Origin of the sequence: Actinomycetospora chiangmaiensis DSM 45062 (genome assembly GCF_000379625.1) — a bacterium.
Lineage (GTDB): Bacteria > Actinomycetota > Actinomycetes > Mycobacteriales > Pseudonocardiaceae > Actinomycetospora > Actinomycetospora chiangmaiensis.
This window is the reverse complement of the sequence record NZ_KB903221.1, coordinates 1-114222: the sequence shown is the minus strand read 5'-3', so window position 1 is coordinate 114222 and position 114222 is coordinate 1. Positions and strand designations below refer to the sequence as shown.

Annotated in this window: 109 protein-coding genes; 55 read left to right on the top strand and 54 right to left on the bottom strand. The window is 72.5% G+C overall.

Annotated features, from left to right (window positions below; translation table 11 throughout):
- Positions 1-15: 15 nt before the first annotated feature.
- Positions 16-825 (bottom strand): alpha/beta fold hydrolase, encoded by an 810-nt coding sequence (locus tag A3CO_RS0109830; protein ID WP_018332076.1) that lies wholly within the window; start codon positions 823-825, stop codon positions 16-18.
- 97 nt (positions 826-922) lie between these two features.
- Between A3CO_RS0109830 and A3CO_RS0109825 the strand changes: the two genes are divergently transcribed.
- The 3 genes from A3CO_RS0109825 (at position 923) to A3CO_RS0109815 (ending at position 3287) form a co-directional block, all read left to right on the top strand.
- Positions 923-1318 carry a winged helix-turn-helix transcriptional regulator gene (locus A3CO_RS0109825; RefSeq protein ID WP_018332075.1) on the top strand — a complete coding sequence of 132 codons (396 nt, stop codon included), beginning with the start codon at positions 923-925 and terminating at the stop codon, positions 1316-1318.
- 11 nt (positions 1319-1329) lie between these two features.
- Complete coding sequence (locus A3CO_RS0109820; protein WP_018332074.1) at positions 1330-2736, top strand: hypothetical protein; 1407 nt, start codon at positions 1330-1332, stop codon at positions 2734-2736.
- A gap of 128 nt (positions 2737-2864) precedes the next feature.
- Complete coding sequence (locus A3CO_RS0109815) at positions 2865-3287, top strand: hypothetical protein (RefSeq protein WP_026204451.1); 423 nt, start codon at positions 2865-2867, stop codon at positions 3285-3287.
- Between the two features lie 3 nt (positions 3288-3290).
- Here A3CO_RS0109815 and A3CO_RS0109810 read toward each other — a convergent pair whose 3' ends face one another.
- Genes A3CO_RS0109810 through A3CO_RS0109800 form a run of 3 tightly spaced genes read right to left on the bottom strand, consistent with a single transcriptional unit; the run spans position 3291 to position 5739 of the window.
- The gene (locus A3CO_RS0109810; protein WP_026204450.1) at positions 3291-4133 is read right to left on the bottom strand and encodes an SDR family NAD(P)-dependent oxidoreductase; all 843 of its coding nucleotides are present in this window, start codon (positions 4131-4133) and stop codon (positions 3291-3293) included.
- 26 nt (positions 4134-4159) lie between these two features.
- Positions 4160-4546, bottom strand: coding sequence for a nuclear transport factor 2 family protein (locus tag A3CO_RS0109805; RefSeq protein WP_018332072.1), 387 nt, complete (start codon positions 4544-4546; stop codon positions 4160-4162).
- Complete coding sequence (locus A3CO_RS0109800) at positions 4543-5739, bottom strand: cytochrome P450 (RefSeq protein WP_018332071.1); 1197 nt, start codon at positions 5737-5739, stop codon at positions 4543-4545. Before A3CO_RS0109800 ends, A3CO_RS0109805 begins: the two co-directional genes overlap by 4 nt.
- Positions 5740-5879: 140 nt before the next feature.
- Between A3CO_RS0109800 and A3CO_RS0109795 the strand changes: the two genes are divergently transcribed.
- From A3CO_RS0109795 to A3CO_RS0109780, 4 genes are all read left to right on the top strand, one after another.
- The gene (locus tag A3CO_RS0109795; RefSeq protein WP_018332070.1) at positions 5880-7073 is read left to right on the top strand and encodes a cytochrome P450; all 1194 of its coding nucleotides are present in this window, start codon (positions 5880-5882) and stop codon (positions 7071-7073) included.
- On the top strand, positions 7070-7297 hold the full coding sequence (locus tag A3CO_RS0109790) for a ferredoxin (RefSeq protein ID WP_157647333.1): 228 nt from the start codon (positions 7070-7072) through the stop codon (positions 7295-7297). The genes A3CO_RS0109795 and A3CO_RS0109790 overlap by 4 nt, the downstream gene beginning before the upstream one ends.
- An 18-nt stretch (positions 7298-7315) precedes the next feature.
- The gene (locus A3CO_RS0109785) at positions 7316-8062 is read left to right on the top strand and encodes an SDR family oxidoreductase (protein ID WP_018332068.1); all 747 of its coding nucleotides are present in this window, start codon (positions 7316-7318) and stop codon (positions 8060-8062) included.
- Between the two features lie 100 nt (positions 8063-8162).
- Positions 8163-9491, top strand: coding sequence for an MFS transporter (locus tag A3CO_RS0109780; protein ID WP_018332067.1), 1329 nt, complete (start codon positions 8163-8165; stop codon positions 9489-9491).
- Between the two features lie 105 nt (positions 9492-9596).
- On the opposite strand, the gene A3CO_RS31215 is transcribed toward A3CO_RS0109780, so the two are convergent.
- Together A3CO_RS31215 and A3CO_RS0109770 are read right to left on the bottom strand one after the other, a co-directional pair.
- Positions 9597-10664 carry an amidohydrolase family protein gene (locus tag A3CO_RS31215; RefSeq protein ID WP_051085904.1) on the bottom strand — a complete coding sequence of 356 codons (1068 nt, stop codon included), beginning with the start codon at positions 10662-10664 and terminating at the stop codon, positions 9597-9599.
- Positions 10657-12009, bottom strand: a complete 1353-nt coding sequence (locus tag A3CO_RS0109770; protein ID WP_018332065.1) for a metal-dependent hydrolase family protein — start codon at positions 12007-12009, stop codon at positions 10657-10659. The genes A3CO_RS31215 and A3CO_RS0109770 overlap by 8 nt, the downstream gene beginning before the upstream one ends.
- Positions 12010-12160: 151 nt before the next feature.
- On the opposite strand from A3CO_RS0109770, the gene A3CO_RS0109765 reads away from it, so the two are divergent.
- Both A3CO_RS0109765 and A3CO_RS0109760 read left to right on the top strand, forming a co-directional pair.
- Positions 12161-12913 (top strand): SDR family NAD(P)-dependent oxidoreductase, encoded by a 753-nt coding sequence (locus tag A3CO_RS0109765; protein WP_018332064.1) that lies wholly within the window; start codon positions 12161-12163, stop codon positions 12911-12913.
- A 21-nt stretch (positions 12914-12934) separates the two neighbouring features.
- Entirely contained in the window at positions 12935-13807 is an 873-nt protein-coding gene (locus tag A3CO_RS0109760) for a TrmB family transcriptional regulator (RefSeq protein ID WP_169510933.1), read from the top strand.
- A gap of 3 nt (positions 13808-13810) precedes the next feature.
- Here the strand turns inward: A3CO_RS0109760 and A3CO_RS0109755 are convergent, their stop codons facing one another.
- The 3 genes from A3CO_RS0109755 to A3CO_RS0109745 are packed head-to-tail and all read right to left on the bottom strand — an operon-like array spanning position 13811 to position 16003.
- On the bottom strand, positions 13811-14569 hold the full coding sequence (locus A3CO_RS0109755) for an SDR family NAD(P)-dependent oxidoreductase (protein WP_245561473.1): 759 nt from the start codon (positions 14567-14569) through the stop codon (positions 13811-13813).
- A gap of 2 nt (positions 14570-14571) precedes the next feature.
- On the bottom strand, positions 14572-15321 hold the full coding sequence (locus A3CO_RS31210) for a sugar phosphate isomerase/epimerase family protein (RefSeq protein ID WP_018332061.1): 750 nt from the start codon (positions 15319-15321) through the stop codon (positions 14572-14574).
- Positions 15314-16003 (bottom strand): ThuA domain-containing protein, encoded by a 690-nt coding sequence (locus A3CO_RS0109745; protein ID WP_018332060.1) that lies wholly within the window; start codon positions 16001-16003, stop codon positions 15314-15316. Before A3CO_RS0109745 ends, A3CO_RS31210 begins: the two co-directional genes overlap by 8 nt.
- 111 nt (positions 16004-16114) lie before the next feature.
- Between A3CO_RS0109745 and A3CO_RS0109740 the strand changes: the two genes are divergently transcribed.
- On the top strand, positions 16115-16717 hold the full coding sequence (locus A3CO_RS0109740; protein WP_018332059.1) for a helix-turn-helix domain-containing protein: 603 nt from the start codon (positions 16115-16117) through the stop codon (positions 16715-16717).
- On the opposite strand, the gene A3CO_RS0109735 is transcribed toward A3CO_RS0109740, so the two are convergent.
- On the bottom strand, positions 16652-17590 hold the full coding sequence (locus A3CO_RS0109735; RefSeq protein WP_026204448.1) for a LysR family transcriptional regulator: 939 nt from the start codon (positions 17588-17590) through the stop codon (positions 16652-16654). The genes A3CO_RS0109740 and A3CO_RS0109735 overlap by 66 nt on opposite strands.
- A 129-nt stretch (positions 17591-17719) precedes the next feature.
- Here A3CO_RS0109735 and A3CO_RS0109730 point away from each other — a divergent pair, with 129 nt between their 5' ends.
- The 8 genes from A3CO_RS0109730 (at position 17720) to A3CO_RS0109695 (ending at position 26203) form a co-directional block, all read left to right on the top strand.
- Positions 17720-18592 carry an FAD binding domain-containing protein gene (locus A3CO_RS0109730; protein WP_018332057.1) on the top strand — a complete coding sequence of 291 codons (873 nt, stop codon included), beginning with the start codon at positions 17720-17722 and terminating at the stop codon, positions 18590-18592.
- 5 nt (positions 18593-18597) lie between these two features.
- On the top strand, positions 18598-19116 hold the full coding sequence (locus A3CO_RS0109725) for a (2Fe-2S)-binding protein (protein ID WP_018332056.1): 519 nt from the start codon (positions 18598-18600) through the stop codon (positions 19114-19116).
- 44 nt (positions 19117-19160) lie between these two features.
- Entirely contained in the window at positions 19161-21596 is a 2436-nt protein-coding gene (locus A3CO_RS0109720) for an aerobic carbon-monoxide dehydrogenase large subunit (RefSeq protein WP_018332055.1), read from the top strand.
- The gene (locus tag A3CO_RS0109715) at positions 21593-22276 is read left to right on the top strand and encodes an XdhC family protein (RefSeq protein ID WP_018332054.1); all 684 of its coding nucleotides are present in this window, start codon (positions 21593-21595) and stop codon (positions 22274-22276) included. The genes A3CO_RS0109720 and A3CO_RS0109715 overlap by 4 nt, the downstream gene beginning before the upstream one ends.
- Before the next feature lie 33 nt (positions 22277-22309).
- Entirely contained in the window at positions 22310-22621 is a 312-nt protein-coding gene (locus A3CO_RS0109710) for a TfoX/Sxy family protein (protein ID WP_018332053.1), read from the top strand.
- 195 nt (positions 22622-22816) lie between these two features.
- The gene (locus A3CO_RS0109705; protein ID WP_018332052.1) at positions 22817-23842 is read left to right on the top strand and encodes a metallophosphoesterase; all 1026 of its coding nucleotides are present in this window, start codon (positions 22817-22819) and stop codon (positions 23840-23842) included.
- A gap of 28 nt (positions 23843-23870) precedes the next feature.
- Positions 23871-25151, top strand: a complete 1281-nt coding sequence (locus A3CO_RS0109700) for an alkaline phosphatase family protein (RefSeq protein WP_018332051.1) — start codon at positions 23871-23873, stop codon at positions 25149-25151.
- Positions 25148-26203: an alkaline phosphatase family protein gene (locus A3CO_RS0109695; RefSeq protein WP_018332050.1), complete on the top strand. Its 1056-nt coding sequence runs from the start codon at positions 25148-25150 to the stop codon at positions 26201-26203. Before A3CO_RS0109700 ends, A3CO_RS0109695 begins: the two co-directional genes overlap by 4 nt.
- Positions 26204-26288: 85 nt before the next feature.
- Here A3CO_RS0109695 and A3CO_RS31205 read toward each other — a convergent pair whose 3' ends face one another.
- From A3CO_RS31205 to A3CO_RS0109660, 7 genes are all read right to left on the bottom strand, one after another.
- A complete protein-coding gene (locus A3CO_RS31205) occupies positions 26289-28835 on the bottom strand; it encodes an SMP-30/gluconolactonase/LRE family protein (RefSeq protein WP_018332049.1) in 2547 nt (848 codons plus the stop codon).
- Between the two features lie 245 nt (positions 28836-29080).
- Positions 29081-29608 (bottom strand): DUF4190 domain-containing protein, encoded by a 528-nt coding sequence (locus A3CO_RS35580; RefSeq protein ID WP_018332048.1) that lies wholly within the window; start codon positions 29606-29608, stop codon positions 29081-29083.
- A gap of 100 nt (positions 29609-29708) precedes the next feature.
- Positions 29709-30740, bottom strand: a complete 1032-nt coding sequence (locus A3CO_RS0109680) for an AbrB family transcriptional regulator (protein ID WP_018332047.1) — start codon at positions 30738-30740, stop codon at positions 29709-29711.
- 55 nt (positions 30741-30795) lie between these two features.
- Positions 30796-31119: a hypothetical protein gene (locus tag A3CO_RS0109675; RefSeq protein WP_018332046.1), complete on the bottom strand. Its 324-nt coding sequence runs from the start codon at positions 31117-31119 to the stop codon at positions 30796-30798.
- A 119-nt stretch (positions 31120-31238) separates the two neighbouring features.
- Positions 31239-33119, bottom strand: coding sequence for a S53 family peptidase (locus A3CO_RS0109670; RefSeq protein WP_018332045.1), 1881 nt, complete (start codon positions 33117-33119; stop codon positions 31239-31241).
- Positions 33120-33201: 82 nt separating this feature from the next.
- A complete protein-coding gene (locus tag A3CO_RS0109665; RefSeq protein ID WP_018332044.1) occupies positions 33202-34353 on the bottom strand; it encodes an SPFH domain-containing protein in 1152 nt (383 codons plus the stop codon).
- Positions 34354-34369: 16 nt separating this feature from the next.
- Complete coding sequence (locus tag A3CO_RS0109660; RefSeq protein ID WP_018332043.1) at positions 34370-34606, bottom strand: hypothetical protein; 237 nt, start codon at positions 34604-34606, stop codon at positions 34370-34372.
- A 221-nt stretch (positions 34607-34827) separates the two neighbouring features.
- Between A3CO_RS0109660 and A3CO_RS0109655 the strand changes: the two genes are divergently transcribed.
- Positions 34828-34998, top strand: coding sequence for a hypothetical protein (locus A3CO_RS0109655; protein ID WP_157647327.1), 171 nt, complete (start codon positions 34828-34830; stop codon positions 34996-34998).
- Positions 34999-35018: 20 nt separating this feature from the next.
- Here A3CO_RS0109655 and A3CO_RS0109650 read toward each other — a convergent pair whose 3' ends face one another.
- Together A3CO_RS0109650 and A3CO_RS31195 are read right to left on the bottom strand one after the other, a co-directional pair.
- Entirely contained in the window at positions 35019-35660 is a 642-nt protein-coding gene (locus tag A3CO_RS0109650; RefSeq protein WP_026204446.1) for a maleylpyruvate isomerase family mycothiol-dependent enzyme, read from the bottom strand.
- 54 nt (positions 35661-35714) lie between these two features.
- Positions 35715-36449 carry an SDR family NAD(P)-dependent oxidoreductase gene (locus tag A3CO_RS31195; RefSeq protein WP_018332040.1) on the bottom strand — a complete coding sequence of 245 codons (735 nt, stop codon included), beginning with the start codon at positions 36447-36449 and terminating at the stop codon, positions 35715-35717.
- Between the two features lie 98 nt (positions 36450-36547).
- Here A3CO_RS31195 and A3CO_RS0109640 point away from each other — a divergent pair, with 98 nt between their 5' ends.
- Positions 36548-37186 carry a LysE family translocator gene (locus A3CO_RS0109640; protein WP_018332039.1) on the top strand — a complete coding sequence of 213 codons (639 nt, stop codon included), beginning with the start codon at positions 36548-36550 and terminating at the stop codon, positions 37184-37186.
- On the opposite strand, the gene A3CO_RS31190 is transcribed toward A3CO_RS0109640, so the two are convergent.
- From A3CO_RS31190 to A3CO_RS39965, 9 genes are all read right to left on the bottom strand, one after another.
- Positions 37086-38264: a glycosyltransferase gene (locus A3CO_RS31190; RefSeq protein ID WP_018332038.1), complete on the bottom strand. Its 1179-nt coding sequence runs from the start codon at positions 38262-38264 to the stop codon at positions 37086-37088. The two genes, A3CO_RS0109640 and A3CO_RS31190, sit on opposite strands and share 101 nt — an antisense overlap.
- Complete coding sequence (locus A3CO_RS0109630; protein WP_018332037.1) at positions 38261-38944, bottom strand: polysaccharide deacetylase family protein; 684 nt, start codon at positions 38942-38944, stop codon at positions 38261-38263. Before A3CO_RS0109630 ends, A3CO_RS31190 begins: the two co-directional genes overlap by 4 nt.
- Positions 38937-40277, bottom strand: coding sequence for an oligosaccharide flippase family protein (locus tag A3CO_RS0109625; RefSeq protein WP_157647324.1), 1341 nt, complete (start codon positions 40275-40277; stop codon positions 38937-38939). Before A3CO_RS0109625 ends, A3CO_RS0109630 begins: the two co-directional genes overlap by 8 nt.
- A complete protein-coding gene (locus tag A3CO_RS31185; protein WP_018332035.1) occupies positions 40274-41443 on the bottom strand; it encodes a glycosyltransferase in 1170 nt (389 codons plus the stop codon). The genes A3CO_RS0109625 and A3CO_RS31185 overlap by 4 nt, the downstream gene beginning before the upstream one ends.
- Entirely contained in the window at positions 41440-42582 is a 1143-nt protein-coding gene (locus A3CO_RS0109615; RefSeq protein WP_018332034.1) for a hypothetical protein, read from the bottom strand. Before A3CO_RS0109615 ends, A3CO_RS31185 begins: the two co-directional genes overlap by 4 nt.
- A 4-nt stretch (positions 42583-42586) precedes the next feature.
- The gene (locus A3CO_RS38645; protein WP_018332033.1) at positions 42587-43945 is read right to left on the bottom strand and encodes a tyrosine-protein kinase domain-containing protein; all 1359 of its coding nucleotides are present in this window, start codon (positions 43943-43945) and stop codon (positions 42587-42589) included.
- A gap of 29 nt (positions 43946-43974) precedes the next feature.
- Entirely contained in the window at positions 43975-45024 is a 1050-nt protein-coding gene (locus A3CO_RS35575) for a glycoside hydrolase family 5 protein (protein WP_018332032.1), read from the bottom strand.
- Positions 45021-46490, bottom strand: coding sequence for a sugar transferase (locus tag A3CO_RS0109600; protein ID WP_245561472.1), 1470 nt, complete (start codon positions 46488-46490; stop codon positions 45021-45023). The genes A3CO_RS35575 and A3CO_RS0109600 overlap by 4 nt, the downstream gene beginning before the upstream one ends.
- Before the next feature lie 150 nt (positions 46491-46640).
- Complete coding sequence (locus A3CO_RS39965; RefSeq protein ID WP_018332030.1) at positions 46641-47285, bottom strand: helix-turn-helix transcriptional regulator; 645 nt, start codon at positions 47283-47285, stop codon at positions 46641-46643.
- Positions 47286-47494: 209 nt separating this feature from the next.
- Between A3CO_RS39965 and A3CO_RS39395 the strand changes: the two genes are divergently transcribed.
- The 6 genes from A3CO_RS39395 to A3CO_RS0109565 all read left to right on the top strand — a co-directional run bounded on the left by A3CO_RS39395 (position 47495) and on the right by A3CO_RS0109565 (position 53678).
- On the top strand, positions 47495-48136 hold the full coding sequence (locus A3CO_RS39395) for a response regulator transcription factor (RefSeq protein ID WP_018332029.1): 642 nt from the start codon (positions 47495-47497) through the stop codon (positions 48134-48136).
- 33 nt (positions 48137-48169) lie between these two features.
- Entirely contained in the window at positions 48170-49009 is an 840-nt protein-coding gene (locus A3CO_RS31165) for a LuxR C-terminal-related transcriptional regulator (protein ID WP_157647321.1), read from the top strand.
- Complete coding sequence (locus A3CO_RS31160) at positions 49006-49614, top strand: TetR/AcrR family transcriptional regulator (RefSeq protein WP_018332027.1); 609 nt, start codon at positions 49006-49008, stop codon at positions 49612-49614. The genes A3CO_RS31165 and A3CO_RS31160 overlap by 4 nt, the downstream gene beginning before the upstream one ends.
- Positions 49615-49714: 100 nt before the next feature.
- Positions 49715-51253 carry a class I adenylate-forming enzyme family protein gene (locus A3CO_RS0109575; protein WP_018332026.1) on the top strand — a complete coding sequence of 513 codons (1539 nt, stop codon included), beginning with the start codon at positions 49715-49717 and terminating at the stop codon, positions 51251-51253.
- 104 nt (positions 51254-51357) lie between these two features.
- A complete protein-coding gene (locus A3CO_RS0109570; RefSeq protein WP_018332025.1) occupies positions 51358-52602 on the top strand; it encodes an acyl-CoA dehydrogenase family protein in 1245 nt (414 codons plus the stop codon).
- A gap of 2 nt (positions 52603-52604) precedes the next feature.
- On the top strand, positions 52605-53678 hold the full coding sequence (locus tag A3CO_RS0109565; protein ID WP_018332024.1) for an MBL fold metallo-hydrolase: 1074 nt from the start codon (positions 52605-52607) through the stop codon (positions 53676-53678).
- On the opposite strand, the gene A3CO_RS0109560 is transcribed toward A3CO_RS0109565, so the two are convergent.
- Positions 53663-54724, bottom strand: a complete 1062-nt coding sequence (locus A3CO_RS0109560; RefSeq protein ID WP_018332023.1) for a ketopantoate reductase family protein — start codon at positions 54722-54724, stop codon at positions 53663-53665. The genes A3CO_RS0109565 and A3CO_RS0109560 overlap by 16 nt on opposite strands.
- Before the next feature lie 57 nt (positions 54725-54781).
- Positions 54782-55129: a VOC family protein gene (locus A3CO_RS0109555; protein ID WP_018332022.1), complete on the bottom strand. Its 348-nt coding sequence runs from the start codon at positions 55127-55129 to the stop codon at positions 54782-54784.
- A 202-nt stretch (positions 55130-55331) separates the two neighbouring features.
- Here A3CO_RS0109555 and A3CO_RS0109550 point away from each other — a divergent pair, with 202 nt between their 5' ends.
- A complete protein-coding gene (locus tag A3CO_RS0109550; RefSeq protein WP_018332021.1) occupies positions 55332-55679 on the top strand; it encodes a YciI family protein in 348 nt (115 codons plus the stop codon).
- Positions 55680-55683: 4 nt separating this feature from the next.
- Entirely contained in the window at positions 55684-56922 is a 1239-nt protein-coding gene (locus tag A3CO_RS0109545) for an RNA polymerase sigma factor (protein WP_018332020.1), read from the top strand.
- Between the two features lie 47 nt (positions 56923-56969).
- Here A3CO_RS0109545 and A3CO_RS31155 read toward each other — a convergent pair whose 3' ends face one another.
- Positions 56970-57371, bottom strand: coding sequence for a hypothetical protein (locus A3CO_RS31155; RefSeq protein WP_157647318.1), 402 nt, complete (start codon positions 57369-57371; stop codon positions 56970-56972).
- Positions 57372-57430: 59 nt separating this feature from the next.
- On the bottom strand, positions 57431-60553 hold the full coding sequence (locus A3CO_RS0109535) for an ATP-binding protein (RefSeq protein WP_018332018.1): 3123 nt from the start codon (positions 60551-60553) through the stop codon (positions 57431-57433).
- A 2-nt stretch (positions 60554-60555) separates the two neighbouring features.
- Between A3CO_RS0109535 and A3CO_RS0109530 the strand changes: the two genes are divergently transcribed.
- On the top strand, positions 60556-61590 hold the full coding sequence (locus tag A3CO_RS0109530; RefSeq protein WP_157647315.1) for a hypothetical protein: 1035 nt from the start codon (positions 60556-60558) through the stop codon (positions 61588-61590).
- 25 nt (positions 61591-61615) lie between these two features.
- Here A3CO_RS0109530 and A3CO_RS0109525 read toward each other — a convergent pair whose 3' ends face one another.
- The 6 genes from A3CO_RS0109525 to A3CO_RS37940 form a co-directional block, all read right to left on the bottom strand.
- On the bottom strand, positions 61616-62461 hold the full coding sequence (locus A3CO_RS0109525; RefSeq protein ID WP_018332016.1) for a hypothetical protein: 846 nt from the start codon (positions 62459-62461) through the stop codon (positions 61616-61618).
- Complete coding sequence (locus tag A3CO_RS0109520; RefSeq protein WP_018332015.1) at positions 62458-63105, bottom strand: hypothetical protein; 648 nt, start codon at positions 63103-63105, stop codon at positions 62458-62460. The genes A3CO_RS0109525 and A3CO_RS0109520 overlap by 4 nt, the downstream gene beginning before the upstream one ends.
- A gap of 79 nt (positions 63106-63184) precedes the next feature.
- Entirely contained in the window at positions 63185-63442 is a 258-nt protein-coding gene (locus A3CO_RS0109515; RefSeq protein WP_018332014.1) for a carbohydrate kinase family protein, read from the bottom strand.
- Positions 63439-63600: a hypothetical protein gene (locus A3CO_RS37945; RefSeq protein WP_018332013.1), complete on the bottom strand. Its 162-nt coding sequence runs from the start codon at positions 63598-63600 to the stop codon at positions 63439-63441. The genes A3CO_RS0109515 and A3CO_RS37945 overlap by 4 nt, the downstream gene beginning before the upstream one ends.
- A 32-nt stretch (positions 63601-63632) precedes the next feature.
- Positions 63633-64592 (bottom strand): hypothetical protein, encoded by a 960-nt coding sequence (locus tag A3CO_RS0109505; RefSeq protein ID WP_018332012.1) that lies wholly within the window; start codon positions 64590-64592, stop codon positions 63633-63635.
- A complete protein-coding gene (locus tag A3CO_RS37940) occupies positions 64592-64741 on the bottom strand; it encodes a hypothetical protein (RefSeq protein ID WP_157647312.1) in 150 nt (49 codons plus the stop codon). The genes A3CO_RS0109505 and A3CO_RS37940 overlap by 1 nt, the downstream gene beginning before the upstream one ends.
- 321 nt (positions 64742-65062) lie before the next feature.
- Between A3CO_RS37940 and A3CO_RS35570 the strand changes: the two genes are divergently transcribed.
- The 3 genes from A3CO_RS35570 (at position 65063) to A3CO_RS0109490 (ending at position 69761) form a co-directional block, all read left to right on the top strand.
- Positions 65063-66610, top strand: coding sequence for a serine/threonine-protein kinase (locus A3CO_RS35570; protein WP_018332011.1), 1548 nt, complete (start codon positions 65063-65065; stop codon positions 66608-66610).
- Positions 66611-67143: 533 nt separating this feature from the next.
- The gene (locus tag A3CO_RS35565) at positions 67144-67884 is read left to right on the top strand and encodes a hypothetical protein (RefSeq protein WP_018332010.1); all 741 of its coding nucleotides are present in this window, start codon (positions 67144-67146) and stop codon (positions 67882-67884) included.
- Positions 67885-68180: 296 nt separating this feature from the next.
- Positions 68181-69761, top strand: a complete 1581-nt coding sequence (locus tag A3CO_RS0109490; RefSeq protein WP_018332009.1) for a hypothetical protein — start codon at positions 68181-68183, stop codon at positions 69759-69761.
- On the opposite strand, the gene A3CO_RS0109485 is transcribed toward A3CO_RS0109490, so the two are convergent.
- The 7 genes from A3CO_RS0109485 to A3CO_RS0109455 all read right to left on the bottom strand — a co-directional run bounded on the left by A3CO_RS0109485 (position 69762) and on the right by A3CO_RS0109455 (position 77753).
- The gene (locus A3CO_RS0109485) at positions 69762-70037 is read right to left on the bottom strand and encodes a hypothetical protein (protein ID WP_018332008.1); all 276 of its coding nucleotides are present in this window, start codon (positions 70035-70037) and stop codon (positions 69762-69764) included.
- A gap of 55 nt (positions 70038-70092) precedes the next feature.
- Entirely contained in the window at positions 70093-70866 is a 774-nt protein-coding gene (locus A3CO_RS0109480) for a hypothetical protein (RefSeq protein WP_018332007.1), read from the bottom strand.
- The gene (locus A3CO_RS0109475) at positions 70863-73235 is read right to left on the bottom strand and encodes an FHA domain-containing protein (protein WP_018332006.1); all 2373 of its coding nucleotides are present in this window, start codon (positions 73233-73235) and stop codon (positions 70863-70865) included. The genes A3CO_RS0109480 and A3CO_RS0109475 overlap by 4 nt, the downstream gene beginning before the upstream one ends.
- A gap of 54 nt (positions 73236-73289) precedes the next feature.
- A complete protein-coding gene (locus A3CO_RS0109470; protein WP_026204444.1) occupies positions 73290-74285 on the bottom strand; it encodes a hypothetical protein in 996 nt (331 codons plus the stop codon).
- An 86-nt stretch (positions 74286-74371) separates the two neighbouring features.
- Positions 74372-75715: a protein kinase domain-containing protein gene (locus A3CO_RS35560; RefSeq protein ID WP_018332004.1), complete on the bottom strand. Its 1344-nt coding sequence runs from the start codon at positions 75713-75715 to the stop codon at positions 74372-74374.
- 190 nt (positions 75716-75905) lie between these two features.
- Positions 75906-76832, bottom strand: coding sequence for a CHAP domain-containing protein (locus tag A3CO_RS35555; RefSeq protein ID WP_018332003.1), 927 nt, complete (start codon positions 76830-76832; stop codon positions 75906-75908).
- Positions 76833-77099: 267 nt separating this feature from the next.
- A complete protein-coding gene (locus A3CO_RS0109455; protein WP_018332002.1) occupies positions 77100-77753 on the bottom strand; it encodes a DUF2690 domain-containing protein in 654 nt (217 codons plus the stop codon).
- 188 nt (positions 77754-77941) lie between these two features.
- Between A3CO_RS0109455 and A3CO_RS35550 the strand changes: the two genes are divergently transcribed.
- Positions 77942-80020 carry a protein kinase domain-containing protein gene (locus A3CO_RS35550; RefSeq protein ID WP_051085901.1) on the top strand — a complete coding sequence of 693 codons (2079 nt, stop codon included), beginning with the start codon at positions 77942-77944 and terminating at the stop codon, positions 80018-80020.
- A 44-nt stretch (positions 80021-80064) separates the two neighbouring features.
- Positions 80065-80307: an AbrB/MazE/SpoVT family DNA-binding domain-containing protein gene (locus tag A3CO_RS0109445; RefSeq protein ID WP_026204443.1), complete on the top strand. Its 243-nt coding sequence runs from the start codon at positions 80065-80067 to the stop codon at positions 80305-80307.
- Positions 80308-80676: 369 nt separating this feature from the next.
- Here A3CO_RS0109445 and A3CO_RS0109440 read toward each other — a convergent pair whose 3' ends face one another.
- The 6 genes from A3CO_RS0109440 to A3CO_RS0109415 form a co-directional block, all read right to left on the bottom strand.
- Positions 80677-81849, bottom strand: a complete 1173-nt coding sequence (locus tag A3CO_RS0109440; RefSeq protein WP_157647306.1) for a hypothetical protein — start codon at positions 81847-81849, stop codon at positions 80677-80679.
- Between the two features lie 137 nt (positions 81850-81986).
- Positions 81987-82244, bottom strand: coding sequence for a hypothetical protein (locus tag A3CO_RS0109435; protein WP_018331999.1), 258 nt, complete (start codon positions 82242-82244; stop codon positions 81987-81989).
- Between the two features lie 581 nt (positions 82245-82825).
- Entirely contained in the window at positions 82826-83215 is a 390-nt protein-coding gene (locus A3CO_RS0109430; RefSeq protein WP_026204442.1) for a hypothetical protein, read from the bottom strand.
- 308 nt (positions 83216-83523) lie between these two features.
- The gene (locus tag A3CO_RS0109425; protein WP_018331997.1) at positions 83524-83883 is read right to left on the bottom strand and encodes a hypothetical protein; all 360 of its coding nucleotides are present in this window, start codon (positions 83881-83883) and stop codon (positions 83524-83526) included.
- On the bottom strand, positions 83880-85346 hold the full coding sequence (locus A3CO_RS0109420) for a hypothetical protein (protein WP_157647303.1): 1467 nt from the start codon (positions 85344-85346) through the stop codon (positions 83880-83882). Before A3CO_RS0109420 ends, A3CO_RS0109425 begins: the two co-directional genes overlap by 4 nt.
- Positions 85347-85891: 545 nt before the next feature.
- Entirely contained in the window at positions 85892-86365 is a 474-nt protein-coding gene (locus tag A3CO_RS0109415) for a hypothetical protein (protein ID WP_018331995.1), read from the bottom strand.
- Positions 86366-86549: 184 nt separating this feature from the next.
- On the opposite strand from A3CO_RS0109415, the gene A3CO_RS0109410 reads away from it, so the two are divergent.
- The 4 genes from A3CO_RS0109410 (at position 86550) to A3CO_RS0109395 (ending at position 91965) form a co-directional block, all read left to right on the top strand.
- Positions 86550-87020, top strand: coding sequence for a hypothetical protein (locus A3CO_RS0109410; RefSeq protein ID WP_018331994.1), 471 nt, complete (start codon positions 86550-86552; stop codon positions 87018-87020).
- Positions 87017-88210 (top strand): sensor histidine kinase, encoded by a 1194-nt coding sequence (locus tag A3CO_RS0109405; protein ID WP_018331993.1) that lies wholly within the window; start codon positions 87017-87019, stop codon positions 88208-88210. The genes A3CO_RS0109410 and A3CO_RS0109405 overlap by 4 nt, the downstream gene beginning before the upstream one ends.
- The gene (locus A3CO_RS0109400) at positions 88203-88868 is read left to right on the top strand and encodes a response regulator (protein ID WP_018331992.1); all 666 of its coding nucleotides are present in this window, start codon (positions 88203-88205) and stop codon (positions 88866-88868) included. The genes A3CO_RS0109405 and A3CO_RS0109400 overlap by 8 nt, the downstream gene beginning before the upstream one ends.
- Positions 88869-89208: 340 nt before the next feature.
- Positions 89209-91965 carry a hypothetical protein gene (locus tag A3CO_RS0109395; protein ID WP_157647300.1) on the top strand — a complete coding sequence of 919 codons (2757 nt, stop codon included), beginning with the start codon at positions 89209-89211 and terminating at the stop codon, positions 91963-91965.
- A gap of 209 nt (positions 91966-92174) precedes the next feature.
- On the opposite strand, the gene A3CO_RS0109390 is transcribed toward A3CO_RS0109395, so the two are convergent.
- From A3CO_RS0109390 to A3CO_RS37935, 3 genes are all read right to left on the bottom strand, one after another.
- On the bottom strand, positions 92175-93233 hold the full coding sequence (locus tag A3CO_RS0109390) for an IS110 family RNA-guided transposase (RefSeq protein ID WP_018331990.1): 1059 nt from the start codon (positions 93231-93233) through the stop codon (positions 92175-92177).
- Positions 93234-93588: 355 nt separating this feature from the next.
- A complete protein-coding gene (locus A3CO_RS31125) occupies positions 93589-94374 on the bottom strand; it encodes a PIG-L deacetylase family protein (RefSeq protein WP_018331989.1) in 786 nt (261 codons plus the stop codon).
- 746 nt (positions 94375-95120) lie between these two features.
- Positions 95121-95375, bottom strand: a complete 255-nt coding sequence (locus tag A3CO_RS37935) for a hypothetical protein (protein WP_157647297.1) — start codon at positions 95373-95375, stop codon at positions 95121-95123.
- A 3-nt stretch (positions 95376-95378) separates the two neighbouring features.
- Between A3CO_RS37935 and A3CO_RS0109375 the strand changes: the two genes are divergently transcribed.
- The 17 genes from A3CO_RS0109375 to A3CO_RS0109315 all read left to right on the top strand — a co-directional run.
- The gene (locus tag A3CO_RS0109375; protein ID WP_157647294.1) at positions 95379-96122 is read left to right on the top strand and encodes a WecB/TagA/CpsF family glycosyltransferase; all 744 of its coding nucleotides are present in this window, start codon (positions 95379-95381) and stop codon (positions 96120-96122) included.
- 146 nt (positions 96123-96268) lie between these two features.
- A complete protein-coding gene (locus A3CO_RS0109370; protein ID WP_018331986.1) occupies positions 96269-97612 on the top strand; it encodes an alpha-amylase family protein in 1344 nt (447 codons plus the stop codon).
- Entirely contained in the window at positions 97609-99111 is a 1503-nt protein-coding gene (locus A3CO_RS31120; RefSeq protein ID WP_018331985.1) for an oligosaccharide flippase family protein, read from the top strand. The genes A3CO_RS0109370 and A3CO_RS31120 overlap by 4 nt, the downstream gene beginning before the upstream one ends.
- Positions 99108-99818 (top strand): hypothetical protein, encoded by a 711-nt coding sequence (locus A3CO_RS0109360; protein ID WP_018331984.1) that lies wholly within the window; start codon positions 99108-99110, stop codon positions 99816-99818. The genes A3CO_RS31120 and A3CO_RS0109360 overlap by 4 nt, the downstream gene beginning before the upstream one ends.
- Complete coding sequence (locus tag A3CO_RS0109355; RefSeq protein ID WP_018331983.1) at positions 99815-100612, top strand: hypothetical protein; 798 nt, start codon at positions 99815-99817, stop codon at positions 100610-100612. The genes A3CO_RS0109360 and A3CO_RS0109355 overlap by 4 nt, the downstream gene beginning before the upstream one ends.
- On the top strand, positions 100609-101979 hold the full coding sequence (locus A3CO_RS0109350; protein ID WP_018331982.1) for an O-antigen ligase family protein: 1371 nt from the start codon (positions 100609-100611) through the stop codon (positions 101977-101979). Before A3CO_RS0109355 ends, A3CO_RS0109350 begins: the two co-directional genes overlap by 4 nt.
- Positions 101972-102955: a glycosyltransferase gene (locus A3CO_RS31115; protein WP_018331981.1), complete on the top strand. Its 984-nt coding sequence runs from the start codon at positions 101972-101974 to the stop codon at positions 102953-102955. Before A3CO_RS0109350 ends, A3CO_RS31115 begins: the two co-directional genes overlap by 8 nt.
- A complete protein-coding gene (locus tag A3CO_RS31110; protein ID WP_084681659.1) occupies positions 102946-103779 on the top strand; it encodes a glycosyltransferase in 834 nt (277 codons plus the stop codon). The genes A3CO_RS31115 and A3CO_RS31110 overlap by 10 nt, the downstream gene beginning before the upstream one ends.
- A gap of 2 nt (positions 103780-103781) precedes the next feature.
- Positions 103782-104870: a glycosyltransferase family 4 protein gene (locus A3CO_RS31105; protein WP_169510932.1), complete on the top strand. Its 1089-nt coding sequence runs from the start codon at positions 103782-103784 to the stop codon at positions 104868-104870.
- Positions 104867-105766 carry a DUF6492 family protein gene (locus tag A3CO_RS0109330; RefSeq protein WP_018331978.1) on the top strand — a complete coding sequence of 300 codons (900 nt, stop codon included), beginning with the start codon at positions 104867-104869 and terminating at the stop codon, positions 105764-105766. Before A3CO_RS31105 ends, A3CO_RS0109330 begins: the two co-directional genes overlap by 4 nt.
- Positions 105763-106581: an FkbM family methyltransferase gene (locus tag A3CO_RS0109325; protein ID WP_018331977.1), complete on the top strand. Its 819-nt coding sequence runs from the start codon at positions 105763-105765 to the stop codon at positions 106579-106581. Before A3CO_RS0109330 ends, A3CO_RS0109325 begins: the two co-directional genes overlap by 4 nt.
- Positions 106582-107201: 620 nt before the next feature.
- Positions 107202-108692: a sugar transferase gene (locus A3CO_RS0109320; protein WP_018331976.1), complete on the top strand. Its 1491-nt coding sequence runs from the start codon at positions 107202-107204 to the stop codon at positions 108690-108692.
- 100 nt (positions 108693-108792) lie between these two features.
- Positions 108793-109533 carry a class I SAM-dependent methyltransferase gene (locus tag A3CO_RS36655; protein ID WP_084681658.1) on the top strand — a complete coding sequence of 247 codons (741 nt, stop codon included), beginning with the start codon at positions 108793-108795 and terminating at the stop codon, positions 109531-109533.
- 14 nt (positions 109534-109547) lie between these two features.
- Positions 109548-110777 (top strand): MATE family efflux transporter, encoded by a 1230-nt coding sequence (locus A3CO_RS37930; RefSeq protein ID WP_157647291.1) that lies wholly within the window; start codon positions 109548-109550, stop codon positions 110775-110777.
- Positions 110778-111018: 241 nt separating this feature from the next.
- A complete protein-coding gene (locus A3CO_RS37925; protein WP_157647288.1) occupies positions 111019-112275 on the top strand; it encodes a hypothetical protein in 1257 nt (418 codons plus the stop codon).
- On the top strand, positions 112272-113714 hold the full coding sequence (locus A3CO_RS36650; RefSeq protein ID WP_084681657.1) for a tyrosine-protein kinase domain-containing protein: 1443 nt from the start codon (positions 112272-112274) through the stop codon (positions 113712-113714). Before A3CO_RS37925 ends, A3CO_RS36650 begins: the two co-directional genes overlap by 4 nt.
- Before the next feature lie 53 nt (positions 113715-113767).
- Positions 113768-114222 (top strand): GDP-mannose 4,6-dehydratase (locus tag A3CO_RS0109315; protein ID WP_018331975.1); only part of this gene is annotated, 455 nt, incomplete at its 3' end.

Here is a 114222-nt window from a genome sequence, read left to right as displayed (position 1 = left end):
GCTCGGATCCTCCCCTCACGCCCCGACGGCGGCAGCGAACGACGCCAGGTGACCGGCGAGCGCGTCCGGTCGTTCCTCGGGCACCAGGTGACCGCAGCCCGCGACGGCCACGTGCGAGACGTCGTCGGCGATGCCGTCGAGCTGGCGTCCGACCGCCTCGCCGACCACCCCGCCCGCGATCGCCAGCGCCGGCACCCGCAGCCGTCCGGCCGCCGCGAGCTGGTCGGCGTGCACCCCGAGCGCGCGGTAGTAGGCGAACCCGCAGCGCATCGACCCCGGGTCGGCGTAGGCCGCGACGAACGCGTCCCGCGCCTCGGGAGCGATCCCCCGCCCGTCCGCCGTGCCCGACCGGTAGAAGAAGTCCAGGTACTCCGCCTCGTGCCCGGCCAGCACGGTCTCCGCGAGCCCGGGCACCCCGTGGAATCCGAACCACCACGGGGGGCGGAAGTCCTCGGCCCCGGGCAGCCGCCCGAGCAGCCCCTCGGTCACCGCGAGGCCCCGCACCCGGTCCGGGTGACGCAGCGCGGTCATCGCGGCGATCGACGCCCCGAGATCGATCCCGACGACGAGCGCGTCCGCCACGCCGAGCGCGTCGAGCGTCGCGACGACGTCGTCGGCCCCCGTGTGCAGGTCGTAGCCGTCGGCCTCCCGACGACTGGCGCCGAGACCCCGCAGGTCGGGCGCCATCACGCGGTGACGCGGGGCGAGCCGCGTCATGACGTACCGCCACAGGAACCACGTGTGCGGCCAGCCGTGCAGCAGGACCACGGCGGGTCCGGCGCCCGCGGTCACGACGTGGCGACCGTCGACGTCGTGGTGCTCCATGGTCCTCCTCGGCGGTAACCTGTGGTGACCTGGTCATCGTCGGGAACCGCAGACGGGGCCACAAGGACGCACTGCGAGGTGACGAGGTGAGCTGCAGGTGACCGCCCGCCGGGGAGACCTCCTCGACCCGTCCTGCCCGACGCGGCAACTGCTCGACCGGATCGGCTCGAAGTGGGTGTCGATGCTCTTCCTCGCCCTGGGGGCCGAGGACGAGGTGCGGTTCGCCGAGCTCCGGCGCCGGGCGCCCGGCATCTCCTCGAAGGTCCTCGCCGACACGCTGCGCGTCCTCGAACGCGACGGCTTCGTCTCCCGCCGGGTGGAGCCGACGGTGCCGCCCGCGGTGCACTACGGCCTCACGCCGCTCGGACGGTCGCTCGCCGCCCCGCTGGCCGTCCTGCGCGACTGGGCCGAGACGCACATGGCCGACGTCGACGACGCGCGGTCCGCCTACGACACCCGGGCTCCCGTCGGGACGCCGAAGTCGATGTTGTAGGAACATCCCCGGTGCGATCCCTCCTCGCCGCGTCCGCGGTCCTGCTCGCGGTCGTGACGACGACCGCCGGGTGCTCCGCCGCGCCCACGCCCTTGTGCGACGCCGCGGCGACGCAGCTGCAGGCCGGCCGGGTCGGGGCCGCGACCGAGCTGTCGGCGCGGGCGCTCCAGGCGCAGGAGGGCGACTGCGCGACCTCGGGACTGAACGCCGCGAGCGAGCGCTACGCGGCCGCGTACCGCGAGGTCGCGGCCGGCGCCGAGGCGGAGACCGCGGGCGACCCGACCGGCGCGACCGGGCACTACCGGGCGGCGCAGCAGCTCGACGTCGGGAACCCGGTGGCGATCGAGGGGCTGACGCGGCTGGGCGTGCAGTCGACGACCGTGGACACGCCGGTGACGGTCACGCCCGCGCCGGTGGTCGAGCAACGCGGCCTCGGCTGGCCGTGGCTCGTCGGGGGCGCCCTGGTCGTCCTGCTGCTCCTCGGCGGCCTCGCCTACGAGGGGTGGCGGACGCGTCGTCGGCTGACCTCGCAGCTCGAGGAGCTGGGCCGCCGGGTCGACGCGGACGACGGGACGGGAGCGCGACTCGACGCGCTCGCGGCCGATCACGACGGGGCGCTGGCCGAGGTCCGCGGCTACGTCGACGACCGGGAGACCGACCAGCTCCGCCTGCTCGGCCTCGTCCTCGACCGGACGCGCGAGAGGGACGTGGTTCCCGACGACGGGTCCACGCTGCTGCACTGGCCCGCCTGCGCCCGGGCCTACGACGTGCCCGACGGGGAGGACCCACCCCCCGACCGGCTCGACCTGGCCGTCGTCAGTACCCGGGCGGGCGCGACGGCGGACGGGCCGCGGCTGGTGGTGCACCAGTACCGGGTGGAGGCCGAGCGGCTCGACCTCGCGGCCGTCCTGACGACCGACGGCGCGTTCCGGGCGATCACCGACCTCGCCGACGACCCCGACGACACGGACCGGCTCGCCGGCCTCGAGGCGACCGCCGAGGACGTCCGGCGGTCGCGGACCGTCGAGGCGACGGCGGCCGGTCCACTGCCGGCGCCGGTCGCCGAGCGGCAGTTCTGGACCGACCTGCACGGCACGGTGGTCCTGACGTGGTCGCGGAGCACCGCGACCCGTCGTCGGGAACGCGACGTGTGCACGCTCGCCCGGCCGAGCGCGGCCGCGGCGCTCGTGGACGTGCCGGCCCTGGTCGACGGCCTCGCGAAGCCGCGCGGCGAGGAGCTCGCCGACCTGGTGCGCCCGGCGCTGGAACGGGCGCTCGTGCACGCGATCTGCGGCGAGGAGCCGCCGCGGGTGGAGCCCGCCGAGCCGGGGTCGGTCGTCGTGGTGGGCCCGGAGGGGCTCGAGCCGCGCGCGATCGCGGAGGCGCTCGCCGGTGAGGCCGAGCCGGACATCTCCTGAGCCCTACACCGGCCGGGCGGCGGTGCGCTGCGTCGTCCCCACACGATCGAGTGGTGTCGATGACGAATCGATAACGGACGGCCAGGGCACCCCGACTGCACGGTCATCGGATCGAGGTCGGGGGCCACATGGGTCGGCACCAGGTGCAGGGCGCGACGGCGCACCGGGCGCGCCTCTCGCTCGGGGCGACCGCGCTCGCCGGGCTGATCGGCAGTGCGACCTCCGCGCTCGTGGTCCCCGCGGCCGCGCCGGTCGTCGTCCCGCTCGCCCGGCCTGCCGCCGCGGTCACGGCGGCGGGCCCGGCCGTCGCACCGGTCGCGATCACCGGGACGTCGAGCAGCACACGGCCGGTCACCGGGAAGCAGCCCACGACCACGACGCGGGCCACCGCCACGGCGACGGGCGCGAGCACCGCCTGCGACCTCTCCGGCCCGCCCGTGTTCGGCGACCCGGCCCACCCGGACGAGATCACCAACCGCGACTGCGGCTACGTCGACGGGCAGGGCAGGCAGCGCTCCCACGATGCCTGGATCGACGACCAGCTCCGCTGAGGCCTACTTCGCCCCCTGCCCGGCGTCCACGCGCAGGATGTGCCCGGTGATCTGGTCGGCGTTGTCGGAGGCGAGGAAGAGGACGGCGTCGGTGATGTCCGAGACCTCCGTGCGCCACTTCGGACCGGGCATGTTGCCGGCGGCGGAGAACATCTCGTAGGCGTCGTCGGGCGTCATGCCGACCTCGCCGGCCAGGCCCAGCACCATGCCCGAGCCCTGTCCCTCGCCCGGCTTGATCGTCGCCGGGGCGATCGCGTTGACGTTGATGTCGAACTCCGCGAGCTCGAACGCCCAGGCGGAGGTCAGTCCCTGGATGGCGTGCTTCGCGGCGACGTAGTGCGAGAGCTGGGCGTGGCCGGAGCCGGTGACGCCGGACGAGATGTTGATGATCTTGCCGCTGCGGTGCCCGATCATGCTGGGCACCACGTACTTCGCGACGTACATGTGCCCCTTGACGATCGTGTCGATCACGGCGTCCATCACGTGCGAGCGCATGCCCTGGATCGTGTCGAGCGCGGCGACCCCGGCGTTGTTCACCACGATGTCGATGCGGTGGTCGAAGAAGCCGAGCGCCTTCGCGACGGCGGCCTCGACCTGGGCCTCGTCGCGCAGGTCGCAGGGCAGCGGCAGGCAGCGGCGGCCCTTCGCCTCGACGGCGGCGACGGTCGCCTCGAGCATGTCGGCGGTCGCCAGCGGATAGATGTCGTCGATGGGGTCGGTGATGTCGAGGGCGGCGACGTCCGCGCCCGCGTCCGCGAACGCCAGGGCGTGGCTGAGCCCCTGGCCCTTCGCGGCCCCGGTGATCAGGACGGTCTTGCCTTCGAGTCCACGCAGCATCGCGGGCATCGGTTCCTCCTCGGTGGTCGGGTGGATCAGCTGCTGAAGGCCTCGGCGAGGCGGGCGCGCCACTCGCCGAGGTCGACGTAGTCGCGGAACGCGGTGATGCGATCGGCCGTGGGGTCGAGCTCGACGACGGCCGTGCACGCGACCGCGTACTCGCGCCCGTCGATGACGAAGCGGTCGACCCGTTCCAGGAAGCACCGTTCGGGGGCGTACGCCGCCGTCACGATCTCCCAGCGCACCTGACTCGAGCGGGCCAGGATCGGCGCGAGCAGGTCGCGGACACCCGCGGGCCCGACGACGGGTGGGTGCGGCACGTTCGCGTAGGGCGCCCCGTCGGCGAAACAGGATCCGGCCGCGTCCGCGTCGCGCGCCTCGACCGCCGTGAGGAACCGGGTGAGCGCGGCCGGGACGCTCACGGGCCGAGGAGCACGGGGTAGGACGCGAAGTGGTCCCGCGCGGAGTGCGGGTCCCGTCGCGCCGGGTGCTCCGGGTCAGGCCGCGCCCCGGCGGCGAGCAGGGCCTCGAGCATCAGCGTGACGGTGCCCAGGACCTGGGAGCCGTTCTCCGCGGCGCTCACGGGCACCCCGCCGGCCAGCTCCGTGCCGATGCACGCGTGCATGCCGCCGCCGAAGGCGTGACCCCACCGCGGGACCTCGGCGGGGACGACCCGGGTCGGGTCGTACTCCTCGGGGCGGTCGAACACGGTCGCGTCCCGGTTCGCGGCGGCGATGTCGAGGACGACCACGGCGCCCTCGGGGACCTCGGTGCCGTTGCGCAGGGCGATCGGCGCCTCGGCCCGGCGCTGGGCGACGGGGCTCGCGGGGTGCAGGCGCAACGTCTCGTACACGCAGGCCTGCAGCAGGGCGGGATCCCGCGTGGACCGCGTGGCGGCGTCGGGCTCCCGCGCCGACCAGGCGAACCAGTCGTCGGCCGCGTGGCTGAAGGCGTCGGCGGTGCTGTGCGAGCCGGCCTGCAGGTAGAAGGCGCACTCGCGACGGATCGCGTCGTCGGAGATACCGAGCTCGTCGCGGTGGCGCAGCAGGGCGGTGAGGACGTCGCGGGGGAGGGCCGACTCCTCGATCTCTCCGGCCGCGAGCCGCGTGAGCAGGTCGGTGCGGCGGGCGATCGAGGGCTGCAGGAAGACCCGGTCGAACTCGTCGAGGGCGGCCGCCACCTCGGCCCGCACCTCGCCCGGGTCGCGCGTGGTGTGGACGAGCGTGGCGCCCTCGGAGAACTTCTTCGCCAGCCGGTACAGCGCGTCGGTCTCGGCGTCGGAGCCGGTGGGCCGGTCGACGCCGGCGACCATCGCCGTCAGGGTCATGATCGTTCGGTAGCCGAGCTCGATGAGGTCGGCGCGACCCGTCGTCGTGAAGGGGCGCAGGGTGTCGACGACGACGTCGCGCAGGAACTCCCGTTCCCAGTGTCGGAAGGTGCCTCGTCGGAACAGCCGGTTCTCCACCCGCCGGCGCACCCGGTGCTCCGCGCCGTGCAGGACGAGCAGGCAGTCAGCCATCACCACGCCGCCCGCGTCGTAGAGGGCCTGCGCGAGCTCGTGGCGGCGGAACGCGTCGCGGACGTCGGCGTAGCGGTCGAGGGTGATCGTCGACATGGACACGTCGCTCCGTCGCTTCCGGCTGGGTCGGCGTTCCGACATTAACGACGGCGGCGTCGGCCGTGAAGGGATGCAGGCTCATTGCGGCGTCAGTCCGCTGACGACTAGCGTCGCGGCACCCGGAACGAGGAGGGACGATGACCGTCACCGTCGGGTCCTTCGCCGACGCGAAGGACGTCTACCGCAGCCGGTATCTGCGGCAGTCCCTCTACGACGAGGGCGAGGTGGTGATGGCCGACGTCCTCGTGAACCTGCACGGCACCGAGCACCGCGATCGCCGCCGGGTGGAGAACCGGCTGTTCCGGCGCGACGTCTTCGAGCGCTACGAGCGCGAGCTGTTCCCGGGCATCGTCGGGCGGACGCTCTCACCGCACGTGCGGGCCGGCGGGGTCGACCTGGTGCACCTCGGGCACGAGCTGATGCTCAACCTGGCCGCACTGACCGCGGGGGTGGACCGGCCGGAGGGCACGGCGGCCGAGACCGACCGGTTGCACGCGTACATGCTGCGCTTCATCCAGGGCGCCACCCTGGCCCACGGGACGGGGGACCGGGAGGCGACCGTCGCGGCGGTCGCGCAGGCCCTCGAGAATTGGGACGCCGAGTTCCTGGCGCCGTCGATCGAGCGGCGCCGGGAGCTGCTCGCGGCCGAGGCGGCGGGCGAGGCCGTCGAGGTGCCCGCGGACGTTCTCACCACGCTCCTGCGTCACGGCGAAGAACTCGGGCTGCCCCGGCACGTCGTGCGCCGGGAGGTCGCGTTCTTCCTCCTCGCGGGCGGGCACACGAGTGCGACCGCGTTCGTGCGGACCGTCGACCACCTGCTCACGTGGTTCGAGCACCATCCCGACCAGGCGGACCGGTGGGACGACCCGCTGTTCGTGCAGCGGTGCGTCCACGAGACGGTGCGGCTCAACCCGTCCAGCCCGGTCGGGCGCCGACGGGCCCTCGCGCCGGTGCGGCTGCGGTCGGGCGTCGAGATCGCTACGGGCGACACCGTCGTCATCGACCTGCACGCGGTGAACCGCGACGAGTCCGTCTTCGGGCCGGACGCCGCGCGCTTCGACCCCGACCGCGTCACCCCGCCGGGCGTGGGCCCCTTCGGGCTGAGCTTCGCCGCCGGGATGCACGTGTGCATCGGCCAGGACCTCGCGGCGGGCGTCGTGGCCCGCCCCGACACCGACCCGTCGTCGCACCTCACGGGGCTCGTGACCGGCGCCGTCCAGCAGCTCTTCGCGGCCGGCGTCGGGCGGGATCCGCAGCGGCCGCCGGAGCCGGACGCGGCCACCGCACGTCCGTACTGGGGGACCTATCCCGTGCTGCTGGGGGCGTCGTGACGAGCGCCCGGGTGGTGGTCGACGCCGACGTCTGCATCAGCTCGGGGCGGTGCGTCGCCGAGCGCCCCGACGTCCTCCGCTTCGACGCCGACGAGCTCGCCGAGGTGGTCCCCGGGGCGCCCGACCTGCCGACGGACACGGCCGTCGCCCTGGCGCGGGGATGTCCGTCCGGCGCGATCACGCTCCTGGACACCGGGACCGGCGCGGAGATCGACGTCGACTGACCTCGCCGGGAGGCGGACATGGACCTGGGGCTGCACGGACGGCGGGTCGCGGTGGCGGCCGGGACGGCGGGACTGGGACGGGCGTGTGCGGCGGCGCTGCGGGCCGAGGGGGCGCGGGTGCTGCTCTGCGGCTCGGACGAGGGCCGGGCCCGGGCGGCCGCGGCCGAGCTGGACACGGAGTGGACGGTCGCCGACCTGACCGTCCCGGAGGCCGCGGCCGGGTTCGTCGCCGAGGCGACCGAGCGCCTCGGCGGGCTCGACGTCCTCGTCGTCAACGGACCGGGGCCGCGCCCGGGCCGGGTCGCCGACACGGCGCTCGACGACTACCGCGAGGCACTGGACCGCAGCCTGCTCGCCGTCGTCGCGATGTGTCAGGCGGCGGTCCCGACGATGACCGCGCAGCGGTGGGGCCGCATCGTCGCGATCACGTCGTTGGGCGTGCGACAGCCCTATCCGACCCTCGCCCTGTCGAACACCGCCCGCGCCGGGGCGACGGGCTTCCTGCGGACCCTCGCCCGTGAGGTCGCCGCACGGGGCGTCACCGTGAACTCGGTGCTGCCGGGGCTGCACGACACCGACCGCGTCCGCGGCGTCTACGCCGACCCGGACGCGTTGGCCACGGCGCTCGCCGGGGTCCCGGCCGGTCGTCTGGGGACACCCGAGGAGTGCGCCGCGCTCGTGGCCTTCCTCTGCTCGGAGGCCGCCGGTTTCGTCACCGGCGCCGCCGTGCCCGTGGACGGCGGGGCCTACGCCGGCCTGCTCTGAACGGCTTCACGTGGTCTTGACGTGAACGTCGTCAGGTTCCTAACGTCTAGTGCGCGGTGAGGCTCCCTCCCGCCCGACGACGTCGTCTCCGGGAGGCCCGATGTCCGCGCTCCACCCCACCCCCTCACCGGACGTGGCGGCCGAGAACCCGGAGACCCGTCGGGCCGTGCGGCGCCTGCTGCTCGGCGGGGTCATCGGCTCGCTCGTCGAGTTCTACGAGTTCTCCGTCTACGCGGTACTCGCGACCACGCTCGCGGCGGTGTTCTTCCCCGCGGTCGACCCCACGACGGGCCTGCTCTCGGCCCTCGCCGTGTTCGCGGTGGCCTTCTTCGCCCGGCCCCTCGGCGGCTTCGTGTGGGGCGCGGTCGGCGACCGCATCGGCCGTCGCGGCACGCTCGCCCTCACCGTGCTGCTCATGTCGGTGGCGACGACGCTGATGGGTCTCCTGCCGGGCTACGCCGCGATCGGGGTCGCCGCGCCGGTCCTGCTCGTCCTGCTCCGCTTCGTGCAGGGCGTCTCGGCGGGCGGGGAGATCTCGGGGGCCGTCTCCTTCGTCGCGGAGCACGCGCCGACCCACCGGCGGGGCCTCTTCGTCGGGATGATCTCGGTCGGCTCGGTGGTGGGGACGCTGCTCGGCAGCCTGCTGCCCGGGATCCTGCTGCTGACGCTCTCCACCGAGGCCATGCTGTCGTGGGGCTGGCGCATCCCGCTCCTGGTCGCGCTCCCGCTCGGGCTCATCGGGCTGTTCATCCGCCGTCGCCTCGACGAGACGCCGTTCTTCCTCGCCCTGCGCGAGGAGTCCGCCCAGGCCGCCAACCCGGTCCGCGCCGCGGTGACCGGCCGCTCGGCCCGGCGCCTGCTGGTCGTTGCGTTCTGCCTGGTCGCGGTCAACGCCTCGTCGTTCTACATGATCGTCGGCTATCTCCCGAGCTTCGCGACGAAAGCCCTGAAGCTGTCCGGGCTGGAGGCCTTCGCGCCGTCCCTGATCGCCCTCGCCGCGTGCCTCGTCGCCGAGGTCGTCGGCGCGTGGCTCTCCGATCGGGTCGGCCGGAAGCCCGTGCTGCTGACCAGCGGGCTCGGGCTGCTCCTGCTGGCCTACCCGAGCTTCCTGCTCATCACGTCGGGCACCTTCGGCCTCATCGCCTGCGGTCTCGTGCTGTTCGGGCTGCTCGCCGGCGCCTACGCGGCGGTGATCAACGCGGCGCTCACCGAGCAGTTCCCGACGAAGGTCCGCGTCAGCGGCCACGGCATCACCTACAACCTGTCGGTCGCCCTCTTCGGCGGCTCCGCGCCCTACCTGCTGACCTGGCTCGGCGGCGTCACCGGCAGCACGATGGTCGGCGCCTTCTACGTGATCGTGCTCGCCCTGGTCTCGCTGCCGGCCGTGCTCGCGCTGCGCGAGACGGCCGGGCGTCCGCTCCGTTCCTGACGGCGGGCCGGCGCGGTGTCGCTCCTCGAGGTCCGCCGGCCTCCAGAGCTGCGCCATGTACGTCTCGCGCAGGATGCCGGGCCGCGCCCCAGCACGAGGTCTACATCAGGCAGGTCCAGCGGCCTTCGGGGCTGCGCCACGTGAACCTCGCACCGGAGACGGCGGGCACGGGGCCCCGTCGTCAGACAGGCGCAGCAACCGCTCCGCGTTCGCGGTGAGCTGCTGCGCCCATGGGCCGGACGGGGTGTCGTCGGCGTCGGAGTCCCAGCCCGCAAAGTTGGTGCCGAACACGAGGCGCTGGGGGGATGCCCGCTCACACAGCAACGACAGCGAGCCCTCGTCGTGCACGTGCACGTCGAACCACAGGCGCCGGAAGTAGTGGTCGAACCCGTGCTCGCGCAGCGCCGCCGAGGCCCACGGCCGCTTCCGGACCGCCCGCGCGAAGCGGCCCGCGAGGAACGCCGCCGCGCCGCCGCCGTGGGAGAGGCACACGTCGAGCTCCGGGTGCCGTTCGAGCACGCCGCCGAAGACCAGCGCGGCCACGGCGAGCGTCTCGTCGTAGGCGAACCCGCACTGCAGGTCGAGGTCGAAGCGCCGCAGCCGTGGGTCGGCGGGCGGGCCGTCGGGGCCGATCGGCGACGGGTGCACGAACAACGGCACGTCCAGCGCGACGACCGCCTCGTACAGCGGGTCCAGCGTCGGGTCGTCCAGCGTCCGTCCGGCCGGGTCGGTGTCGACGTACACGGCCACCATCCCCAGGTCCCGCACCGCCCGCCGCGCCTCGGCCACGGCGGCGGACACGTCCTGCACCGGCACCTGCGCCGCCGCCAGCAGCCGCGACGGGTGCTTGGCCACGACCGCGGCGAGCCCGTCGTTGTACTGCCGCGCGAAGGCCACGGCGTCGGCCACCGGCAGGTCGCCGAAGTAGGTCAGGGGGTTGGGGGAGAGCAGCTGACGCCCGATCCCCGCCTCGTCCATGGCGGCGAGCCGCACGTCGACGTCCATGAACGGGCTGCCGGCGTAGCGGACGCCGCGGAGCACGTAGTCGCCCACCCGGTAGAAGGGCGTGCCGTCGTCGAGCGTCCCGAGCTCGGGGCCCGCCGCTCCCGCCGCCCCCTCCGAGGCGGCGAGCACGGCGTGGGCGTGGACGTCGAGCACCGAGCCGTCAGACATGCGAGAGCCGCTCGAGGTCGTCCTCGGTGAGGGCGAGCGAGCGGGTGAGCGGGCACGCGGCGAGGAAGCGGACCTGGTCGGACGCGCGCTGCTTCCGCTCGGGGATCGGGGTCACGAGATCGATGCGGCGACCGTCCTTGATCACCTCGACGATCCGCTCTCGGTCCTGCAGCACCCGGACGTCGGCCAGCGGGTCCCCGTCGACGACGAGCACGTCGGCGATCCGTCCGACCTCGAGCGTCCCGAGCTCGCCCTCGGCGCGCATGGCGAAGGCGCCATTGCGGGTGGCGGCGACGATGGCCTCCATCGGCGTCATGCCCATGTACTCGACGAACATCTCGAGCTCCCGGGCGTGCCACTCGCCGACCGGTGTCACCGCGAAGCCGGTCTCGGAGCCCGCGAGGAACGGGACGCCCGCCGCGTGGGCCTTTGCCAGCTGCTTCGCGGTCACCTCGATCTCGGCGCGGAACACGTCGAGCAGCTCCGGCGCGGTGCCGATCTTCGCGCCGTAGTCGGCGAGGTTCCCGAGCAGGGTGAACGTGGGGCACAGCGCGCTCCCCGCCTCGACGACGGCCTCGAGCGCCTCGTCGTCGACGTAGGAGGCGTGGTAGATCAGGTCGACGCCGGCGCGGGCCGCGTCGCGGGTCGAGTCGGAGTTGCGGCAGTGGGCGACGACCTTGGTGTTGAGCTCGTGCGCGGTGTCGCAGACGGTGCGCAGCTCGTCGATGTTCCAGACCTTGACCTCCGGCCCCTTCATCGAGGGGATGAGGCCCGTGACCATGATCTTGATCCAGTCGACGCCGTACTTAATCTGCCGACGGATCTCGTTGACCATCACGTCCCGCCCGGTCACCACCGTGGCGTAGCCGGTCCGTCCCTCGTCGGCGATCATGCGGCCCGCGGTCCCGCCGAGCATCGTCATGAGGGCCTGCCCGCCCGCGCGCATCCGCGGTCCCTCGACGATGCCGGACTCGATCGCGTCCCGGAGCTCCACGCCGATGTTCCACAGGCAGTCCGCGTCGAGCACGCTGGTGACGCCGGCCCGCAGGACCTTCCGGGCGTTGTAGGCCGAGAGCATGGAGCTGTAGGCCTCGGTGCGGTGGTGGAACAGCTCGTCGTTGCCGGTCGGCTCGCCGAAGGTGAGGTGCGTGTGCGCGTCGATGAGGCCCGGCATGACGGTGCGGCCGGTCGCGTCCACGATCTCCGTCGCGGCGTCCGCCCCGGCGCCGGCCGCAGCGCCCAGGGCCGCCACCCGCCCGTCGCGGAGGAGCACGTCCTCGCCGGCCCGTGCGGGTGACCCGGTCCCGTCGACCAGGGTGCCGCCCCGGATGAGGATGCTCGTCATGGTGCCTCCCGCGTCGTGCTCCGTCTGACGACTACCGCCCGTCGGGGCGCGCGTCCCCTGCACCATAGACGTGGAGACCGACGCTCACTAGCGTCGTTACCCCGACCACGACGCATGACGACGAGAGGGGCCATCCGTGACGAGGTGGGCCGTGATCACCGGTGCGGGCAGCGGGATCGGGGCGGTGCTCGCGCGGCACGCGGCCAAGGAGGGCTACCGCGTGGCGGCCTGGGACGTCGACGAGGCCGCGGTGCGGTCGGTCGCGGCGGCGATCGGGGACGTCTGCGTCCCCTCCCGCGTGGACGTGACCGACGACGACGCCGTCACGGCGGCGATCGCGGACCTGCCCGAGGCCCCGGCCCTCGTCGTCAACAACGCCGGCGTGGTGCGGTTCGGGCCGCTGCTGGAGCTGTCGGCGCAGGACTGGCGCACCGCCCTCGACGTGAACCTCACCGGCACCTTCCTCGTCGCCCGCGCGGCCGCCGCCCGGATGATCGCCGAGGGGCTCGGGGGAGCGGTCGTGAACATCTCCTCGATCAACGGGCTCGCGGCGGCCCCCGGCGCGGGCGCGTACACCGCGTCCAAGGCCGGCGTGGTGATGCTGACCGAGCACATGGCCCTGGAGTGGGGCGCCCATCGCGTGCGCGTGAACACCGTGGCGCCGGGCCTCATCGACGCCGGGATGTCCGACGCGATCTACGCCGACTCGGAGGTGCGGCGGCTGCGCTCCGGCCGCGTCCCCCTCGGCCGCCTGGGCACGGCCCAGGACGTGGCGGAGACCGTGCTGTTCCTCGGCTCCGACCGGGCCGCCTACATCACCGGCCAGACCCTGGCGGTGGACGGTGGCATCACCCGTGGCGCGCTCAACGCGATGCCGCGGGCGCGCGCCCAGATCGACGAGTAGCGACCTGGGACGATGGGCGCCATGTCGCAGCAGAGCGTCATCGACGAACTCGGCCGCCTCGGGATGTCGGGGTACGAGGCGAAGGCCTACGTCGCGCTGGTCGCCGCCGGGACGCCGTTGAACGGCTACGAGGTGGCGAAGCGCTCGGGCGTCCCGCGCAGCACGGTGTACGAGACGCTGGGCAAGCTGGTGGCCCGCGGCGCGGCGTACGAGGTGCGGGCGGGGGAGGCCGGCGTCGGCTACCTGTCGCTGCCGCCGACGGCCCTGCTCGACCGGATGCGCCGCGAGTTCGACGCCTCGATGGACGCCCTCTCCGACGCGCTCCCGCAGATCGCCGCGCCGACGCAGGTGCGCATCGTCCACAACCTCACCGACCGCGAGTCGCTGCTCGACCGCGCCGAGGACGTCGTCGCCGCGGCCCGCGACGACCTGTTCCTCTCCGGCTGGCCGAGCGAGATCGCCCCGCTCAAGCCGTCGGCCCGGCGGGCGGAGGCCGAGGGTGTCGACGTGTCCGTGGTGAGTTTCGGCGACGACGACGAGCCCGTCGGACGCACGACGACGCACCGCTACTCGAGCCCCGAGGTCGTGCTGGAGAACCTCGGGTGCCGCCTGCTGGTGGTGGCCGCGGACCGGGAGCAGGCCGTGATCGGTGGCGTGGTCGGCGACGACGCCTGGGGCGTGTTCACCGACGACCCGGCCGTCGTGCTCGTGGCCGTCGAGTACGTCCGCCACGACATCGCGATGCACCTGATCGCGGACAAGCTCGCGCCCGACGACTTCGACCACTTCTGGGAGAACGAGCCCGCCCTGCGCCGACTGCGCGACGACCACGGCATCCCGGCCGCGCTGCTGCGGCTCGGGTCGGCGCGCCCCGCCCGACGACGCCGCCGGTAGCACTCAGGCCTGCGTCACCCCGAGCCCGAGCCCGCCGTCCACGGTGAGCACGTTGCCGGTGACCCACTCCGCGGTGAGGAGGTACTCGACGGCCTCGGCGACCTCCACCACGGTGCCGGGGCGGCCGAGCGCGTGCGCCGGGCCGAGCGACTCCATCCGCTCGGCGGCCGTCGCGTCGTCGAAGAGTCCGGCGCGCTGGTTGATCTCGGTGAGCACCCCGCCGGGGCGCACGCAGCTGACGCGCACGCCCTGCGGGCCGAGCTCGGCGGCGAGCACGCCCGTGAGCGTCTCCAGCGCGCCCTTGGTCGCCGCGTAGGGCGAGGCGCCGGGGAAGGCCCGCTGGGTGTGGACCGACCCGAAGAACACGACGGCCCCCCGAGCCGCGACCAGATCGGGCAGGGCGAGCCCGGTGAGCAGCATCGGGGCGATGGTGTTCGAGGCGAACACGTCGTGCAGGCCCTCCGCGGTGAGCTCCGCCAGCGGCCCGCGGTACATGTTGCCGGCGGCGTGCACCACCGCGCCGATCCCGTCGCCGTGCTGCCGCGCGGCCGTCACCACGGCCTGCCGGTCGGCCTCGACGGTCACGTCCCCGACGACGCCGTGCGCGCCGGTCCGCGCCGCCACGGCCTCGACGCGTTCCCGGCGACGGCCGGTGAGGGTCACGCGGGCCCCGAGCGCCGTCAGGCGCTCCACCACGCCCTCGCCGATGCCCGAGCCCCCGCCCGTGACCAGCACGGACATCCCCTGGATCGGACGTGCCACCCTCAGCTCCTCCCGGTCAGGACCGCCTGCGCGGCCGTCTGCAGCGTGACCGCCCGCTCGCGCGGCGCGACGGACAGCAGGGCATCCGACTGGACCTCGACCGCGAGCGGCAGCGCCGCGGGGAGCGCGGCGACGAAGCGCGCCAGGTCGAGGTCACCGTGCCCCGGCGGGACGCGGTCGTGCCGCGCCTCCAGCGCGAGATCCCGTCCCGGCGACAGGCCGCGCGCGTCGGTCAGCTGCGCGTACCCGACCACGGCCGGGTCCACCGGAGCGCCGAGGTCGTCCCCGGCGCGGCACAGGTGGAGCGGGTCGAGGAGCACCTGCGCGCCCGCCGCGCGGGCCACCCGCTCGGCGTCCGCCCGTCGTCGCAGCCCCGTGAACGCCATGGACTCGAGGGCGACCGCCGTGCCCGAGCCGTGCAGCAGGCCCACGAGCTCGGCGACCTGGTCCACCGCGCGCGCCTTGTCGTCGTGGTCGGCGACGCTGAGCAGGAAGCGCGCGCCGAGCTCGGCCGCGACGTCCACGAGCGCCCGGTGGTGGTCGGTGAGCGGGCCCGCGCCGAGGCGGACGACCTCGACGTCGAGCAGGCCGAGCCCCGTCGCCGCGAGGGCCTTCCCGACGGCGCGTGCCTCGCGCCGCGGGTCGGCCAGACGGACCCCGGCCAGCCCGTAGTGCGCCTCCGCCGCACAGGTCACGACCTCGGGCGGCGCCAGGTCGAGCACGCTCCCGGCGCTCAGCGACAGGTCATGCACGGCTCGTCCAGGCGATCGCGCGCCGCACGATCGCGGCGTGCTCCGGCACCTCGTACGAGGGCGCGTGGTGCCCGAGCGCGTCGTAGACCACCCGGGCCGCACCGTGCTCCCTGGCCCAGAGCAGCGGCATGACGCGGCCGTCGTCGTCGGGCTGGGGAGCCTGCAGCAGCGGGGTGACGGACCGGCGGAACTCGAGGTCGCCGTACACCTCGTCGACGATCGTGAAGCGTCCGATGCCGGTGACGATCTCGTGCTCCCCGCACACCTCGACGTCGACGGGCGGTCCGAGGGGCGGATGTTGCGAGCGGCCCCAGACCCAGCGGGCGCCGAGCGCGTCGGCCCAGGCCGGCCAGTCGTCGAAGCAGATCGGGGCGGTGTGCATCGCGAGCACACCGCCCCCGGCGGCGAGGTGGGCGTCGAACGCGGCGCGGGCCTCCGACGACGGGCTCGCCCCCTGGGCGTCCGCCTGCGCGCGGTACCGCTCGGGGACCTCCGGGCCGGTCATCGTCCACCGCAGTGCGTTCACGACGAGGAGCGCGGCGCCCGGCAGCGCCCCCAGGGCTGCGTCCACGTCGGTGTGCACGTCGGCGTTCAGACCGACGGAGTCGAGCTCCGCGAGGAGGCAGGAGGTGGTCGCGGGGAAGTCGTGCGTCAACCCACCGGAGAGCACCACCGCGTGCATGACCCACTCCCGTCGTCAGGACCATGACGACTATAGGGGGAGCATCGACCCGTGGGATCGGGTCCTTCGACCCTGGGGCCACGGCGATCACCCGACCACGCTGTCGCGATCATGACGCGCCGGCTCGCCACCGCCTCGGCCGTGCTCCAGGCCCTGCGGCTGGTGCAGGAGCACGACGACGGGATCAGCGCGGCCGAGCTCGGGGCGGCGCTCGGACGCAGTGCTGCCACGGCCCGGTACCTGCTGAACAGCCTCCAGGCCGAGGGTTTCGCCGTGCGCGGGGCGCGGGGTCGGTGGCGACCGACCACGCCCGTCGTCGGGAACCCGTACGCGGCGGTCGTGGCCGACCTGCACCGGCTGACCCGCCGGAGTGCGGTTGCGTGGCGGGGCACCGACGGCGGGGTGGAGGTCCTCGCGGCACGGTCCCACCAGGGACTGGCCCGCTTCCCGTGCGACGCCGCGGACTGCGGGCTGGCCGCGCGGACGGCGGTCCTGACGCCGGGCCGGCTCCTCGTCCACGAGCACGGCGCCCGAGTGGTGGTGGGGCTCGGGGCGCGGGCGCCAGGCACCGCCGTAGGGATCGTCGCTCCGCCGCGGCTCTGGCGCGAGGAGCACGACCGCGTGCTGGACGCGTTGACCACCGCGGTGTCAGGACCAGATGCCGACGTGCACCGGTGGGCGGTAGCGGGAGGACCGCACGCCGGTGCCGGGTGAGCGCATCACGGTGAGCGCGTCGGCGGAGCCGAGATAGCGCAGCAGGTGGCTCGCGGCACCCGACGGCCGGCGGGGCACGGTGAGCGACCAGGCGCCGCACAGGGGTGTGGCGGCGGTGGGGACCTCGCGCAGGTCGCCGCGGCGGATCTGCCCGAGCACGAGGTGCGCGGTCCCGATCGACACCCCGGCGCCCGTCACGGCCGCCTCCCACGCGGCGGCGCGGTGCGGGTGCACCCGGACCCGGGTGGTGGGCACGCCGAGCCGGCGTAGCACCGCGTGCGTGGTGGACCCCCCGTCGGTGGCGGAGGGGTCGACGTGCCAGGTCCAGGTCGACGGGCGGCCGGGCACGCGCAGGGCGGGCGCGGCGACCACCACCTCGCGGGTGCGCAGCAGCGGCTCGTCACGCAGGCCGTGGCGGTCGCCGTCGGTCACGGGGCAGAAGGCCGCGTCGACGAGTCGGTCTCGGACGAGGGGGGCGAGGTCGGCCGCGCGGGCGACGCGGACGTCGGTCTCGAACGCGGAGCCGCGGCGGCTGCGGAACGCCTCGAGCAGCGGGACGACGACGGCCTCGGCCAGGTCCGCCGTCGTCACCACCCGCAGGGTCTCGGGCGCACCCGCCGCCCGTCGCACCGCGGCCTCCGCCTCGGCTCCGAGCGCGACCATGGTGCTCGCCACGTCGAAGAGCCGGGCGCCGCCGGCGGTGAGCTCCATCGCGCCGTCGACGCGGGCGAGCAGCGGGTCGCCGAAGTGCTCCCGCAGGACCCGGAGGGTCTGCGACACGGCCGAGTCCGAGACCCCGAGCGCCACCGCCGCGGCGTGGACGGACCCGAGCCGGGCCACCGTGACGAACGTCCGGAACTGGGTCAGCGTCACGGTCACAGCGTCCGGCCGACGGCGCCCCGCCGGTCAGGGCCGAGTTGAGCGAAACCTTCAGGACCTCTGGCCCGCGTCCGCGCCCCGTCGCACCCTGCGTTCCCCAGACACCGAGCCCGGGGAGGACGGATGCAGGTCCCAGCCAGCTTCGCCTACGAGCGGGCGAGCAGCGTGCGCGATGCGCTCGACCTGCTCCGCCGCCACGGCCCCGATGCCCGGCCGATCGCGGGCGGCCACAGCCTGCTGCCCATGATGAAGCTCCGGCTGGCCGAGCCGACCGTGCTCGTCGACCTGGGTGGGCTCGCCGAGCTGGCCGGGGTCGCGATCGAGGGCACGAACATCCGGTTCGGCGCGATGACCCGCCACGCCGACGTGCTCGCCTCACCGGTGGTCGCCGAGCACCTGCCGATCCTCGTCGACGCCGAGCGGGTGATCGCCGACCCCCTCGTCCGCAACCGCGGCACCGTCGGCGGGTCGCTGTGCCAGGCCGACCCCTCCGAGGACCTCTCGGCCGCCTTCTCCGCGCTCCGGGCCTCGGTGGTGATCTCCGGGACCAACGGCGACCGGGTCGTCGCGGTCCGGGACTTCCACCGCGGTCCGTACGAGACCGCGGTGGCCCACGACGAGCTGGTCACCGACGTCCTCGTCCCCATCCGGCCGCGGACCGGGAGCGCGTACGCGAAGGTCGAGCGCCGGGCCGGGGACTGGGCCGTCGCAGCGGCCGGTGCCGTGCTCACGCTGGACGGCGACCGGATCGCCGACGCCGGGATCGGGCTCGCCGCCGTCGGCGCCACGCACTTCGTGGCGGTCGAGGCGGAGGAGTCGCTGCGCGGCGCCCCCGCCACGCCGGCCTCCTTCACGACGGCGGGTGCGCTCGCCGCCGAGCACGTGCGTCCCGTCGCCGACCAGCGGGGGCCGGTCGACTACAAGCGCCATCTCGTCGAGGTCCTCGTCACCCGCACCCTGACCCGAGCCGCCGCGCGCGCCCGAGGAGAGGCCTGATCACCGTGGAGATCACCGTCGTCGTCAACGGACGACCTCACACGCGCGACGTCGAACCGCGCCTGCTGCTGACCCACTTCCTGCGCGACGAGCTGAGCCTCACCGGGACGCACTGGGGGTGCGACACGACGACCTGCGGGGCGTGCACGGTGCGGCTCGACGGGGTGCCGGTCAAGTCGTGCACGGTGCTCGCGGTCATGGCGGACGGGGCACGGGTCGACACCGTGGAGGGCCTGGCGACCGGCTGGGGCGAGGGTGACCTCGACCCGGTCCAGCAGGGCTTCATGACCTGTCACGGGCTCCAGTGCGGCTTCTGCACACCGGGGATGCTGATGACGTCGCGGGCGCTGCTCGACCAGGACCCCGACCCCTCCCCGGAGACGATCCGCGAGGCGATCTCGGGCCAGATCTGCCGGTGCACGGGCTACGAGAACATCGTCCGCTCGGTGCGATGGGCGGCCGAGGCGGAACAGGCCGCCCGCGCGACGGCCGCGTCCACCGAGGCGAGCGGGGTGTCGTCGTGAGTGCGGGTTTGGAGGGAGACGCAGCGCAGCGGAGCTCGACCCGTATGGAGGGCGTGCGGCCGCCCGAGGAGTGGATCCGGGCCGCCGCCGAGACCCCGCGGGGCTACGGGGCGATGAAGCGCAAGGAGGACGCGCGATTCGTCCGGGGCCGCGGGCGGTACGTCGACGACGTCGTCCTGCCCGGGATGCTGCACGGCGCGGTGCTGCGCAGCCCGCTCGCCCACGCCCGGATCGTCGCGATCGACACGAGCGCCGCGGAGGCCCACCCCCGGGTCCGCGCGGTGATCACGGGGGAGACGCTGGCCGTGCTGGGTCTGGCGTGGATGCCGACGCTGATGCAGGACACGCAGGCGGTGCTCGCCACCGACAAGGTGCGCTTCCAGGGCCAGGAGGTCGCGTTCGTCGTCGCCGACGACCACTACGCCGCCCGCGACGCCCTCGACCTCATCGACGTCGAGTACGAGCCGCTGCCCCCGACGATCGACGCCCGGCGGGCCCTGGAGCCGGACGCGCCCGTGGTCCGGGACGACCAGGAGGGGCGCACCGACAACCACGTCTTCGACTGGTCCTCCGGCGACGCCGCCGCGACCGACGCGGTGTTCGCGGAGGCGGCGGCGCGCCCCGACCAGCAGGTGATCGGCGCGGACGTGCTCTACCCCCGGGTCCACCCGGCCCCGCTGGAGACGTGCGGCGCGGTGGCCGACATGGATCCGGTCACGGGCAAGCTCACGCTCTGGACGACCACGCAGGCCCCGCACGCCCACCGCACCATCTACGCGATGGTGGCGGGTCTGCCCGAGCACAAGATCCGGGTGGTGAGCCCGGACATCGGGGGCGGCTTCGGCAACAAGGTCGGCATCTACCCCGGGTACGTGTGCGCGATCGTCGCCTCGATCGTCACCGGCGTGCCGGTCAAGTGGATGGAGGACCGCTCCGAGAACCTCATGAGCACCTCCTTCGCCCGCGACTACCACATGCGCGGGGAGGTGGCGGTGACCGCGGACGGCCGGCTCCGGGCGGTCCGGGTGCACGTCCTCGCCGACCACGGGGCCTTCAACGCGACGGCGCAGCCCACCGCGTTCCCGGCCGGGTTCTTCGGGGTGTTCACGGGTTCCTACGACCTCGAGGCGGCCCACTGCGCGGTCACCGGGGTCTACACGCACAAGGCGCCGGGCGGCGTCGCCTACGCGTGCTCGTTCCGGATCACCGAGGCGGTCTACCTCATCGAGCGGCTGGTCGACGTCGTCGCGCACGACCTCGGCATGGACCCCGCCGAGCTGCGGCGCCGGAACCTGCTGCGACCCGACCAGTTCCCCTACCGATCGGCGACGGGCTGGGAGTACGACTCGGGGGACTACCCGCACACCCTGCAGGTCGCCCTGGAGAAGGCCGGGTACGACGAGCTGCGGCGCGAGCAGGCCGAGCTGTGGCGGCGGCACGCGGCGGGGGAGGACGTACCGCTGCGAGGGATCGGGCTGAGCTTCTTCACCGAGGCCGTCGGCGCCGGGCCGCGCCGGACGATGGACATCCTCGGGCTCGGGATGGCCGACGGCGCCGAGCTCCGCGTGCATCCCACCGGCAAGGCGGTCCTGCGCGTGAGCTGCCAGAGCCAGGGGCAGGGCCACGAGACGACGTTCGCGCAGGTGGTCGCAGCCGAGCTCGGCATCTCGCCCGACGACGTCGAGGTGGTGCACGGCGATACCGACCAGACCCCGTTCGGGCTCGGGACCTACGGCTCCCGGTCGACGCCGGTGTCCGGTGCGGCCACCGCGATCGTGGCGCGCAAGGTGCGCGAGCGGGCGAAGATCGTGGCCGCCGCGATGATGGAGGCGGAGCTCGAGGACCTGGAGTGGCGCCACGGCTCCTGGGCGGTCCGCGGCGTCGAGGGCGCCTCGCGGACGCTCGCCGAGATCGCGCTGGCCGCGCACTCCGACCTCGAGCTCCCCGAGGGGGTGGAGGGCCACCTCGACGCGACGACGGTCTACAACCCGCCGAACCTCACCTACCCGTGCGGCGCCTACGTCTGCGTGGTCGACGTCGACCCGGGGACGGGCGAGGTCCACGTCCGGCGGTTCGTGGCCGTCGACGACTGTGGGGTGCGGATCAACCCGATGATCGTGGAGGGGCAGGTCCACGGCGGGCTCGCCGACGGCGTGGGCATGGCGCTCATGCAGTCGATCGCGTTCGACCTCGAGGGCAACTGCCTGGGCGGCTCCTTCATGGACTACCTGCTCCCGACGGCGCTGGAGTGCCCGTCCTGGGAGCTGGGGGAGACCGTCACCCCGTCCCCGCACCATCCGATCGGCGCCAAGGGCGTCGGTGAGTCGGCGACGGTGGGCTCGCCACCCGCCGTCGTGAACGCGGTGATCGACGCCCTCTCGCCCTACGGGGTGCGGCACGCGGACATGCCGCTGACCCCCGCCGCCGTGTGGCGGGCGATGCAGGGGCGGCCGCTGCGCACGGACCTGGCGATCTCGTGAGCACGCTGCTGGGTCGCGCAGAGGCCCTCCGGGAGGCGGGGACGCCGTTCGTGCTGGCGACGGTCGTCCGGGTGGAACGCCCCACCAGTGCCCGCCCGGGCGACCGCGCGCTGGTGCTCGGCGACGGCACGATCGACGGCTTCGTCGGTGGGCACTGCGCGGAGGGGAGCGTGCGCGCGGAGGGGCTGCGGGTGCTCGCCGAGCGCACGAGCACGGTGCTGCGGATCAGCCCGGAGGGCGACGACGGCGGCTGTCGCGGCAGTGTGGCGGTGAACCACTGCCCGTCGGGCGGGATGCTGGAGATCCTGCTCGAGGCCGTGGTGCCGGCGACGACCGTGGCGGTGCACGGGACGGGGCCGATCGCGGCCGCGCTCCGCCGTCTGGCGACGGCGCTCGACCACCGCGTGGTCGCCGTGGGCGAGGCGGCGGACGCGGTGGTGGTCGCCGCGCACGGGGACGACGAGACCCCGGTGCTCGAGGCCGCGCTGCGGGCCGGCGTCCCGTACGTGGGGCTGATCGCGAGCCGACGGCGCGGGGCGACCGTGCTCGCGGCGCTCGACGTCGACGAGGCGGACCGTGCACGCGTGCACACGCCGGCCGGGCTCGACATCGGCGCCGCCACCCCGAGCGAGGTGGCCCTCGCGGTGCTGGCGGAGGTGGTGGCGACCCGGGACCGGTGACGGGCGGGCCGGCCGGCGGCACACTCGGCCGGCATGAGCGACCTCGCCGCCCGCGTCCGGGACCTGCTCGACGTGCCGACCGTGGAGAAGCGGATGTTCGGGGGCGTGTCGTTCCTGGTCGACGACGCGATGCTGCTCAGCGTGCGGGGGAGCGGGGACCTGCTCGTGCGGGTCGACCCCGCGCGGTCGCCGGAGCTCGTCGACGGGCACGGCGCGTCCCGCACGACGATGGGGAGGCGCTCGATGGGCCCGAGCTGGCTCACCGTGCCCGCCGACCGCCTCGCCGACGACGAACAGCTGCGGTTCTGGCTCGACCTCGCGCTGGAGTACCACCGGAGCCGTTGACCCTTCCGTGGCCGTCGCACGGTGTGTTCTCGATCATCCGGCGGCGGCCAACCGGACATCGTGGGACGTTCACCCCGACGTCGTCGAGCGAGTCCGAGCAACGGTCATCGACGGACCATCTCCCGTTCATCGACCTTCCTTAGCGTGCTGCGCCGTCACTCGGACGAGTGACGACGACACCCAGGAGGCCGGTCGATGTCGACCCGACGATCCCTGCTGCTCGGCGCCCTCGTGGCGTCGGCGGTGACCCTCGCGAGCGGTGCCGCGGTCGCGGCACCACCCCCCGGGCCCGCGGGGAACGCGCCCTTCACCTTCGCCGTCATCGGCGACATCCCCTACGGCGCCGCGAAGATCGCGCGATTCCCGAAGGACGTCGACCAGATCAACGCCGACCCCGACGTGCAGTTCGTCGACCACCTCGGCGACATCAAGGACGGGTCCTCGGTCTGCAGCGACCAGTACTTCGCGCAGATCAAGGCGCAGTTCGACCGCTTCGCCGACCCGCTCGTCTACACCCCCGGCGACAACGAGTGGACCGACTGCCACCGCACCAACAACGGGGCCTACAACCCGCTGGAGCGCCTCGCCGCCGTCCGGAAGGTGTTCTTCCCGCAGCCGGGGAAGACCCTCGGGCAGAAGAGCGTGGGCGTGGCGGCCGACGGGCCCGAGTTCGTCGAGAACGTCTCCTACGAGCGCGCCGGGGTGGGCTTCGCCGCCCTGCACATGGTCGGCAGCAACGACGACCTCGCCCCGTGGACCGGCATCGGGAAGACCGCGCCGACGCCCGAGCAGGTCGCGGAGAACCAGCGCCGCACCGCCGACGTCCTGCGCCTGATCGACCGCACGTTCGACCAGGCGGCCGCGTCGAAGGAGAAGGCGGTCGCGCTGCTCATGCAGGCGGACATGTTCGACCCGACCGTCCCGAACCCGCAGCCGTCGGACTACTCGGCGTTCCGGCCGATCGTGCAGCGCATCGCCGACCGCAGCGCCGCCTTCGGCGGTCCCGTCTACCTGTTCAACGGCGACTCGCACGTCTACAACGCGGACCGTCCGCTCGCCCCCGGCTCGTCCTGGCTCGCGTTCTACGGCGCCCGTCCGGCCGCCAACCTGCAGCGCGTCACGGTCGACGGCTCCGGCAACGCCAACGACTACCTCAAGGTCGTCGTCCGCCCGTCCGACCCGGCCCCGCTGCAGTGGACGCGGGTGCCCTTCACCGGCTGACCGTCGACCCCCATCCCGGAGATCCCCCGTGTCCTCCCACCCCTCCCGCCGGACCGTGCTCGGCGCGGGCGTCGGCCTCGCCGCCGCGGCGGCGACGGCCGGCATCGCGTCCGCCGCTCCCCGCCCGGCCCCGCTGCCCGCCCCCGCCGCGTCCGGGATCGACCACATCGTCGTCCTGATGATGGAGAACCGGTCCTTCGACCACTTCCTCGGCTGGCTGCCCGGGGCGAACGGACGTCAGCAGGGCCTGACCTACACCGACCGCGCCGGCGTCCCGCACCGCACCTACCCGCTGCGCCCCGACTTCCAGGGCTGCTCCCACCCCGACCCCGACCACTCCTACGAGGGTGGCCGCTCCGAGCTCAACGGCGGCCGGTGCGACGGCTGGCTGCGCACGAGCACGAACGACACCTTCACCATCGGCTACTACACCGACGCCGACCTCCCGTTCTTCGGGCAGGCGGCCCGGGCGTGGACGGTGTGCGACAACTACTTCTCGGCGACGATGGCCGAGACCTACCCGAACCGCTTCTACCAGCACGCCGCGCAGACCGACCGGACCCACAACTCGACGGCGACCGCGACGATGCCGACGATCTGGGACCGGCTGGCCGCCGCGGGCCTGCAGGGCCGCTACTACTTCTCCGACGTGCCGTTCACGGCGCTGTGGGGCACGAAGTACCTCCCGATCAGCCGGCCCTTCCCCGAGTTCCTCGCCGCCTGCGCCGCCGGGACGCTCCCCGAGGTGTCCTTCGTCGACCCCCGCTTCACCGACGAGTCCAGCGGCTCCTCGGCGGACGACCACCCGCACGCCGACGTCCGCGCCGGGCAGTCGTTCCTGAACTCGGTGTACCAGGCCGTCACGAGCGGGCCGGCGTGGCCGCGCACGCTCTTCGTCGTCAACTACGACGAGTGGGGCGGCTTCTTCGACCACGTCGCCCCCGGGACGGCGCCCGACGCCCACCCCGACCAGGGTCTCGGCCTCCGGGGCTTCCGGGTGCCCAACCTCGTCGTCTCTCCCCGCGCGCGTCGGGGGCACGTCGCCCACGGCGTCTACGACCACACCTCGGTGCTCCGCGCCATCGAGTGGCGGTGGAACCTGCCGCCGCTCACCCCGCGCGACGCCGCCGCCAACAACATCGCCGAGGTCCTCGACTTCACCACCCCGCCGAACACCGCGGCGCCCCGGTTCGCCGTGCCCACGGTCGTCGGGACCCCCTGCCCTCCGAACACCCCGGGCGCCTCGCCCGAGGAGGAGTGGACCGCCGTGCGTGCCCTCGCCACCGCCAACGGATGGACCCTGCCATGACCCGGACCCGTCTCCTGACCCTCCTCGCGGCACTCGCGAGCCTGCTGACCCTGATCGCGGTCGCACCCACCGCCTCGGCCGCACCGGCCGCCCGCCACCACGTGTTCGTCGTCAACCTGGAGAACAAGGGCTTCGACGAGACGTGGGGACCGACTTCGCCCGCGCCCTACCTGAGCAAGGACCTCCGCAGCCGGGGCACACTGTTCACCCAGTACTTCGGCACCGCGCACAACAGCCTGCCGAACTACCTCGCCCAGATCTCCGGCCAGGGACCGAACCCGCAGACCCAGGCGGACTGCCAGGTCTTCAGCTCGTTCGTCGGTGCGGGCACCGTCCCGCCCGGTCAGGCGGTCGGGCAGGGATGCGTGTACCCGGCGACGGTGCCGACGCTGCCGCAGCAGATGACGGGCGCCGGGCTGCGGTGGAAGGGCTACATGGAGGACATGGGCACGCCGTGCCGGCACCCCGCGCCGAACACCCCCGACACCACGCAGAAGGCGAAGGTCGGCGACCAGTACGCCGCGCGACACAACCCCTTCGTCTACTTCGACGGCATCACCGACTGCGCCCGCAACGACGTCGACCTCTCCGCCCTGCGCGGTGACCTCGCGAGCGTCGCGACCACCCCCGACCTCTCCTACATCACCCCGAACCTGTGCGACGACGGGCACGACGCCCCGTGCGTCGACGGGCGTCCCGGCGGGCTCGTGTCGGCCGACGCGTGGCTGCGGACCTGGATTCCGGTGATCACGAATTCGCCGGCGTTCAAGCAGGACGGCGCCCTGGTCATCACCTTCGACGAGTCGGACGGTCCGAACTCCGACTCGACCGCGTGCTGCGGCGAGGGGCCCGGCCCGAACACGCCGCTGCCCGGCATCACCGGTCTCGGCGGCGGCCGCGTCGGGGCGCTCCTGCTCACCCCGCGCGGGCCCCGGAACGGCACCGACACCACCCCGGCGAACCACTACTCGCTGCTGGCCGCCCTCGAGGACCTCTGGGGCCTGCCCCGGCTGGGCTACGCCGCCGGAGCGCCCCGCCTGCCGGTGGTCTGACCGATCCGACCCCTCCGAACCGGGCGAACGGCACTGTCGCGGCATCGATGCTCGCGACAGTGCCGTTCGTTCGTGACGGCGGGCCCTAGTGACCGTCCCCGTCGTCGTCACCATCGCCGGCGGGCGCCCCGTTGGTCGTCGGCGGCGGGGCGAACACGTGGTGCACCGGGGCCGGCATCACCGACCCGGCGCCGCGCACGCTCTGCCAGACCGCCTGGTTGACCGTCGCCATGTCGATCCGGTCCTCCACCGAGAAGTCCTGCATCGCCGACGGCGTCGCCATGGGCGAGGCCGGCGTGTTGACCTCCCGCGGGTTCTGCGACGGCACCAGCGCGGTGTAGGGCGCCGCGTTCGGGTTGGTGGTGAAGGCGCCGATCATCGGCGTCGCGTAGGCGTCGAACTGGGTCAGCGGGCGCAGCCCGACGATCAGCTCCATCGTGCGCAGCATCGACGCCGTCGAGTAGAAGGTGGAGTCGACCTTCCCGGTGCGGGAGTACGGGCTGATCACCTCGGAGGTCGTGCGGTGGGCGTCGACGTGGTCCGGCCCGTTCTGCGCGTCGTCCTCGGTGACGAAGATGGCGGTGGAGTTCCAGTACGGGGAGTGCGAGACGGCGTCGACCACCTTCCCGACGGCGAGGTCGTTGTCGGCCACGTACGCCCGCGGGGTCGGGGAGCCCGGTTTGGTCGAGGCGGTGTGGTCGTTCGGGAACCGCAGCAGCTCCATCGTCGGGAGGTTGCCGCCGGCGACGTAGCCGGTGAACTCCGACTGCCACTGTTCGAAGCGTGAGGGCCCGCAGGTCGGGTCGAGCGGGACGAACGTGTTCGGTGCGTCCGGGCACTTCAGGTCGAAGCCGCGGTAGGCGTGGTCGGTGCTCGCGTTCAGCACCGGGTCGGCGGCGGAGTTCTGGTTGGTCTTCGTGTCGTGGTCGACGTAGAACCCGTAGTTGCGGAACGGGATGTTCGCGGCGCCGAGCCGGTCCCAGATGTAGGCGTCGGCCGGATCGCGGTTCGGCGCGGTCGCCGGGTCGCCGCTCTCCGACGGGTAGGGCGCGTTGCGGTCGCTGTAGTTCGACGGCCACACCGCCTCGGCGTACGGGTTGGAGTTCGCCGCGACGCTCCAGTTCCACCCCTGGGCGGAGACCTCGGCGTCGGCGTAGAAGTTGTCCAGGGTGACGAACTGGCGTTCCGCGGCCCGGAGGTTCGGGGCCGACTCGTCGCCGAACAGGTCGATCGCCGGGTCCCCGTTGCCCTGGCCCAACGATCCGAACTCCTGGTCGTAGGTCCGGTTCTCCTTGACGATGTAGATGACGTGCTTGATCGGGCTCGCCTGGCCCGGCCGGATCGGGATGACGGCCTCGCCCGGTCCGCCGGGGCTGCGGACGTCGGCGCCGCGGACGAGGTCGTCGTTGCGGCCGACCGCGGCGGTGTCCTGGGCGAGGGTCGCGTCGTCGGGGACGGGGATGCTCGAGAGGGTCCCGACGATCATCGAGCCCGAGTACAGGTTCGCCGCGGCCGAGCCCTTCTGCGTCGGGTCGGGTTCGCCCGGTCCGACGTTCGGGCCGGCACCGAGTCCCTTGCCGTTGGCCACGAGCAGTCCGTTCGGACCCGCGACGACGGCCGTGGGGTACCACGCCGTCGGGATGAGGCCCCGGACCTGGCCGGACGTGGTGTCCAGGACCGCGACGTCGTTGTTCCCGGCGTTCGCGACGTAGAGGGTCCGCTCGTCGGGCGAGAGCGCGAGCCCGTCGGGGTTGGTGCCGACCGGGGCGTTCGGGTACGGCGCCAGGGAGAACGTGCGGGAGACGGCCCGGCTCGCGGTGTCGATCACCGAGACCTGGTCGGAGTCGCCGTCGGCGGCGTAGAGCGTGCGGCCGTCGGCGCTGCGGACGAGCGTGTTCGGGTGGGTGCCGACGGCCACCGAGCCGGTCTGGGCGGGCACCGCCCCGGACAGGTCGACGACGGCGACCGTGGTGCCGCCCTCGTCGGCGACCCACGCCGTCCGGCCGTCGGGGGAGACCGCGACGCCGCGGGGCCGGTGACCGGCGCCCGTCGTCGTGACCGCGCCGGAGGCCAGGTCGACCACCGACACCGCGTCGGCCTGCTGGTCGGCCACCACGAGGCGGGTGCCGTCCGGGGTGACGGCCAGCCCGGACGGGAACGGCTGGATGGGCGCGCCGGTCGGCGACGTCGTGGGCAGCGGGATGGACGGGCCCTCCGTGGCCTGACCGTTCGTGAGGCCGTAGCGGCGGACGAGGTTCTGGCCCCCGCCGGAGACGAACAGCGTGCGCCCGTCGGGGGAGAAGGCGACCCCGGTGAAGACGGCCTTCGGGTTCGGGTAGGGCAGCGTCTGGGTCACCCGGCCGGTCGCGGCCTCGACGAGCTGCACCGACTGCGTGGCCTGCCCGGCGTTCACGACGGCGAGCGTGGACCGGTCGGGCGAGAGCGCGGCGTCCAGCGGGAGGTCACCGAGGTCGGTCTGCGTTCCCGCCGGGGTGACGCCGAACCCCGTGGGCACCGTCGCCGGGCGGGCGGGCGCGGCGGTCGCGCCACCACAGGCGGCGGTGACGCCGAGGACCAGCAGGGTGCTCGTCGCGATCGCGATGACGGATCGCCATCCGGGTGCAGGGCGCATGCGCCGTCCTTCCGCGTCGGGCCCGACCGGTGGCGCGGGCTACGACAGACTCACCGTCCGTGTCGTGGTGGAACACGACCGAGGGATGAGCCCGCGGTGAACGATCAGCCACGCACCGTGTCGAATCGGACGCGGAGGGCGATCCGGGGCCGGGCGCGACGGCGTGCGTCGCGCCGGGACCTCTCCCCGGACGCACGACAGGCACTCCCGCGGCGCGGGAGTGCCTGTCGTGGGCTTCCGGAGGGTCAGCTCACCTGCTGGATGTCGAACGAGACCGTGCTGCCCTCGACGGCGGTCGCGGTCGCCCGGATCTGTGCCGGGGTGCCGTCGACGGTGCCCGTGCAGGTGATCGACGCGCCGACCTGGGCGGGCAGGGTGCCGGGGCAGGTGACCCCGGTGGCCCGGCCGGAGGTCTGCTGCTCGATCTGGGCCGCGACCGACTCGGGCGCCACGCCGGTCGGCAGGTTCGAGGCGATGGAGGCGGCCATGACCCCGACGACGACGGCGGTCACGATCCCGATGACGAGGAAGAGCGTCGAGAGGATCAGACCCGCCGTCGCGAGCCCGCGGCCGCCCTCGCCGGTCCGGGCGATCTGCTTGCGGCCGACGATGCCGAAGACGATGCCCAGCGGGGAGAACACGAAGGCGAAGACGATCGACAGGATCGCCATGAGGTTGGTGCCGGGCGCGGGCGGCACCGGCGCTCCGGGCGCTCCGGGGTACGAGCCGGCGGGCTGCTCGGGGGAGGCGTAGGGCGGGACCTGCTGCGTCATCGGGGGCGTCCTTCCGGCGAGGGGATCACCGGAGATGTTTCACCCTGCGTGGTCGGAGCACCAGAGGTATTCACTCGAACAGCCCAACAAAAGGTAGCCCTCAGTGGCGGGCGAGGCGCGCCAACGCCGGTGCCACCAGGAGCATGAGGATCACCCGGACCACTTGGACCGCGACGACGAAGGTGACGTCCCCGCCCGAGGAGATCGCGGTGGCGAGCACGGCGTAGATGCCGCCCGGGTTCGTCGCGAGGTAACCCTCGAGCGGCGTGACGCCCGTGATGGAGGAGAGCAGCAGGCCCAGCCCCGCGCACACCACCATGATCAGCAGGATCAGCCCGGTCGCGAGCGGCAGCACCCGCAGGACGGTCCGGACCGCCTCGCGCGTGAACCGCACCCCCGCCTGCCATCCGATCACCGCGTAGGCGAGGTCGACGAGCAGGTCGGGCGCCGATCCGCCGAACGTGAGCCCGCCGACGGACAGCGCGATCGCGACCACCATCGGCCCGAGCAGCGCCCCGGCGGGCACCGTCAGCTTCTCGGCCGGCCACGCCGCCAGGCCGCACACCGCCACCAGTGCGAGCCCGACGTACCAGGGCGCGGTGCCCTCGGCGGACCCGTCCGCCCCGACGTGCGAGGCCCCGAACACCGCGGCCGCGACCACCGGCATCGTCGCCGTGACCAGCCCGACCCGCAGGTACTGGATCACCGACACGATCCGCTCGTCACCGCCGATGTCGCGGGCGATCGCGGTCAGGCCCGACGCGCCGCCGGCGGTCAGCGCGAGCATCCCGGTCAGCGGCGACACCCCCCGCTGCACCCCGAGCAGCAGCCCCGCGCCCATGCTCGCCGCGAGCGTCCCGAGGCTGACCAGCAGCACCGGCAGCCACTGCGAGGCCACGGCCGCGAGCGTGTCCGGGCGGGCCAGCAGGCCGATGACCACGCCGATCACGGCCTGTGCGCCGCCGACCGCCGGCCGGGCGACGGTCCGGGGCCCGATGCCGAGCAGCGCCAGCACGGTCGCCACCCCGAGCCCGGCGAACAGCGCCGCCGACGGCACGGCCACCGCCTGCAGTGCCAGGGTGACCAGCAGCGTCAGCGAGGCGAGCACCGTCCACCGCATCCATGCCGCCATCCGCACGAGGATCTCGCAGCCGCGACGACCCGTCGAGCGGATGTGGTGCGGGGGACTAGTCGGCGGCCGTGGTCGTCGTCGGCGGCTTCCGCGAGGTCGGCCTCGCGCTGGTGCGCGGGGCCTCGCTCTTCCGGACGGCGGGTGCGGTCGAGGTGGTGGCCGGGGTGGCCGGGGCGGGTGTGGCGGGCTCTGCCGGTGCGTCGACGAGCGCGACCGGACCCGCCGTCGTGCCGAGCGACCCGGGTTCGCGGCCGGGCGACGGCGAGCTCAGCACCGAGCCGAGGAACATCAGCCCGACCACGGCGAGCGCGGTCGCGATCGAGGTCAGCGCGGTGGTGCGCCGTTGCCGACGCGTCGACGGTGCACTGTGGGCCGCCATGTGCGGTCGCCTCCCCGGGGTGTGTCTCCACGGAGCAACGAGCGCCGCCCGTCCCGGACCACACCCGTCGTCGGGAATGCCCGGATCGGAGGACGCCCTTTCCGGACGACGGGTCCCGCTCAGCCCGTCACGTAGGTGAACACCGCGCCGTCGGGGTGGCGGGCGACGAGGCCGGCGTTCGTCTCCTCCACCACGGAACCGCCCGCCGCGACGACCGCCGTCGCGGCCACCCGCAGGTCGTCGACGACGAGCGTGATCCCCTCGCGCGCGCCGCGGGGCACGAGCTGGAAGTGCCCGATGTCGACCGTCCCGTCGTCGCGGCGCACCGGGTCGGCGCCGGTGAGGGCGCGGTAGAGCGGGAGGGCGGCCGCGACGTCGTCCACCGCGACCCGTACCCGCGACCCGGTGAGGACCGGCCCCGACCGCGGCACGGCCAGCACCGACGAGCCCGCGGCGGCCGAACCGCGCAGCGCGGCGAGCAGCGCCGAGCCGACCGGGACGCCCAGGCCCGTGCACGCGTCCCAACCCGGCCCGGCGGAGTAGGCGCCGTTGGTCCCGCTGGTGATGTCGCGGAAGCCCGGGGCGACCGCACCCGCCGTCGTGGCCCCGTAGAGCCGCGGCTGGAGCAGGCCGAGCGGTGTGCCGAGCGCCTGGGTGAGGCGGGTCGCGAGCGCCGCCCAGAGCGGGGCGACCGCGCTGGTGCCGCCGATGACCAGGTCCTGGCCGTCGACGCGGACCTTGTAGCCCGTCGTCGGGTCGGCGACCGCCGCGACGTCGGGCACGCCGCGGCCGGCCTTCCCGCTCCCGCTCGCCGTCGGGACCCCGACGCCCGCCTGCCACGACGGCACGGGGAACGCGTCGGAGACGCCGCCGCCCGTGGCGCCCTTGCCGACGCCGTTGTTCCACACCGTCTCGCTGCTGACCGTTCCCGACGACGGGTCCGCCGCCAGGTTGGTCCCGCCACAGGCCAGGGCGTGCGGGCTGGAGGCCGGGAAGTCGGCGTGGACGGCGTTGTCGGCGGCGCGGTCGGTGCTGCCGTCGTCGCCGGCCGCGGCGGTGACCACGACGCCGAGGGTCGCGGCGTCCGCCATCGCCTGGTCGAGCGCGGTCCGCGCCTGGGCGCTCCACTCGTCCTCGCTCTGCCCCCAGCTGATGCTGATCGCGGCGGGGGTGGGGGAGGCGTGCGCGGCCTGGGAGACGGCGTCGAGGAAGCCCGCGTCGGTGTTCGGCGCGAAGTAGACGACGACGGCCGCTTTCGGCGCGAGCGCACCGGCGACCTCGATGTCGAGCAGCACCTCGCCGTCGGCGCCGCTCGGGTCCTTGCCCGGAACGTTGGCCGCGCCGTCGACGCCGACCGCGGTGACGGTGGGCCCGGTGATGCCGAGCCCGGAGAAGTAGGCGTCGAGGTCGGCCTGGCCGAAGCCGCCCCCGAGCTCGACGATGGCGATCGTCCGACCGGCGCCGTCGGTGCCCGCCGGGAAGTCGTAGACCTTCGCCAGGTCGAGCGGCGAGTAGCTGGTCGACACCGCCCTCGGGTCGGCGGTGCTGGTGCGGGTGCGCGCCTGGGGCCGGTCGTCGAGGCCGAGCACCGCCGTCACCACGCCGGCCAGGGCCGCGGGCACGGAGAGCTCGCCGGTGCGCACCCGGTACCCCGTCGCCGGGTCGACCGCGAGGTCGGCGCCGAAGACGGGGGACAGGACGTCCGCCCGCGCGGCCACGCGCACCAGCCGGGCGGCCGGCTGCACCCAGAGCACCTGCACGCCGAGCCCGACCAGGGTGGAGGTCACGAGGGCGATGTCGTCGGCCGCCGCACCGTGTGCGGCCGCGAACTCGGCGGCGGGCAGGACGGTGGTCGGGTCGGGTGCGGCGCCCGGACGCCGGAGGACGAGCGTCGCCTCGATGCGGGTGTCGGGCGCGAGGGCGGCCGTGGCCGCGGGTGCGGAGCCGGCGACCGCACTGCCCGCGAGAGCCGACAGGGTCAGGCCGTTGTGCGTGCTCACGGTTGCCTGTACCCGCGCTTCACGCCGGACCCACCGCCGCCACCACGACACGGCGGCAGAGTCCCACGAACGGCCGCAGGTCCTAGCTTCCGGTCGAGCCGTTGACGGCGTGCGCGCGCGGGTGCGGCGAGGGCCGCGTCCCGTCGTCGGGACGGCCTCCCGCGAGGGACCGGCGCACGGTCTCGTAGACCGTGAGGCCCTGCCCGACGAGGCCGGCGGTGACCTCGGAGAGGCCTTCGGCGCCGTTGAGGACGGTGACGTTGGCGCCGGAGAGGCTGCGGGCCGCCTCGGCGACGATCATGGGCAGCTGGTCGATGAGCATGCGGTCGAGGGCCACACGGTCGTGGGCGGCCGCGACCTCGGCCTGGATGCGCATCCGCTCGGCCTCGGCGCGGGCGAGGATGCGGACGCGCTCGGCCTCCGCCTCGGCGGGGCGCACGACCTCCGCGACCAGCTGCTGCTCGCGCAGCGCGGCCGTCCGCTCGGCCAGCTCGGCCTGGGCGTCGACGACCTCCCGCTGCGCGGTGGCCGCCGAGAGCGGGCCGGCCTGGGCGGACTGCGCGCGGGCGCGTTCGATCTCCGCGTCGTACTCGGCCTGCACGATCGAGGTCTGGCGGGCGTACTCGGCCTGGCGCCGGGCCGACTCCTGGGTCGCCTCGGCCGCGGCCTGGTCGGCCCGCGCCTGGGCGATCTTGGCCTCCCGGACGACGGCGGCGCGGTGGGGCGCGGCCATCGCCTCGATGTAGCCGGACTGCATGTCGTCGATCGACTGGATCTGGACCGAGTCGACCGCGAGCCCGATCTTGGCCATCTCCGTCTTCGACGCGTCGAGGACCTGGTCGGCGAGGATCTGGCGTTCGCGGACGATCTGCTCGACGGTCATCGAGCCGATGATCGAGCGCAGGTGGCCGGCGAAGATGCGGCCCGTCAGCACCGACATCTGGCTCTGGTCGGACAGGAACCGCTGGGCCGCGGCGACGATGCCCTCCTCGTCGTTGCGGACCTTGAAGGCGATCACCGCGCGGGCCGTGAGCGAGATGCCCTGCTGGGTCACGCACACCTCGGTCACCTCGGCCTCGTCGAGGGCGAGCGAGAGGAAGCGTGTCTTGCGGAAGAACGGCAGGACGAAGGCGCCGTGTCCCGTCACCACCCGGAACGGGGTGTCCCGACGACGGGCCTTCCCGCCGCTGACCAGCATCGCCTGGTCCGGCGCGGGGACGCGATATCCGAGCATGACGGCACTCCCTGCTTCACTCGACGACGGGGCGGTCGAGCGCGGAGGTGGGATCGAGCCACCGGACGACGTCCACCGTCGCCCCGGAGCGGGCCCCGACGACGAGGACCGTCGTCCCGGCGGGCAGGGGCTCGTCGGACCAGGCGAAGAATGTCGCCCGCCCGCCGCGCACCGGGAGCTCGAGCTCCCCGGCGCCGTCCGCGCCCCGCGTGCGGGTGCTCAGCACACCGCTGAGCCCCACGACCTGCTCCACCGGCCCGACTCCGTACTCCGCGCTGCCCGGGAGCGGGGTCTGCTGGTGGCAGTGACCTCGGGTCTCTCGGCGCTCGGCGGGGGAGCCGAGCCGTCCGCGCGCGACGCTAGGCCGGTCCGGCACGGCCCACCAGAGCCGTTCGGCGATCTTTGCGCGTGATCGCCTCGCAGGCGCCTCCGGCCTTCACGACGGCGGGTCCTGCCGCGGCCTACGGTGGGGTCATGACGGCGTTCGGTGGGGTGTTCCGGTCTCCGAAGCTCGAGGGCGTCGAGGAGGGCGAGGACTCCGGGCAGCGCGCCCGCGTGGTCGGGCTGGACCTGGAGAGCGGCGTCGTGCGGGTGCAGGCGGCGCGGCCGGCTCCCGAGCCCGTCGAGGAGGAGCCGGAGGACTGACCTCGGGGGACCGGCCCGTGTCAGCTCGTCGGCCGGATGCGCTGCACGAGGACCGGCAGACCGGGTCCGGTCAGCTCGTCGAGGGCGACGCCCCGTCCCGCCATGGCCATGAGCAGCGCCTCGCCCGGCCCGCTCACCTCGTCCCCGTCCCCGGCGGTCCAGTCGAGGTCGGTCGCCCGGAGTCGCAGCCCGCGGAGGCGGGCCCGTGAGTCGAGGGGCGGGGCGAAGCGGGCCAGGTCGAGCACCACGACGAGGCTCTCGCCCGGGATGCGCCGTGGGAGACCGAGCGGGCGCCGGATGTCCTGCTGGTGGATCATCGCGTCGGTGAGGCCGATGCGTCCGCCGAGCATCGTGGTCAGACCGCGCGGGCGGAGGCTGCGCTCGAGCAGGGCGAGGAGCTCGTCGGGCCCGTGGTCGGCGTAGTCCGCCATCGCGACGGCGTTGGTGCGGTCGAACGACCCCCGCCCGCGCGCGAAGCACCACGCCAGGCCCACCGGGCCGCGTTCCTCGTAGCTGAGCACGTGCGCGACGACGTCCCGCACGGTCCAGCCGGTGCACAGCGTCGGCGCGTCCCACTGCCCGGGCGCGAGACCGTGCAGCAGCTCGGCGAGCTCCGCCCGCTCCTGCTCGGCGAGCGGCATGACGCTGCGTCCCCCGGCCATGGGCCCGCACCCTAATGGGGCTGCACCGGGCGGGAGGCGTGGCGGCGCAGGTGTTCAGTGGGTGCGGAACCGCTGGATCGCCGGGTGGTGCCACACCACCCGCGCCAGGTCCCGCGCGACGTGCTTGGCCGGGCGCCTCGGGATGCGGACCAGCAGCTCGCCGCGCTCGTGCGCGTCGAGGGCGGCGCGGGCGACCTCCTCCGGAGTGTTCCACGCGCCCACGTCGCTCACGTCCTGGCCGGACCGGGCGTGGAAGTCGGTGCGGGTCGACTCCGGCCGGACGGTGGTCACGACGACGCCGCTCCCGCGGACCTCGGCGCGCACGCTGCGGTCGAGGCTCTCCAGGAACGCCTTGGACGCCCCGTAGGCGGCCGCGCCCGCCTTCGGACCGACGGCGGACGGGCTGGACACGGTCACGATCCCGCCCCGGCCCGCGGCGAGCATCCCGGGGAGCACCGCCCGCACGAGCGCCGTGGGCGCGACGACGTTCACGGCGAGGACGGCCTCGAGATCCTCGACGGGCATCGTCGCGAACGATCCGAAGGTCCCGCCGAGCGCGGCGTTGTTCACGAGCAGGTGCACGCCGTCGGCGGCCGAGACGACCGCCCGGCGGCCCTCGGTCGTCGCCAGGTCCGCGACGACGGTCCGCGCTCCGAGTTCGGCGCCCAGCGACCGGAGCGCGGACTCCGACCGACCGGTGAGCACCAGCGACCACCCGCGCGCGGCGAGCTCCCGGGCGAAGGCGGTGCCGATACCGGACGTCGCGCCGGTGACGAGGGCGAGGTCCACCGGCGGAGTCTGGCACGCAGCACCGTGTCCGTCGGACACGGTGCTCGCCCCGACAACGCCCTCGCTGGTCGGACCCCGACCGTGCTGCACTACCGCCCGTGGACACCACCCGTCTCATCGCCTTCGCCGGTGCCGCCGCGCTGATCATCGTGATCCCCGGCCCGAGCGTCGTCTTCGCGATCAGCCGGGCGCTGGTGGTGGGGCGGCGGAACGCGCTGGCCTCCGTCGTCGGGAACGCGGTGGGGGTGCTGCTGCAGGTCGCGGGGCTGGCGGTCGGGCTGGGGGAGCTCATCGAGCGGTCGGTGGTGGCGTTCACCGTCATCAAGCTCGTCGGCGCGGTGTACCTCGTGTACCTCGGGGTGCAGGCGATCCGCCACCGCGACGAGGCCTACGGGCGGCTGGCCGCGGCCACGCCGGAGGGCGACACGGGCCTCGTGCGCAGTGTCCTGCGCGGTGTCCCGGTCGGGCTGTTCAACCCGAAGACGGTCGTGTTCTTCGCGGCCTTCCTCCCTCTGTTCGTCGACCCGGGCCGCAGCGTCCCGGGTCAGCTGCTCGTGCTCGGGGCGATCTTCGCGGGCATCGCCGTCGTGCTCGACAGCATGTGGGCGATCACCGCGGCGTCGGCGCGGTCGTGGTTCAGCCGGTCGCCGCGACGTCTGGCCGGGTTCGGGACGATCGGTGGGGTCGCGATGATCGGGCTCGGAGCGGGCGCCGCCACGGCACAGCGGGCGACCTGACCGGCAGGCCCCGGTAGAGCTCCTCGACCGTCCTCACGACCTCCCGGATGTCGTAGGTCGCGACGACGGGCGCCGGGACCCGATCGGTCCGGGGCGCGCGGGCGATGCCGGCCGCGACGTCGTCGACCGTGCCCTCGATGCGGGTCGCCGCCGGTGCGTCGGCGGCCGGTCGTTCCTCGAGCGCCGGGCACCGCACGTAGAGCAGGGGGAGACCGGCGGCGAGGGCCTCGATCATCGCGAGCCCGTAGGTCTCCTGCGGGCCGCACGAGACGAACAGGTCCATGGCGGCGAGCGCGGCGGCGACGTCGCCGGTCTCGCCGGTGAACACGACCCGGTCGGCGATGCCGAGGTCCGCACAGCGCTGCTCCAGGGCGGTCCGCTCCGCGCCGTCCCCGACGACGAGGCCGTGGACCTCCGGACGCCGGGCCAGCGCGTCGAGCAGCACGTCGATCCGTTTGAGGGCCACGAGCCGCGCGGCGGTGCCGACCACGTAGGCGCCGGCCGGGATCGCCCACCGGCGTCGGGCCGCGTCGCGGGCCGCGGGGGAGAAGGCGACGGCTGCGGCGTCGACCCCGTTCGGGACGACGACGATCTTCGCCGCCGGGACCCGCCACGCCCGCATCCGGTCCCGCGTGGACCGGGAGACGGCGATGCTGACGTGCCCGAGGGCCTCGCCGCACCGGTAGAGGGTCGCGAGCCCGGGGCGCGTCGTCGGGCGGCCCTCGATGACGTGCTCGTTGAGGGAGTGCTCGGTCGCGACGATGCGCGGGACGCCGGCGAGCCGGGCCGCGAGGCGTCCGTGCAGCCCGGCGCGGAACAGGTGGGTGTGCACGCAGTCGAAGCGGCCGCGGCGCATGAGCCGGGCCAGACGCAGGACCGCCCGCAGGTCCCGGTTCCCCGCCATGGGCACGGCGTGCACCGGCGTCCCCTCGGCCCGGATGAGGTCGCCCACCGCGCCGGGTACGGCGAGGACGGCGACCTCGACCTCGACGTCGGGTCCGTGGTGCCGGCACAGCAGGCGGAGCTGTTGCTCGGCGCCTCCCGCGCCGAGCCCGGTGATCACGTGCAGCACCCTCATGTCCGCGCTCCTCGCGTCCGGTGGTGGTGGCGCAGCCGCTTCGCGTGCAGCCGCCAGGGGGTGTCGGCCTGCCCGACGTACGTGCGTGGCACGGCCCACGGCCCGTCCAGCGGCCGCGGGTCGATGGCGGCGGCGTGGGCGTAGCCGGAGTCGGCGACCGCGCGGGCCTCGCGCGCGCCGAACGCGCCGTACGGGTACGCGAAGCCGGTCACCGGGGCGTCGAGGACCTCCTCCAGGTGCGCTCTCGACCTGCGCAGCTCGCGGGAGAGCCCGTCGTCGGGAAGGTCCGGCAACCGGGCGTGGGTCAGCGTGTGCGAGGCGACCTCCATCCCGGCGGCGGCGACCTCGCGGACCTGGTCGGCGGTCATGAGGCGTCGGGTCGGCCCGTCGTCCCAGTCGTTCGTCCCGCCGAGCCGCCCCGCGACGACGTAGACGGTGGCGGTGAAGCCGTGCTCCGCGAGGATCGGGACGACCGTCTCGGCGAAGTCGGCGTAGCCGTCGTCGAAGGTGAGGCCCACCGCCCCGGGGTGGGCGGGGAGCGTCCGGAGGCTCACCCCGCGACGGCCCCGCTGGTGCAGCCACCGCATCTGCCGGCGGAAGCGCTCGGGGGTCACCTGGACGCGGTGCGGGTCGGCGGGTCCGTCGGCGACGGCGTGGTACATCAGCACCCAGTCAGGCACGGGTCGCTCCGGGAGTGGACGGGACGAGGACGTCGGCGACGGCGAGCGCCCGGGCGCGCGCTGCGACGGTCGCCGGGGCGTAGCGGAAGAACCAGAGGGCGCCGACGGTGAGCGCGGCGAGGTTGCCGACGACGTAGATCGCGACGTCGCCGGTCGCGAACGCCGCCGCGGTGGCCGCCGCCGCGCCCACGAGGGCGAGCAGCAGGAAGGGGACGTCGATCGCGGGCCGGTCGACGCTGATGCCGACCACCGTCACCGGCGAGGTGAGGCCGTAGAGGAAGTAGGCGACGAGCATCGCGGCGAAGACCGGCCACACCACGTCGACGTGGGTGAACGCGGCGGCGAGGGGATAGCCGACGGTGAACGCCACGGACGCGGCGAGCATCGCGGCCGCGCAGACGGCGAGCCCGCGCCGCAGCACGGCACGCACCTCGGCCGGACGTCGGGCGACCACCGCCGACTCCACCGCCTGCCCGGCGACCGCGGGTGCGAGCTGGAACGACAGGAACTTCGGCATCGAGGCCAGCCGCGCTGCGATCTCGTAGGCCGCGAGGACGTGCGGTCCGCCCAGGGCGCCCACGATCCAGCGGTCGGACTGCACCAGCAGCGAGGACAGCACCGTCTCGCCGGTCCGCGCCCACGCGAAGCGCGAGACGCGGTGCGCCCCGTCGGGGAGCGCCGCGACCGTCGGTCCTCCGCGCAGCAGGTCCGAGCGCAGCGTCCAGACCAGCCCGCCCGCGAAGGTCAGCGTCGACGCGGCGGACCACCCGAGGGGCAGCGCCCAGGCGGAGCCGGTCACGGCCGCGAGGGCGAGGGCGAGGACGGCGGCGCCGAACGCCTGGGTGGTGAACAGGACGGTGCGGGCCCGGAACCGGCCGTCGGAGAGCGCGGCCTGCGCGAGCACCGTCACCGCGCTGCGCACCGTGCAGCCGACGGTGACGAGGCCGATGGCCGCCAGTCCCTCGACGAAGGTGAACGCCGCGGCCGCCGCGGTCCGGGAGAAGGGGACGAAGGCGATCGCGGCGACGACGCCGACCAGCACGCTGCCGGCCCCGGAGAGCACGGCCGCCCGACGGAGCAGGGGCCCGCGCCGCTCGAGGCGCCACCGCGCCATGACGAGCGCGGTGCCCCCGAGGTCGAGGGTGACCGAGATCGTCGTGATGGTGCTGAGGACGGTCCACATCGCGAACTCGGTGGTGGAGAGCAGCGCGGCGGCCCCGAGGGGGAGCGCGAACAGCGCGACGAAGGTCAGCGCCGGCCCGAGGGCGCCGAGCGCCATGGTCCGGGCCAGGCCCACCGTCTCGGCGGTCACCCGCGGGCGCCACGGGATCATCGTCGGGCGCTCCGCTCCCGTCGCCGGGCCGTGCCGCCGACGGGCGCCTCGACGTCGGCGTAGACCCGCAGCAGGGCGGCGCGTTGCTCGTCGGCCGAGTTCGTGAGGCGCAGGACCGTGGCCTGCGCGACGGCGAGGCGGCGGAGCTCGACCGGGTCCGTGGTCGCGGCCAACCAGCGCGCGGCCTCGACGGGCGAGGAGTAGAGGTTGACGAGTCCGAGGCTGCGCAGGGCCTCGGACTCGCGCCCGACGATCGGCAGGTCGTGGGCGGCGGCCTCCAGGAGGGTGAGGGGGGCGCCCTCCCAGGCCGCGGTGTGCACGTAGAGGTCCGCCGCCGCCATGCGGCGCAGGACCTCCGCCCGCGGCAGCCAGCCGGTCACGCGGACGCCCTCCTCCCGGAGCAGGCCCTCGGCCTCCGCGTCACCGCCGCCGAGCCAGGTGAAGTCGGCGGCGACGCCGAGGCGTCGGGCCCGGCGGACGAACCGCACGAACCAGTCCGGGTCCTTCTGCGGCATCAGCCGGCCGGCGGCGACGACGTCGAGGCGCCGGTCCGGGCTGCGCGGCGCCGGCACCGTGACGGCCGGGACCACGCGGGGCACCACGTTGGGCACGTACTCGACGCGGCAGCCGTGCCGGAGGCGGTCGGCGAGCCCCACCTCCCGCGGGCTGACCGCGGCCACGCACCCGGTCCGCGGCGCGAGCAGCCGTTCGGCGAGGTAGAACCCGCTGCGCAGCACCCGGGGAACGTCGCGGCGCTCGAAGGCGTAGCAGTGCGGCGTGTACCGGACGTCCTCGCGCGGCACCGGGAGCAGCCGGACGAGGACCCCCGCCCACGAGGAGTGGGCGTGGACGATCGCGGGCCGGTAGGCGCGCAGCGTCCGGCGCAGCCGCCACCAGGTGCCCACCGGCCCCTGCCCCGCGCCGAGACGCACCACCTCGACGCCGGCGAAGTCGCCGGTGTCGTGGCCCGGACGGACGTCCGCGACGACGACGTGGCGGTAGCGGTCCTCCGTGGCGCGGACGTAGTCGCGGACCGCGACCATCACGCCACCGCCGAGGGACTCCACGACGTGGACGACGGTCGGCCGGTCGAGGACCTCGGCGGGGTCCGGAGGTCGGTCCTTCGCCGGGGCGGACCGGAGCTGCGGCGGGTGGACGGCGGTCATCGGGTGCCCCCTGGGGTGATGCGGTGGGTGGGCCGGGCGGCGGCGCGGTCGCGCAGCACGAGGACGGACAGGACGAGCAGCAGGACGGGGGTCAGGTGCCGCAGGGCCGAGCCGTGGTCCGGCTCGAAGATCCCCTGGACGGCGGTGAAGGACAGGACGAGGCAGGCGACCGGCCACGGGCTGTCGGGCGCGGTGCTCGGCAGCGGGTCGGTGGCGACGGCGCGGAAGAACGCGAACCACAGGACGGCCAGGAACGCCGTCGCCGCCAGGTACACCGCTCCGCCCTCCGCGAGCAGGGGCAGCGGGACGTAGAGCGTGACCTGGGTGAGCAGGGCGTTCCCCGCCTCGGCGACCGGCCCCTGCCCGGCGATCACCGGCTCGATCGCGGACTGGGCGTCGGCCATCCCGGTGCGGCCGGCGTTGATCGAGGACCGGAACGAGCTGATCGTCGTGCCGGCCAGCAGGGGGAACGCGACGGCCGTGACGGTGAGCGCCGCGGCGACCGTGACCGCCGCGCGCGGGAGCCGCCCCCGCCGTCCGGGCAGCGTCGCGAGCCGGAGCACCAGGTAGAACGCGTAGACGAGGAACCAGTACTGCCGGAACAGGCCCGCGTAGACCACGATGCCCGCGGCGAGGACCACCTCGCGGGCCACGACGCCCCGCACCGCGAGGACGAGGGCGAGCACCGGCAGCAGCCAGACGTCCTTGGAGTAGTCCCCGAGGTAGACGGCGCCGAGGCCCACGGTCGCGACGGCGAGCCCGATCGTCACCCACGAGAGGTCGCGGGCGACGTCCGCGCGCACGAGCGGGAGGACGCACAGCGCGAACGCGGCGAAGCCGAGCAGCCCGGCGAGCGTGGGCAGGTTCCCGAGACCGAGGAGCCGGTAGAGCGCCCCGACGGTGCGAAAGGACTGGTCCCCGCCGGCGGCGAACTGCCCCGTCGCGATCTGGCGGATGAGGGTGCCGTCGGACGAATACTTCGCGTCCAGCCCGGAGCGCAGGGCGACGACGAAGACGGCCCCCGCCAGGACCGCGGCGACGATGCCCACCTGGGCCGTGACGGCGCGGCCGGGCCGTACACCGGCACCGAGCAGCGCCTCCTGCGCCCGCCCGGCGGGGGGATCCCCGAGGAGCAGCACGTCCTCACCGCCGCGCGGTCAGGTCGACGAGGGGCGTCCGGGCCGCCGGGGCGCGCTCCGCCCGGTCCCGGCCCGCGGGCGGCGCCGGCCGCGGGGACCCGGGGACGTCGACCAGGACGGTGCCCCGGATCGGTGCCGACACCGACGCCACGCGGTCGACCGCGCCGGCGACCTGCTCGATCCTCGTGTGCTTCCACCGGACCACGAGCAGGACCCCGTCGGTGCAGGCGGCCAGGTCCGCGGCGTCGGCGTCGGCGAGCAGGGGCGGCCCGAGGACCAGGACGCGGTCCCAGCGGTGGGGCAGCCGGGCGAGCAGGGACGGCGTCGCCGACGAGGCGAGGAGCTCGTCCGGCCCGTCGTCGGGCGCGCCGGACACGAGCACGTCGTAGGGCCCGTGGTGCACGACGGCCGCGTCCAGGTCGGCCCGGCCCCGCAGCACCTCGGTGAGCCCCGCACCAGGGGTCAGGTCCAGCAGGTCGGCGAGCCGGGGGTGGCGGAGGTCGGCGTCGACGACCAGGACCGACTCCCCGGCGGCCGCGAGGCCCCCGGCGAGTTCGAGGACGGTCGGGGGTGCCCCGTCGTCGGGAAGGGCCGCCGTGACCAGCAGGCACGACGGGACCGACAGACCCGGGAGGTGCCGCAGCGTGGTGCGCAGCGCACGCAGTGCCTCCCGCCGGGCCGGGCCGGCCTCGAGGGCGGGCAGCCGCCCGAGGGTCGGGGCGCCGACCGTCCGCTCGAGGACCGCCGTCGAGCGCACGCGTCGGTCGGTGCGCTCGCGGGCGACGGCGGCCAGGGCGCCGAGGACGAGACCGCCGAGGGCGCCGAGGAGCAGGTACGACGACGGGGACGGTCCGGAGGGCGCGGTCGGGACGGACGCCGGACGCAGCACGACGAGGGAGACCGCGGGTGGGTCGAGGGGGTTCGGCGGCTGCTCGAGGTCACGGACCAGTCCGCTCAGGCGTCGGGCGTCGTCGTCGACGACGGCCGCGGCGCGGGCCGGGTCCGGGTCGGTCACCGACACGTCGATGAGCAGGGCGTCGGCGACGCTGCTGACCTGCAGGCGGGTGGCCAGCGACTCCGGGGTCTCGGGGAGCCCGAGGTCGCGGACGACCGCGGCGGTCACACGGCCGTCGGTGGCGAGCTCCCGGTAGGAGGGCACCCGTTGGGCGGCGATCTGGGTGCGCTCGTAGGCGGAGGTCCGTTCGTCGGGCGGTCCGGGCGCCACGAACAGCGTGGTGTCCGAGGAGTACTGCCGGGGCAGCAGGGCGGCCAACAGACCGCCGGCGAGCAGGCCGACGAGCAGGCCGGTCACGACGACGGGCCACCGGTGGCGGAGCACCGTCAGGTACTGGAGTGGGCGCACGGGTCGTCCTTCGCGGTCGGTGGGCACGGTCAGGGCCCGGGCTCGGGCGTCATCTGGGCGAGAATCCGGTCGAAGCCGGTCTTGCGGCGGCCGTCGAGGGCGACGACCCCGAAGGTCGACTCGCCGTCGGTGGTGTCGGGGCCTCCGTCACGCATCTCGTAGACGAGGACCGCGCGCGGGTGGGCGGTGCGGAGGGCGGCGACGGCCGCCCCGACCGCCCGGCCCTGGGTCTCCTCCGACCAGCAGCCCCGGCAGGTCTGCAGCCCGACCTCGCCGACGTACACGGGCAGCCGGAAGCGCTGCTCGGCGCGCGCCACCCGATCGGGCAGCGACGCGATCTGTCCGGGGTCGTCGGTGGGGTAGAGGTCGAGGGTGACGGCGTCGAGCGAGGGCGCGAGCGCGGCGAAGTAGTCCGTCCAGATCGCCTCGCGCCGGTCGTCGACGGGGAAGCCGGTGGAGTTGGTGGTGACCACGACGCCGGGAGCGACGTCGTGGACGATCGTCCGGGCCGAGCGCAGCAGCCCGGCGAGCTCGCGGGTGTAGCGCCGGTCCGGGCGGTCGAGGGGTCGGAAGGTGCGGTAGTCCGAGGAATCGGCCTCGTTGAACACCTGCCAGACCGCCACCCGGGGGGCGAAGCGTTGCGCGAGGTGGGACCAGTAGGCCGCCGACACGCGGGCGTACTCGGCGCTCGAGGCGCCCTGCGTCCAGTCGGGCGCACCGCTCGTCACGAGGAACACCCGCAGCCCGCGGCTGCGGATGTAATCGATCTCGCGGTCGTAGACGGCGAGCGCGTGCTCGTCCCAGCCGATGTCGGCGCCCGCGGGCGAGGGGGCCACGAGCCAGCTCGCGATCCCCAGTCGGACCCACTCCAGGCCACGCGCGGCGCTGAGGTCGACGTCGGCGGTGAACGCCGCCCAGCTGCCGTACGGGTCCGACGAGCTGGACACGGTGAAGCCGAAGCCGGTGCGCTCGGGCGGCGGCGAGGTCCGCAGGAGCCCGACCACGAGGACGACGGCGGCAGCGGTGACGACGACGAGGACGAGCGCGACGGTGAGGAGGATCTGGCGGGTGGGGCTCAATACGCACCGTCCCCGCGCAGGACGGCGCCGACCGTGCGGCACAGGATCGCCGCGTCGAGGCCGGGCGACCACGACTCGACGTAGCGCAGGTCCAGCCGCACCGTGTCCTCCCAGGACAGGTCCGACCGCCCGCTGATCTGCCAGAGCCCGGTGATCCCGGGCCGCACGACGAGCCGTCGCCGGTCGTCGTCGGCGTAGGCCGCGACCTCGCGCGGCAGCGCCGGGCGGGGACCGACGAGCGACATCGACCCGGCCACGACGTTGCACAGCTGCGGGAGTTCGTCGAGCGAGAGGCGGCGCAGGTGCACCCCGACGGGCGTGACCCTCGGGTCGCGGCGCAGCTTGAACAGCGGGCCGGCGCCCTCGTCGGCCAGGGTGTCGAGCTGCCGTTCGGCGTCCACCACCATCGTCCGGAACTTGAGCATCCGGAACGGGCGGCCGTGCCGGCCGACGCGCTCCTGCCGGAAGAGCACCGGGCCGCCGTCGGCCGCCACGAGCACGGCGACGGCCAGCAGGACGGGAGCGAGCAGGACCAGCAGCAGGGCGGCCGCGACGCGGTCGAGCAGGTGCTTCAGGAGACGGGCCCCGCCGCCGAGACGGACCTCGGCCAGCCGCAGCATGGGGAGCCCGTCCACCGGGGAGACGTGCAGGCGTGCGCCCGGCACCTCCCGGAGGCCGGGGTCGACGGCGAGCTCCGCGCCCGTGCCCTCGAGCTGCCACGCGAGTCGGCGCAGGTCCGCGGGGGAGCGCCCGGAGCCCGTCACCGCGACGAGGTCGACGCCGAGCCGGCGGACCTGCGTCACCACGTCCGCCGGCTCCCCGACCACCGGTACCCCCGCGACGGAGGGCGGCCCCGGGCGGGGCGCGCACACCGCGACCACCGTCCAGCCCTGGTGCGACGCCCGCCGCGCGCGGGCCACGAGCTCCGCGGCCGCCGCGGTCGGCCCGACCACCAGCAGGCTCGACCGGCAGCGGCCCCGGGCGCGGGCGCGGTGCACGGCGCCGCGGATCGCCCACCGGGCCGCGAGGACGACGACGGCGGTGGCCGGCAGGACCACGAAGACCCAGGGGCGGACCGCGTCGAGCTTGAGGGCCAGACCGCCCAGGGCGAGGATCAACCCGGTGGCGGCGAAGGCGCCGGCGACCCGCCGGAGCTGGACGACGTCGACGGGCAGTGCGCGCCGGGCCCAGCTGCGCGACGCCCGGAGCGCGGCCAGGCTCACGACGACCACCGTCGCCGCGAGGGGCACCGCCAGGTTCGGGGGCCACGGGTCGGGCCGGGTGACGCCGAGGACGACGGCCACCAGGCTCACCACCAGGACACCGACGACGTCCGTCACCACCACGGCCGCCTGCAGCCGTCCCGGCCAGCCGTGACGCGGTGGTGGCCCGGCCTCGACGCCCGGCCCCGGCGGTGCCGGGCGGACGCGGCGAAGGTCGCGGTCGACCTCGACTGCTCTGCTCACGACGTACCGTCCCCCCGCCGTCCCGGGACGCACGCAGGCGCCAGTGACGTTCGGTAGCTGTTTGCGAAGCTCTTGCCCCGAACGGGGCGCTGATAGAACCCTAAAGTCACGCTGAGCAGCCGAGGAACGTGTCATCGGATGAAATGCTGCTCACCCCGATGAAGGACTCCCGGCGTCCCCGCTCGGCGGCTGCAATCCCAGGTCACGCGCCACGCGCACCGCCTCGAGGCGGTGGTGGACGCCGAGCTTCGCGAAGAGCCGCCGGGTGTGGGACCGCACCGTGTTGCCCGAGAGGTGGAGGCGGTCCGCGATCTCGCGGGTGGCGAGCCCGTCGTTCATGAGCCGCAGGACGTCGCTCTCCCGGCCGGTCAGCGCGCCCAGGCGCCCATCGGGGTGCGCCTCGCGGTCGACGTCGCCCCGCAGCGCCCGGAGCACGGCGCCGAGGTGGCGCGACGGGTAGTGGCCCGCCCCGGTCGCGACGGAACGCACCACCGCGACCACGTCGTCGAGCGCCGGGTGCGGCGCCACCCAGGCGTCCACCCCGGCGCGTGCCGCGGCGACGGCGTCGTCCGTGTCGTCCTCGTCGGCCAGCAGGACCACGCGGGCCCGGCGGCTCTCGCCGCGCACCCGCGAGAGGACGGTCGTCCAGGCGCTCGGGCGGCACGAGGCGGCGTCGATCAGCACGACGTCGGCGCCGAGATCGACCACGACGACGTCGGGCTGACCGGCCAGCACGTGGGCCAGGAGATCGGTCAGCATCCGGTCAGCCACCACGCGCAGGGTCACGGTGGGCATAGTGTTGACGCTAGGTGACTACTTACCGTGCGTCCTCCACCATATGTACCAGCTGTCCGATTACGACGCGTGGCGCAACCCGCCGTCGTGCGTCCGGTCCACGGCCGCACGCACGGGTCGAAAAGCGAAAGGTGGTCGTTTGACCCGTCCTGCGTCCCGTCCCATGGTGGTGGTCGTCGGGGGGTCGATGCGGGGGGCAGGAACCGATGATGGACGTCGTCGTCGCAGGCGGGCGGTCGCTCGTCCTCGACCTGCTGGAGACCGTGCTGCGCGACCGTGGGCTGGACGTCACCCGCACCGCGCCCACCGCGACCGCGCTCACGGTCGCCGTCCAGGACCACCGGCCGTCGCTGTGCATCATCGAGCACCACGAGGACGGCGGACGGCCCTGCCCGACCGACCTCATCGCGGCGGTCGCGTTCCGGACCCCGGTCCTGCTGCTCTCGGTCGTGGCCGAGGACGGCGCCGTCCGCGCCGCGCAGGCCGCCGGGGCGCTCGGCTACGTCCACACCAGTGCTGGCAAGGAGGCACTCCTGGCAGCGCTCGACGACGTGCGCGCCGGTCGCCCGGCTGTCCGGCTCCCGGCGCGGACGGGGCTGCCCCGCGCCGAGCAGGCGCCACGCCGGCTCATGTCCGCCCTCACCCGGCGAGAGCGCGAGTGCCTGGCGCTGCTGGTCGAGGGCACCGGGACGCCCGACATGGCCCGGGAGCTCGCCATCTCCGAGGTGACCGTGCGCAGCCACGTGCAGTCGATCCTGCACAAGCTCGGCGCGCACTCCCGGCTCGAGGCCGCCTCGCTCGCCGTCCGCCACGGCCTGCTCGACGACGGCGGGGTCCGGCGGGTGGTCTGACGCTCCCGAGTTCCGCCCGCGGGTGCTCGGACCGTGAGTAGTATCTCTAGCCACACCGAGAACATCGAGGTGGCGGAGATGGCGGCGACGAGCACGTCCGGGCCCGACCCCCAGCTCGAGCGCGCGGTGCGGGCCGTGGCGGCGCTCGACGTCGTCGACATGGCCTTCGCCGCGTCGATGCCCTCGCCGCGGACGTTCCGGCTGGGCTACATGCACGGCCACCGCGTGGGGTCGATGGACGGGCTCGAGACGGCCGTCGGTGCCGGCCTCGGAGGCAAGGTCCTGGCCCTGGACCGGCCGCTGGCCGTCGCCGACTACGCGCGCGACCCCGGCATCACCCACCAGTTCGACCAGGCGGTCGCCGCCGAGGGGCTGCACGCCGTCTTCGCCCTCCCGGTGCGGGCCGGGAACGAACTCCGCGGCGCGGTGTACGGGGCCGTGCGTCGCCCGGTGGATTTCGGGGAACGGTTCCTCCGCGGTGCGGTGCGGGCGGTGCGCCTCGCAACGGGCACCACGACGACGGAACCGGCGGGAGTCGTGCTCGGGGCCGACGAGGTGGCCGAGCTGCGGGCGATCCTCGAGGCGACCCGTCCGGCCGTCGCCGACACCGCCGTCCGTGCCCGGTTGGATCGGTGGGCGTCGCGACTGGAACGCCACGACCATTCCGGCGCCGCGGGGGCCGCTCTCTCGGCCCGCGAGCTCGAGGTGCTCGGGCTCGTCGCGCTGGGGTGCGGGAACGCCGAGGTCGCCCGGCGGCTCCTGCTCAGCGTCGAGACCGTGAAGTCCTACCTGAAGTCGGCGATGGCGAAGCTCGACAGCCACACCCGCAGCGAGGCCGTCCACCGGGCGCGTGCCGCAGGATGGCTCTCGTGACGGACGCACCGGCCACCCCGAGCCGGATCGAGCGCAAGCGCGCGCAGCGGGTGGCCGAGCTGGAACGCGCCGCGGCACGGCTGTTCGCGCAGCGCGGGTACGACCGGACGAACTTCGAGGACGTCGCGGCCGAGCTCGACCTGCGCGGACCGAGCCTCTACCACTACTTCTCCTCCAAGGACGACCTGCTGCGGCGCTGCCTGCGGAGCTCCTCCGAGGAGGTGCTGGGACGGCTGCGCGCCATCGCCGACACCCCGGCGCCCCCGGCGGACCTCCTCCGGGCCCTCTTCCGCGAGCAGGTGCTCATCGAGGTCCGCGACTTCCCGGAGTTCGCCCCGCTCTTCCTGACGATGCCGGTGTCGGTTCCCGACATCCGCGAGCTGGTGCTCGAGGTGCGCCGCGCGCACGCGGCGATCTTCGAGGACGTGGCCCATCGGGTCGTCGACGGTCTCGGCCCGGACGCCCTGCGGGTCCGGATGTCGGTGGTGTTCGGGGCCCTCGCGTACATCCCCGAGTGGTACGACCCGGCCGGGAGCCTCGCCCCGGAGGCCCTCGCCGACGAGCTCGCCGACACCCTCCTCGCGCTCTTCTCCTCGTCTCGCTGACCCCGTCCCCCACGATCGTGGGTATCGCTGGTGTGACGCGGGCCATAGCGTCGGGCGTCCGACGGCCCGCAGGCCGCGCTCGACGACGAGGAGCACCGCCGTGGACGTCCCCAGCCTCATGCGTCAGGCCATGACCCTCTACCGCGACCGCACGGCGCTGGTGACCGAGACCGCGACCTTCACGTTCGCCGAGGCGTGGGAGCGGGGGGTCCGGCTGGCGAACGGGCTCGCGGCCCTCGGGGTGCGGCCCGGCGACCGGGTCGCCGGCCTCGAGGACAACAACCTGGGCGCCGCGGACCTGTTCCTGGGCTGCGCCATCGCGGGCGCCGTCCGGGTCCCGCTCTACGCGCGCAACGCACGCCGGTCCCACCGCCACATGATCGAGCAGACCCAGACGCGGGTCGTGCTCACGGACGCCGCGCACGCCGCCGAGGTCGACGGCCTCGACACGGAGATCGACGGACTGTCGCGCATCGTCGTGCGCGACGACGGCTACGAGGCGTGGCTCGCCGGGCAGTCCGACGTCGATCCGGAGCTCGAGGTCGCGGGCGACGACTGGTACATCATCCGCCACTCGGCCGGGACCACGGGACGCCCGAAGGGCATCGGCTACACGCAGCACGACTGGCTCGTGAACTGCCGGAACTGGTACTACCGGCTCCCGAACCTGCAGACCCACAGCGTCGTCGGGCACGCCGGGCCCATCTCGCACGCCTCGGGCTACCTGTTCCTCCCGGCCTGGCTGCACGGCAGCGGCAACCTGCTCTTCGGGGCGTTCGACGCGGCGAAGGTGCTCGCGATGATGGAGCGCCACCGCGTGACGCACATGTTCGCCCCGCCCTCGATGGTCCAGATGCTCACCGCGGAGCCGTCGCGCGCCGGCTGCGACCTCTCGGCGCTGGAGTGCCTCCTCGTCGGGGGCGCCCCGATCACCGACGCGACCGCGCTGGCCGGCCGGGCGGCGTTCGGGGACGTGCTCCACCAGGTCTTCGGACAGACGGAGGCCGTGCCGCTCACGGTGATGACGCCGCAGGAGTGGTTCTCCGAGGTCCCGGGGTCGCAGCCCCTGCGGGCGGCCGGGAAGGTGCTGCCGTTCGCGCGGCTCGAGGTGCGCGACGAGGAGGGCACCGTCCTCCCGCTGGGCGCCGAGGGGGAGCTGTACGCGCGCGTCGAGTCGCAGATGTCGGGCTTCTGGAACGACGACGAGCTCACGGCCACGCGGCTGGTCGACGGCTGGGTCCGCACCCGGGACATCGGCCGGATCGACGCGAACGGCTACGTCTACATCCTCGACCGGGCCGACGACATGATCGTCTCGGGCGGCTTCAACATCTGGCCCGCCGAGCTCGAGTCGGCCATCGCCGACCACCCCGCCGTCATCGAGGTCGCGGTCTTCGCCATCCCCGACGACCGGTGGGGCGAGACCCCGATGGCGGTCTGCCACGTCGCCCCCGGTGCCGAGGTGACGGCCGAGGAGATCATCGACCTGGTCAGCCGGCGGCTCGGCTCGTACAAGAAGCCCGGCGGCGTCGAGTTCACGCACGAGCCGCTGCCGAAGAACGTCGTCGGGAAGCTCCTGCGCAAGACCCTGCGCGAGCCGTACTGGGCGCACCAGGAGCGTCGCGTCGCGGGAGCGTGAACCACCTCGAACCGCCACTGAGCCGAGGCGGGCGACGAAAATCTAGTGGTGACTAGAACAGCGAGCGTACTGTCGGGACCTGTCGACGACCCCGGGAGCCAGCGATGACCCAGACCACCGAACGGCCCGTCGAGCAGGCGTCCGACGCGCTCCTCGGGGAGGACTACGGCGTCCCGTGGGCGCTCGAGGACCACCACCTCGAGTGGCAGCGCGCGATGCGCGACTTCTGCACCCGCGAGGTGGCGCCGGGAGCGGCCGCACGCAGCATCGAGGGACGATTCGACGCCGACCTCGCCCGCGCCGCCGGCCGCCTCGGGGCCTACGGACTGCTCGCCCCCGAGCGGTTCGGGGGCGGGGGAGCGGACCTGCGGACCCTCTGTCTCGCGGCCGAGGAACTGGCGCGCGTCGACTCCTCGCTCGCGGTGACGGTGCACGTCCAGGCGATCAGCGTCGCCCTGCTCGCCCACCTCGCGCAGGGGCGGGACGACCTGCTGGAGGAGGTCCTGCCCGCCGCCTGCACGGGCGAGACGTTCGTGTCCTTCGGCCTCACCGAACCGACGGGGGGCTCGGACGCCGGCAACATCGCGACGACGGCCCGGCACGACGGCGACGGCTGGGTGCTCACCGGCGCCAAGCAGTTCATCACGAACTCCGGCACCCCGTTCTCCCGCTACGTGATCCTCTTCGCCGCCACCGGCGACGCCGTCACCCCGGCCACCGTGGCGGCCCGCGGGCGTCGGCCGGTCTCGGCGTTCCTCGTGCCGCTCGACGCGCCCGGGGTCACCGTGGGCGGCCCCTACGCGAAGATGGGGTGGCGGGCCTCGGACACCCACCCGCTGTTCTTCGACGAGGTCCGCCTGCCGGCGGACGCGCTGCTGGGCGAGGAGGGACGCGGTTACCGGGAGGCCCTGGGCTTCCTGACGTGGGCCCGCCTCCCGATCGCCGCCATGAGCACCGGCCTCGCGCTCGGCTGCCTCGACGACGTCCGCCGCTTCGTCGCCGACCGCACGTCCTTCGGTGCCCCGCTGGGCGGTCACCAGGGCGTCGCCTTCCAGCTCGCGGACATCGCCGCGCTCGCCTCGACGGCGCGCGTGATGACCTACGACGGCGCCTGGAAGTACGACCGCGGGATGCCGATCGCGAAGGAGGCGGCGACGGCCAAGCTGGTCGCCTCGGAGGCCGCGAACAAGGCGGCGTACATCGCGACGCAGCTCGAGGGCGGCTACGGGTTCGTCCAGGAGAGCGCCGCGACCCGCCACTACCAGGACGCGCGGATCCTGACGATCGGCGAGGGCACGTCCGAGGTGCAGCGGCTGCTCCTCGCCCGCGGTCTCGGGCTGCCGGTCTGAGGATGACGACCCCGCGCGCCACGGAGATCGTCCGGGAGGCCGTGCTCGGCGCGCCCGAGGAGGCCGACCCGGCGTGGCCGTGGCACCGCCCCGGCGTCTACGCCGTCGCGCCGGGCGTCTTCCGGATCCCGCTGCCGCTTCCCGACGCCGGGCTGCACTCGGTCAACGCCTACGTCCTGGACGAGCCGGACGGCGTGGTCGTCGTCGACCCGGGCCAGGCGACCCCGGACGGCCGGGAGCACCTGGCGCGCGGGCTCGAGATGCTGGGCCGGCACCCGCGGCAGGTGCGGCGGTGCCTCGTCACGCACGTCCACCGCGACCACTACACCCGTGCCGTCGAGCTGCGACGGGAGTTCGGTCCGAGCGTCGCCCTCGGGCGGCGGGAGCAGCGGTCGCTCGCTCTCATCGCCGATCCGGCGCACAGCGTCGTCGGCGCGCAGCTGGAGCTCCTCCTGCGGTGCGGGGCGACGGGCCTCGCCCGGGAGCTGGCCGACGCGGACGACGGGGTGCCGCGGGATCTCTACGAGGAGCCGGACACCTGGATCGGGGACGAGGAGGTCCAGCTCGGGTCCCGGGTGCTGCGGGCGATCCCGACGCCGGGCCACACACGCGGACACCTGGTCTTCCGCGACGAGCTCTCCGGCCTGCTGCTGGCCGGCGACCACGTCCTGCCGCACATCACGCCGTCGATCGGCTTCGAGCCCGACGTCCCGGCCCGCCCCCTCGGGGACTACCTGCGCTCGCTCGCCCTGGTCCGCGCGCTGCCCGACACCTGGCTGCTGCCCGCGCACGGCCACGTCACCCGCAGCGTCCACCGTCGCGTGGACGAGCTCCAGGAGCACCACGCGCACCGGCTGGAGGAGACGGTCGCCCCGTTGCTGGAGCGGACCTCCACCGCGGCGGAGGTCGCTTCGCACCTGCGGTGGACCCGTCGTCGTCGGGCCTTCGAGGACCTCGGACCGTTCGACCGCATGCTCGCGGTGCTCGAGACCCGCTCGCACCTCGACGTGCTCGTCGACCGGGGACGCGCCCGCCGCGTGGACGAGGACGGGGTGGAGCGCTACGCCGGCGTCTGAGCCGCCCTGCCCAGGCCGAGCGTGCGCCGGAGGTCGTCCGCGGTGATCGAGCCGGGGCGCAGGCCGTCCCGGGCGGCCCGCCGCGCGAGCGTGGTGAGGCCGGCGTTGAGCGGCGCGGGATGCCCGGTGCGCCGGGCGGTGAGCGCGATCTCGCCGTTGAGGTAGTCGGTCTCGATGCTGCCGGTGCCGCGCATCAAGGACTGCCAGCTGGACCCGCCGAGCTGCGCCGGCTCGCCCGGCACGGGGAGGAACTCGAGGCCCTCGGGCTCCCATCCCGCGCGGGCCTCCTCCTTCCCGACGACGGCCAGGCCGGCGGCGTCGAGGACCTCCTCGGCCTCGGCGCGGGCCGCCTTCGCGATGTCCTCGGCGCCGGTGGTGTCGCCGAGCAGGGCCTCCAGGGCGTTGCCGGTATTGGCGATCAGCTTGCGGTACTTCCACGCCATGACCGCGTCGGTCGGCCGGACGAGGCAGCCCGCGGGGTCCCAGTCGTCGGAGACCGTGGCGAGCAGGTCGCGGTCGGCGGCCGGGTCGGGGGAGTGGCCGTAGCGCCCGACGTGGAAGACCCCGCGCAGCGGCGCGCCCCGGACGATGACCTCCCCGGGTTCGATCAGCACCGTCGGGAACCAGACGCACACTCCGAACACGCGGGTGGCCCGGCGCAGGGCGATCTCCTCCCCGGCCACACCATTGAGGGCGACGAGCACGGGCAGGACGTCGGCGGCCCGGCCGACCTCGGCCCCGTCCCGGTCGTGGACGGGGGCGTCGCCCCAGCTGTCGAGGACCTCGGCGGCCTGCGGGGTCTTCGCCGTGAGCACGAGGACGTCGTCAACGGTCAACCGTGCCTGATCCGTCGCGGTGGCGACCGGCACGGCGAGGGTCTCGGTGAGGTCGGGGCAGCGCAGGGTGAGACCCCGGTCCGTCATGACCCGGGCGTGCTCGCCGCGCGCGACGAGCAGGACCTGCCGTCCCTGCCGTGCGAGCAGGCCGCCGAGGGCGCTGCCGACCGCGCCGGCGCCGAGGAAGACGTACCGCGAGGGGTGATCCACGGTCCCTTCCTACGCCCCCGTCGAGGGCGAGGGCACGACGCCGACTCGCCGGTCGGGTCAGCCGGCGTCCTTCGGCCGCCACACGCCGAACCGGTTGCCGTCGGGGTCGAGGAGGTGGGCGAACTCGATGGCGCCCCCGTCGACGAGCGGCACGGCGACCGTGGCCCCGAGCTTCTCCGCCTCGCGCACGGTGGCCGCGACGTCGTCCACCTGCACGTAGAAGATCGCCCAGGTCCCGCCGCCGAGCGACGTGGTGTCCCACAGCCCGCCCTGGTCGGCGTTCACCATGCGGTAGTCCTGCGGCGAGGGCTCGCCGACGGTCCAGTCGAACAGCGCGCCGTAGAAGCGGCGGGCCTCCTCGGCGTGCGGCGTGCCGATCTCGAAGTAGTTGACGGTGGCAGCCATGGCGGACTCCTCTGGTGCGGCCGGTGGACGTGACGTCGGTGTACACCCGACCCCCGACAACGTCGGGAGTGACGACGTGCCCTTGTCCGACGCGCGCACCTCCGGAGAATCGACACCCGTCGCGCTGTCGATCCGGGGCGGTCCCCGTCGTCGGGATGGTGGACGGCCCGAACGGCGGGCCGCCGAGGAGAGGACGGACACCATGGCCCAGTACCTGGTGCTCATCTATCAGGACGAGGCCGCCGTCGACGCGGCCGGCCGACAGGCCTCGGGGGAGGTCTACGCCGAGCACGGGCAGTTCATGACGAAGTACGAGAGCGCGTTGCGCGGCGGGAACGCGCTGGAGCGCTCGTCGACGGCGACCTCCATCCGCCCCGACGGCGCCGGCGGGTTCACTGTCACCGACGCCCCCTTCGCCGAGACGAAGGAGGCCCTCGGGGGCTACTACCTCGTCGAGGCCCCCGACCTGGACGAGGCCGTCGCGATCGCGAAGCAGGTCCCGATGGCGGAGGGCGGGGTCGAGGTCCGGCCCATCCGCGTGTTCGACTGAGCCGATGACCGTCGGAGCCGCGGTCGCCGCGGCGGTCGCGGACGCGCATCGTCGTGAGTGGGCCTTCGTGCTCGCCACGACGGTGCGCGTCACGCGCGACCTCGACCTCGCCGAGGAGTGCGTGCAGGACGCGTACGCCCGGGCGCTGCGCTCCTGGGCCGAGGACGGGGTGCCCCGGAACCCGGGCGCCTGGCTGACCACGACCGCACGACGCCGGGCGCTCGACCTCCTCCGCCGCGAGGGCACCGCCCGCCGGGCGCTGCCACTGTTGGTGGAGGACGAGGAGGCCCCCGACGACGGGGGTGCGGACGAGGTCGGCGACGACCGGCTCCGGCTGGTGTTCACCGCCTGCCACCCCGCGCTCGCGCGGGAGGCGCAGGTGGCGCTCACGCTGCGGTTGCTGTGCGGGTGCTCGACGGCGGAGGTGGCCCGCGCGTTCCTCGTCGCCGAGCCGACGATGGCCGCCCGGATCACCCGCGCCAAGAAGAAGATCGCGGCGGCGCGCATCCCGTACCGGGTGCCGCCGGTCGCCGAGCTCGCGGAGCGGGTCGAGGCGGTGTGCGAGGTGGTGCACCTGCTGTTCACCACCGGCCACGCCGCCCCGGCGGGCGCCGACCTCATCCGCCGCGACCTGGTCGAACGCGCCCTGGACCTCGCCCGGATGCTGCACGCCCTGCTCCCGCGCCGCCCCGAGGTCACCGGGCTGCTGGCGCTCATCCTGCTCACTGACGCCCGCCGTGAGGCCCGTCTTCACGACGACGGGTCGCTGGTGCTGCTCGCCGACCAGGACCGTCGTCGGTGGGACCGGGCCGCGATCACGGAGGGGATCACGCTGGTGCGGGAGGCGCTGCGTCACCGGCCGCCCGGGCGCTACGCCCTCATGGCCGCCATCGCCGCCGTGCACGACGAGGCGCCCTCTGCCGACGCGACGGACTGGCACGAGATCGTCGGCCTGTACGACCTGCTCGTCGCCCTGTGGCCGTCGCCGGTGGTGGCGCTGAACCGGGCGGTCGCGATCGGGTTCGCCGACGGAGCGGACGCCGGGCTGAAGGCTCTCGAGCCCCTGGGCGAGGAGCCCCAACTGGCGGGCTACCCCTACCTCGCCGTCGCGCGGGCCGAGTTCCTCCAGCGCCTCGGGCGGAGCGACGAGGCGCGGGACGCCTACGAGGAGGCGCTGCTGCTCACGGAGAACGCCGTCGAGCGGGACCATCTGGTCGGGCGGCTGGCCGCGCTCGGGCCGTGAGCGTCGCCCTACCCTCGCCCCATGGTCAGCGGGCGGGGTGAGCAAGCTCAGCCTTCGAGGAGCTCGAGCACGCGGTCCAGCTTCGTGTCGATCGAGTCGACTCTGTCCTCGAGCCCGGTGACCTTGGTGTCGATCCCAGAGACCTTGGTGTCCAGCCCGGTGACTTTGGTGTCGAGCCCGGTGACCTTCTTATCGAGCCCGGTGACTTTGGTGTCGAGCCCGGTGACCTTCGTATCGAGCCCGGTCGCCGTGGTGCCGAGCGCCGTGACGTCGTCGCGGAGGTCGGACACCCGGCTCCGGAGGTCGGTGAGGTCGGTACCGATCTCCGCGAAGCGGTTGTCGTGCCGCCGCTGCGTGCCCTCGATGCGCGCGAGCATCTCGTAGATCGCCTGGACCTCGTTGTCGAGCTGGCGGATCTTGCGATCCACGTCCGAGGGAGAGGCGCTCATGGGCGTTGATGCTACGACGGCCGCTCTCCGGGGAGGGGCGGATTCATGTGCCCGGCCCCTCAGAGCCGGCGCACCCCGAACGGGAGCGGACCGGACCCGGTCTCGGCCCACCGGCCGAGGGTCACGGCGGCGTCGGCCCACGGCGTCCAGCCGAGCCGTCCCGCGACGTCGGCCGCGACCTTGAACGCCTGCCGGGCCGGCTCGGGCTCCCCGGCCGCGAGCAGGGCCAGGCCCTGGTAGGTCGAGACCGGACCGAGGGTTCCGGCACCGATCCCGATGACCAGGACCGCCTCCGGGTCCGCCGGCAACCCCGCGAGCACCTCCCGAGCGGTGCGTTCGTCGCCGACGGCGAACGCCGCGACCGCCGCGCAGCACAGGCCGGAGCGGTCGAAGAGCCGGTAGGGACGTCCTTCCCGACGACGGGTCCACTCGGTCAGGTGCTCTGCGGCGGTCACCGCGTCCCCGGCCTGGGCGGCGTCCGCAGCCGCCACCGCGGACCATGCGGCCACGTGCGGGTAGAACGCGGCGGCGCCGGCCGGCAGCCCGTTCAGCGACGGCAGGGTGCCGGCGAGGACCCGGGTCGAGGCGAGGTGGACGCCGTACGCACCGAACGCGTCCGGGATGCCGAGTTCGAGCCCACGATCGCGGGCCTGTTCCGCCGCCGCGTCGGCCGCCTCCGCCTCGCCGCGGGCCGCGAGCAGCGACGCCTCGACCAGCAGGCACGCCCAGATCGACCGGGCGTGCCGGTGGCGCTCGGCCGTCGCCCGCAGGCCCGAGCCGAGCGCCTCGGCGTCGTCGACCCGCCCGGCCGCGAGCAGGGAGGCGACGAGCAGCTCCTCCGCCTCCAGCCGTAGCTCCCGCTCGCCGGTCGCCACGGCGAGGCCGTGCGCGCGCTCGGCGTGCCGGATCCGCTCGCGGACGACGACGGGTTCGTCCGCCAGCTGGTTGCCCCGCAGCAGCGCCACCTCGGCCTGCAGGCGCGGGTCGTCAGGGCTGGCCGCCGCGAGCGCGAGCAGGTCGGGCATCGCGTCGGCCTCCGCGTCCCCGAGGAACTGCTGCTGCTCGACGATGAGAGCGCGCAGCACGCGCACCCGGTCGCGGCGGTCGAGGGGGAGGTCGCGGATCCGCTGGAGACGGGCCAGCCGTCGGGGGCGTCCGGCGACCGAGATGCCGACGGCGTCCGCGCCCACCGCGGCGTCGACCAGCGCGGAGACGGAGGTGGCAGGGTCCGCGACGACCGCGTCGAGGACGTCGTCGGACTCGTCGAGGCGGCCCAGCGCCTGAAGGACGAGCCCGCGGTCGACCTGCACCGCGCACGGGTCGGACGCATCGTCGGCAGCGTCGAGCAGCGCCAGGGCCTCGGCGAGCGCGCCCCGTTCCCGGGCGGTCGCCGCCGCCGCGACCCGGGCGTCCGCGACCACGTGCGGCGCCACCATCGTCGCGGCCCCCACCGCGTGCCGCAGCCGCTCGAACGGCTCCGCGTCGGTGTCGAGGTGACCGAGGCGCGTCCGGTGGAGCTGGCTGCGCTCCGGGCCGGGCACCGGTTCGGCCGCCGCGGCGGCCGTGAGCTCGTGACGGAAGGCGTAGCCCGCCCCGTCGGGGGCGACCAGGCCGAGGTCGGCGGCCGGACGCAGGGCCTGGAGCACCCGACGGACCTCGGTGCCGAGCACCTCCGCGAGCGCGTCGGCCGAGATCGGGGCGAGGACGGCGAGGGCCTCGAGCACCTCGCGGCAGTCGGCGGGGAGCCGGGCGAGTTGGTAGGCGAGCAGCGGCCGGAGCCGGTCGGGAACCGTCGGGTCGGTGCCCTCGTCGTCCAGGGTGTCCAGGAGCGCCGCCAGGTGCAGGGGATGGCCGGCGGAGCGCGTCCAGAGCGAGCCCGCGGCCTCGTCGTCGGGACGTCCCCGCCGCTCGAGGAGCTCCGCGACCGCGGCCCGGTCGAGCTCCCGCACCGGGAGCTCGTGGACGCCCGGCAGTCGGACGAGGTCGGCGCGGATTTCCTCCCACCGCGGGTGGGCGACGGCGTCGGGCTCGCGTGCCGCCACCAGGACGACGATGCCCGGGGGCAGCCCCCGGCGGGCGAGCGAGAGCAGGGTGCCGAGCGACGCCGAGTCGGCGCGGTGGGCGTCGTCGAGGGTGAGCAGCAGGGGGGCGTCGGCGGCGCGCCGGCGCAGCGCCCGGTGCACGGCGCGGCCGAATTCCGGGTCGCGGGTGGGGACCGGGGTGCCGAGGTCGTGGAGGCCCTCGGACCAGGCGGTCAGCGGGGTGTCCGCTTCGTTCCAGGCGCCGGACCCGACGACCGCTCCCCGGACACGCGCCTCGTCGCGGGCCGCGCGCAGGAGCGAGGTCTTGCCGATCCCGGCCTCGCCGAGGGCGATGACCACGGCGCCACGCTCGACGTCGTCGAGCCGGGCCCGCACGGCGGCGAGCAGCTCGGACCGCCCGACGACGGGTTCGCGTCGCCGGGTGCCGCGGCGTGGGGCCGCGAGCAGGGTCGCCTCGAGCTCCCGCAACGCCGGCCCGGGGTCGACGCCGTGCTCGACGCGCAGCGCCCGGCGCGTCTCGGCGAAGGCGGCCAGGGCCTCGACGGTGCGCCCGAGCCGGTGCAGTGCGCGCATGGCCGCGGCGACGAGCGGCTCGCGGTCGCGGTGGCTCGCGAGGTGGGGGAGGACCGCCTCGACGGCGGCCTCCGCATCGCCGGGCGCGTCGCGCTCGAGGCAGGCGTCGGCGAGCCGTTCCAGGACGCGCAGGAACCGTTCGTGGGCCTGCACCGCCACGGTCCCGAGCCGCTCGGAGGGCAGGCACCCGGGGAACGGCTCGCCCCACAGCTCGACGGCACGCCGGGCGGCGTCGATCGTCCCGTCCGACTCGGGGTCCAGTGCGTCCGCTGCTGCGCGCAGGAAGCGGACGAGGTCGACCTCGTCGTCGTCGAGGCGCAGGACGTACCCGCCGGCGGAGGCCACGAGCGAGGTCGGTGCGGCGGTGAACCGCTTCCGGAGCCGGGTCACCAGGACCTGGAGCGCGGCCGCGGGACGCTGCGGGAGGGCGGTGCCGTAGCACCCGTCGACGAGCGCGCCGCCGGAGACGGCGCGGCCCGGCGCGAGCGCCAGGTGCGCGAGGAGGGTCCGGAGCCTGACGCTACCGACGGTGACACCGTCGACCTCGACCGTGCCGAGCAGTACCACGCGTGGACGAGTGCCCGCCGAATTCCCGGCCATGTTCCCCCCAGGGCTTCACAGTCAGTGAAGCTGACCTGAAGATACGCACGGGGGCGTTGACGAAGACAGTGCTGGGGGGCACGCACGTGGACGTAATTGCGACATCATCGATCCAACCGGGCGAGATCCTGCTCGTGACCCGGCATCCGACGAATGCACTCGCCGCGTTGATCGTGGAACTGGACCGGTCGCCGAGCATGTTCTCGCACGCCGGCGTGGCGGACGAGTACGGCCGGATCGTCAGCTCGTATCCGTATTACCAGCCGGATGACTTCTTCGACCTCGGCGGGCTGCGCCACGACCCGTTCGAGCACTTCTGGGACGAGGGACAGCGGATCCACCGCCTGCGGCTGCCGGACGGAGTGACGGCCGACGGCCCGGCGAGGCGGCTCCGCGACTATCCCGAGGACCGGGAGGGCGCCTTCGGGTTCGCCAAGGTGGTCATCGTCGCCGCTGCCCTGCACGCCCTGCTGCCGGAGAACGTGCTGGAGCCGAGGGCGGAGTACGAGGTCGTGATGCGGGCCGTGGACGCGGGCGTGGCCTGGCAGTCCGACGACGACTTCTACTGCGCCGAATTCGTCGCCCACCTCTACGGCCGCCCCTTCACGCTCGGCGCGCTCCGGCCGCCGTCAAATGTCGACGACGACGACGGGTGCCCACCGGAGCGTGGCCCGACGGGCCTCACCCTCGCCGCGGTGCGGATCGGGTCGACCTGGGTCTCGCTGTTCGCGACGACGGAGCAACGCCGGAAACTGCGCGCGCTGAAGACGGCCGTGTGGAAGTACGACCCCGCGTTCTTCGTCGAAGGCATCGACGTGGTGTTCGGGGACGAGCCCATGCATCACGACTCCCTCGCCCGACGCACGGAGAGATCGCGGCTGCAGGACGACCTGGTCGTGCCGCCGGCGCTGGTGACCCCGCGGATGCTGGAGATGTGGGGCCGCGGCACCGACATGCTGGAGGGGTCGCCTCCATCCGAACAGCGGGAGGGCCGGCTGCCGTGATCGGACCCGACCTCTCGACCGCCCGTCATCGAGACCCTGTGGGCGTGCTCGGCGACCCGCTGCCGGTGGTGGAGCGGACTCGCCGTATCGCGTCCGCGGTGTCCGGCTCGATCACGCGGATCCCCAGCCACCTCCCCTGGGCGACGCGCGCGAGGTAGTCGGTCGCGCCCTGGTCCTGCCGGACGTGGTCCTCGGTGATGTCGGTGTAGGGGATGCGCCAGACGGCGGGCTCCTGGGCGTGCCGGGGCCAGCCGGCGAGCCACAGGTCGGTCGTGGTCATGGCGAATACGACCCGCCCGAGGACGGCGTCCCCCGGCGTGATCCAGGCGCCTTCCACGGCGCCCGTGATCGTGCAGCGCTCGACGTCGAGGGCCTTCCCCAGCGCATCGGCGACGACTGTGTTCTCCGCCCACGCCTTCTCGGCGTAGACCCGCCGCTCGGCCGTTTCCGACGGGTTCACCACCGTCCCGCCGAAGCGCGGTCGCAGGTGCAGGGCCTGCTCCTCGGCGGTGGCCCCGACGACGGCGATCAGATCGGCGACCTCCCGGGGCGCGGTCCAGTGCGCGAGCGTGCGGCTCTCGACGTCGAGGTCGTAGCCGTCGCCCTCGCGGAACAGATAGAGCGAGCCGAGCCGGAACTGCGTGGCCTGCAACGCCACGTACTCGAACAGGTCAGGGCGGCCGCGGAGGTTCTGCAGCACCGCGGCGCGGATGTTCACGACGAGGAGGTCGTCGACGCGCTCGACGGCCACCGTCACCGACGTGCGCCCCCACGGCACGATGATGACTCCGACCGGATTCGCGTAGACGTGGTCGTACCGCTCGCGTGCCGCGGCGTAGATCGACCCGCGGAGGTCGTCGACGTCGGTCATCCGCTCTCCCGGACGAAGCGGGTGATCGCCCGGTCCTGGATCTCCCACCAGCCGAGCAGGATGACCAGGCCGGTGTCGCCGGTGAGCGTGAACGGGATGCCGTGGCGGCGGTCGAGGTCGCGGTCGATCAGGACGGCGAGCATGCCGACGGCGTCGATGACGCTGCGGATCAACCGCCACGCCGTCGGTCCCTGGAACACCTGGTTGCCCTTGATCTCCCGCTCGCACATCACCGCCGCGTCGCCGTCGTCCTCGATGACGTAGCACCCGGACTGCGGCACCGACGAGCGCCACATCCCGACCCGCCGGTGCAGGTCGAGGGTCGGAGTCACCTTCACCCGAGCCGCGGAGAAGGCACTGAACGTCCAGTCGTCCTCCTCGCCCCACAGGACGAGGCCGGTCTTCGCCGCTCCGGTCTCGTAGAACCAGTGCCCGTCGATGTGGGCGGCGGTGAAGGTGTCGCCCTGAGCCCGGCGCGACTCCCCGAACACCTCCAGGAGGGCGACGACGTCCGACCTGGTCATGGGCGTCGTATCCGACCCGGCCGGCTCGGCAGCCGCGGCGGTGTCGGCTGCGGCAGCGGTGGCGGCCAGCTGGGCGTAGGCCCGTCGGACCGCGGCGCCGGACTCCTCGACCGTGCTCACGGGCGGCCGCTCCGGGGTCGGGCGTCGGGGAAGTGCAGGACGGTCATCCGGTCCCTCCGGACGACGACGTCGGCGGGAGTCACGAGACCCCCATGAGGGCGCCGAGGGTCTTGTGCGGGGTCTCCTGGCAGCCGTAGACGACGTTGGCCAGGCCCATCGGCCCCTTGAAGGCGTCCCCGTGCGTCTTCGCGGCGAGGGTCTCCACGGCCGTCTCCTGAGTCTGTTCGCTCATGTTCAGGAAGTCGCTGCACGTCGTCGAGGCGTCGGCCCCTCCGCACCCGGCCGTCGCGAGGACCAGCAGCCCCGCGAGGACGGGCCCGATCCACCGGCGGCTCACGCGGCGACCTGCGGTGAGCGGGAGAGGGTCGCGGCGAGCACGTCCTGCCGGCTGCCGGCGACCTCGAGGTCGACGCCCTGCCGGGCGACGATCGTGTTGTAGATGCTGTAGGCCGTCCCCACGACGATGAAGAGGACGAGCACGACGATGAAGGCCACGGACTATCGGTCCTTTCGGAGGTGTCGGCGGATCAGGCGGGCATCGCGCGGCGGAGTCCGCGCCCGCCGTCGTCGTAGTGGTCGCTCTTCCACATGGAGAGCGGCCGTTCCGGGCGGGCGAGGTAGCCCCCGGTCCGCGCGGAGTCGAGCAGCACGCTTCGGATCAGGAGCGGGAAGAAGGCCGCCACGGGGCCGATCCCGTCGTCGAACGAACTCCACTCCCGCATGACGCGCGTCGGCCATCCCGGCAGGTCGCGATCGTCGACCGGGCGCCCAGCGGCCGCCAGGAACCGCTGCTCGGCTGCGGGCCCGTGATTCGCCGCGATGTACCGCAGCGCCTTGTTGTGCAGTTGCATGCCGAACCGTTCGTGGATCGAGCGCAGGTTGAACGGCGTGACCGCGTGTCCGGCGTGGCGCAGCGTGTCCGCGTAGAAGGCGTCGTCGATCTCGATGCCGGCCGGGCCGATCCGGACACGGGGGTCGGGTGTGACCTCGGGGCTGTCCGCCCACAGGTCGATGACGGCACAGATGAGCTTGGCCGTCTCCACCGAGCGCGGACCGGCACTGACCGTCCGTCCGCCGCCCCGGATCTCGACCCACGGCAGCGCGTTCGGACCGGTCGACAGGATTCTCGTGGTCGCTCCGACGTGCGGGATCTCCACCGGCACCCCGTCGCCGTAGAAGAGCGTGCGGCCCTGGGTGATCGCGAGCAGCCCCTGGTGCGGGAAGTCGTCGGCGTGGACGACCAGGAGCAGGGACTCGCCGTGTCGCTCCAGGACCTCCAGGATGCGGCCGGTGTGCGAGCGCGCGGCGGCGTCGGCGGCCCGCTGTGATCGCCAGTCCGGCACGGTCCGGAGGACCGCCGCGATCGTCGGGTGCAGCGGGTCGGCCGCCGCGGCGGCCTCGTACGCGTGTCGCTTGCCGGCGTTCCGGCTCCTGACGCAGACGACGATCGCCGCGACGGCGAGCACGAGGAGCGCGAACACGGCCATCAGTTGCGCCAGCCCTTGCCGTCGCAGGCGACGCAGTGACCCTTGCCGCGGCACGAGTCGCAGCTCGACGTGATCACGCCGCCGCGCTTCCCGCTGCCGCGGCAGAAACTGCAGACACGCTTCCCGTTGCAGACGCGACAGGTCGCCATGGATTCCTCCAGGGGTTCGAGATCCGATGCCGGTGATCACCGATCACGGCGCGGCACTTGATAGCGGGTCGAGATCCCAACGCACGGTTAACCCGGCCTATCGCCGGTCCGACCTGGGACGACGGCCTATGGCGGCGGCCTACGGCACCCGTCCGCCTCGTAACGATCTCTGCGTTCCCGCTGTCGGAGGAAACGCTAGGGCTCCGGTCGGACGACACCCATCCCCGAGCTCGGGGGTGGCATTCCCCGGCTGTCACATCTGAGGTGTCCGGAGCGATCTGCGGTCGGAGGACGCGTGGTGCAGCTGGGAGGAAGCACGGGATGACGACGAGTGCGGGCGCCACCGGCGCGACGGCGGGTTCGACGCCGGCGGGCTACGAGCTCGGGCGGATGCTCAACCGGGGCGGGTCGGGCAGCGTGCACGAGGCACGGCAGGTCTCGACCGGCCGGTGGGTGGCGCTCAAGCTGCTCGACGTCCAGGTCACCGGACCGGAGGTGCACCGGCGCTTCGACCGGGAGCGGCAGGCGATGGGGGAGCTCGCCGGCCACCCGAACATCGTGTCGATCCTCGACGCGGGGGTTCACGACGGCAGGCCCTGGCTCGCGATGGATCTGTGCCCCGGCGGCTCGCTGGCCGACCTCGGCCGGCCGTTGCAGCCCGCGGAGGCGGTCTCGATCCTGCACGCGGTGGCGTCCGCGCTCGCCGTCACGCACGCGCGCGGCGTGCTGCACTGCGACATCAAGCCCGGCAACATCCTGGTCACCGCCTACGGGCGGCCGGCGCTGTCCGACTTCGGAATCGCCCGCCTGACCTTGGAGAGCCAGGGGTCGCGCATCGGCGGCTACACACTCGACCACGTGCCGCCGGAGGTCCTGCGCGGCGAGCGCCCGTCCGACCGCGGCGACGTCTGGTCGCTCGGCACCACGCTCTGGCAGCTCCTCGCCGGACGCCCGCCGTTCCGCTCCGCCGACGACGTCTCCGCACCCGCCGTCATGCAGCGCATCGACCGCGACCCGCTCCCGGCGCTCGGGCGACACGATCTCCCGCCCGGGGTGGAGTCGATGCTCCGCGCGATGACCGCGAAGAACCCGGCCGACCGCCCCTCCGCGGCCGACGTGGCACACCACGCGGCGGGCATCGCGCACGGTGCGGGACTCCCGCTCGAGGTCGGACTCCCGGTCTCGCAGCGCACCACACTCCCGCCCCGCACCGAGGAACCGGCTCGCCCGCTGTCCTCGACGAGCACGGTGCTCGGTCCGGTGCCGACCGGGCCGCCTGCTCCGGAGCCCGCCGACCCGCCGTCGGGAAGGACGACCTTGACGAAGGAGGAGAAGGCTCGCCGCCGACGTCGCCGGACGCGGTTCGCGGGCGCGATGCTCGTCCTGCTCCTCGTCGCCTTCGGCGGCGGCGCCTACGTGGGCTGGCGCTACCTACCGCCGCGGCAGGACGCGAGCCCCGCAGTCGCAGCTCCGGCCTCTCCGTCGACCCCGGCGAGTGCCGCTCCCGTCGCCGCCGGACCGGCCGCGCCCGCGCCCGCCTCGCCGACGCAGCCGACGATCGCGCTGAAGCTGCTGTGCACCCTCAAGACCCCGACGACGTGCCTCGGGGGCGGCCACTCGCAGTCCTACTCCTCGGAGGTCACCACCCTGTCGGGCCAGCAGCTCGACGACGGCTGCTTCGACTACCTGACCGTCACGGGCCCCAACGGCGTGGTCAAGCAGGACTCGTTCGCCTGCAACTCCGGCAACCCCATCTACCTCAACCAGAACCAGCCGCTCCCCGACGGCCAGTACCGGATCGACGAGCGCGCCCAGACGCAGGACGGGCAGACCGCGCTGGCGTCGCTGACCTTCTCGGTGCGTTCGTGACGACGGATCCTGCCGCCTGCCGTCGATGACGAAGGCGATGGACAGAAAGTGCACAGCCGACGCACCGATCTGATCGTGAACAATTCCGCCTCGCCCACTCGTTGTCGCCAGCCGGCCCTCTCCCGGCATTCCACGTGCTCGGGTGCGTCACATTCCGCCGACGCGCGGCGATCAGAGGATGACGTGCGGGGGCGCCCGTCGGAGTGGGAGGGACGACGATGACCATCACCAACGCCGTGTCGGGATTCTGTGCGTCCTGCGGCTGCCCGCGACGCGACGGCACGATGTTCTGCACGCAATGCGGATCGGCCTTTCCGACGCTGCCCGCGCCGCGCCCTGTGCCCTCCGTGCCGCTCCCCGCCGTCGGGCCGCCGTCCTTCCCCGTCGGACCCAGGTCCTTCCCCTCCGGGCCCTCGCCGGAGCCGGCGCCCGCCGCGAGCGCTCCGCCGCCCCACCGTCCGCCGTTCGCGGGTGCACCGCCCCGAGGTGAACCGCTCCGAGGTGCACCAGCCCGAGGTGGCCCGCCGCCGACGTTGACGGCCCCGGCCGCCCGGCCGGCGCCGCCCACGGCGTACGCCGCGAACGCCCACCCGGCGAACCCGTACTCCGCGAACCCGTACTCCGCGAACCCGTACTCCGCGAACAGCTACTCCGCGGCCCCGCGATCGGCTCCGATTCCGTCCGTCGCCGCCGCGACGCCCTGGTTCGCCCGCCCGGTCATCGCGGTCGCTGCCGTCCTCGTGGCGCTCCTCGCCGTCGGGGGTGGCTCCTACCTCCTGCTGCGTAGCCCCTCGACGACCACCGTCGCGACGGCGCCGACCTCGGTCACGTCCGTCGGGGACGCGGTCCAGCCGTCGGCGGCCGCCGCCGGGACATCGGGTGCGACGGCCGATCCTCACGCCCAGCTGCAGTCGCTTGCTAACGCCGACTCGGCGGCCGTCGAGGGGTTCGTCGGGTCGTGGATCCCGCAGTTGTCGTCGAAGCGGCCGGGCCTCGTCGCCGACGGACAGACGTGGGACGACGCAGCGATCCTCGCGGAGCACCAGTCGCTGCGGAGCGCCCACCCCGAGGCCCGGGTGCTGTGGACCGGCGACTTCGCGAACTACGCCGGCCGCAACTTCTGGGCCACGGTGGTCGGGGTACCGATGCCCACCGCGGCCGCGGCCAACGCCTGGTGCGACAGGGCGGGCCTCGACGCCGACCACTGCTACGCGGTTCGCCTCACCCACACCGGCGGACCCGAGGGCAACGCCGTGATGCGGCCGCACGGATGAGCGCCCCGGTCACCTGTCCCCGGTGCGCGCGGGTCGCCGCTGCGGGAGACCGGTTCTGCGGCGGTTGCGGCGCCAGGTCGATCCCGGCCGCCCCCCTCACCAGGGCCGTTAACGCCGCCTTCGACGCGGGCGACGCCCCGACCGTGCCCCTCCGCCTGCCCCGACACGCGCATCCGGGCGCCGAGCAGGTGCAGCGATCGCGCCACCTCGCTCCGCCGCCTCCACCCGCAGCGGGACCCTCGCCGACAGAACTCGCCGCCGAGGCGGCCACACCGCTGCCCCTCCCTGCGTGGTCGGTGGCCGCCCTGGCCGCAGCCACCGCCCTCGTCCAACTCATCACGGCGTTCGTCGGGTTCCCCACCGCGTCGGTGGCCGGGGCCGACTGGTCCACGATGGCCGTCGCCACCCTCCCCGCCTTCGGCATCGCCGCGGGCGCCGGCGCAATCGCGATGGCGGCCTCACGGCGAACGGTCTCGACGGCCGCGTCTGCGCTGGTCCTGGGGCTGGCCGTGCTGACCGCGGGTCTCGCGTCGTCCCCCGACACCTCGCCCGGACCCGTCGTCGGGATGCTGGCCGTGGCCATGGCGAGCCTGACGGTGATCGACGCGCGCTTCGCGCTGTCCGGTGGGGCGATCGAGGTCCCACTCGCCTGGTGGTGGACCGGCGGTTGCGGGGCGGCCGCCCTGTACGAGCTCGTCATCTCGCACGAGGTCGACGGCGGTACCGCGGGCGAGATCGTCGCCGGGGTCCTCTTCCTCCTCCTGAGCCTCGCGGGCGGGATCTGCGCGTCCGAGCTGCGCAGTGGTCGGGCCGCCCCCCGCTGGACGGTGGTGATCGGGCTGCCGGTCGCCCTGATAGCCGCAGGAGCCGGAGACATCGGGAGCCACGTCGTGTGGCCACTCCTCGTGGTCCATGGCGTGCTCGCGGCGCTCGTCGTCCGACCCCTCGTACCGGCCCTGTCGCCGACGGGTGACGCAGTCACCGGCGCACGGGACCGTCTCCTCGCGCTCTCGCCCGCCGTTCGCCTCGGGATCGCGGGCGGCCTCGTCGTCCTCACCGGGCTGGTCCTCGCGGCGGCCCGGTGGACGAGCACGGCGACGTCGTCGTCGGGCTACTACTCCTCGGACGACTACAGCAGCACCGGGTCGTTCTCCGGCGGGACCGCCGCGGTCGTCATCGTCGGGGTGCTCGCCCTCGGCGCCGTCTTCACCCCGACCATGACACCCCTGTGGCGGACCGGGCTCGTCGCGAGCGGCGGGTTCGCGATGTGGCTGGGCTGGCACGACACCAACACGCTGCACGACGGCGAGTCGACGCTCCTCTGGACCGTCGCCGCCCCGCTGGTCATCGTGGGCAGCGCCGTCTGGGGAGCGTGGACCAACCGGCGGACCGGGGCGACCGCGACACGACCGGGCTGGGTGGGAGAAGGCACCCTGCCGCCGATGCTCGAACTGCCCTTCGTCGCGCCCCCGACCGCGGGTGCGCGGAGCCGGACCTGCCTCGAGGTCTCGACGACGGCCTCGACGGAGGCCGTGCTCGACGCCGTCGTCCGCATGACGGGCGTGCGCGGCAACTGGTTCCGCACCTACGGCGACGAGGTCGAGGTGGTCGGGCGCAGCGCGCATCTGATCAAGCTCAAGATCGGCGGCACGTGCACGTTCCGCGCCCAGATCGCCGCAGGCGCCCGGAACGAGCTGCGGGTCGGCGGGATGGACACCTGGACCAAGAGTCGCTGGACCCTCGACTTCATCATCCCGATCTCGCCGGCCAAGGTGGAAGGCTTCCGGATGTACAAGCTCTACCTGCGCGCCGTGGCCTCGGAGATCGCCCGCCTCGATCCCGCGTCGCTTGCCCGGATCGGGAAGGCGACCGGCTGATCAGCGGTCGAGGGCGCGAATGAGCAGGTCCTTCATCTCGGCGACGGAGTCCTCGAGGGACCGCACCCTGGTGTTGGTGTCCACGGTGGCGCTCTCGACCGCGGTCAGTCGGGTCTCGACCGCCGTCAGCGAGCCGTCGACGTCCCCCGCGCGCGCCGTGAGGTCGCGCTGGTTCGCGCCGAGGGCGTTGACCGCTGCCAGGACGGCGCGGTAGTCGACGCGCTCCGCCTCGAGCGCCGCGATCCGAGCTTCGAGCTCGGCCATCGGTGCGGTCATGCCGTGACGGTATCCCGCGGAGACGGCTCTGGGGTCGCGTTCGCAGCAGAGGCCCTCACGACACCCACCACTGCTCCTCCTGGCGGCGCAGCCACTCCGCATCGTCGAACAGCCGAAGGTGTGCCCGCGTGACCGCGTTCGCCACGACGAGCAGGTCCGCCATCCCGGCCGAGGACAGGCGTGTGCCGCGCTCGGCCAGGCCGCCGCGCACGATCTTGACCCGCAGTGCCTTGAGGTGTTCGTGCACGCGGCCCGACAGGCGGGCCCGCACCTGGTCGTCGGTGTCGTACTGACGCAGGAGGTGCCAGCTGTTGGTCGCCTCGAGGATCTCGCGGGTCAGTTCCGGGACGGCGGGTGGGGGCGTGGTCGAGGTCGGCTGCAGCAGCCGCCGGCGGCAGAGCATGAGCGCGGTGAGGAACTCCTTGGTCTCCGTCCGCAGTCGGAGCGGCTCGTGCGTCGCGGTGGTCAGGACGACGGGTCCGGCGTCCGCCGTCGCCGCGCCGTCGACCACGACCGTCACCGCGAACGACGACGACCCCCACGCCGGGCCGCTGATCTCCGCGCGGCCGAAGGTGAGGACGTAGCCGCCGCACGACCCGGCGGCGAGCCGCGACACGGACCCGTCGACGGCGACGATCAACCCGTGCGTGCTGCTCAGGTTCGAGATCACGACGCCGGTCCCGCTCCACCCGATGCGCACCGCACGCCGGGACAGCCGGGCCTCGTCAGGGAAGGGCAGGGCGCAGCCGGGGTCGCGACCCAGGACGAGCGACCCGCCGTCGGGGAGGATCGTGGTGCGCCCGTCGCGGGCGAGGACGCGCGCGGTCATCGGCGCTGCGGGTCGAGGCGGCGCAGCAGCCACCAGGTGGCGGCCACGTACAGGGCGGTCACGACGCCGAGCGCGGCGAGGTCGCCGAGCCAGGCGCCGGCGGCGTGGTCCCAGAGATGGTCCGGCGCCGGATAGAAGGTGTGCGACCCGGTCGGCAGGCCGATCGTCGCTGCGCCGGCGGCGAAGCCCCAGCGGGCGGGCACGAGCCACGCGAGCTGGCCCAGCCCGGGGCGCCCGCCGATCTGCAGCAGGGCGCTGGAGAGGATGAACTGCAGCATCGCGAGCAGGACCAGCAGGGGCATCCCGCGGTCGGCGTTGTCGATGAGGGCCGAGACGGCGAGCCCGACGGCCATGCTCGCGAGGGTGAGCACGACGAGGGCCACGACGATCTCGACGACGGGTGACCCGAGCAGCACGGCGGCGTCCGGCGGCGGCCGACCGATCGTGCCCAAGACGCCCAGCACGACCGCCTGCAACCCGACGATCACGCCCAGGATGACGAGCTTCGACGCCAGGTACGCGCCGCGGGAGAGCCCGATGGCTCGTTCCCGACGATAGATCTCGCGTTCCTTCACGAGCTCGCGGATGGATGCGGCCGATCCCATCAGCGCGGCCCCGACCACCAGCACCAGCCACAGGCTGTTCGGGGCGCCCGCGGCGCCGTGCTGCTGCTCGACGATCGACAGCCCGGCGTCCCCGGGCAGGGCGTGGGCGAGCAGGCTCAGCACGAGCGGCAGCGCGGCCATGAAGATCAGGTACTGCCGGTCGGCGGCGATGACGGCCAGGTAACGCCGTCCGAGCACCGAGAGCTGGCGCCACACCGACTGCTGGCGGGCGGCGGCCGCGCCGACCGTGGAGCCGAGGTGCACGGTCTTCCCGGGGACCTCGTCGGCGCGTCCGACGTAGCGGGAGTACGCAGGCGAACGGCGGAACCGCTCGCCCCAGTCGTCGCGCTCCTGGAGCAGGAGGAACACGTCGGCGAAGTCGGTCCGACCGAAGTAGGCGAGGGCCTCGTCGGGCGGCCCGAAGTACGCGACCTGGCCGCCGGGCGCGAGCAGGAGGAGTCGGTCGCAGAGGTCGAGGTTGGCGACGCTGTGGGTGACCACGACGACCGTGCGTCCGTCGTCGGCGAGCCCGCGCAGGGTGCGCATCACCGACTTGTCGAGGCCGGGGTCGAGACCGGACGTCGGCTCGTCGAGGAACAACAGTGAGGGGCGGGTGAGCAGCTCGAGCGCGACCGAGGTGCGCTTGCGCTGGCCGCCGGACAGCGTGTGGATCGGCTGGTCGGCCTGCCCGGAGAGCCCGAGCTCGGCGATCACCTCGTCGATGCGCGCGGCGCGCTCCACGGGGCCGACGTCGTCGGGGAAACGCAGCTCGGCGGCGTAGCGCAGTGCGCGGCGCACCGTCAGCTGCGGGTGCAGGATGTCGTCCTGCGGGACGAGCCCGATGCGGGCGCGCAGCTCGTCGTACTCGGCGTACAGGTCGCGGCCCGCGTACTCGACCCGCCCCTCGTCGGCGGGCCGGAACCCCGTGAGCGCCTTCAGCAGCGTCGACTTGCCCGCGCCGCTGGGCCCGACGACGGCGAGCAGGCTCTTCGACTCCAGCGCGAACCCGACGTCGTCCAGGAGCTGCTTGCCCTTCGCCGTCCGCACGACGATGCCCTCGGCCCGGAACCCGATCTCGCCGGCGTCGACCCGCTCGACCAGCCGGTCGCCCTCGAGGTGCAGCAGGGCGTGCCCGATTCCGACGACGTCGGCCGGCCCGATCCGCTGCGGCTGCCGGATGCGCTGCCCGTTGACGAACGTGCCGTTCGCGCTGCCGAGGTCGACGAGCACCCACTGGTCGCCGTGCCGCTGCAGCTCCGCGTGGTTCCGGCTCGCGAGCAGGTCGGCGATGACGACGTCGTTGCGCTCGTCGCGCCCGATCCGCAGCCGGTGCGGGGTGGTCCGGAGGTCGTGGACCGCGGAGAACTTCCCCTGCTTGCCCGAGCGCTGCGCCGCCATCGACACGTTCCCGACGACGGGTGGCGTCGGTCGGGCCGCGGGGCGCGGCCGGACGAGGAACTCGACGAGCGGGGCGTCGGACTCGCTGCCGAGGTGCACGGCGGTGGGGGAGTGCAGGGTCTGGCGACCCAGCGGGCGTCCGCCGACGAACGAGCCGTTGCGGCTGACGTCGGTGACCTCCCAGGTGGTGCCCGCGGGCCGGACGACGAGGTGGCGGCGGGAGACCTGCGGGCCGAGGACCTGCAGGTCGCAGGTCTCGTCGCGGCCGATGACGAACTCGGCGCCCGGCCGGACGATCCGCTGGTGCCCCGCGGCGCGGATCTCGAGCACGGTCGTGGTGGGTCCGGCGTCGTCGAGCTGAGTCATGAAGTCCCCCTGGGCATCCGAGTCGGGACGACTCGGATGCGGCACAGTGCTCTTCTATCCGACGGGCGTGGTGTCGGGGTTCGTGGTGATGGAGTGGTCGTCCTGCGCGTTGTGGGAATCCCGGACCACTTCGTGGTCGTCGTGGCTGGGACCCGACCCCTCACCGACGACGCCGGTCGGAGCCGCAGCAGTCGCCTGACCGGACAATTGAGGGGCGGTCGTCTTCGTGCCGTTCGCGGTGGGAGGAACAACCGCCGGGGCGATGGCACCCGGAGCTGCGACGACGGCGCCGCCTGCCGGGGTTGCCGCCCCACGAGAGGCCGAGCCGCCAGCGGAGCCGATCTGCGTTCCTGGAGGCGGCGGGAGCTGCGGGTTCGCGGGGTCCGCGAGGGCGAGGAGCGGTCCGTCGACCTTCGACCCGTCGCAGCTCGGGATCGACTGTCGGTCGGGGACGTGCACGTAGAGCATCGAGACGAAGAGGCCGTCCGTGGTCTTCAACCAGGTCGCGGTGGAGACGTCGCCCTTGTGGACGACATCGCCGGTCTGGCCGCACGACAGCGCCAGACGGGAACCGCGCATGGCGGTGTCCCGGGAGTTCGCCGGGTCGACCTTGCTGTCCGCGCGCAGGTTGACGCCCGCGTTACCCACGTCGTACACGACACCGGTCCAGCTCATGGGCGTCATGGAGGCGACCGCGTTGGTTCCGGCGGCACCGCCGACCCACCACATCACCGCGCTGAAGAGCACGAACACCTGGAGTGCTGCGAGCACGCCGACGAGGGCCCACCGCAGCGACGAGCGCGTGCCGAGACGCGGGCCCTTCGGCGGGGCCGTCGGCCGGTCGACCAGCGAGGTCTGCGCGTCCGGCGCGATCGGTCCACTGGGCGGGCCAGGCGGCCTCGGCAGCGGCGGCATCGGGAATGGGCCGCTCGGGCGGGATCCCGGCGGGCCGGACCAACTGGACGCGCCCTGCGTCGGGATGCCGGACTGCGGCGTGCCTCGGCCGACGAACTGACCGCCGGTCTGCGGGCCGTCCTTCGCGAGCGTCATCGATCCCCCTGTGTGCACCCTGCGTGATGGGTCACGGAGCGCACATCGCTACGTCATCTGTTCGAGTTACACACCTTGAGGCGCTATTACTGCGCGACGATGTCGAATCGGACCTGATCGCCGGTAACGGACGTGACCGTCGCGCGCAGTGACTGCGTGCCGCCGCTGCCCGTCGCGGTGCAGACCACCGAGGCACCGACCGTCGCGGGCAGCGAGTCCGGGCACCTCACCTGGCCCGGCGCGAGTCCCGACTGCTGCACGATCTGGCCCGCGACGGCCTCCGCCGAGACGTGGGGGGTCCGCAGCACGAAGTACCAGAGGGCGCCGCCGGCGATCAGCACGAGCGCCGCGAGCACCGCCCCGATCGCCCAGACCTTCCGCTTCCCCGTCGTCTCCGGGAGCGAGTCCGATCGAGGACGGGCAGGAGGGGCCACCCGCGGCGGCGGTGCCGGCATCGGACCGTGGCCGACCGGCGGGGCGACGACGAGAGGCCGGCGCGGCGGCGTGAGTGGCGCCCGCCGCACGTCGGGTGTCAGTAACGGGCCACTGACCCGCAGCGGCGGGGTCCCTGCGGGACGTTCCGGCACCGCCTCGTACGTCCGGGCCTCGGTCACCGACCCGATCCGGTCCACCACGGCCCGAGCCGCCGCAGCGAGCTCCCCGGCCGAGCCGAACCTGTCGTCGGGAAGCTTGGCGAGAGCCCGGAGGACGACGTCGTCGAGTTCGCCGGGGACCGACGGCACGAGGGTCGACGGGCGGGGCGGGGGGTCGTTGAGGTGGCTCAGCATGACGGCGGTCCGCTCGCCGACGAAGGGCGGACGCCCGACCAGCGCCTCGAACAGGACGCAGCCGAGGGCGTAGACGTCGAGGCGTTGGTCGAACGGTTCGGCGCGGAGCTGCTCGGGCGCCATGTACGACGGCGTGCCGAGCGATGAGCCCGTGGCCGTGAGACGCGGGGAGGTGGCCGCGGCCCGCACGTGGACGATGCCGAAGTCGGCGAGATAGACGAAGTCGCGCGCCGTGAGCAGGACGTTCGACGGCTTGACGTCGCGGTGGACGAGGCCGGCGACGTGGGCGGAGTCGAGCGCGTCGGCCACGCCCTCGACGATCGCGACCGCGCGTTCGGCGGGCAGCCGTCCTTCGGCCTTCACGAGCGCGCCGAGGTCCTGACCGCGCACGAGGCGCATGTCGATGAACATCTGCCCGTCGATGACGCCGAAGTCGTGGATCGGCACCACGTGCGGCGAGTCGAGGCGCGCGGCGATGCGGGACTCGCGACGGAATCGTTCGCGGACGTCGGGGTCGTCCTGGTCGCCGGCGAGGAGCCGTTTGAGGGCCACGGTGCGTTCGCGGACGGTGTCGAAGGCCTCGTGGACCTCGCCCATCCCGCCGCGTCCCAGTCGCGGTCCGACCCGGTACGGGCCGAACATCCCTGGGTCCGCGGGCTCAGACACGCGGCCAGCGAGCCGTCGACGTCGCTCCTGCCCGGTCCACCATCACGCCCCCGATCGTCGGCCGACCGCCCGGCGCGGTCCTGCCTTCGATCGCGGTCCCCGACCGGGCCGTTACGGCGCGAACCGCCGTCGGGAAGGTGTTCCCGACGGCGGTTCGCGGTGGCGATCAGCAGGGACGGACGCCTGGCACGACGACGTTGGCGTTCTGGCCGTCGTTCACGTAGTGGGCGTTGAGCCAGCCCGTGTTCCCCCGGCCCGGCGCGTTCGGCCTGGTCAGGTTGGTGCTGTAGTACCAGAGCCGGTCGTTGTAGCGGCCGATCGACTCGCCCCACCCGTAGCAGCGGAGCTGGACGCGGTCACCGTTGTAGACGCCGTAGCCGTTAAGCCGCGGGCCGGAGACGTTCGGGTTGTCCCGGAACCAGACGCCGTCGGGCGGGGTCTCCGAGGTGTTCATGACGGAGTAGACCGGCTGGTTCCCGACGGGCGTGGGAGTCGGGGTCGGGGTCGTGCCTCCGGAGCCGGTGAAGTGGATGAAGGCATTGGGCCAGGCCGGCGAGCCGGCGGCGATGACCCAGCGGTTGGCCTTGTTGACGCCGTACATGTCGTCGGTGAGCTCGATCGTGTTGCCTCGAACCGCCTCGACGTAGGCGACGTGGCCTGCGCCGCCACTCCACTGCGCGATCGAGCCGACCGTGGGCGTCCCGTCGACCGGGATCCTGGCGTTGCGGGCCTTCGTGGCCCACCCCGAGGCGTTGTCGTACCAGCTGGGCTTCGGGACGCCGTTGCGCGCGAGCCGGAACGCCACATAGGTCGTGCAGTTGTGGAGTCGTCCGGCCGCGTCGCGCGAGCCGTACCGGGTGTAGTAGCCCCACGGCTCGCTACCGGTGTAGCCGCCGGAGGTGCAGGAGTAATCGGACCGGGAGCAGACGGTCGTCACTCCCTTGGCGCCGTAGGACGGGCCGGCCGCGAGGGCGTCACCGCTGCTCGTGAACGCGATGGTGGTGGGGATCCCGACGAGCAGCGCGAGCGCGGCGACGATCGCGCCGATGCGCTGGCGTGGGGTCAGTCGGAGACGGTGTCGGCCAGTGGCCACGTGGTGGTGCCTCTCATCAGGGGAGGGGCGTGGGTGCTCCGGACGGAGACCCCGGTTCCCCCCGAACCAGAGCGGGTCGCGCGGCGTCGCCACCCCGACGACGATCACCGAACGAACACGGGGAGTGATATCGATCCGTGGAAGGTCACGGCGAGGAAACGGCTTATGGGCTCCAGAGCCCGTCCTACCCGGCCTACGGCATGATCACGGCGGCCTATCGCCGACCGTGACTACGTAACGTTGCCTTCCGCTTACCTGGGTGGACGATCAGGAGCCGGACGTCCACCCCGTCGCGACGCTCGCGAGGTCGGCGCCGGGCCGTGGAACCGCCACCGCGCGGACGGCGGAGGCGTCGAGCATCGGCGTCGTGCCGTAGCCGAGCCGAGGGTGTCCGGCCACCGGGTCGACCGGGCTGGCCTGCCGCCGGCCGTCGCGGCTCTCGATCGCAACGCCGTCCACCGGCGCGGTCGTGTCGACCGCGTAGCGGGCCCAGGCCGCGCCGCAGGAGGGCGAGGCCCGCACCTCGAGCGTGCCCACCGGCAGCTCGATGCCGTGCCGCACCGCCGTGATCACCTGCCCGGCGACGGTGCGGGCGTCGTCCTGGCAGCCGAGCGCGGTCGGGTCGAGTCCCACGCAGGTCGCGCCGCTGCAGTGCGCCGCGACGATCGGCGGCGCCGGCACCGGGGGGACCGGGACGGGCAGCGGCGCGGGCGCCGGGTGCAGCACCGCGAACGTCAGCCCGGCCGCGGCCGCGGCGGCGACCACCGCGCCGCCCAGCAACAGGACCCACCGTCGCCCGGCCCCGCGCGGCTCCTCCAGGTCGTGCGGAGTCGTCGGCGCCCACGACACGGTGCGCAGGTCGTCGGGCGAGGACCGGCGCGCGGCGGGAACGGCGGGGGTGGGGGTCGTCAGAGCCGGCATCGCGTCCTCCTGGGTTCCGAGCGGTCAGCTGGGATTCGGTGCGGTTCGCTGCGGAACGCTAGGAACACCGAGGCTCTGCACCCATCCCCGAGCTCGGGGGTGGCCGGGGCGGAACACGTCGTGATCCCTTGCACGTGATCGCCACCCGATGAAAGCTGTCGCACCGGACACGGACCGGGGGTGTCGGGGTGGCGGGGACCGAATTCGGCCGGTATCGGCTCGAGCGTCTGATCGGCTCGGGCGGTATGGGCGACGTCTACGAGGCGTTCGACAGCGAACGCGACCGGGTCGTGGCGCTGAAGCTGCTGCCGGAACTGTTCAGCGGCAACGAGGAGTTCCTTGCCCGCTTCCGTCGCGAGTCCCGGGTCGCGGCACGGCTGCGCGATCCGCACATCATCCCGATCCACGACTTCGGTGAGATCGACGGCCGCCTGTTCATCGACATGCGCCTCGTCGACGACGGCGCGACCATCGCCGACCTGCTGCGCGACGAGGGTGCGCTGCCGCCGGAGCGGGCGGTGCGCATCATCGGCCAGGTCGCGGAGGCCCTCGACGCCGCCCACGACGACGGCCTCATCCACCGCGACATCAAGCCCACGAACGTGCTGGTGGCGGGCCGCGACTTCGTCTACGTCGTCGACTTCGGGATCGCCCACGCCATCGGCCACACCGCGTCGGGCCTGACCATGTCCGGCTCGACGGTCGGGACGTTGGACTACATGGCGCCGGAACGCTTCTCGACCCGCGTGTTCGATCGCCGCACCGACGTCTACTCCCTCGCCTGCTTGTTCCACCAGTGCCTCACAGCGCGCACGCCGTTCCCCGGCACCGACCTGCCGTCGCTCATGTACGCGCACCTGAACCTCGACCCGCCCGTCCCGAGCGAGACCGATCCCGCCATCCCGACGAAGCTCGACGCGGTCATCGCCCGCGGGATGGCCAAGGACCCCGACGACCGCTTCCCGACGGCGGGTGCGCTCGCGGAGGCCGCCCGCGCGGCGGTCGGCGCGGTCCCGGCGGCACCGAACAAGGCCGATCGTCGCAACGGTGTGCCGACCCCGGCGCCCCCGACCATGCCCGATCCGGAGCGCACCGCCGTCGTCAGGACCCCGACGGCCGAGACCGAGGCGGGCCGGCCGTTCGTCGGGACTCCCACCGTCGTCGCCGCGCCCCCGCCATCGCAGCCGCCTCCGCCGCCCGAAGCCCTTCCCGACGACGGGTCGTCCCCGGCCCGCTCGCCACGCCGCCTGCTGCTCGTGGGCGCGGCCGTCGTGGCGGTGATCGCCGTGGTCGTGGGGGTGGTCGTGGCGACCCGCCCGGCCAGTGCCTCCCGCGCGTCCGTGGCGCCGGCGCCGCCCGCGGCGGTGTTCCCCGCAAGCCTGGCGGCCCCGGTCGTGACCGGTGCCGTGCCGACCCCACCCACGCCCGGCTTCGTCGCGGTCTCCTCCGACGGGCACACCGGCTACGTCGCCAACCGCGATCCTCGAGCAGTCACGATCATGGACCTGACGGCCGGCTCGGTCGTGGGCTCCATCCCGATGCCCTCGCCGCCCCGGTTCGTCACCCTCAGCCAGGACGGCTCGCGCGCCTTCGTCAGCTGCTACACGGACCAGGACACCGACAACGCCGTGGTCGTCGTCGACACCGCGACCCGCGCGATGGTCGCCACGGTCCCCGTCGACAAGCGCCCGTTCTCGCCGAAGCTCGCGCCGGACCTGCAGACGCTGTGGGTGCCGAGCCACGACACCGCGACGGTCGACGTCATCAGCCTGGCGTCGAACACGGTGACCCAGCGGATCGCGACCCAGCCCAACCCGCACTGGGTCACCTTCGCCAACGGACGCGCGTGGGTGGTCGACCACGAGTCGAACCTCGTGAGCGTCTACGCGCTCGACGGCACGCCCAAGGGCACCATCCCGGTCGGCCGCAGCCCGCACGCCGCCGCGGCCTCACCCGACAAGCACCGGCTCGCCGTCGTGGACTTCGACGGCGACGACGTGACGCTGATCGACACGACGACGGACCAGGTGGTGGGCACGGTCCCGGTCGGTCACCAGCCGCAGGATGTCGTCTACGCCCCCGATGGCCGGCACTTCTACACCGTCGACGACGGCGGCAACACGATCACCACCGTCGACGTCGCGACCGGGAAGGCGACCTCCACGATCCCGGTGTGCGGGTCGCCGACGAGTATGGCGATCTCCGGACGTCAGGCGTGGGTGAGCTGTCTCGACGACGCCCGGTTGCAGACGCTCACGATCGCCTGACCCGCCGCTGTGGGATCGTGGCTGAGCGGTGGTACAGGGGTGACATGAGTGGGACGTACGCGGTGTCGATGGGCGATCGCGGACGCCTCGCCGTGCCGGCCGAGCTCCGTGAGCACCTGGGGTTGACGGCCGGATCGCCGCTGCTGTTGGTCGAGACCGAGGCAGGCATCGTGGTGACGACCCGCGAGCGTGCCCGCGACCTCGTGCGCCGTCAGCTGCAGGGCGAGGACCTCGTCGGGGAGCTCCTGGCAGAGCGTCGGGCCGCGGCGGTCGAGGAGGAGAGCTGAACCTCTTCGACTCCTCGGCTCTCCTCTGTTTCCTGCAGGGGGAGGAGGCGCTGGCCGAGGGTGATCGACGCAGCGCCGTCAACTGGTCGGAGGCCGCGCAGACGATCCGCGGACGATCAGCCGACTGGACCTTGGCCCGGGGGGTCCTGCCGAGCTTCGGCATCGTCGTCGAGCCCGTGACCATCGAGGACGCCGAGCTCGCTGCGCGGCTGTGGCACGTCGGCGGTGGACGCTCGTTGGCCGACCGTCCCTGCCTGGCCACGGCTGAACGACTGGACGCGGCCGTCTGGACCGCCGATGCCGCCTGGGGAGCGAAGGGCGGGTCCGGCAGGTCCGCTGACTCGGCAGGGCCGTTCGCGGGCCGACCCCTCAGGACCGGAGCTTCGCGAGCTTCTCCTTGACCCACGTCACGGCGACGATCGGGCCGAGAGCGATGAGCCCACCCAGCGCCGCGATCATCTTGCCGTGGTCCTGCCCGGCGAAGGCGGCGTCGCACTCCGGGGTGTCGCGCACGATGGAGATCGAACGCCCGGGGACGACGGTGCAGGCCTTGGCCGCCGCGTCGTAGGTGGAGGCCTCCGAGAGCCCGGCGACGGCGACGACGATCCCGACGACGAGCGTGATCCAGAACCACCACGGCACGATGCGGAGGAGCTCGACGACGGCGGGCGTCGGCGCGCCCGTCGTCGTGGTGCGCTCCGACGACACGTGATCCAGCAGGCCGCGCACACTGTCCCGCATCGACACGAGGCCGGGGAGCGGCTCCTCTCCGGCCGCCACCCGAGCGGGACCGGGGAGGAAGAGCAGGGCGACGACGCCGAGGGCCAGGCCGACGCACAGCCACCCCGCGGCGTCGCCGACGCCCGAGGAGGCCACGGCGATGAGGCCGAGCACGGCGGCCACGGTCGTGATGATGCGCGAAATGCGAGCGGGCTCCACGGCGTAGCGGGCTGCGACCAGGCCGACGCCGGCAAGCAGGGAACCCACGATGCTCCCGAGGCCGCCCGAGCCGGTCGAGGAGGCCAGCTCGACGGCCTCCCGGAGCGCGAGAACGACGAACCCCACGCCGGCCACGGGGCCCACGAGCCGGGCGGCGGCCAGCGGATCGTGGTCCGACCCCGTGGACGCCAGTGCTACCGCCCCGACGGCCACGACGACGCCGCCCAGGCCGGCCAGGATGCCGAGGCCCTCGCCCGTGGCGGACGCGAGGGCGGCGATCAGCGCCGCGCCGGCGACGACGCCACCGAGCGCAGCGGCCTCACGCGCCTCGATGAGAACCGCGCGCATCGCCAGCCCGACGAGGACGGTGACGCCGAGGAGGATCACGCCGCCGAGCAGGCCCGCGGCCACCGTCCCGCTCGAGGACAGGCCCGCGAACGCCGAGTACAGGGCGGCCAAGCCGATCGCGGCGAGCCCGCCGATGAGCAGCCAGGGCAGCCACACCGGTGTGGCCGACGCCGTGCTCGCCATCGGCGACGACGCCGGGGCGTCGGGCTCGGGGGCGCGGTGGCGATGGCGCGGCAGGGCGATCGGCTCGGTCACCGGCTCGACGGGAGCGGCGGCCGTCGGCGTCGGGTCGACCTCGCGGCCGGACCCACAGACTCCGCAGAGCCGGTCGTGTCGTCCGAGGACCGCCCAGCACTGACGGCACGACGCGGGCGGCCCCGCCTGGGTCGCCGTCACTTCGAGCTGGCCACGAGGTAGACGATCGCCCCGATCGGGATGAGATACGTGAACCAGTTGCTCACCCAGTAGCTGCGGCGCGTTAGGAGGATGTAGACGCCGTACAGCGCCCACGCGACAGCCGCGGCGACGACCCAACCTCGGTCCGGCATCGGCGGGTCGCGGACGGCGATGACCGCGATGGTGATCCCGGAGAGCACGGTCAGGAGCCCGTTGATCAGACGCATCGTCAGGCTGATCCCGGACAGCACCACGCTGCCCGCCCCGCGTCGGGGCGGCTCGACGGGCTGTGCAGCCTCTCCGAAGGCCGGTTCGACAGACCGCGGTGGTTGGAGGGGGCGCTGCGGGTCAACAGGCGGGCTCGGCTCGGCCGTCACCAGCGCTTGCCTGATGCGCACGGTGGCCTCAGCGGTCGGAGGCGGGACGGCCTGGAGCGTTCCGACCGATCGTGGCGCCACGGGTTCCGCACCGCGCGCGGCCACCGGCGTGGTCCGCTGCGTCATCGCGGAGACCGGCGGGCCCGGTCGCGGGGGCCGTGGGAGGCCGCAGCCGCCACAGAAACGATCCTCGGCGCCGACGCGAGCGGCGCAGCGCGGGCAGGCGAAGAGAATGGTCACGGAACCTCCCCGATGGCCGATCGCGCCCGGCGACCGGAGTCGACACCCCCGTCGTCCTCGATCTCCACTGCGTTACGGCCTCGTGACCGGCTGCCCGCATTGCCGCGATGATCCGGTCCAGCCCCGGCGTCCTCACGGTCGACTCCCTGGCCACCATCATGCGGCGCTTCGTCGAGAGCCGCGGATTGGACCGACCGGTCGTCATACCAGTAGCGACATCAGCAGGCTGCCATCGTGGTGGAGCCTTTCTGCGACACACCAACTTTGCCCGTGGACGGATCCACCGGAAGCGTCAGCGTCCAGCAGATGCGACCGACCGGGAGGCTCGAAGGCGCGTCGGCCGGGTCCTGGGTACTGCGCATCGACACCGTGGCCAGGTCGTTGCCTCCGGGACCGGGGGTGATCGCCTCGATCACCACGTCGTCGTCCTGCGACGAGCGGTATCCGCTTTCCCAGCCGGTGCGAGTCTGGGTCTTCGCCGCCGCCGGTTGACTAGCGGCGAGCCAGGCGTCGTAGTCGTGGGCGTTGATCGCCGCGTAGTACGACGTCAGTGCCGTCTGCACCACCGCGGCATCGGGCTGCCCGGCCGCTGCGGCGCCGAGCGCCACAGAAGAGCTGTCTGCCGTGGAGGTTGGGGCGGGCAAGGGAAATGGCGGCGACGTCGAGGTCGGCTCGGCCGTGACCGAGGTCGATGGAGCAGGGCTCGGACCGAGCGTTGGGGACGGTCGGAGGACTACTGCGGCCCACGCGACGACGCCGGACAGACCCAACAACGCCACGATCGCGAGTGTGATCACCGCAGCCCGACGGCCGCCGGGTCCAGAACGCCCGACGTCAAGAAGCCTAGTCCCACAGCGCACGCAGAACGTCGAGTCGGTGGGAACGCGATCGAACCCGCAGGCGCTGCACGTACGCATCACATGCCCAGCGCGCCGAGGATCTCGTGGATCCCGTTCCCGATCTCGCTCAGGTCGGCACCGAACGCGACGGCGCCGGTGACGCCGAGTGCGGCCAGTGCGCCGCGGACCCGACGCCATCCGTGCTCGATCTCCGGTCCCGACGGGTCGGCGAGGGCGTTATTCAACGCGGCGACCTCCGTGCGGGCCTGCGCGCCCATCTCACCCTGCGCCTGGGTGAGCCCGTCGGTAAGAATCTCGAGTTCCGCCCGCATCCGTCGAATCGCGGGGGATTCGCCGCTGGTGGAAGTGGCGTGCGCGCCACGGCCCACCGCGACGGTGCTGTCCGAGATGTCGCCGATGCGGATGCGGTCGTTCATCGCTTGCCTCCGGGTGCGGGGGAGTGGTGGACGGGAGTGCGGCCCGTGGGCGCAGGCGACTCGTTCTGGGTGGCCTGCGCACCGGGTCCAGCCGCGACCGTCGAGTTCGCGATCGTGCCGATGTTGATGATGGTCCCGGTGATCTGGTCGAAGTCGGCGACCGAGAGCCGGTGGTCCTCGAGGTAGGTACGGACGGCTTCGAGGATGCTGCGGTCGAGCACGCTGACGTAGCGGCGGATGTCGACCCCGTGGAAGTAGGTCTCGGCGGGCGCGGCGGCGAGTTCGCGCATGCTGGGGCCGGCGCCGTACTTCTCGGCCACGAGTTCGCCGGGATCCACGCGGAGCGGTCGGAACTGGCCGACGAGCCGACGTAGCCGGGCCGGCAGGGAGGCCGGGAACTCGATGAGCTCGTCGAGCGCACGATCGAGTACCAGCCGACGGAGGTCCCGGCGGTGGTCGACGACGTGGTAAGCGCTGGCCACCGGAGGGAGCACGCACAGGGCCCACTCCAGGTAGAGCAGCCCGCCGTCAGCGCCGAGCGTGGTGTGGCAGGAGACCGTGAGGTCTCGTTCCCATCCCTCGACCTGGAAGAGCTGGTAGTACCGCGCCCACTCGCGAGGAGTCCCGATGTGCTCCTGCGCATCCTTGGAGGACATGCGCGAGACGGGGCGCTGGTCCGTGCGGGGCAGATAGGTGCGTGCGTCCTCGTCCGGCCAGGCGGCGACGAGTTCTTCGGCGCTGACCAGGATCTGCTCGTAGTGGCGCAGTTCCTCGAGCCGGTTTCGTGGGCTCAGGGTCGATGCCCGGACGAGGTTGCGGATGCGCCGGTAGATGCCGTGGTGGAGCTCGTACTCGGAGACGGAGACCGGCCGGTCGTCGTCGGGGTCCACGCGCTTGAGCGGGAAGACGGCGACTCGTCGGTCGTACAACACCCCCGAGCCGATGAAGGGCGACGTGCCACGGAAGACGGCGACCTCCGCCTCGTGGTCGCCGGGATCGCCACGTTCCGCGGCCCGGACCGAGGCGATCTGGTCTGCTGCGCCGGTGCGGCCCCACCGTCGCAGCGAGGACGTCATGTCCGCGCCGTCGTCGGGTTCGGTGCTGAACTCGGCCCGACGGAACTGGCGGCGCACCACGCGGTGCGCGACGAGTGCGTCCCCGACCAGGATCGCGGGGATCGCGAGCAGCGACACGACGGGCAACACGAGGATGAGGGCCGTGAGTACACCGGAGGGATCCGAGAGGCCCTCCAGGACGAGGGCGTCGACGGTCGTCGCCGCCACGACACCGCCCACCACGATGATCGCGGTGACGAGCACGAGCGCGATGCCGCTGCGCAAGCTGTGGTGTAGCGACGGGGGCTCCGTGGCAGACCGGAGTGTCGTCGACCCGGAGGGGTCGGGGCGCCCCATCGCCCGGTGGACACCGCCGACGATGAACCAGACCAGGAAGAGCGCTGCCATGGGGACGATCGCTACGAGCGCGGCGACGAGGAGGTAGGCGTCCCGCACCCGGTGCCGTGCATTGGCCGCGACCGCGTCCCCGAGGACAGCGGCGGCGTCGACCCCGGGGGCCCGCGCAATCGCCCGGGTGGGCTCGACGAGGTACTCCGCGAGGCACGCCTCGGCGAAGTCCGTGTGCAGGTGCGCTGCCGCGCACAGCAGCCGGGTCGTCTCCTGTCCACGCGCCTCCCGGCGTGGGGCGTGGCGAGGTCGAGGGACGCTGCTCGGAACGGCGGCAAGCGCATTCCCGCACCGACCGCAGAATTGCTCCGCGGCGTTGGCGGTGCGACCACACGAACACACGAGTTTTGATCGGGTTGTCGTCATGGTCTGCTCCTGCTCGCGCCTTCGTGGTCGGCAACGGAAATTCTCGGACATCTCAGCGAGGCGGACGTCGGCTGGCCGAGTGATCTCGGTTGGTATCCAGCCCAGTCGGACGCCGGAATCGTTCCGTTCGTCCGTGACGACCGGCGGCCACCGAAGAACGGCAGCCGCCGATCGTGGGACTAGACGACGAGTTCGGGAACGCCCGCGACTTCACCCTGGGTGTTGCTCCCCTTACCGGCGAGGGCGCCGCCCGAGAAGATGGAAAGGATCTCGATGACCGTCTCCACGACCTTCAGGGCCTCAGCGACGTCTCCCAGGATCGTGTCGAAGAGGTTGTCGACGGTGGCGGTCTCGGTGACCACGACACGGACGGTGCCAGCGGGTGCCTTGTCGGTGATGGTCGCCGAAGCGTGTGCGGCCCCGATGATCGGGGCCTGCGAGCAGTGGCCGGTCCACTGCTGGCTCTGGCCGAGCTTGTTGCCGTCCTTGTCGGCGTAGGTGAGCGTGAGGGCGGCCGTGAAGCCCACGATCTTGTGGGTGCACGTGAGGAACACGTGGCACACGACCTGGAGGTCGTCGCCGACCTCGGCGTCGGCGACGATGAAGTGGTCGCCGTCCGGGTTGTAGCGCGCGTTCGCGACGGTGATGCTCATGATCTCGTTCCCCTTCGTCGTCGGTTCCCCGGTAGCGGGAACCGCTGCTGATGAGCGTGGCGGTCCCCGGTCACGTCCGGCAGTGAGCTATTTCTCGTAGGTCTTGTCGTCCTCGGGATGACGTCCGAAGGTACGACCTGTCGGAGCAGTGACACCGGGTGCTCGGTCGCTGCACGATTCCTGGATGACCTCTAACAGGCCGGTGACCGTATCCCGGAATGGCGACGGCTCGGAGCCGCTCGACGACACAGCGTTACTCGTCGGCCCCGCCGTGGCAATTCTAAGTGCAGATGTCGGAATCGAGCTGCTCGCCGAACTCGGCCTCGAGGATCTCGACCCGGTACGGCCCGCCGTCTTGGTGATCGAGGCACCCGCTCTCTATGTGGCGGTGCCGGTGCGGTCGGGCACCAGCCCGACCCGGCCGGCCTTGCACGTGGCGTGGGTCCCGGACCGGCGGCCCCTGCTGGCCGCAGAGCTCGAGACTCCGCTCGCGCCCGCGGAGCAGAAGGAGGCCGGCACCGTCGACGAGCACCCGCTCCTGGACGAGCTCACGGTCCGCCCGGCCTTCATTCCCGGTCACCCGCTGCCCGGCCCGCCGCCCGAGTCGGTGCCGTGCAGCATCTTTCCCTTCTTCTCCTGGTGTCAGTCCGCATGAGAACGCCGCTGCGGGCGGTGTCGGCGACCGCAGCCCGCTACGGAGTCGTCGTCCTGGCGGTCGCGATCGACCTGCTCGTGTGGAACGGGGAGCGGGTGACGCGTGCTGGGGCAGTGGTTCCCTGGTGGCTCGTGCCAGCGGTGACGGCGGCCTGTTACGCACCGTTGCTGTGGCGCTTCCGGTGGCCGCTGGGGTCGGCCGCGCCGGTCTGGCTCGTCTCGTGCGGAAGCCTCATGATCCCGCAGTGGCAACCGTTCACCGGCCTGCTCGTGGCCCTCCATGCCGTAGCGTCCACGCGCCCGCTGCCGGTCAGCGCGCTCTCGGCCTTCGCCGCCCTGGCGCCCTTCGGCCTAGACAGCTACGACTCGGCATCCTTCCACTCGCATGTCGACCGACTTGTGCCGTTCCTGGTGTTCGCGACCTTCTGGGTGGTCATGACCGCGACCGCCTGGGGGTTCGGTCGCTGGAGTCACCTGGCGGGGGAGCGTAGTGCCGCGGAGGCGGCCGCCGCGGTCCGCGCCGACCGTCTCGAGGTGGCCAGGGACCTGCACGACCGGGTCGCGAACCGCCTCACGGCGATGATGGCGTTCGCCGCGGTGGCCGCCCGGGAGCAGGAGGCCGACACCGCAAGCGGTCCGCTCGCCGCGATCGAGACCGCAGGCAGGCGGGCCATGGTGGAGATGGCGGACCTGCTGTACGCCCTGCGGGAAGTCGGCAGTCCCGACGGTGGGTCCCGGCCCACCTCGGGCGAGGGGCTCACGGAGGTCGTCGCCGCCGTCCAGGCCGAGCGGGGACTCCAGGTCGACCTCGTGATGCATGGACCTGGCGGGGCGGCCGATGACGCGACCGCCCGGGTGGTGCGTCGGGTGGTGGAGGAGGCGTTGGTGAACGCCGCCAAACATGGCGACCGGGATCGGCCGGTGCAGGTCCAGGTGGAGCAGTCACCGCAGTGCGTTGCCGTCGAGGTGCGAAACGTCGTGTCGACTTCCGGTTGCGGGGGTGCTGCGCCTACGTCCTTCGGGTGGGGCCTGATTGGGCTCGGCGAACGCGTGGAGGTGCTTGGCGGCAGCCTCGTGGCGCAGCACGAAGGCGACACCTTCGTCCTGCGGGTCGACCTCCCCGCCGACCGTCCGCGCGATCCGCCCGATCCAGCCATCGATCTGGCGCTCCGTTCTCCCGCCGATGCCTGAGCTCGCGATGGTGGTCGCTGACGACGATCCGCTCTCGCGCACCGCGGCAGTTTCTCTGCTCGAGGCCGACGATCGGATCCGCGTCGTGGGCGAGGCCGCGACCGGAACGGCGGCGGTCGAGCTCGCCACGGATTTGCGTCCAGACGTGCTGCTGGTGGACATTCGCATGCCCGAGCTCGACGGCGTCGAGGCCACGCGCCGGGTCGTCGAGGGGACCTCTGGCGACGACCGGCCTCCGGTGCGGGTGCTCGTGCTCACGGCGTTCCAGGACGAGACGACGATCCGGTCGCTGGCCGCGGGAGCGAGCGGTTTTCTGCTCAAGCAGTCCTACCGCGATCTGGTGCCCGCGGTGGTGGCCGTCGCGGGCGGCGAGGCGTGGATCGACCCGGCCGTGGCCCCAGCCATTCTGGCGGAGCTGCGCGCGCACGGTCGCGGGAGGCGAGCCCACCGGGACGTCCGCGACCGTCTCAGTCCCCGAGAGCGGGAGGTTGCACAGCTGATGGTCGACGGTCTCTACAACGAGGAGATCGCCCGCGAACTCTCCGTAGCCCTGCCGACCGTCAAGACGCACATCACCCGCATCCGGACGAAGACCGGCTCCCGGAATCGCGTCGAGGCCGTGGTGGCGGTGCTCCGCGCTGGCCTGGCTCGGATGTGATCCGGGCTCCGCCGCGTTGTCGTGGTGGACAGAGCCCAGCCGCGGTCGAGCGCCCATGGGCGCTGGTCCGAGGCCGCACCCGGCGCGGCCGGTAGGACCAGCTCATCGAGCTCAGTTCGGGCCCAGCGAGCCCCCGACCGGATTGGCCGCGAGCCCCGTTCGGCCCCGGTCTCGTCCTCCGTTCGGACCTTCCTCGCACCCGGAACTCCGGTGAGAATCACCGGGTTCGGGGGGACAGGGGGCAACTGTGGCCGGCAGGCGCGAGAACGCGCACAGTGATCCGGCGGACGTCCCGCCGCCGAGGTGGGGTCGGTGGCTCGGGGTCGCGATCGCGGTGCCCGTGGCCGCCGTGGTCGCCTGTTGGGCGATCATCTGCTGGGTTCCAGGCCTGGGCGGCGACGGCGCGACGGCCGCGATCCTGCGCCCGGGGCTGGCCGTGGTGGCGCTCGTGGCCGTCGCGCTGACGACGACGGCCACCATCCGTCGGACGAGGATCGAGTTGCTCGCGGCGGGGCCCGGACCGATCGCAGTGCTCCCGATCGTCGATCGCACCGGGGCACTTCGGGCGCCCGCGAGCGAGTCGACCCTCACCCCGCTCGCCCGGCAGATGACGCACGAGTTTCAACGCAGCCTCTCGAATACGAGGCTGTACCGGTCGACCGCGCTTCCCACTCCGGGGAGCTCGACAGAATTCCTCGACATCGTCGCGCAGGCGGGGGAGTCGGCGTCCGTGCCGTGGGCTCCGGTCGTCCGGCTGCTCCGTCTCCTCGCGCCGATGTCGGCGTTCCGGGTGCGGTGCGAGCTGTTCGAGAAGTCGGACGATCCCGCCGACCTGCCGAATTCACGCCGCGAGGACGGGCGGGAGCGCTCACGACAGCGGGACAAGGTCGTGCACGTGGAACTCGTCCGGCTGCCGTCGGCGGCGGTTGCTCCGGCGATCATCCATGAGGAGACCTGGGAGGAGGCGATCGAGCACGCCGCCCACTGGGTGGCGGCCGCGATCCTGCCCCAGACCAGGCTGTGCCGGACGCCGCCGTGGACGCCGTGGCGAGGACGCCGGATCCCCCGGGACCTGTTCCACCTCGTGCAGCGCTTCGAGGCCGAGCGCACCGCGAGGCGCTTCGACGAGGCCCTGGCGACCCTGCGGCGCGCTCGGGCTCTGGATCCTGGCAACCTCGCCCTGCGCCTGGAGCTCGGCAAGCTCCAGGAGACGATGGACATGCACCTGGACGCGCTGCTCACCTACGACGACATCATCAGCCGGGCGTCGCGTACGAGCCGCAGGCTGTCGCGGTGGTGGAATGCGCGCCCCGGCGATCACGCGGTTCCCTGGAGTGACCGGACCGGCGCGCCGGCTCTGCGCCAAGGCCACCCTGTGGTGCAGGTGGCGCGCTACCGCCACGCCGTCCTGCTCGGCCTCGGGGACAAGCTGGCCGCCCAGTGGTGGCACCGGGACCTCGGGTGTCCCCGCCACCGGGGTGCGCGGGAGCTGCGCCGCGAGTACCTCCGCCGAATTCTCTCCGACCGCTTCACGAGCCGGTACGCCGAGATCGGTGCCGAGCTCGTGAAGGGCGCGGGCATCGCTCCACTCGACGACATCCTGAGCGACCGTCGAACAGACCTTCCCGAGGAGCAGCGCCGCGCCTCGGAGAAGGACGCACGGATCTTCTTCACGACGACGGGTGCGGTCGAGTTGGAGCGGCTCGTCGCGGAGCGGCGGGCCCGCCCGTGGCGTCGGCTTCTCCGTCGCTACCGGGAACTACTGCCCCGCCGGTCGCTGGAGCTCGCCCTGTTGTCCGCCTACCTCCGCCGCGTGATGGCCATGGTGCACGCCGAGCGTCGCGATAAGACGCCGCCGCCGACCGCGCCTCCGCGGCGGGTGCTGCGGGTGCCGTCGTGGCAGGAGGAGTCCCGCGGGCTTGCTACGGGTGGCGAGTGGCCTCCGGCGGTCGCAGGCGTGCAGGCGCTGGTCGCGTCGATCGTTCTCCCGTCCGCCGGCGCTCTGAGCTCCTGGCACGAGCACTACAACGCGGCATGCGTGTTCGCGCTGCTGCTGTTTCCGCCTGACATCTTCAAGGCGGCCGAGCGACGTCCGGGCGATCGTCCCGGCGATAACCCCGCCGCGCGACTCGCAATCGACGAGCTCGGCAAGGCCGTCGAGTGCTGGGACAGCGGCTATCTGGCCTCGCAGCGGACGTGGCTGCTGACCGAGGACCCCGATCTCGACCAGCTCCGCCGGTTCCGCGTGTTCCGCGACTTCGAGGCCCGGACCTTCGGGTCGGTCGGACGGGCCTACCAACGCGGCCCACGCCTCGGCATCTGGCAGCAGGCCAAGCACGTGGACGAGCTGATCGCCGATTCCGGCGAGCGGATGGCCGAGCTATGGACCGGTCGCGCAGTTTCCGTCCGAACACGGCCGCCGAGCCCTGCGGCAGTTCGGCAATGGGTGGAGGACGAGCGCGAGGGTTGGAGGCTCGCCGGAATCCTGGCGGTCGACCACCGGGACTGGGCGACCAGGCACTCGATCGCCCGCACGATCAGCGAGTGGTCGGAGACGACGGCCATCGATCTCGAGCGCAAGCCGCATCCGCTCTACTCCGAGGACGTCCTTGCCCGTCAGCTGTCGAGCATGATGGGGCTGACCGTGGTGCGCGCCCTGTCGCCCGACGCCGGACCCGCAACCACCATCGCAAAGAAGCTCAAGGCCGCGATGATCCACGGAGACCGGCGCCTGCAGCAGCTCGGTGAGATCGTTCGCGCCGGAGGCGCCGGTCTCGACCACCTGTGCTGCGAGCGAGCGCGTCCCCCGGCGCTCCAACTCGAGTGGACGAGGCTGATCAAGGCCGTCGATGGAGGCGCGCTCGTCACTCCGGACCTCGTGCTGTGGTGCGAGAAGAGTTCGGCGCGCTGGGCAGCATTGTCGGCATGGTTCGACGACCACGCCCTCGGCCAGGGGACCGTGGTGGCTCGGCGCAGATCGTTCGCGGCCGAGATGAAGCCCGTAGCCGTCGGATCGCGGCCGGCTCCCAAGACGCCCTCACCGCGCCATGCAGACGTGTCCGAGAGCTGGATGACGACCGAGCCTGGGATCGGCTGATAGCGATCGTGACGCCACCAGCCGCGGTCCCTTCTTCGATACGCTCCCCGCCACGCGCATTGCCTTGACCGTCAGCGACATCGACCACGACGTGGTCGAGATCAACGGTCACCAGAAACGAGACTGGCGGGAACTACACGCCGCGACTGGCGACCTCACCGGGCGGTACTGGGTCGACGACGCCGGATTGACCAGCAGAGGGGACGCTCCTATGACGCGTCAAGGGGCTGGGTCGGTGTTGATTCGAGCTGGCGGTAGAGCTGGCGGGTGACGTAGCGGCTGAGACAGCGGCGGATCTCGCGGTCGGTCTTGCCTTGGGCTCGTCGTCGTTCGGCGTAGGCGCGGGTGGCGGGGTCGAGCCGGAGCCGGGTGATCACGATGGTGTAGATCGCGCGGTTGAGTTGGCGGTCGCCGGAGCGGTTGAGTCGGTGGCGTGTCGTCATGCCGGAGGAGGCGGGAATGGGGGCGGTGCCGGCGAGCATCGCGAACGCGGCGTCGTCGCGGCAGCGCCCGGTGTGTGACCAGGCGGCGAGCACGGTCGCGGCGACGATCGGGCCGACCCCGGTCAGCGCGAGCAGGTCCGGTCGCCAGGCCGACACGATTTTCTTGATCGCCTTCTCGTGCCCGGCGGCTTCGTCGTCGAGGGTCTGGACGCGGCGGGCGATGGCCTTGAGCGTGGTCATCGCGGTGTGGACGTGCACCTCGGCGGCGTAGTAGGCAGGGCGCAGTTTGAGTGCTGCGGCGAGCATCGCGCGGGTCGACAGCCCCCAGAACCGAGCCCGCACCTGCTCGGGGGCGGTCACGATCATCGCCTGGAGCTGGCTCTGCCCATCGACCGACGCGGCGACCGCTGCCCGCCTGGCGGTCAGCAGGACCTGCAGCGCCGCCCGTTCCGGCCCGGTGCGGGGTTGGCCGAGGTGGACCCGGGCGAGCGCGTCGCGGGCCGCGCGAGCGGCGTCGATCGGGTCGGACTTCGCGCCCGCCTTGCGCGTGGGGCGAGCGGGCCGGTCGAGCTCGACGACCAACTCCTCGCGCTCAGCGAGGTGAGCGGCCAGCCCGGCGCCGTAGCCACCGGAGCCTTCCATCGCCCACGCCCGCAGCGGGCTGTGCTGCCCGGCGAGCTCCAGGAGCTGCTGGTAGCCCTCGAGGTCGGTGGCCACGGTCAGCTGCGCGAGGACCGCGCCGGTCGCGGCGGTGACGACCGCGGCGGTGTGGGTGTGTTTGTGGGTGTCGACGCCGATGACGACCTCGACCTGCTCTGCGAGCATGGACAACCGCGTGCTCCTCTACCGGGGACGGACGTGGCTCCGGTCCGGTGCGGGAGATCGGCAGGACTGTGACGGGACACGCCAGCTGCTACCTGGCGGTCAAGCTCCTGATCAAGCCAGCTACTCCCGGCCGGGCCGGCGTCGAGGACAGCGGACGGACAAGTCCCACGCCAAGGCACAGGGCCAGTCAGAATTCGGGTCACGCCCGCCGTCTCGCCGCCAGCCCATCACGGCCGCTCGGGACCGGCTCCAGCAGTCTCACAGTCAGGATTCAGGCGTCGTCAGCAGAGTCCACCGTTCCGACCGTTGAGCACCTCGGACGCACCTTCGACGAGTCCTGGTGAAGCGGGCGATATCACCGGACGCCGCGGGCGTGGTGGTCGCCGGGGCCTGTGACCACGAGGTGTGCAGCAGCCTCGGTCAGCCAGTAGGTCTCAGGGAGTCGCGGGATCGACCCGGCCGGGAACAGCCCGTCGAACTGGCTTCGATAACAGCTCACGGCCTCGACCTTGCGCCAGGAGGGCCCGTCGTAGCACCAACTTCGCAAACGTTGGTGTCGGAGGAATTCCGCGTCCGGACGGTGCGTGAGGTTGTAGGGGAAGTCCGAGTAGTAGACCACGGGCGCGGCGAGATTCAGCCCGAGGTCACGGACCAGCCGGTGATCCGGGTGCCCCCCGATGGCCAGGGGCAGGAACACGATGTCGGCGTTCTCCACGTGGGGCTCGAGAGCAGATGCAAGGGCGACCCGAACGTCCCGATCCCCGGCACACAGGCGACCGCGTGCGATGTCGAACCGCACAGTCGGATACCGGTGCACGAGCTCGGGCAAGCAGGCGGCCGCCCGGCCGAGGCCCCGTGGCACCACACGGCGGCGGAACGGCGCGTCGGCGAACCCCAGATGGTTCGGCTGCGCGCCGAGGTGGCGGACGGCGCGCTCGTCCTCGGTTCGACGGTCTCGGTAGTACGCGTGGGCGTCCCGATAGCCCGCGGAAGCCAGTATCCGGCGCGCTGCTCGTGTGTGAGGAGCGGCTCCGCCGGAGCTGAAGGCGCTCACGACGGAGACCTCGCAGCGGTCGGCGAGCTCTCCGATCAAGGAGCCGCAGGAGAGCACGACGTCGTCGAGGTGCGGGGATAGCAGCACGAGTCGAGCGCGGCCTTCGACAGCATCGTGCAGCGGCCCGAAGCAAGTTTCCATGATCCCCCCGGATCGACGTGCTCAGGTCGCGGAAGCGGCACATGTCCGCGCGCCGGGTCCCGCCGACGATCGGCGAAGGCACACGCGAATTTCGGCGCGCCGGTCCGCTTCGTCCCCCACATTGCACGCGAACCGTATCGCTGGATCGAGTAAGGGCAAGGGGCGACCCAGTTCTGTTACACGCCCGCCTGCGTCCGGTACGCGGAACGTCGTTGCGTCAGCGGCATCTCGCGGTGAGTGATCAAGGTTGGCCGGACCGTTAGCTTGAATGAGCTAATGGTCAAGAGGGCCTCAGACATATCGATGTCGGTCCTCGAGGTGGGGGAGCGACGGGTCGAACACGGACGGTTTTCGTCCGAACAATGACGAACCTCGAACGAGTGGTGATACGCGACACTGCATCATAAGTCGTACGGCGTGTTGCGACGACACGCCGAAGACGAAGGCGAGACGTGCTAACAGAAAGCTCTCCCTGACACGATGGAGTCCATGTCGGCGTCGCTAGGTTGGGACGCTGTTGCTGGGGGTTGTCGGGACGGCGGGGAGGCCGTTCCGGCAGGCAGGCGTCACGTTTTGTCACGGCCGGGGGGAGCGCGAACGTGTGTATTGAATGCTGGGTCGGATTCATCAGTCGAGGTGCGTACAGCGCCCAGTCGACGCCGACCGGACGCGGGGTCTGATCCGCGATGGTGTCATCGTTGGGAGCACCCGCTGAGATCGCGATCGTCGATCCACTCGACACCGTGCCTTTCGTTGCGGCCCCGCGGCTGCCGGAGCCTTTCGAGAACAGGCATCCGGCTCCGGCCGTCGCCGAGAACCTTCGGCATCACCTGTTCGACGTCGACCTCGACGTCTTCGCGTCCGTTCGGCATGCAGCGGAATCGATCCTGAGCCGAGCGCGTCGACGGCCCGCCGGCACGGCCGTCTTCACCTGCAACGTCGACCACCTGATGTTGATGAAGAAGGACGCCCGGTTCGCCGCGGCGTACTCGCGCGCCGAGGTGCGGACGATCGACGGTGCTCCGCTCGCGCTGCTGTCCCGCATCACGGGGACGAGGAGCGCGAGGCGGGTGACCGGCGTCGACCTCACCTCCGACCTCATCGACCTCGCCGCGGAGCAGGGTCTCCGGGTGGCGCTGGTCGGGGGTGCAGATGGCCGGGTGGAGGAGGCGGCCCGGCGCCTGGCCGTATCGCACCCCAGGCTCGGTCGGGTGTTCACCGCCAGCCCGGCCATGGGTTTCTCGATCGGGGACGACGATGACCGACAGCTCGTGAGCGATCTCGCGGAGTTCCGGCCGGACATCGTCATCGTCTGTCTCGGCGCGCCCCGTCAGGAGATGTGGATCGACGAGCACAAGCACCGTTTTCCGGGCTGCGTGCTCGTCGGTGCCGGCGGCACGATCGACTTCCTCTCCGGAGCCGCAGCGCGCGCCCCGAAGATCTGTCAGCGGTCGGGCACCGAGGCCCTCTGGCGGCTGTCCACGGAGTTCCCGCGCCTGTGGCGTCGCTACCTCGTGCGCGACATCGGCTTCCTCGCACAGTTCCCGGTGGTCGTGGGCGGTTACGCGGCTGCCCGCGTCGGCGTCGCGCCCTCCGTGCGGGCACACCCGTCGGGCTCGGCGGGCGGGCGGTCCGAGGGCGCGACCCGCAGGTGCGGGGTCTGCGTCGTCCCGTCGGACGATCGCGCTTGCTGAGCCGACCGAGCCCCCGCCCGACCCCGGGCGGCCGCCTCCTGTGCCACCATGTCGCCCGGCGGAGCCGATGCCGAGGGGGGCAGCGGTCGGGCGCCTGGTCTGGCCCGGCACCGTGGCTCCGCGACAGGCGGACGGGGGAGCGGGCAGTGGCGACCGGGCGGTGCCGCTTCACGAACGCACGTCGGCTCGTCGCGTGGGCGCGGCCCATGTCGATGCGCCTCGCCGCAGCGGCCCTCGTGGTGCTGGCGGTGGCCGCATGCAGCACCTCGAGCGCCGAGACGCAGACGACAGCAACGGTCCGGGCCGCCCTTGCGGCCTTCCCCGAGATCCCCCAGCTCGACAGTCGGTACTACGACCGCTTCCCGACGACGGCGAAGGCCGGATGGTCCCGCTCCACCTTCTTCCCGGTCGGTACCTTCCTGAGCTCGGTCCGTAGTCGGGCCGCTCTCGATCACGACCGAGCGCTCGGCCTGAACACGTACTACACGCTCACCGACAACAGCAACACGGCTCTCCTCGACGGCTCCGGCTTCTCGGCCGTCCTCGGCGCGCCGTTCGGTCGCCGCGTCCCGGGGCTCGCCGGCTCCTTCCTGGGCGACGAGCTCGACATGCGCGGCGGTCCGGGGAACGCTCCCGTCGGTCCGGGCGGCGTCCAAGCCGTGCAACCGTGTCTCCAGTCCGGGCAGAAGTGTGGGTACAGCGCCCTCGCCGCCTCGAAGAAGCAGGCCGGGGCCACGCCGGGGGCCGTGCAGTGGGCGAACTACGGCAAGGGCGTCGCGTACTGGGAGACCGATCAGGAGGCGGCGGCGTTCGTCAACGGCTTCACCGATGTCGTGTCGACCGATGTGTACTGGTACACGGATCCGGCCGTGTGCGACGAGGCGGCGAACTCCCGCGGCCTGCCCCGGGACCAGTGCCGCCGCGCCGGCAACTACGGCGCGCTCATCGACCGCGAGCGCGCGCTCGACCGGACCGACGGGCGGGAGCAGCCGATCCTCGCCGTCGTGGAGACCGGCGCTCCCGGCGACGGGTGGGCGACGATCCGGCCCGAGCAGATGGCCGGCGCCGTCATGTCCTCCGTGATCCACGGCGCCAGGGGAGTCGTCTACTTCGACCACAATTTCGGCGGCTCGTGCCGCGCCGAGCACGGTCTCCGGGACTGTGATCCAGCCATGCAGACCGCGGTACGCACGGTCGATCGGCAGTTGCAGGACATGGCGCCCGCCTTGAACGTCCCGGCTCGGGCGATGTCACTCGGACCCGGCATCGATGCCACGGTGCGGACCGCGGACGGCGCCGTCCTCCTCATCGCCATGATCGATCCGACCACGGGGCCGGGCTCGCGCACGTTCCACCTGCCGAGCACGATGCGTGGCTGGCGTATCAGCGCGCCCTACGAGAACCGCAGCATCACGCGGACCGGTGCCGACTCCTTCACCGACACGTTCGCCCAGGAGTCGAGCTACCACGTCTACCGGATCCAACCGTGAACCAGGATCAGCGGACCACGGCCGCCGACGACGATCGCACCGACCTCGACGAGGTCCGCAGCGGTGTCCGCCAGGGGTTGACGTGGAGCCTGCTCGGCAACGCCGTCCTGCGCCTCGCGACCTTCGCGACGAGCCTGGCGATGGCCCGCATCCTGGACCCGGCCGACTTCGGGACCTACGCGATCGGCCTGACGTACCTCCAATTTGCCATCATCTGCAACGACGTCGGCGTGACGTCGGCGTTGGTGCAATGGCGCGGGCCCTTTGCAGCGATCGTCCCGACGGCCCGAACACTGACCTTCCTGACGACAGGTGTGATCACGGGGCTGATGCTTCTCGCGAGCCCGGGGTTGGCGCGGTTCTCCGAGAATCCCGCCGCGACCCCCGTGCTCCGGGTGCTCGCGCTCGCGGTGCTGCTCGACGGGCTGATGGCTGTCAGCACCGCCTCCATGTGGCGGGAGTTCAGACAACGCGAGTTCATGGGGGCCTCGCTCGCGGGCGTCGCCGCACAGGCCGCGGTGGCCGTTCCCGTCGCCCTCGCGGGCGGGGGAGCCATGAGCTTCGCCCTCGGCATGGCTGCCGATGCCGTGGTGCGGTTCGTGCTCGTCACCGTGCTCGCGCGGGTGTCCTTCCGCCCCGGGTTCGACCGGGGCATCGCCCGGCGACTCGTCCTTTTCGGCATCCCGCTCGCCTCGGGACTCGCGGTGCAGGCAGTCCTCCTCAACGTCGACTACCTGGTGATCAGCCGGACGCTCGATGCCACGAGCCTCGGTTTCTACACCCTCGCCTTCAACATCTCGGGGTGGATTCCGGGCGTCTTGGGCGCGGCCCTCGGCACGGTGACGCTCGCGGGCTTCGCACGACTCGCCGAGGAGGGGTCGGCGGTGCTCTCGGAAGCCGCCCGGCGGGCCATCGTGCTCCTGGCGAAGGTCCTCCTGCCCACCGCGGCGGTCCTCGCGGTCTGCGCGCCCGACGTGGTCCGCGTGGCCTACGGCGAGCGTTGGCTCCCCGCGGCGGGGGCTCTGGCGTGGCTCGCGGTGTACATCCTCCCGCGCATGGTCGCCCAGACCGCGACGGAGCTCCTCGTCGCCCAGGGGCGCACCCGGCTCCCGGTCGTGGCCAATCTGTGCTGGCTCGCCGCGCTGCTCCCGGCGCTGATCCTCGGGACGCGGTGGGCCGGTATCGACGGCGCGGCCGTCGCCCAGGTGATCGCCGGATGCCTGGTGGCTCTCCCGGTACTGCTCGTGGTCCTCCGCCGCGCCGACATCGACCTGAGCGGACTGTTCCCGGCGCTCCTCCGCCCCGCCCTGGGAATCGCCGCGGCGGTGGCCCTGGGCCTGCTGGTCGCTCGAATCGCCGCGGGCTGGGGTCCTGTGCCGGCCCTCCTGCTCACGGCTGCGACGGTCGCCGTGGTGTACGGCGCATTCGGCCTCACCAGGGACGACCGGCAGGCCTTCGCCGCCAGGCTGCCGAGCGCCCGCACGGTGGTGCGCCGATGACGATCCGTCTGCTGCGTGACGTGATCCGCGACCAGCGGGTCATCCTGGCGGTCGGTCTGATCGTGGCCGTCGCGATGGGGTCGATCGTTCTCGCGACAGCCGCGCGCCAGTACCAGGCGACGGCGACGCTGGTCGTGACGGCACCCGGCCTGTTGCCGGCCGAGCCCGAGCGGCCGTTCGAGGGCGCGCACATCACCAACCCGCTCACGCGCGACGACGGCAGCCTGGCGGACGTCGCGCAGCTCCTCGTGGCCGACGCCACCCGCGATCTTTCACCCGGTTCGCCCGTCACCGTCAACAGCGGACTGACCCAGCAGTTCCTGCCGCCGCCGAGCCCCTTCATCGCCATCACGGCGACCGGCGCCGCGGCGGACGACCTCCGCCGTGCGGTCGCGGCCCAGGCCGACCGGCTCCGTGTGCGGCTGGCGGCCTTCCAGCAGGAGGTCGGGGTCCGGGACACCACCGCCATGACGTTGCAGACCGTCTCGCCGCCGACCGTGGCCCGCGTCGGCCTGCTGACCTCCACGGGCACGTCGCTGGCCGGCGCACTCGCAGCGTTCCTGATCGCGGTGCTGATCGCCTTCGCCCGGGTCGACGGAGCCGCCCTCGATCGGGGAGGTGCGGGTCCGCCGTCCGGGCCTGTACGCGTGGGGCGACCGATGATCGGATGGGCGGACAGCGACGACGATCGGGGGACCGTCCGATGAACATCCGTAGGGTTCTGCACCTGCTCCGGACCCGCTGGTACCTGGCCGTTGCGGTCCTCCTCGTCCTCGCAGGCGCCTTCGTGGCAGCCTTCGCGACGTTCCCCGCGCAGTACCAGTCGCGGGCCATCCTCGTCGTGACGACGCCGGACAACGGTGGCCGTATCTCGGCCGACCCGCGGACCGGCAACGACATCACGAATCCGCTGTTCAACTTCCAGGGCGGACAGAACGTGGCGGCGGCGATCCTCATCGCCTCCGCCGGGTCCCCCGTGGCGCAGGCCCAGATCGGCACCGCGACGAAGGGGTCGACCTACACGGTCTCCGACGGCAGCACCAACCCCGAGGTGCCGTCGTCAGGGCCTTTCATCTACGTCGACGCCACCGGTCCGTCCGAGCAGACGGCGCTCGACACCTCCCAGGCCGTGGTCCAGTTCATCCGGGCCGACCTCCTCAACCGTCAGGTGGCGTTGCGGGCGCCGCAGGTGACCTTCCTGTCCGTCGTGGACGTGGTCGACCCGACCCCGCCGGTCGAGCAGCAGGGCAACCGCTACCTCGCCGGTGTGGTCGCTGCTCTCGTGTGCCTGGTCCTCAGTGTCGTCCTGGTCGACCTCCTGGATCGGCGAGCGACGCGACGACGCCGCGCCGCGACGAGCCCGTCGAGCCCGGCGCGTCCGAGCCCCACCCCCCGCACGCCGCCCGGGGGCCTGGACGCCCAGACGGAGACCATGGGCCCGCCGCGATTCGAGGGAACTACCCCGAGCGACCGCGCGGCGTCCCGTGTGGGCCGCCGATGACGGCCGACACGGGCGCGCGGCCGGCCCTCGTCCCGCGAGCCACGCGGTATCGACGCTCCATCGGTGACCTCGACGGCGCCGACCTCGTGTGCGCCCTGGTGGTCCTGACGTTGCTGCTGCCCTCGGACCAGATCGTGCCCGGCCTCGGCGTCACACCGGCCAGTCTGCTGACGGGGCTCCTCGCCTTTCTCTGGGTGTGCCTGCACCTGGGCCGCAACCTGCCCGTGGCCAAGGGGCGGACCCCGGTGCGGACAGCCGTCTTCCTCCTCGTCGGGTCCGTCGCCCTCTCCTTCGTCGCCGGGATGTACGGCTACCTGACCGAGGGCGAGGTCAAGAACTCGGTCCACACGACCGTGCTCGTCCTCACCGTGATCGGTTCGTGCCTGTTCGTCATCGACGTCGTGCGCGGCCAGGTCGGGCTCGCGCACATCGCGCGTGCCTTCGTCGTGGCGTCCGCCGTGGTCGCGGTGGCGGGCATCGTGGAGAGCCTGGTCGGCATCACCTTCGTCTCGCACCTGTCCATCCCCGGCCTGCACCCCACGAGCTACGCCGATCTGACCCAGGCCACCCGCCAGTCGTTGACCCGCGCGCAGTCGACGACCGGGCACCCCATCGAGTTCGGCGTTCTGTGCGGCATGGCGTTGCCGTTCGCCGTCCATCTCGCGAGTCGGCACCGCGTGCGCTCGCGGCGGGCCGTCTACTGGAGCTGCGCGACGGTCCTCGTGGTGGGGGCGGTCTTCTCCATCAGCCGATCGGCGATCATCGCGCTCGTCGCGGTGGGATGCGTGCTGCTCGTCGGTGCAACGCCGGCCCAGCGGGTGCGCGCGACCGCCGTCGTACTCGCCGGGCTCGGGGTGCTCTGGATGGCCGTGCCTCAGGTGGTCGAGGCCCTCGTCACCTTCTTCGCCTCGGCGTCGACCGACCCGAGCGTCGGGGCACGGACCGGGGACTACACCGTCCTCGCCGCGCAGTTCGTGCGGAGCCCGATCCTCGGGCACGGTCCCGGCACCTGGTACGCCCCGGTGCACCAGATCTTCGACAACCAGTACCTGCTCACGCTGGTGGAGACCGGGGTCGTCGGTCTGGCCGTGCGGCTCGCGGTGTTCGTCACCGCGGCGTGGCAGCTGCTGCGACTGCACTTCCGCGACCCCGACCGGGGCCAGAGCCTTCCGCTCGCCGGCGCAGCGGGGCTCGTCGTCGTGATCCTGACGTCGGCGACCTTCGACTTCGGCTCCTTCGCCTCGGTGAACACCCTCTCGTTCCTCCTCGTCGGCATGGCGGGAGCGCTCGCCCGGGTGCATGGCGCGGACCTCCCGAGGACGGTGTTCCTGCGGCGCCGCCCGTGGCGGGTGGGCACACGTGTCTGACGGCGCCCACTTCAGCCGCGACGCCCAGACGGTCGACGTCGCCGTGGTGATCGTGACCTTCCGCAGCGCATCGGCGGTCGGTGGTCTGATCGAGAGCCTCAGAGCGGCGACCGGTGAACTGCGGGTCGCCGTGACCGTCGTGGACAACGCGTCGACGGACGACACCGTGGCAGTGGTCGCCGCCCACGGCGACGTCACTCTGGTCGCCCACGACCAGAACTCCGGATACGCGCACGCGGTCAACCTGGGCGTGGCGGCCTCGCCCCCCTGCAAGGTCGTGGCCATCCTCAACCCCGACCTCCGGGTGGCGCCCACGATGCTGAGCGAGCTCCACACGGTGCTGGCGGAATCCCCTGAGACCGGGGTCGCCGTCCCGATCCTCTACGGCGACGACGGGCACGTCAGCCCGTCGTTGCGGCGCGAGCCGCGGGTCACCGCGGTGCTGGGCGACGCGGTGCTCGGGGCGCGATGGCAGCGACGGCCGGCGGGCTGGGGCGAGATCGTGTACGACCGCGCGCGCTACGAGACCGCGGGGTCGGTGGACTGGGCGACGGGTGCCGCCCTCGCGGTCTCCGCGCCATGCGCGGCGGCGGTGGGGCCCTGGGACGACGAGTCCTTCTTCCTGTACTCGGAGGAGACCGACTTCTGTCGCCGGGCCCGCGACGCCGGGTGGTCGGTCCGCGTGGTGCCGACGGCCGCCGCGACGCATTCGGGCGGCGGCTCGGGGAGCTCGCCGGCCCTCGACGGGCTGCTCGCCCTCAGCCGGATCCGGTACGCGCGCAAACACCGGGGTCCGCTGGCCGCCGCGGCGACGTGGCTCGCTCTCGTGATCGGCCACGTCCTGCGGGTCGGTCGACCCGGCGGACTCGCCCGTCTGCGCTTCGTCCTCCGCCCGTGGAGGTACTGGACCGTCGTGCAGCACGAGCTCCGGGGAGCCCGACCCGGACCGATCGGGCAGGTCGCGCCGTGTCCCTAGGGTCGGTGGTGATCCCGGCGCACAACGAGGCGTCGGTGATCGGCCGGACGTTGACGGGCCTGGCCCCGGCCGTGCGGGCCGGGGACATCGACGTCGTCGTGGTCTGCAACGGCTGCACCGACGACACCGCCGCCGAGGCGCGGCGTCACGACGGAGTGCAGGTCGTGGAGCTCGACATCGGGTCGAAGGTCCTGGCGCTCCGCGCGGGAGACGCATGGGTGTCCTCCTTTCCCCGCCTCTACCTCGACGCCGACATCGAGGTTCCCCACACCGCCGTCGTCGCCACATTGCGCGCGTTGCGGAGCGGCCCCAGGCCGGCGGGTCGGCCGCCGTTCGTGTACGACCTCGAGGGCACCTCCTGGCCGGTCGCGGCCTACTTCCGGGCGCGCCAGGCCATGCCGTCGCTGAACAGCGCGCTCTGGGGAGCCGGGGTGTACGGCCTGTCCGTCCGGGGACGGTCGCGCTTCGCCGAGTTCCCCGACCTCGTCGGTGACGACCTGTTCGTCGACGGTCTGTTCGCCCGTGACGAGATCGTCGTCGTCGACTGCGCTCCGGCTCGCGTCCGGGTGCCGCGCACCGCCGGGGCGCTGCTCGCGGTGCTCGGCCGTGTCTACCGCGGGCAGGAGGAGTTGCGGACCGGTCACACCACCCGGAGGACGGTCCGCGATCTCTTCGCGGTGGCGCGGTCCGGCCCGCGTGGAGCGGTCGACGCGCTGGTGTACGCGGGCTTCGTCGTCCGAGCCCGGCTGCGACGACGGTCGGGACCGACATGGGCCAGCGACCGGACCTCGCGGGTCGGCGCCGCCGAGGAGCGGGGGACCTGAGCGTGCGGATCGACATGGTTCTCGGGACCTTCCCCCGGACCCCCAGCGGCGGGGCGCTGGTCGTCTACCAGTACGCGAGCGCGCTCGCGGCACGCGGCCACGAGGTCAGGGTCTGGCACGTCGAGCCCCGGCCATCGGCGCTCGAGGCGGGGCGCCGGCTCGTGCGGAACGTGGCGAGCGGGGGGCTGCGGTCGCGGATCCGCTGGACCCGGCTCCATCCCGAGGTCCGCCTCGAGCGCGTCCGCAGCGCTGCGGATCTCGACCTGGTCGACGCCGACGTCGTCGTCCCGACGTTCTGGACGACCGTGCGGCCGACACTCGGGCGCGTCTCCGCGCGGCAGCGCGTCGTGCACTTCGTCCAGGCCGACGAGACGACGCTGGGGCCGCCGGACGAGGTCGAGGCGATCTACCACCTGCCCTGCCCGAAGATCGCCGTCGCGCCAAGGCTCCGCGACCGCCTCGTCGCCTTCGGGGTGGCTCCCGGTGACGTCTCGATCGTGACGAACGGGGTCGACCTCCCCCTGTTCCCCCCGGGACCCGCGACCGCGCAGCGGCCGCGGCGGGTGACCTTCCTGGCCGGCGACGTCCCGGTCAAGGGGCTCGAGGTCGCGGCCGACGTCGTCCGGCGGGTCGGCGAGTGCCGAGCGGACGTGCGGTGGTCCGCCTTCGGACCGGGCCGGCGTCCCCGTGGGCTCCCGGCGTGCGTCGAGTACACGCGGAGCGTGCCGCAGGATCGGCTCGCGCCGGACTTCTACCACCGTGCAGCCGTCTTCCTCTGCACCTCGCACGCCGAGGGCTGGGGGCTGCCGGCGCTGGAAGCCATGGCCTGCGGGACGCCGGTCGTGTCGACCCGCAACGGTGGCGTCGACAACTTCGCCGTCGACGGCGACACCGCCCTCCTGCGACCCGCCGGCGACGCGGCCGCATTGGCGGATGCGGTGCTGGAACTCCTCGACGACCCGGACCGGGCCGCCGCCATCGCCTCCCGCGCTCTGGTCGTGGGGCGGGCCCACGCGGTGCACGAATCCGCGGGACGCTTCGAGGCAGCACTTCTCGGAAGTCCCGTCCCCGATCACGAGGGACTGCGATGAGCGACTTCGCGATCGTGACGCCGTCGTTCCGACCCGACTTCGAGCAGTTCCGTGAGCTGCACCGTTCGGTGGCCCGGCACCTCCCGGCCGATGTCGCGCACCTCGTGATCGTGCCGTCGGCCGACGTCGACCTGTTCTCGACCCTCGACGGTGTCCAGGTGATCGACGAACGATCGCTCGTCCCCGGGTGGTACCGGCCCGTGCCGGGCCGCAACTGGCTGGTCGACGTGCGCCGACCGTGGTGGCCGGTCCGTGGCTGGGTCCTCCAACAGCTCCTCAAGATCGCCGTCACCCTGCAGCTGGACGTCGAGTACGTGCTGCTCGTGGACTCCGACTGCGTCTTCGTCGCCGACGTGGCCGGGGCAGAGGACCTCCGGTTCGTCGTACGACCCGACGGGGTGACCGAGGGTCTCCCGCGCCACGTCATCTGGCACGACGTCGCACGCACCCTGCTCGGTCTGCCGGCCGACGGCGCGCTGCCGAAGCCCGACTACGTGTCGAGCGTGACGTCCTGGCGCGTGTCCGACGTCCGCGACATGACCGCCCGCGTCACGGCCACGTCCGGCCGACCGTGGTTCGACGCGTTGGCACGGCTCCGGCACGTCTCGGAGTTCACGCTCTATGGCGTGTTCGCGACGTACCTGAGCTCGGCGCACCCGCCGGTGATCGCGCGCTGGTGTTGCGAGCACTGGGACGAGGCACCCCTCGACCTCGAGCACGCGATCGCGCTCGCCGACGCCATCGCGCCGGACGACGTCGCTCTCATGATCTCGGCGAAATCGGGCACGGCACCCGAGGTTCGGGAGGCGGCGATCGAGCGAGCGAGGGAACGCGTCGGGCGAGGGTCGGGCCCGGCGGACGACACGACGAACCGCACGAGGGGAGTGGCGCCGTGAGCCTGCTGGAGACCGTGAGCGCGAGGCTCCGCCCGGCCTTCGCCACCGCGATGCTCACGGCGGGCATCTCCGTGGGCCCGCCGTCTGATCCGGCCCAGGTGCGCGAGCTGATGGCCCGGCTCCGGCCCGTCGACGCCGGTTTCCGTCTGGTCCGGCTCGGCGACGACGGCGACGGCGGCTACCTGGCGCCTGACGACCTCGACGGCGTCGTCGCCTGCTTCTCACCCGGCGTCGACAACCGCGCTTCGTTCGAGCTCGGCATGGCCGCGCGCGGTGTCCCGTGCTTCCTCGCGGACGGCACCGTGCCCCGTTCTCCGGTCGAGCACGAGCTGCTGCACTTCCGGTCGACGAACATCGGTGTGGTCGACGGGCCGTCGACGACGACGATGGACTCGTGGATCGACGGGTGCGCTCCACCGTCGGGTGACCTCGTGCTCCAGATGGACATCGAGGGGTTCGAGGTCCCGGCGCTGCTCAACATCTCCGACCGCAACCTCGCACGGTGCCGGATCATGATCGTCGAGTTCCACGAGCTCGACGGCCTCTTCGCGCGCGCGACGCTGCGCCAGCTGCAGGCCGTGTTCGACCGTCTGCTCGCCGGTCATCACCTCGTCCACGTCCACGCCAACAACTACGGCGGCGTCGTGTCCCGACGAGGGGTCGGCGTGCCACGGGTCATCGAGGCCACGTTCCTGCGTCGGGACCGCGTGGCCTCCACGCGCCCCGTCGCGCACCTCCCGCACCCGCTGGACATCAGGAACGCTCCGCATCTCCCGGACGTGCAATTCCCCCTCCTGGACCCCTCTCCGCACTGAGGCCGCTCCGAGAGGAAGCGGACCGGGACGGCGAGGACCTGCGCCGCGAGGTGTCGGCTGCGCTCAGCGACAGTGCCGATCCCGAAGGCCCTCACCGCGCTCCTACTCGGACGACGGACAGCGCGGCTCGCGCCTCCGGCGAGCGGCCGCGGCCTCGGGACTCCTCGTTCCCCCTTCCGGCCGGAGACCTGACGCCCCCAGGTCGAGGCCACCATCCCTCAGATAATCGGTCCCGATCTTCGTCTCCGGTGCGTCTCTGTATCGCGGGTGCACTGTTCGGGGTGTTCGTCCACACGAACATGACGCAAGCGAAAGGTCAACGAAAGTTCATCCCGCCACGGTGTGCGTCGTCGGGGGACACCACGCTGTGTATCGATCATCCGGCCTGTGACCAACTCTAACGGGTCCGTTCAGGCGATAAGACGTCAGAAATTTTGGGCGTGTCGCGATGACACGCCGCACAGAGTGTCCGAAACGAGTAACAGGGCGAGCGGTCTGCAGCGATAGCCGGGCCAAGCGCACACCAACAGGTGACGGTGCTCGTGACGGCTGGGGATCGAAGGGGAGCCCCGGCCGCAGGTCACGATCTCGCCGCCTGTGACCATGGGGGGTCACTCGAAGTGAGCACGGACATCGGGACCGCGGGGAGCCGGCAGCAGGCCGACATCCAGGCTCCGCGGTCCCCGCGGGGCGCACCGGCCGGGGGACCGGCTCGCACTCGCACCTGGCGCACGATCCTGCTGCGGGCAGTCCTCGCTGCCGACCTCGGTATCGTCCTCGGTGCAGCTGCGGTCGCGACCGCATTGGGCGTCGGCACCCGTTCCTGGGACGCCGAGCCCGCCGCCGTGTCCAGCTGCATCGGTGCGGGCATCGCCCTGACGCTCATGGCCGCCATGCGCTGCTGGGACCCGCAGACTGTTGGCCAGGGCGCCGAGGAGTTCAACCGCCTCGTCCGCGCCTTCGTCGGTGCCTCGCTGGTACTGGCCCTCCTCGGCTACCTGCTCAAGGCGGACGGCCTCCGGCCCTGGGTGATCGGGGTCCTCCCGGTCACCGGGCTCGCGGTGCTCGCCGGCCGGTACCTCATCCGCCGGGTCCTGCACACGGCGCGCCGCGAGGACCTCTGCATGTCCTCGGTCCTCGTCGTGGGCACCGAGCAGGGCATCTCCGACCTCGTCGCCCGCACCCTGCGGGTCCCGCACCACGGCTGGGCTGTGGTCGCTGCCTGCACCTCCACAGGCCTTGCCGACGGCGGAGCCGTGAGGGGGATTCCAGTGGTGGGAGACCTGGACGGAGTCGCCCGCCAGGTCGCCGAGCTCGGCATCGATGTTGTCGCGGTCGCGCCGACGCCGGGCTGGACCCCAAAGCGTCTGCAGGCGCTCGCGTGGGAGCTCGAGGGCACCGGCGTCGACCTGGTGGTCGACCCGGGCCTCATGGAGATCGGCGGCCCGCGCCTGCACGTCGCCCCGGTCGACGGCCTCCCGATGCTGCGCCTCACCGAGCCCCGCTTCGACGGCGTCACCCGTGCGGTGAAGGCCGGCGCCGACCGCCTCGGCGCCGCGGCTCTCCTGTTCCTGCTCGCGCCGGTCTTCCTGACGATCGCGGTGCTCATCAAGCGCGACGGCGGCCCGGTGTTCTACCGCCAGGAGCGCGTCGGACTGAGCGGCCGGCACTTCCGGATGGTCAAGTTCCGCTCGATGGTCGTCGACGCCGACCAGATGGTCGCCCAGCTCGCCGCCAGCAACGAGGCGGCCGGCCCGCTCTTCAAGATGAAGCGCGACCCGCGCATCACCAACGTCGGCTCAACGCTGCGCCGCCTCTCGCTCGACGAGCTCCCGCAGCTGTTCAACGTGCTCGGCGGCTCGATGTCCCTGGTCGGGCCCCGTCCGCCGCTCGCCCGCGAAGTCGCGGAATACGAGACCGACGCGCGTCGCAAGCTGCTGGTTCGCCCCGGCATGACCGGCCTTTGGCAGGTGAGCGGCCGCTCGGACCTCACGTGGGAGGAGTCCGTCCGGCTTGACCTGCGCTACGTCGAGAACTGGTCACCGGCGCTCGACATCAACATCTTGTGGAAGACCGTGGGCGCTGTGACTCGCGGAAGGGGCGCGTACTAGGGTTGTCGTTGTCACGCCCGTCGTCAGTCTGATATCTTACTATCGCTTTCTCGCGGGGGGCTGTTGCGCTTGATTGACAGTAGAGAAGGAGAAGGTTTTGATGTCGCTTCGCCAGATGATCGAAAGTTCTTATCCAGAAGTTGGGGCTGGCGGATACACGAGGTGTGACGGCACCGTAGAGTTTTATCTTCGGGTGCGAGCCGTCTGCCCTGTTGGTGCCGTTGTACTGAACTTCGGGGCGGGAAGAGGTAAAAGCTCTGAAGATCCAGTTCCCACTCGGCGGCAGATGCAAGACTTACGAGACATTGCCTCCCGAGTAGTCGGGGCGGACATTGATGAAGCTGTTTTGAAGAACAACACGGTGACCGAGTCGGTCGTCCTAAAGGGAGATAACTCGCTTCCTTTCGAGGACAACACCTTCGACGTTATTGTATCTGACTTCACTTTTGAACATATTACAGATGCAGTGCGCGCGAGTAGGGAGTTACATCGCGTTCTTAAGCCTGGTGGTTGGATTTGTGCTCGGACGCCAAATCTTTGGGGTTATATCGGGCTGCCGACCAACCTCGTACCTAACGCGCTGCATAATTGGGTTCTGAGGAAGGTGCAACCGCACAAGCAGGAGATAGACACGTTCCCGACGGCGTACCGGATCAATACGCGAAAACAAATTTACAGTGTTTTCCCAGCGTCGATGTTTAACAATTTTAGCTATACATATGACAGCGAGCCGCATTATGTTGGGAGAAGCCGTCTTGCCTGGAATTCGCTTCGTGCGCTGAACCGAATGCTTCCGCGTGAGGCGAAGACCATGCGGTTCATTTTCATGCAGAAGAAGTAGCAGAATAAGTGAACGTGCAGCGCCGCATCTCGGTCGGAGTTGTAGATCAGATAGTCAGCTCCGGGACCTCTTTCGTAATCGGTCTAGCGGCAGCAGCCGTCTTGAGTCGAGATGAATTCGGACTGTTCGCTGCTGGCCTAGCCGCGACCGCTATAGTAGGGAGTGTAGGACGTGGAATTGTAGGAGACGTGGCTTTGACGTATCTCCCTAGCTTGCAGCCGGCAAGGGCGATCCAAGCGGCTGGAACCGCGATAAGTTGTTCCATCGCCCTCGGAATGTTAAGTGCTTCGGTTCTGTTCGGGCTTTCTCTGTTCCCACTAAAGATTTTTGACGGGCTGGCGGCTTTCGCCCTTTGTATGCCACTTTTGACTTTCCAAGACGCGTGCAGGTACATCATGATCGCACGCGGCGATATTGGTGTAGCCCTGAAGTCGGATGGCACATGGCTTTTAGTCCAGTGTCTGCTAATTACAGGTATTGTCGCAGTGGGACCCATCAACTTCTATACAGTCTTCGGGTCTTGGGCGGCAGGACTAGGCGTCGCCACAATCGTGATTCTCATCCAGGCCCACGGATTGTTCTCTGCTACGAACCCCCTGATCTGGTTTAGGCAGACGCGTCATTTCAGTGGGTGGTTTTCATCCGCGACGCTCTTGGGGCAGTGTCAGAGTCAGCTCGTTGTCTTTGTTGTCGGTGCTTTTCTCTCTCCAGCAGCGGTAGCAGGTATCCGAGTAATCCAACTTCTTATTCTGCAACCAATCCAGACTGTCCTGACTGCACTCACGAGCGTTCTGGTGCCGACGCTCACAAGGAAGTTAACAGCACGTGAGTATGCACAATTCTCCTCGCTCGTCAGCAGGCTGACGAGACTTGGCTGTGCCGCAGGGCTCGTCCTTGTACTGCTTGTTCCACTCGGGATATTTCTCATCACCTCCCTCTTTCCTCAGTACGAGGAATTCAATAGCCTGGTTCCTCCGGTCGCCATTCAGGCTGCGCTGCTATGCGTCTACATTTCTCCTGTGGCGGCGCTCCGGGCTGGCCGCTTCGGCGCCCCGATCTTCAAAGCGCAATTGCTCGGAACTCTATGCACGTTAGGGAGCGTGCTATTAGCGTCAATCTACGGCGACGCGAACACCGTGGCATGGTCTTTGATGGGCGCTTACGTCGTATTGGCCGGCTCCTTCGTTCTAGCCTATAGGAGATCGACCTTCACGAGCTACGTCGAAGAAAGCGCAGGTTCTTGAAGTGCAAATGAGCGCAACTGACTCATCACACGAGATCCAGGTCTGTGCGAGTACGCTTATTCAGCGTCAGTTTCGCTCAGAAAACCACAAGATCGCGCAGGGACTCATTCTACTAACGTTTTTGCTAGCAATTCCCCTATGGCTGGTCGTCCTCCCCCTAGGACTCGGCTCAGCCTTCGCGGCACCCGTTGCCCTCCAATCCCTCGTGGTAGTTTACTGCTCAATCAGAATTTGTATGGTCGTGGGCGCGGGCCAGCCCCGTTGGTCAGAGTTGCTGTTCTGGTCCTTTAGCTATGTTTGGCTTGGCGTAGCAGGACTCGCTCAAGTTCTTTCCGTGAGAAATCCGTTGTTTACGAGCTTTTCTCAGGATCAGCAGCTTACCGCGAGCGGAGTCCTGCTGGTTGGTTTCGTTGCTTTTGATATCGGCATCTACTTCGGGTTTAGCAGGTTTCGAGCTGATAGGAAACCCCTGCGACCGATGGCCATTTCTGAGACGCGAGTTAAGATCTTAGCGGTTCTTACACTTCTTTTCACCCCGCTTCTTGTCAGCCTTCTTGGCGGACTTGGAACCCTTTTTAGCAGCCGAGAAGCGCTTACTAATTCTTTGTCACAATCGAACCTGTATTCGAGCGGCGATACGTCCGCAGGCGGAACGCTACTCGCGGTTGCTGGCGTGATGCCAGCGGTCAGCCTCTTGGCAATTCTTTGGATCTGGAAGGTCAAGCCGACCTCTCGAAACCGAATTGACTTCATTGCGCTATTCGCCGGGCTTGTAGTTGTAAATCTGATTTTAAATAATCCAATATCTACCCCCCGGTTCTGGATACTCACTATTCTACTCGCTATCGTGCTCAGCTGGACCAGTTTGTGGAGTTCGAGAGGTTTAGCGGGATTGGTTGTAGCATTTGTGGTGGTAGGTCTGATCGCGTTTCCATACCTCGATGCGTTTCGATACGATCAGGTGGGTGGGGCGGCAGCTACGGTTGGTATCGGAGCGAGACCGGTCGATTTCTACTTGGGCAAGACAGATTACGGTTCTTTCACAGACGTCGGCGCCACTGTGCGATACGTCGACCGCCACGGAACGTTGGAGGGGAAGCAACTGTCCGGCGCGGCGCTTTTCTGGCTACCTAGGTCTGTATGGGAGAGCAAGCCCAACAACACCGCTTACATTTTGGCTGTCGATTCCAATTTCCCGAACCTTAATCTGGACTCTCCTCTATGGGCTGAGGGATTTGTCGACTTCGGCTGGTTTGGCACATGGTTTTTGCTGCTTGCGTTCGCGCTATTGGTCAGAAGGGCTGACCTGACCTTCGTCCAATGGCAGCATGCAGGACACTCAGGTTACGTGCCATCAGGCTTGCTTTTCTCCCTAATCTTCGCAGCCTACGAGTCTTTTCTTTTACGCGGCTCTTTGCTTCAAGCAATGTCTCGCATTTGTTTAGTCGCCTTGGTAGTTTTGCTACTGTCTACTAGAGTGGAGGGAAGTCCAGAATGACTGTGGAAGACTTTGCCGGTGCCGTGCGGGTTCATTGGAAAAAGCTTCTTCCCGTGGTTCCGGTATTTCTAGTGCTGGCTGCAATCATCTCTTTCGTACAACCGAGGACCTATCTGGCGTCAGCGGATCTCTACGTGTCCACCCAAGCGAGCGCGGCGAATCTAACCTCCGCTTATCAGGGCGGTTTGCTGTCCCAAGAGCGCGTGAAGTCGTACACAGAGTTGGCGAGCACCACTCGTGTCGCTCAGGATGTTAAGGCTGCGATCGGCTCGCAGGAGCCAATTTCAGAGATTCAAGGGGATCTGTCGGCCTCAGCCAACCTCGATACCGTTCTTCTAACAGTGTCTGCACGAAACTCTTCGCCTACAACCGCTGCGGCTATGGCCAACGCGGCGGCGGATTCACTCTCGCGTTTAGTGTCTGACTTAGAGCGCCCATCCGATCCGAATGCCCAGTCTCCTATCGTTGTTCGGCAAGTGCAGGAAGCACCTGTACCAGAGTCTCCCGAAACGCCTAATGTCAAGCTCAATTTCTCACTAGCGATTGCTCTAGCTCTCGTCGCAACGGCTGTTTTAGTGGTAGTGCTCAATAGGCGAGACACGAGGGTCCGATCTACGAGCGAGCTAACTCGCCTCACTGGATTGCCTTTAATGGCTTCGATCTCGAAGAACGACGACTTGGAGCGGACGCCCCTGGTTGTCGACAGCCTGCCACATTCCTCCCAAGCCGAGGAGTTTCGCCAGCTCCGAACGAATCTTCAGTTTGCGAACATTGACGCAAGTAGTCGTGTTTTTGTCGTGACGAGCTCTTTACCTGGCGAAGGTAAAACTACGACGATTTCAAATTTGGCGATATCGATCTCGGACTCGGGAGCGCGAGTTCTCGTTGTCGACGGAGACTTGAGGCGTCCGCAGCTCGCCGAGCGCTTCAGCCTAGACAGCAGTGTCGGCCTTACGTCTGTGCTTGCAAACCGGATACCGTTGTCGCAAGCCATTCAGAAGTGGGGCAGGCGGGTCGATGTCCTCGGCAGCGGCCCGGTACCTCCCAATCCGAGTGAACTCTTGGCCTCTAATCAGATGAGTCTTACTATTGATAAGCTGAAGAGTCAGTATGACTATATTTTAATTGATAGCCCGCCCTTGCGTGCTGTGACTGACGCGGCTGCTTTGTCCCCTCGCCTCGATGGCGTGATACTGGTCGCGCGTTTTGGGGTTGTTCGGTCGTCTGACCTGATTAGAAGTGTAAATTCCGTCTCTGGCGTTGGCGGAAAGCTGTTGGGATGCGTTTTCTCGGTGGTTCCGTCTTCAGGCAGAGGCTACTACGGCTCGTATGTCGCTTACGGCCCACGACGATCACCGTCCGGAGACGAGCCGTTAACGGAGACGATAAGGAACGAATCGCCGCGTCCGACGCCTCGAAAGCGAGATTCGGGAATGTAGCTCTTTGTCGCTACGAAGCTTGATGGCAATTGCAGCAACAGTTTGGGGGCGGAATGGCAACTATCCTCGTTACCGGTGCTGCCGGTTTCATCGGGTCGAACTTCGTCCGCTACTGGCGGTCCGTCCACCCGGGTGACCGGATCGTCGCCCTCGACGCCCTGACCTACGCCGGGGTGCGGGAGTCGCTGAACGGCCCGGACGGCGAGCTGCTCGACGGNGTGGAGTTCGTGCACGGCTCGATCGGCAACACCGACCTGGTCGCGCACCTGCTGCGCGCCTACTCNGTNGACGTGGTGGTCAACTTCGCCGCCGAGTCGCACAACTCGCTGGCGATCCTGCGCCCCGGCGACTTCTTCGCCACCAACGTCACCGGCACCCAGGGACTGCTCGAGGCCGTCCGCCGGGTCGGGGTCTCGCGGTTCCACCACATCTCGACCTGCGAGGTCTACGGCGACCTCTCCCTGGACGCCGACGAGGCGTTCACCGAGGACTCCCCCTACCTGCCGCG

Excerpts from the sequence above, each read along its gene's own strand:
- A3CO_RS0109425 (WP_018331997.1), bottom strand. The coding sequence starts at position 83,883 with ATGAACGACCGCATCCGCATCGGCGACATCTCGGACAGCACCGTCGCG.
- A3CO_RS39965 (WP_018332030.1), bottom strand. The coding sequence starts at position 47,285 with ATGCCCACCGTGACCCTGCGCGTGGTGGCTGACCGGATGCTGACCGAT.
- A3CO_RS0109740 (WP_018332059.1), top strand. The coding sequence starts at position 16,115 with ATGACGCGCCGGCTCGCCACCGCCTCGGCCGTGCTCCAGGCCCTGCGG.
- A3CO_RS0109665 (WP_018332044.1), bottom strand. The coding sequence starts at position 34,353 with ATGCTCGGATATCGCGTCCCCGCGCCGGACCAGGCGATGCTGGTCAGC.
- A3CO_RS0109445 (WP_026204443.1), top strand. The coding sequence starts at position 80,065 with ATGAGTGGGACGTACGCGGTGTCGATGGGCGATCGCGGACGCCTCGCC.
- A3CO_RS0109815 (WP_026204451.1), top strand. The coding sequence starts at position 2,865 with ATGGGTCGGCACCAGGTGCAGGGCGCGACGGCGCACCGGGCGCGCCTC.
- A3CO_RS39395 (WP_018332029.1), top strand. The coding sequence starts at position 47,495 with ATGGACGTCGTCGTCGCAGGCGGGCGGTCGCTCGTCCTCGACCTGCTG.
- A3CO_RS31215 (WP_051085904.1), bottom strand. The coding sequence starts at position 10,664 with ATGTCTGACGGCTCGGTGCTCGACGTCCACGCCCACGCCGTGCTCGCC.
- A3CO_RS0109375 (WP_157647294.1), top strand. The coding sequence starts at position 95,379 with ATGTTGATGAAGAAGGACGCCCGGTTCGCCGCGGCGTACTCGCGCGCC.
- A3CO_RS0109705 (WP_018332052.1), top strand. The coding sequence starts at position 22,817 with ATGTCGACCCGACGATCCCTGCTGCTCGGCGCCCTCGTGGCGTCGGCG.
- A3CO_RS31155 (WP_157647318.1), bottom strand. The coding sequence starts at position 57,371 with ATGAGCGCCTCTCCCTCGGACGTGGATCGCAAGATCCGCCAGCTCGAC.
- A3CO_RS0109360 (WP_018331984.1), top strand. The coding sequence starts at position 99,108 with ATGACGATCCGTCTGCTGCGTGACGTGATCCGCGACCAGCGGGTCATC.
- A3CO_RS0109570 (WP_018332025.1), top strand. The coding sequence starts at position 51,358 with ATGACCCAGACCACCGAACGGCCCGTCGAGCAGGCGTCCGACGCGCTC.
- A3CO_RS0109780 (WP_018332067.1), top strand. The coding sequence starts at position 8,163 with ATGTCCGCGCTCCACCCCACCCCCTCACCGGACGTGGCGGCCGAGAAC.
- A3CO_RS0109415 (WP_018331995.1), bottom strand. The coding sequence starts at position 86,365 with ATGAGCATCACCGTCGCGAACGCGCGCTACAACCCGGACGGCGACCAC.
- A3CO_RS0109480 (WP_018332007.1), bottom strand. The coding sequence starts at position 70,866 with ATGACCGCGCGCGTCCTCGCCCGCGACGGGCGCACCACGATCCTCCCC.
- A3CO_RS0109720 (WP_018332055.1), top strand. The coding sequence starts at position 19,161 with ATGGAGGGCGTGCGGCCGCCCGAGGAGTGGATCCGGGCCGCCGCCGAG.
- A3CO_RS0109675 (WP_018332046.1), bottom strand. The coding sequence starts at position 31,119 with ATGGCGGCCCACAGTGCACCGTCGACGCGTCGGCAACGGCGCACCACC.
- A3CO_RS37940 (WP_157647312.1), bottom strand. The coding sequence starts at position 64,741 with ATGGCGACCTGTCGCGTCTGCAACGGGAAGCGTGTCTGCAGTTTCTGC.
- A3CO_RS0109800 (WP_018332071.1), bottom strand. The coding sequence starts at position 5,739 with ATGTCGACGATCACCCTCGACCGCTACGCCGACGTCCGCGACGCGTTC.
- A3CO_RS35570 (WP_018332011.1), top strand. The coding sequence starts at position 65,063 with ATGACGACGAGTGCGGGCGCCACCGGCGCGACGGCGGGTTCGACGCCG.
- A3CO_RS0109555 (WP_018332022.1), bottom strand. The coding sequence starts at position 55,129 with ATGGCTGCCACCGTCAACTACTTCGAGATCGGCACGCCGCACGCCGAG.
- A3CO_RS36650 (WP_084681657.1), top strand. The coding sequence starts at position 112,272 with ATGACTGTGGAAGACTTTGCCGGTGCCGTGCGGGTTCATTGGAAAAAG.
- A3CO_RS0109650 (WP_026204446.1), bottom strand. The coding sequence starts at position 35,660 with ATGGCCGGGGGACGCAGCGTCATGCCGCTCGCCGAGCAGGAGCGGGCG.
- A3CO_RS0109455 (WP_018332002.1), bottom strand. The coding sequence starts at position 77,753 with ATGCCGGCTCTGACGACCCCCACCCCCGCCGTTCCCGCCGCGCGCCGG.
- A3CO_RS35580 (WP_018332048.1), bottom strand. The coding sequence starts at position 29,608 with ATGACGCAGCAGGTCCCGCCCTACGCCTCCCCCGAGCAGCCCGCCGGC.
- A3CO_RS0109355 (WP_018331983.1), top strand. The coding sequence starts at position 99,815 with ATGAACATCCGTAGGGTTCTGCACCTGCTCCGGACCCGCTGGTACCTG.
- A3CO_RS0109350 (WP_018331982.1), top strand. The coding sequence starts at position 100,609 with ATGACGGCCGACACGGGCGCGCGGCCGGCCCTCGTCCCGCGAGCCACG.
- A3CO_RS0109390 (WP_018331990.1), bottom strand. The coding sequence starts at position 93,233 with ATGCTCGCAGAGCAGGTCGAGGTCGTCATCGGCGTCGACACCCACAAA.
- A3CO_RS0109730 (WP_018332057.1), top strand. The coding sequence starts at position 17,720 with ATGCAGGTCCCAGCCAGCTTCGCCTACGAGCGGGCGAGCAGCGTGCGC.
- A3CO_RS0109470 (WP_026204444.1), bottom strand. The coding sequence starts at position 74,285 with ATGACGCTCGCGAAGGACGGCCCGCAGACCGGCGGTCAGTTCGTCGGC.
- A3CO_RS0109655 (WP_157647327.1), top strand. The coding sequence starts at position 34,828 with ATGACGGCGTTCGGTGGGGTGTTCCGGTCTCCGAAGCTCGAGGGCGTC.
- A3CO_RS31190 (WP_018332038.1), bottom strand. The coding sequence starts at position 38,264 with ATGAGGGTGCTGCACGTGATCACCGGGCTCGGCGCGGGAGGCGCCGAG.
- A3CO_RS0109830 (WP_018332076.1), bottom strand. The coding sequence starts at position 825 with ATGGAGCACCACGACGTCGACGGTCGCCACGTCGTGACCGCGGGCGCC.
- A3CO_RS0109485 (WP_018332008.1), bottom strand. The coding sequence starts at position 70,037 with ATGACCGCACCGATGGCCGAGCTCGAAGCTCGGATCGCGGCGCTCGAG.
- A3CO_RS35560 (WP_018332004.1), bottom strand. The coding sequence starts at position 75,715 with ATGTTCGGCCCGTACCGGGTCGGACCGCGACTGGGACGCGGCGGGATG.
- A3CO_RS0109550 (WP_018332021.1), top strand. The coding sequence starts at position 55,332 with ATGGCCCAGTACCTGGTGCTCATCTATCAGGACGAGGCCGCCGTCGAC.
- A3CO_RS0109680 (WP_018332047.1), bottom strand. The coding sequence starts at position 30,740 with ATGGCGGCATGGATGCGGTGGACGGTGCTCGCCTCGCTGACGCTGCTG.
- A3CO_RS0109330 (WP_018331978.1), top strand. The coding sequence starts at position 104,867 with ATGAGCGACTTCGCGATCGTGACGCCGTCGTTCCGACCCGACTTCGAG.
- A3CO_RS31205 (WP_018332049.1), bottom strand. The coding sequence starts at position 28,835 with ATGCGCCCTGCACCCGGATGGCGATCCGTCATCGCGATCGCGACGAGC.
- A3CO_RS0109810 (WP_026204450.1), bottom strand. The coding sequence starts at position 4,133 with ATGCCCGCGATGCTGCGTGGACTCGAAGGCAAGACCGTCCTGATCACC.
- A3CO_RS0109710 (WP_018332053.1), top strand. The coding sequence starts at position 22,310 with ATGAGCGACCTCGCCGCCCGCGTCCGGGACCTGCTCGACGTGCCGACC.
- A3CO_RS0109405 (WP_018331993.1), top strand. The coding sequence starts at position 87,017 with ATGAGAACGCCGCTGCGGGCGGTGTCGGCGACCGCAGCCCGCTACGGA.
- A3CO_RS31185 (WP_018332035.1), bottom strand. The coding sequence starts at position 41,443 with ATGACCGCCGTCCACCCGCCGCAGCTCCGGTCCGCCCCGGCGAAGGAC.
- A3CO_RS36655 (WP_084681658.1), top strand. The coding sequence starts at position 108,793 with ATGTCGCTTCGCCAGATGATCGAAAGTTCTTATCCAGAAGTTGGGGCT.
- A3CO_RS0109400 (WP_018331992.1), top strand. The coding sequence starts at position 88,203 with ATGCCTGAGCTCGCGATGGTGGTCGCTGACGACGATCCGCTCTCGCGC.
- A3CO_RS0109770 (WP_018332065.1), bottom strand. The coding sequence starts at position 12,009 with ATGACGAGCATCCTCATCCGGGGCGGCACCCTGGTCGACGGGACCGGG.
- A3CO_RS0109625 (WP_157647324.1), bottom strand. The coding sequence starts at position 40,277 with ATGATCCCGTGGCGCCCGCGGGTGACCGCCGAGACGGTGGGCCTGGCC.
- A3CO_RS0109760 (WP_169510933.1), top strand. The coding sequence starts at position 12,935 with ATGTCGCAGCAGAGCGTCATCGACGAACTCGGCCGCCTCGGGATGTCG.
- A3CO_RS0109505 (WP_018332012.1), bottom strand. The coding sequence starts at position 64,592 with ATGGCCGTGTTCGCGCTCCTCGTGCTCGCCGTCGCGGCGATCGTCGTC.
- A3CO_RS0109745 (WP_018332060.1), bottom strand. The coding sequence starts at position 16,003 with ATGCACGCGGTGGTGCTCTCCGGTGGGTTGACGCACGACTTCCCCGCG.
- A3CO_RS0109545 (WP_018332020.1), top strand. The coding sequence starts at position 55,684 with ATGACCGTCGGAGCCGCGGTCGCCGCGGCGGTCGCGGACGCGCATCGT.
- A3CO_RS0109695 (WP_018332050.1), top strand. The coding sequence starts at position 25,148 with ATGACCCGGACCCGTCTCCTGACCCTCCTCGCGGCACTCGCGAGCCTG.
- A3CO_RS0109525 (WP_018332016.1), bottom strand. The coding sequence starts at position 62,461 with ATGACCGACGTCGACGACCTCCGCGGGTCGATCTACGCCGCGGCACGC.
- A3CO_RS0109565 (WP_018332024.1), top strand. The coding sequence starts at position 52,605 with ATGACGACCCCGCGCGCCACGGAGATCGTCCGGGAGGCCGTGCTCGGC.
- A3CO_RS0109475 (WP_018332006.1), bottom strand. The coding sequence starts at position 73,235 with ATGACTCAGCTCGACGACGCCGGACCCACCACGACCGTGCTCGAGATC.
- A3CO_RS0109410 (WP_018331994.1), top strand. The coding sequence starts at position 86,550 with ATGACCTCTAACAGGCCGGTGACCGTATCCCGGAATGGCGACGGCTCG.
- A3CO_RS0109795 (WP_018332070.1), top strand. The coding sequence starts at position 5,880 with ATGACCGTCACCGTCGGGTCCTTCGCCGACGCGAAGGACGTCTACCGC.
- A3CO_RS0109785 (WP_018332068.1), top strand. The coding sequence starts at position 7,316 with ATGGACCTGGGGCTGCACGGACGGCGGGTCGCGGTGGCGGCCGGGACG.
- A3CO_RS0109420 (WP_157647303.1), bottom strand. The coding sequence starts at position 85,346 with ATGGCAGCGCTCTTCCTGGTCTGGTTCATCGTCGGCGGTGTCCACCGG.